At 61.7% G+C, this 115,343-nt stretch carries 100 protein-coding genes and 1 tRNA gene (1 of these 101 running past the window's edge); 66 read left to right on the top strand and 35 right to left on the bottom strand.

All coding sequences use genetic code 11. The features are described 5' to 3' along the window. Positions 1-190: 190 nt before the first annotated feature. The gene (locus ACT3UA_RS05525; RefSeq protein WP_096289026.1) at positions 191-1,591 is read right to left on the bottom strand and encodes an MFS transporter; all 1,401 of its coding nucleotides are present in this window, start codon (positions 1,589-1,591) and stop codon (positions 191-193) included. A gap of 134 nt (positions 1,592-1,725) precedes the next feature. On the opposite strand from ACT3UA_RS05525, the gene ACT3UA_RS05530 reads away from it, so the two are divergent. Together ACT3UA_RS05530 and ACT3UA_RS05535 are read left to right on the top strand one after the other, a co-directional pair. Next, entirely contained in the window at positions 1,726-2,676 is a 951-nt protein-coding gene (locus ACT3UA_RS05530) for a LysR family transcriptional regulator (protein WP_096289024.1), read from the top strand. 156 nt (positions 2,677-2,832) lie between these two features. Continuing rightward, a complete protein-coding gene (locus ACT3UA_RS05535) occupies positions 2,833-3,189 on the top strand; it encodes a VOC family protein (protein ID WP_096289022.1) in 357 nt (118 codons plus the stop codon). A gap of 16 nt (positions 3,190-3,205) precedes the next feature. Here the strand turns inward: ACT3UA_RS05535 and ACT3UA_RS05540 are convergent, their stop codons facing one another. Continuing rightward, positions 3,206-3,847 (bottom strand): response regulator, encoded by a 642-nt coding sequence (locus tag ACT3UA_RS05540; protein ID WP_096289020.1) that lies wholly within the window; start codon positions 3,845-3,847, stop codon positions 3,206-3,208. Continuing rightward, positions 3,844-5,082, bottom strand: coding sequence for a sensor histidine kinase (locus tag ACT3UA_RS05545; protein ID WP_141393618.1), 1,239 nt, complete (start codon positions 5,080-5,082; stop codon positions 3,844-3,846). Before ACT3UA_RS05545 ends, ACT3UA_RS05540 begins: the two co-directional genes overlap by 4 nt. A 109-nt stretch (positions 5,083-5,191) precedes the next feature. Between ACT3UA_RS05545 and ACT3UA_RS05550 the strand changes: the two genes are divergently transcribed. From ACT3UA_RS05550 to dctA, 8 genes are all read left to right on the top strand, one after another. Further along, the gene (locus ACT3UA_RS05550; protein WP_096289016.1) at positions 5,192-6,010 is read left to right on the top strand and encodes a GAP family protein; all 819 of its coding nucleotides are present in this window, start codon (positions 5,192-5,194) and stop codon (positions 6,008-6,010) included. 77 nt (positions 6,011-6,087) lie between these two features. Next, positions 6,088-6,591, top strand: a complete 504-nt coding sequence (locus ACT3UA_RS05555; RefSeq protein WP_096289014.1) for a hypothetical protein — start codon at positions 6,088-6,090, stop codon at positions 6,589-6,591. 68 nt (positions 6,592-6,659) lie between these two features. After that, on the top strand, positions 6,660-7,505 hold the full coding sequence (locus ACT3UA_RS05560; protein ID WP_176484305.1) for an exodeoxyribonuclease III: 846 nt from the start codon (positions 6,660-6,662) through the stop codon (positions 7,503-7,505). A 16-nt stretch (positions 7,506-7,521) separates the two neighbouring features. Beyond that, positions 7,522-8,559 (top strand): tryptophan--tRNA ligase, encoded by a 1,038-nt coding sequence (gene trpS / locus ACT3UA_RS05565; protein ID WP_176484304.1) that lies wholly within the window; start codon positions 7,522-7,524, stop codon positions 8,557-8,559. Positions 8,560-8,621: 62 nt separating this feature from the next. Further along, complete coding sequence (locus tag ACT3UA_RS05570; protein ID WP_176484303.1) at positions 8,622-9,098, top strand: 2'-5' RNA ligase family protein; 477 nt, start codon at positions 8,622-8,624, stop codon at positions 9,096-9,098. 192 nt (positions 9,099-9,290) lie between these two features. Next, positions 9,291-10,196 carry a LysR family transcriptional regulator gene (locus tag ACT3UA_RS05575; protein ID WP_096289008.1) on the top strand — a complete coding sequence of 302 codons (906 nt, stop codon included), beginning with the start codon at positions 9,291-9,293 and terminating at the stop codon, positions 10,194-10,196. Between the two features lie 115 nt (positions 10,197-10,311). Further along, a complete protein-coding gene (locus ACT3UA_RS05580) occupies positions 10,312-11,409 on the top strand; it encodes a tartrate dehydrogenase (RefSeq protein ID WP_096289006.1) in 1,098 nt (365 codons plus the stop codon). A 165-nt stretch (positions 11,410-11,574) separates the two neighbouring features. Further along, positions 11,575-13,017 carry a C4-dicarboxylate transporter DctA gene (gene dctA / locus ACT3UA_RS05585; protein ID WP_096289004.1) on the top strand — a complete coding sequence of 481 codons (1,443 nt, stop codon included), beginning with the start codon at positions 11,575-11,577 and terminating at the stop codon, positions 13,015-13,017. 97 nt (positions 13,018-13,114) lie between these two features. On the opposite strand, the gene ACT3UA_RS05590 is transcribed toward dctA, so the two are convergent. The 6 genes from ACT3UA_RS05590 to sdhC form a co-directional block, all read right to left on the bottom strand. Beyond that, positions 13,115-14,581: a catalase gene (locus ACT3UA_RS05590; RefSeq protein ID WP_096289002.1), complete on the bottom strand. Its 1,467-nt coding sequence runs from the start codon at positions 14,579-14,581 to the stop codon at positions 13,115-13,117. 21 nt (positions 14,582-14,602) lie between these two features. Then, entirely contained in the window at positions 14,603-14,764 is a 162-nt protein-coding gene (locus tag ACT3UA_RS05595) for a hypothetical protein (RefSeq protein WP_176484302.1), read from the bottom strand. Positions 14,765-14,884: 120 nt separating this feature from the next. Continuing rightward, positions 14,885-15,667, bottom strand: a complete 783-nt coding sequence (locus tag ACT3UA_RS05600; RefSeq protein ID WP_096289000.1) for a succinate dehydrogenase iron-sulfur subunit — start codon at positions 15,665-15,667, stop codon at positions 14,885-14,887. Next, positions 15,667-17,454: a succinate dehydrogenase flavoprotein subunit gene (gene sdhA / locus ACT3UA_RS05605; protein ID WP_096288998.1), complete on the bottom strand. Its 1,788-nt coding sequence runs from the start codon at positions 17,452-17,454 to the stop codon at positions 15,667-15,669. Before sdhA ends, ACT3UA_RS05600 begins: the two co-directional genes overlap by 1 nt. A gap of 48 nt (positions 17,455-17,502) precedes the next feature. Beyond that, positions 17,503-17,946 (bottom strand): succinate dehydrogenase hydrophobic membrane anchor subunit, encoded by a 444-nt coding sequence (locus ACT3UA_RS05610; protein ID WP_096288996.1) that lies wholly within the window; start codon positions 17,944-17,946, stop codon positions 17,503-17,505. Between the two features lie 3 nt (positions 17,947-17,949). Continuing rightward, positions 17,950-18,363, bottom strand: coding sequence for a succinate dehydrogenase, cytochrome b556 subunit (gene sdhC / locus ACT3UA_RS05615; RefSeq protein WP_170947871.1), 414 nt, complete (start codon positions 18,361-18,363; stop codon positions 17,950-17,952). 247 nt (positions 18,364-18,610) lie between these two features. Between sdhC and ACT3UA_RS05620 the strand changes: the two genes are divergently transcribed. The 25 genes from ACT3UA_RS05620 (at position 18,611) to ilvA (ending at position 49,298) form a co-directional block, all read left to right on the top strand. After that, the gene (locus tag ACT3UA_RS05620) at positions 18,611-19,723 is read left to right on the top strand and encodes a mannose-1-phosphate guanylyltransferase (protein WP_096289249.1); all 1,113 of its coding nucleotides are present in this window, start codon (positions 18,611-18,613) and stop codon (positions 19,721-19,723) included. A 219-nt stretch (positions 19,724-19,942) separates the two neighbouring features. After that, on the top strand, positions 19,943-22,108 hold the full coding sequence (betT, locus tag ACT3UA_RS05625; RefSeq protein ID WP_096288994.1) for a choline BCCT transporter BetT: 2,166 nt from the start codon (positions 19,943-19,945) through the stop codon (positions 22,106-22,108). Continuing rightward, positions 22,105-23,625 (top strand): aldehyde dehydrogenase family protein, encoded by a 1,521-nt coding sequence (locus ACT3UA_RS05630; RefSeq protein ID WP_444615670.1) that lies wholly within the window; start codon positions 22,105-22,107, stop codon positions 23,623-23,625. The genes betT and ACT3UA_RS05630 overlap by 4 nt, the downstream gene beginning before the upstream one ends. Positions 23,626-23,646: 21 nt before the next feature. Next, complete coding sequence (locus ACT3UA_RS05635; protein WP_444615671.1) at positions 23,647-25,215, top strand: GMC family oxidoreductase; 1,569 nt, start codon at positions 23,647-23,649, stop codon at positions 25,213-25,215. Between the two features lie 136 nt (positions 25,216-25,351). Further along, positions 25,352-26,548, top strand: coding sequence for an amidohydrolase (locus tag ACT3UA_RS05640; RefSeq protein WP_096287815.1), 1,197 nt, complete (start codon positions 25,352-25,354; stop codon positions 26,546-26,548). Positions 26,549-26,811: 263 nt separating this feature from the next. Then, on the top strand, positions 26,812-27,900 hold the full coding sequence (locus ACT3UA_RS05645; RefSeq protein WP_096287759.1) for a BMP family lipoprotein: 1,089 nt from the start codon (positions 26,812-26,814) through the stop codon (positions 27,898-27,900). Positions 27,901-28,023: 123 nt separating this feature from the next. Next, positions 28,024-29,658 carry an ABC transporter ATP-binding protein gene (locus ACT3UA_RS05650; RefSeq protein ID WP_096287757.1) on the top strand — a complete coding sequence of 545 codons (1,635 nt, stop codon included), beginning with the start codon at positions 28,024-28,026 and terminating at the stop codon, positions 29,656-29,658. A 20-nt stretch (positions 29,659-29,678) separates the two neighbouring features. Next, positions 29,679-30,887 (top strand): ABC transporter permease, encoded by a 1,209-nt coding sequence (locus ACT3UA_RS05655; protein WP_096287813.1) that lies wholly within the window; start codon positions 29,679-29,681, stop codon positions 30,885-30,887. Between the two features lie 5 nt (positions 30,888-30,892). Continuing rightward, positions 30,893-32,164 carry an ABC transporter permease gene (locus ACT3UA_RS05660; RefSeq protein ID WP_444615684.1) on the top strand — a complete coding sequence of 424 codons (1,272 nt, stop codon included), beginning with the start codon at positions 30,893-30,895 and terminating at the stop codon, positions 32,162-32,164. An 8-nt stretch (positions 32,165-32,172) separates the two neighbouring features. Next, complete coding sequence (locus tag ACT3UA_RS05665) at positions 32,173-32,583, top strand: cytidine deaminase (RefSeq protein ID WP_096287755.1); 411 nt, start codon at positions 32,173-32,175, stop codon at positions 32,581-32,583. Between the two features lie 60 nt (positions 32,584-32,643). Beyond that, positions 32,644-33,957: a thymidine phosphorylase gene (locus ACT3UA_RS05670; protein ID WP_096287753.1), complete on the top strand. Its 1,314-nt coding sequence runs from the start codon at positions 32,644-32,646 to the stop codon at positions 33,955-33,957. A gap of 317 nt (positions 33,958-34,274) precedes the next feature. Beyond that, entirely contained in the window at positions 34,275-34,949 is a 675-nt protein-coding gene (locus ACT3UA_RS05675) for a DedA family protein (protein WP_096287751.1), read from the top strand. Between the two features lie 102 nt (positions 34,950-35,051). Further along, entirely contained in the window at positions 35,052-36,233 is a 1,182-nt protein-coding gene (locus ACT3UA_RS05680) for an adenosine deaminase (protein WP_444615685.1), read from the top strand. Between the two features lie 112 nt (positions 36,234-36,345). Continuing rightward, positions 36,346-36,897, top strand: a complete 552-nt coding sequence (locus ACT3UA_RS05685) for a pyridoxamine 5'-phosphate oxidase family protein (protein ID WP_444615672.1) — start codon at positions 36,346-36,348, stop codon at positions 36,895-36,897. A gap of 13 nt (positions 36,898-36,910) precedes the next feature. Then, the gene (locus tag ACT3UA_RS05690; protein ID WP_444615673.1) at positions 36,911-37,579 is read left to right on the top strand and encodes a MazG nucleotide pyrophosphohydrolase domain-containing protein; all 669 of its coding nucleotides are present in this window, start codon (positions 36,911-36,913) and stop codon (positions 37,577-37,579) included. 108 nt (positions 37,580-37,687) lie between these two features. Further along, entirely contained in the window at positions 37,688-38,968 is a 1,281-nt protein-coding gene (eno, locus tag ACT3UA_RS05695) for a phosphopyruvate hydratase (RefSeq protein WP_444615674.1), read from the top strand. A gap of 101 nt (positions 38,969-39,069) precedes the next feature. Beyond that, the gene (locus tag ACT3UA_RS05700; RefSeq protein ID WP_444615675.1) at positions 39,070-39,915 is read left to right on the top strand and encodes an FtsB family cell division protein; all 846 of its coding nucleotides are present in this window, start codon (positions 39,070-39,072) and stop codon (positions 39,913-39,915) included. Positions 39,916-39,971: 56 nt separating this feature from the next. After that, positions 39,972-40,664, top strand: coding sequence for a DUF501 domain-containing protein (locus tag ACT3UA_RS05705; protein WP_105553912.1), 693 nt, complete (start codon positions 39,972-39,974; stop codon positions 40,662-40,664). Further along, complete coding sequence (locus ACT3UA_RS05710; RefSeq protein WP_176484238.1) at positions 40,664-41,587, top strand: Ppx/GppA phosphatase family protein; 924 nt, start codon at positions 40,664-40,666, stop codon at positions 41,585-41,587. Before ACT3UA_RS05705 ends, ACT3UA_RS05710 begins: the two co-directional genes overlap by 1 nt. 60 nt (positions 41,588-41,647) lie before the next feature. After that, on the top strand, positions 41,648-43,177 hold the full coding sequence (locus tag ACT3UA_RS05715; protein WP_255248491.1) for a S8 family serine peptidase: 1,530 nt from the start codon (positions 41,648-41,650) through the stop codon (positions 43,175-43,177). Between the two features lie 252 nt (positions 43,178-43,429). After that, entirely contained in the window at positions 43,430-44,812 is a 1,383-nt protein-coding gene (locus ACT3UA_RS05720) for an NAD(P)/FAD-dependent oxidoreductase (RefSeq protein ID WP_096287735.1), read from the top strand. A gap of 119 nt (positions 44,813-44,931) precedes the next feature. Next, a tRNA-Leu gene (locus ACT3UA_RS05725) sits at positions 44,932-45,013 on the top strand. Positions 45,014-45,804: 791 nt separating this feature from the next. Continuing rightward, positions 45,805-46,626 (top strand): Bax inhibitor-1/YccA family protein, encoded by an 822-nt coding sequence (locus ACT3UA_RS05730; RefSeq protein WP_096287733.1) that lies wholly within the window; start codon positions 45,805-45,807, stop codon positions 46,624-46,626. 209 nt (positions 46,627-46,835) lie between these two features. After that, on the top strand, positions 46,836-48,026 hold the full coding sequence (locus tag ACT3UA_RS05735; protein ID WP_444615676.1) for an AI-2E family transporter: 1,191 nt from the start codon (positions 46,836-46,838) through the stop codon (positions 48,024-48,026). Next, positions 48,027-49,298, top strand: a complete 1,272-nt coding sequence (ilvA, locus tag ACT3UA_RS05740) for a threonine ammonia-lyase (protein WP_444615677.1) — start codon at positions 48,027-48,029, stop codon at positions 49,296-49,298. A 78-nt stretch (positions 49,299-49,376) separates the two neighbouring features. Here the strand turns inward: ilvA and greA are convergent, their stop codons facing one another. Together greA and ACT3UA_RS05750 are read right to left on the bottom strand one after the other, a co-directional pair. Continuing rightward, a complete protein-coding gene (greA, locus tag ACT3UA_RS05745) occupies positions 49,377-49,871 on the bottom strand; it encodes a transcription elongation factor GreA (RefSeq protein WP_096287727.1) in 495 nt (164 codons plus the stop codon). A 291-nt stretch (positions 49,872-50,162) separates the two neighbouring features. After that, a complete protein-coding gene (locus tag ACT3UA_RS05750) occupies positions 50,163-50,582 on the bottom strand; it encodes a DUF4307 domain-containing protein (protein ID WP_096287725.1) in 420 nt (139 codons plus the stop codon). 208 nt (positions 50,583-50,790) lie between these two features. On the opposite strand from ACT3UA_RS05750, the gene mca reads away from it, so the two are divergent. From mca to ACT3UA_RS05775, 5 genes are all read left to right on the top strand, one after another. Then, positions 50,791-51,657: a mycothiol conjugate amidase Mca gene (mca, locus tag ACT3UA_RS05755; protein WP_096287807.1), complete on the top strand. Its 867-nt coding sequence runs from the start codon at positions 50,791-50,793 to the stop codon at positions 51,655-51,657. A gap of 43 nt (positions 51,658-51,700) precedes the next feature. Beyond that, the gene (locus ACT3UA_RS05760; protein WP_096287723.1) at positions 51,701-51,982 is read left to right on the top strand and encodes a hypothetical protein; all 282 of its coding nucleotides are present in this window, start codon (positions 51,701-51,703) and stop codon (positions 51,980-51,982) included. Positions 51,983-52,164: 182 nt separating this feature from the next. Beyond that, positions 52,165-54,273 carry a thioredoxin domain-containing protein gene (locus ACT3UA_RS05765; protein WP_444615678.1) on the top strand — a complete coding sequence of 703 codons (2,109 nt, stop codon included), beginning with the start codon at positions 52,165-52,167 and terminating at the stop codon, positions 54,271-54,273. 98 nt (positions 54,274-54,371) lie between these two features. Beyond that, entirely contained in the window at positions 54,372-55,133 is a 762-nt protein-coding gene (locus ACT3UA_RS05770) for an isoprenyl transferase (RefSeq protein ID WP_096287719.1), read from the top strand. Between the two features lie 257 nt (positions 55,134-55,390). Beyond that, entirely contained in the window at positions 55,391-56,704 is a 1,314-nt protein-coding gene (locus ACT3UA_RS05775) for a PhoH family protein (RefSeq protein WP_105570248.1), read from the top strand. Here ACT3UA_RS05775 and ACT3UA_RS05780 read toward each other — a convergent pair. After that, on the bottom strand, positions 56,701-57,495 hold the full coding sequence (locus ACT3UA_RS05780) for a hypothetical protein (protein WP_096287715.1): 795 nt from the start codon (positions 57,493-57,495) through the stop codon (positions 56,701-56,703). The two genes, ACT3UA_RS05775 and ACT3UA_RS05780, sit on opposite strands and share 4 nt — an antisense overlap. Before the next feature lie 84 nt (positions 57,496-57,579). Here ACT3UA_RS05780 and ACT3UA_RS05785 point away from each other — a divergent pair, with 84 nt between their 5' ends. After that, on the top strand, positions 57,580-58,074 hold the full coding sequence (locus tag ACT3UA_RS05785) for a prepilin peptidase (protein ID WP_176484236.1): 495 nt from the start codon (positions 57,580-57,582) through the stop codon (positions 58,072-58,074). Between the two features lie 4 nt (positions 58,075-58,078). Continuing rightward, entirely contained in the window at positions 58,079-58,546 is a 468-nt protein-coding gene (locus tag ACT3UA_RS05790; protein ID WP_096287711.1) for an NUDIX hydrolase, read from the top strand. 172 nt (positions 58,547-58,718) lie between these two features. On the opposite strand, the gene ACT3UA_RS05795 is transcribed toward ACT3UA_RS05790, so the two are convergent. Next, positions 58,719-60,416: an MDR family MFS transporter gene (locus tag ACT3UA_RS05795; RefSeq protein WP_105650639.1), complete on the bottom strand. Its 1,698-nt coding sequence runs from the start codon at positions 60,414-60,416 to the stop codon at positions 58,719-58,721. 49 nt (positions 60,417-60,465) lie between these two features. Continuing rightward, entirely contained in the window at positions 60,466-61,125 is a 660-nt protein-coding gene (locus ACT3UA_RS05800) for a TetR/AcrR family transcriptional regulator (RefSeq protein ID WP_255248489.1), read from the bottom strand. A gap of 113 nt (positions 61,126-61,238) precedes the next feature. Between ACT3UA_RS05800 and ACT3UA_RS05805 the strand changes: the two genes are divergently transcribed. Further along, a complete protein-coding gene (locus ACT3UA_RS05805; protein WP_096287705.1) occupies positions 61,239-61,805 on the top strand; it encodes a GNAT family N-acetyltransferase in 567 nt (188 codons plus the stop codon). Positions 61,806-61,904: 99 nt separating this feature from the next. Here the strand turns inward: ACT3UA_RS05805 and ACT3UA_RS05810 are convergent, their stop codons facing one another. The 3 genes from ACT3UA_RS05810 to ACT3UA_RS05820 form a co-directional block, all read right to left on the bottom strand. Beyond that, a complete protein-coding gene (locus tag ACT3UA_RS05810; protein ID WP_096287703.1) occupies positions 61,905-63,317 on the bottom strand; it encodes a class II fumarate hydratase in 1,413 nt (470 codons plus the stop codon). Positions 63,318-63,457: 140 nt separating this feature from the next. Beyond that, positions 63,458-64,087 (bottom strand): carbonic anhydrase, encoded by a 630-nt coding sequence (locus tag ACT3UA_RS05815; protein WP_096287701.1) that lies wholly within the window; start codon positions 64,085-64,087, stop codon positions 63,458-63,460. A gap of 63 nt (positions 64,088-64,150) precedes the next feature. Further along, the gene (locus ACT3UA_RS05820) at positions 64,151-64,798 is read right to left on the bottom strand and encodes a DUF4245 domain-containing protein (RefSeq protein ID WP_096287699.1); all 648 of its coding nucleotides are present in this window, start codon (positions 64,796-64,798) and stop codon (positions 64,151-64,153) included. Positions 64,799-64,952: 154 nt separating this feature from the next. Between ACT3UA_RS05820 and glpX the strand changes: the two genes are divergently transcribed. Beyond that, positions 64,953-65,987: a class II fructose-bisphosphatase gene (gene glpX, locus ACT3UA_RS05825; protein WP_096287697.1), complete on the top strand. Its 1,035-nt coding sequence runs from the start codon at positions 64,953-64,955 to the stop codon at positions 65,985-65,987. A 77-nt stretch (positions 65,988-66,064) separates the two neighbouring features. On the opposite strand, the gene manA is transcribed toward glpX, so the two are convergent. From manA to ACT3UA_RS05845, 4 genes are all read right to left on the bottom strand, one after another. After that, positions 66,065-67,273, bottom strand: a complete 1,209-nt coding sequence (manA, locus tag ACT3UA_RS05830; protein ID WP_176484235.1) for a mannose-6-phosphate isomerase, class I — start codon at positions 67,271-67,273, stop codon at positions 66,065-66,067. An 85-nt stretch (positions 67,274-67,358) separates the two neighbouring features. Then, positions 67,359-68,981 carry an LCP family protein gene (locus tag ACT3UA_RS05835; RefSeq protein ID WP_096287693.1) on the bottom strand — a complete coding sequence of 541 codons (1,623 nt, stop codon included), beginning with the start codon at positions 68,979-68,981 and terminating at the stop codon, positions 67,359-67,361. 17 nt (positions 68,982-68,998) lie between these two features. After that, a complete protein-coding gene (purE, locus tag ACT3UA_RS05840; protein ID WP_096287691.1) occupies positions 68,999-69,532 on the bottom strand; it encodes a 5-(carboxyamino)imidazole ribonucleotide mutase in 534 nt (177 codons plus the stop codon). Positions 69,533-69,587: 55 nt separating this feature from the next. After that, a complete protein-coding gene (locus ACT3UA_RS05845) occupies positions 69,588-70,748 on the bottom strand; it encodes a 5-(carboxyamino)imidazole ribonucleotide synthase (protein WP_096287689.1) in 1,161 nt (386 codons plus the stop codon). Positions 70,749-70,988: 240 nt separating this feature from the next. Here ACT3UA_RS05845 and ACT3UA_RS05850 point away from each other — a divergent pair, with 240 nt between their 5' ends. Beyond that, the gene (locus tag ACT3UA_RS05850) at positions 70,989-71,546 is read left to right on the top strand and encodes a GtrA family protein (RefSeq protein ID WP_096287687.1); all 558 of its coding nucleotides are present in this window, start codon (positions 70,989-70,991) and stop codon (positions 71,544-71,546) included. Here ACT3UA_RS05850 and ACT3UA_RS05855 read toward each other — a convergent pair whose 3' ends face one another. Beyond that, on the bottom strand, positions 71,547-72,272 hold the full coding sequence (locus ACT3UA_RS05855) for a TIGR03089 family protein (protein ID WP_096287685.1): 726 nt from the start codon (positions 72,270-72,272) through the stop codon (positions 71,547-71,549). Positions 72,273-72,554: 282 nt separating this feature from the next. On the opposite strand from ACT3UA_RS05855, the gene ACT3UA_RS05860 reads away from it, so the two are divergent. Genes ACT3UA_RS05860 through ACT3UA_RS05870 form a run of 3 tightly spaced genes read left to right on the top strand, consistent with a single transcriptional unit; the run spans position 72,555 to position 78,876 of the window. Then, positions 72,555-73,076, top strand: a complete 522-nt coding sequence (locus ACT3UA_RS05860) for a WhiB family transcriptional regulator (protein ID WP_096287805.1) — start codon at positions 72,555-72,557, stop codon at positions 73,074-73,076. Next, positions 72,980-76,549 carry a glycosyltransferase gene (locus ACT3UA_RS05865; protein WP_096287683.1) on the top strand — a complete coding sequence of 1,190 codons (3,570 nt, stop codon included), beginning with the start codon at positions 72,980-72,982 and terminating at the stop codon, positions 76,547-76,549. The genes ACT3UA_RS05860 and ACT3UA_RS05865 overlap by 97 nt, the downstream gene beginning before the upstream one ends. Beyond that, entirely contained in the window at positions 76,549-78,876 is a 2,328-nt protein-coding gene (locus ACT3UA_RS05870; protein WP_096287681.1) for a DUF5719 family protein, read from the top strand. The genes ACT3UA_RS05865 and ACT3UA_RS05870 overlap by 1 nt, the downstream gene beginning before the upstream one ends. A gap of 5 nt (positions 78,877-78,881) precedes the next feature. Here ACT3UA_RS05870 and ACT3UA_RS05875 read toward each other — a convergent pair whose 3' ends face one another. Continuing rightward, positions 78,882-79,340: a metallopeptidase family protein gene (locus ACT3UA_RS05875; protein WP_096287679.1), complete on the bottom strand. Its 459-nt coding sequence runs from the start codon at positions 79,338-79,340 to the stop codon at positions 78,882-78,884. Between the two features lie 89 nt (positions 79,341-79,429). Here ACT3UA_RS05875 and ACT3UA_RS05880 point away from each other — a divergent pair, with 89 nt between their 5' ends. Next, on the top strand, positions 79,430-79,798 hold the full coding sequence (locus ACT3UA_RS05880) for a DUF3499 domain-containing protein (RefSeq protein WP_096287677.1): 369 nt from the start codon (positions 79,430-79,432) through the stop codon (positions 79,796-79,798). A gap of 264 nt (positions 79,799-80,062) precedes the next feature. Then, positions 80,063-81,613 (top strand): TIGR01906 family membrane protein, encoded by a 1,551-nt coding sequence (locus ACT3UA_RS05885; protein ID WP_096287675.1) that lies wholly within the window; start codon positions 80,063-80,065, stop codon positions 81,611-81,613. Positions 81,614-81,701: 88 nt separating this feature from the next. Here ACT3UA_RS05885 and ACT3UA_RS05890 read toward each other — a convergent pair whose 3' ends face one another. Both ACT3UA_RS05890 and ACT3UA_RS05895 read right to left on the bottom strand, forming a co-directional pair. Beyond that, a complete protein-coding gene (locus tag ACT3UA_RS05890; RefSeq protein ID WP_444615679.1) occupies positions 81,702-83,543 on the bottom strand; it encodes an AMP-dependent synthetase/ligase in 1,842 nt (613 codons plus the stop codon). Between the two features lie 71 nt (positions 83,544-83,614). Further along, positions 83,615-85,225: a dolichyl-phosphate-mannose--protein mannosyltransferase gene (locus ACT3UA_RS05895; protein WP_096287671.1), complete on the bottom strand. Its 1,611-nt coding sequence runs from the start codon at positions 85,223-85,225 to the stop codon at positions 83,615-83,617. A 67-nt stretch (positions 85,226-85,292) separates the two neighbouring features. On the opposite strand from ACT3UA_RS05895, the gene rsmI reads away from it, so the two are divergent. After that, positions 85,293-86,153: a 16S rRNA (cytidine(1402)-2'-O)-methyltransferase gene (rsmI, locus tag ACT3UA_RS05900; RefSeq protein WP_096287669.1), complete on the top strand. Its 861-nt coding sequence runs from the start codon at positions 85,293-85,295 to the stop codon at positions 86,151-86,153. Positions 86,154-86,291: 138 nt separating this feature from the next. Further along, on the top strand, positions 86,292-87,779 hold the full coding sequence (locus tag ACT3UA_RS05905; RefSeq protein WP_444615680.1) for an NAD-dependent succinate-semialdehyde dehydrogenase: 1,488 nt from the start codon (positions 86,292-86,294) through the stop codon (positions 87,777-87,779). Positions 87,780-87,878: 99 nt separating this feature from the next. Here ACT3UA_RS05905 and ACT3UA_RS05910 read toward each other — a convergent pair whose 3' ends face one another. Genes ACT3UA_RS05910 through ACT3UA_RS05920 form a run of 3 tightly spaced genes read right to left on the bottom strand, consistent with a single transcriptional unit; the run spans position 87,879 to position 92,521 of the window. Further along, complete coding sequence (locus ACT3UA_RS05910; protein ID WP_096287665.1) at positions 87,879-90,287, bottom strand: transglutaminase TgpA family protein; 2,409 nt, start codon at positions 90,285-90,287, stop codon at positions 87,879-87,881. Further along, on the bottom strand, positions 90,284-91,606 hold the full coding sequence (locus ACT3UA_RS05915) for a DUF58 domain-containing protein (protein ID WP_096287663.1): 1,323 nt from the start codon (positions 91,604-91,606) through the stop codon (positions 90,284-90,286). Before ACT3UA_RS05915 ends, ACT3UA_RS05910 begins: the two co-directional genes overlap by 4 nt. Before the next feature lie 12 nt (positions 91,607-91,618). After that, complete coding sequence (locus ACT3UA_RS05920) at positions 91,619-92,521, bottom strand: AAA family ATPase (protein ID WP_255248488.1); 903 nt, start codon at positions 92,519-92,521, stop codon at positions 91,619-91,621. Positions 92,522-92,784: 263 nt separating this feature from the next. Here ACT3UA_RS05920 and ACT3UA_RS05925 point away from each other — a divergent pair, with 263 nt between their 5' ends. From ACT3UA_RS05925 to ACT3UA_RS05970, 10 genes are all read left to right on the top strand, one after another. After that, a complete protein-coding gene (locus ACT3UA_RS05925) occupies positions 92,785-93,732 on the top strand; it encodes a TatD family hydrolase (RefSeq protein ID WP_096287659.1) in 948 nt (315 codons plus the stop codon). A gap of 277 nt (positions 93,733-94,009) precedes the next feature. Further along, positions 94,010-95,185, top strand: coding sequence for a resuscitation-promoting factor (locus tag ACT3UA_RS05930; protein ID WP_176484233.1), 1,176 nt, complete (start codon positions 94,010-94,012; stop codon positions 95,183-95,185). 99 nt (positions 95,186-95,284) lie between these two features. Continuing rightward, positions 95,285-96,166 (top strand): 16S rRNA (adenine(1518)-N(6)/adenine(1519)-N(6))-dimethyltransferase RsmA, encoded by an 882-nt coding sequence (gene rsmA, locus ACT3UA_RS05935; protein ID WP_096287655.1) that lies wholly within the window; start codon positions 95,285-95,287, stop codon positions 96,164-96,166. A gap of 2 nt (positions 96,167-96,168) precedes the next feature. Further along, positions 96,169-97,101 (top strand): 4-(cytidine 5'-diphospho)-2-C-methyl-D-erythritol kinase, encoded by a 933-nt coding sequence (locus ACT3UA_RS05940; protein ID WP_096287652.1) that lies wholly within the window; start codon positions 96,169-96,171, stop codon positions 97,099-97,101. A 100-nt stretch (positions 97,102-97,201) separates the two neighbouring features. Beyond that, positions 97,202-98,572, top strand: coding sequence for an NAD(P)/FAD-dependent oxidoreductase (locus tag ACT3UA_RS05945; protein WP_096287650.1), 1,371 nt, complete (start codon positions 97,202-97,204; stop codon positions 98,570-98,572). A gap of 147 nt (positions 98,573-98,719) precedes the next feature. After that, positions 98,720-99,892, top strand: coding sequence for a helix-turn-helix domain-containing protein (locus ACT3UA_RS05950; RefSeq protein ID WP_096287648.1), 1,173 nt, complete (start codon positions 98,720-98,722; stop codon positions 99,890-99,892). A gap of 116 nt (positions 99,893-100,008) precedes the next feature. Then, positions 100,009-101,805, top strand: a complete 1,797-nt coding sequence (locus tag ACT3UA_RS05955) for an NAD(P)-binding domain-containing protein (protein ID WP_444615681.1) — start codon at positions 100,009-100,011, stop codon at positions 101,803-101,805. 396 nt (positions 101,806-102,201) lie between these two features. Continuing rightward, entirely contained in the window at positions 102,202-102,444 is a 243-nt protein-coding gene (locus ACT3UA_RS05960) for a hypothetical protein (RefSeq protein ID WP_141393571.1), read from the top strand. Between the two features lie 583 nt (positions 102,445-103,027). Further along, positions 103,028-103,255, top strand: coding sequence for a heavy-metal-associated domain-containing protein (locus ACT3UA_RS05965; RefSeq protein WP_096287646.1), 228 nt, complete (start codon positions 103,028-103,030; stop codon positions 103,253-103,255). A 70-nt stretch (positions 103,256-103,325) separates the two neighbouring features. Next, the gene (locus ACT3UA_RS05970) at positions 103,326-105,617 is read left to right on the top strand and encodes a heavy metal translocating P-type ATPase (RefSeq protein WP_096287644.1); all 2,292 of its coding nucleotides are present in this window, start codon (positions 103,326-103,328) and stop codon (positions 105,615-105,617) included. A gap of 126 nt (positions 105,618-105,743) precedes the next feature. Here the strand turns inward: ACT3UA_RS05970 and ACT3UA_RS05975 are convergent, their stop codons facing one another. Genes ACT3UA_RS05975 through ACT3UA_RS05985 form a run of 3 tightly spaced genes read right to left on the bottom strand, consistent with a single transcriptional unit; the run spans position 105,744 to position 107,730 of the window. Next, positions 105,744-106,091, bottom strand: coding sequence for a DsrE family protein (locus ACT3UA_RS05975; protein ID WP_096287642.1), 348 nt, complete (start codon positions 106,089-106,091; stop codon positions 105,744-105,746). Next, entirely contained in the window at positions 106,088-106,960 is an 873-nt protein-coding gene (locus tag ACT3UA_RS05980) for a cytochrome c biogenesis CcdA family protein (RefSeq protein ID WP_176484232.1), read from the bottom strand. The genes ACT3UA_RS05975 and ACT3UA_RS05980 overlap by 4 nt, the downstream gene beginning before the upstream one ends. Next, positions 106,960-107,730 (bottom strand): DsbA family protein, encoded by a 771-nt coding sequence (locus ACT3UA_RS05985; RefSeq protein ID WP_096287638.1) that lies wholly within the window; start codon positions 107,728-107,730, stop codon positions 106,960-106,962. The genes ACT3UA_RS05980 and ACT3UA_RS05985 overlap by 1 nt, the downstream gene beginning before the upstream one ends. Before the next feature lie 125 nt (positions 107,731-107,855). Between ACT3UA_RS05985 and ACT3UA_RS05990 the strand changes: the two genes are divergently transcribed. Beyond that, positions 107,856-108,452 carry a hypothetical protein gene (locus ACT3UA_RS05990; RefSeq protein WP_096287635.1) on the top strand — a complete coding sequence of 199 codons (597 nt, stop codon included), beginning with the start codon at positions 107,856-107,858 and terminating at the stop codon, positions 108,450-108,452. After that, positions 108,449-108,859 carry a BlaI/MecI/CopY family transcriptional regulator gene (locus ACT3UA_RS05995; protein ID WP_176484231.1) on the top strand — a complete coding sequence of 137 codons (411 nt, stop codon included), beginning with the start codon at positions 108,449-108,451 and terminating at the stop codon, positions 108,857-108,859. The genes ACT3UA_RS05990 and ACT3UA_RS05995 overlap by 4 nt, the downstream gene beginning before the upstream one ends. 73 nt (positions 108,860-108,932) lie before the next feature. Here ACT3UA_RS05995 and ACT3UA_RS06000 read toward each other — a convergent pair whose 3' ends face one another. Together ACT3UA_RS06000 and ACT3UA_RS06005 are read right to left on the bottom strand one after the other, a co-directional pair. Beyond that, a complete protein-coding gene (locus ACT3UA_RS06000; protein WP_096287631.1) occupies positions 108,933-109,190 on the bottom strand; it encodes a metal-sensitive transcriptional regulator in 258 nt (85 codons plus the stop codon). A 786-nt stretch (positions 109,191-109,976) separates the two neighbouring features. Continuing rightward, positions 109,977-110,354: a RidA family protein gene (locus tag ACT3UA_RS06005; RefSeq protein WP_096287629.1), complete on the bottom strand. Its 378-nt coding sequence runs from the start codon at positions 110,352-110,354 to the stop codon at positions 109,977-109,979. A 270-nt stretch (positions 110,355-110,624) separates the two neighbouring features. On the opposite strand from ACT3UA_RS06005, the gene ACT3UA_RS06010 reads away from it, so the two are divergent. After that, on the top strand, positions 110,625-111,149 hold the full coding sequence (locus ACT3UA_RS06010; RefSeq protein WP_141393570.1) for a hypothetical protein: 525 nt from the start codon (positions 110,625-110,627) through the stop codon (positions 111,147-111,149). 282 nt (positions 111,150-111,431) lie between these two features. Continuing rightward, positions 111,432-112,232, top strand: a complete 801-nt coding sequence (locus ACT3UA_RS06015; RefSeq protein WP_444615682.1) for an alpha/beta hydrolase — start codon at positions 111,432-111,434, stop codon at positions 112,230-112,232. 820 nt (positions 112,233-113,052) lie between these two features. Here ACT3UA_RS06015 and ACT3UA_RS06020 read toward each other — a convergent pair. Both ACT3UA_RS06020 and ACT3UA_RS06025 read right to left on the bottom strand, forming a co-directional pair. Then, positions 113,053-113,769, bottom strand: coding sequence for an alpha/beta fold hydrolase (locus tag ACT3UA_RS06020; protein ID WP_444615683.1), 717 nt, complete (start codon positions 113,767-113,769; stop codon positions 113,053-113,055). Positions 113,770-114,932: 1,163 nt separating this feature from the next. Continuing rightward, positions 114,933-115,343, bottom strand: partial view of a TetR/AcrR family transcriptional regulator gene (locus ACT3UA_RS06025; RefSeq protein WP_176484230.1) — the 3' portion only. 156 nt of this gene lie beyond the right edge of the window; only the last 411 of its 567 coding nucleotides appear in the window; the start codon falls outside the window, past its right edge; the stop codon is at positions 114,933-114,935.

A 115,343-nucleotide genomic window follows, 5' to 3' on the forward strand; every position in this document is an offset into this window, starting at 1 on the left:
CCCGACGCCCCGTGGGCCATCCCCGCCGCGGGGGGGATGGCCCACGGGCCTTTTGCGTACCCGGAGCGCCGTCCGTCGCGGACACGCAAGTGGCATATGTGCAGCGTTCTGGGCAGCCCGGGCACGGCAATGCCCCGGCAGGAAACCCATTTGGTTTCTTGCCGGGGCATTGCTGTATGCCAGGTGCCGTTTAGCGGTTGCTCAGATCCTTGGCAGGTTCTGCCACGCGCTTGTCGAAGACCAGCGCGCCGACTTCCTGTTCGGCCTGATTGCGGAAGGACAGGTCGATGCCTTTCCGATCGCGGATCATCGAGACTGCGATCAGCGAGATCGCCACCACGATCAGCAGGTAGGTGGCCACCGCGTTCGTCCCGCCGGTCGCTTGCACCAGCGCCTGGGCGATGGTCGGGGCGAAAGCGCCGCCGACGATCGCGCCGATCGCGTAGGAGATCGACACACCGGAGAAGCGCACCGAGGCGGGGAACATTTCGGAGTACAGCGCCGACTGGGCGCCGTAGGTCAGCCCCAGCCCGATGCCGAAGATGCCGAAGGCCAGGTAGAGCAGGCCCAGCGACCCGGTGTTGACCAGCGCGAAGACCGGGAACATCGACAGTCCCAGAATCACGAAGCCTACCTGGTAGGTGCGCACGCGGCCCAGCACGTCGGCCAGCAGTCCGGCGATCATCGTGAAGATCAGCCAGATTGCGGCCCCGAAGACCACCGCGATGAGCACGTCGGTGCGTTCCAGACCGATTGGCCCATCCGGGTCGGTGGTGTAGGACTGGAAAAAGCCGCCGGTGGTCATGTAGCCGGCCGCGTTGTTGCCCGCGAATACCAATGCCGCGACGACAACCAGACGCCAGTGCTTGCGGAACAGCTCGAGGATCGGCACCTTGGTCTGCGCCTTCTGCTCGGCGATCTCTTCGAAGACCGGGGACTCGTCGACCGCGCGGCGCACGAAGTAGCCCACGGCGATCAGCACGATGGAGGCCAGGAACGGCACGCGCCAACCCCACTGCACGAATTCTTCGCCCGGGGAGATGACGCCGGTCATCAGCGCCATGGTGCCCGAGGCGAGCAGCATGCCCAGCGGCACGCCGATCTGCGGGTAGGAACCGGCACGTCCGCGATGGGTATCGGGTGCGTGCTCGACGGCCATCAAGACCGCGCCGCCCCATTCGCCGCCGGCGGAGATGCCCTGCAGGATGCGCAGCGTCAGCAGCATGATCGGTGCCAGGATGCCGGCGGTCTCGTAGGTTGGCAGCACGCCGATGAGCATCGTCGCGGCGCCCATGAGGCTCAGCGTGAGCACCAGCATCGCCCGGCGGCCGATCTTGTCGCCGTAGTGCCCGGCGAGGAACGCACCCAGCGGGCGGAAGAGGAAGGACAGGCCCACCGAGGCGAAGGAGATCAGCAGGCCGATTTCCTTGCCGGCAGGTTCGAAGAACAGCTGGCTGAAGACCAGACCGGCGGCGGTGGCGTAGATGAAGAAGTCGTACCATTCAACGGTGGTGCCGATGATGGTGGCAAAAGCGACGCGCCGTTGATTGGACTTGGCGTTCCGTCCTGCGATGTTTGCGGTGTTACCCATGGTGCTCCTCGCTGAGCTGCGCTGGCCCCAAAAAACCAGTACTGCGTGAGTTGTAAGTCACTACAGTGTTGCACCGCACAAACCTTAGGTAAACTTCAAAGATGTGCAGAACTATTGAAGGTAGACTTAACTGTATGCCGAAGTTCACCCTGCGCCATCTGGAAATCATTGCCGAACTGCCCGAACATTCCACCCTTGGCTCGGCCGCCAGCGAGCTGAATATTTCAGAATCGGCGCTGTCGCAATCGATTACCGCAATCGAAAAAATCGCCGGCGAACCCTTGTGCCTGCGCCGCAAGGCCCATGGCGTCTCGATGACCGCCTCGGGGGAGTACTTCGCATCGATGGCGCGAAAAATCATTGCCCAGGTCGATGAGCTGCAGGCAACCTTTCCGCACCAGGAGGGAAAGCTGCGCGGCCCGGTGCGTTTTGGCTGCTTCGCCTCGCTCTCACCCCATGTGGTCCCCGCGCTGCTCGAGGGCTTTCCCCGGGTGCATCCGGAGTTGGACGTCAGCGTGCGCGTGGGCACCCACGAGGAACTGATCCCGGCGTTGAACTCCGGGGATCTCGATGTTGCCTTCGTCTACGACCTGTTGCTGCCGCAAGAGATGAATAAGCAGGTCATCTACGAGACCGAGATGCAGGTGGTGCTGCACCCCGAGCATCCGCTGGCGCGCCTTGAGCGGCCACTGGAACTAAGCGATCTCGTGACGGAACCGTTGATCATGTACCAGTCGGTACCGAGCACCGAATACACCATGCAGCTTTTTGCGGCACGCGGGCTGGTGCCGAGGATCACCGCCTCGGTGCCGCAGATGATCCTGGTCAACGCGATGGTTGGCCGCGGGCTGGGCTACGGGCTGCTGATGTCACGGCCAAACAATGCCGAGCTATCGCTCGAGGGGCGCAAACTGGCAATTCGCCGGCTCAACCCGCCGAATTATCCCAGCGCCGTCGTGGCGATCTGGCCGCGCAAGGCGCAGCTCTCGGCGCGGGTGCTCGCCCTGATCGACTATGCCATTACCGCGATGAACGAGTCCTGGCAGCGTGCGAAACCGGAGAACCAGAGCTCTGCCGGCAGTTAGTCCGAATCGGCAAAAACCCATCGCACCAAGCCATATGCCAAACCGCCGCCTAGCGTGGAATCTTGCGCCGACGGGCACTATCGCCGGGGCGTGCGGCTGGGCATAATGGGAAGCATCCGAAGCACACACGACTTTTCAAGGCGAAGGGCTAAGGAAATGATTGGCACATGGCAGGCCATGGTCATCGACTGCGAGGATCCCAGCGCGTTGGCCACATTCTATGAGCAGCTACTGGGCATGATCCGGCTCGACGATGAGCCGGACTGGGTGAGCATCGGTGACGCACCGGACCGTCCCGGACTGGCTTTCCAGGCGGTCAGCCCGTATGTGGCTCCCGAATGGCCGGGGCATCTGCACCCGCAGCAGGCGCACCTCGATGTGAAGGTCAAGGATCTGGATCTCGCGGAGCAGCAGGTGCTCGCGCTCGGCGCCGCGCTCACCGGTGAAGGCTCGAAGACCTTCCGCGTGTATTTGGACCCGCAGCAGCATCCGTTCTGCCTGGTGAGCTGGTAAGCCGCGCGGGTTTTGCCTAGCCCCAGTGCGCAAAGGCGATCTTTGCCGCCTGCAATCTGGAGCTGACCGACAACTTGCCCATCACCCGGGATACGTGGGTTTTCACCGTCGTTTCCCCGATGCCCAAGCGCGCGGCGATCTGCGGGTTGCTCAGTCCCGCGCCGAGCCCGGCCAGCACCTCCAATTCCCGCTCGGTGAGGGTCTCGGGCAGCGGGGGCGGCGCCGGTTGCGGGTCCAGTGCCGCCATCGCCTGCGCCACGACGCGGGAGGTCACTTCGGGGTCCAGCACCGAACAGCCGCGCGCGGCCGTTTTCACCCCGTCGAGGATTTGCGCCGGCGTGGAACTTTTCAGCAGGAACCCGTGAGCGCCGGCCTGCAGCGCACCGAAGAGGTAGGCGTCGTCGTCAAAGGTGGTCAGCACGAGCACGCGGGCCAAGCCAGCGGAGCTGATTTCGGCCGTCGCGGCGACCCCATCGAGGATCGGCATGCGCAGATCCATGAGCACCACCTCGGGGCGCAGCGCCCGGGCCATATCCACCGCTTGCCTGCCGTCGGACGCCTCGCCGACCACTTCAAGGGCAGAGTCGGCCTCGAGAATCAGCCGGATCCCCATGCGCACCGTGGAATGATCGTCGACGATCAGGGTTTTGACGCTCATCGCGGGTCACCGCCCTTCAGGGTCTCCGGATCGGTGGGGAATTCGCACCTTGCCCAGAATTTGCTGCCGCTGCCAAATTCGCAGTGCCCGCCCAGGGCCTGCACGCGCGAACGGATATTATTCAACCCGCTGCCGGCTCCGCCGGCGCTAGGGGTGCCGGCCGAATCGGGCGCGTCGCGCAGCGTATTGCTGGACTGCACCACCAGGGCCGCCGGTGCCTGGAGCAGCTCCAGGCGCAGTGCGCTGCCCGGGGCGTGCTTTGCATGATTGACCAGCAGCTCACGGACCGTCCGGTAGATCGCCGTCTGGGTCGGCTCGGATACCAGGGCCAGATCCGAAGCCACGCCGGTGTCATAGCTGATTCGCTGCCCGGCCTGTTGGAAAGACTGCACCAATTCGGGCAGCCCGCTAAGGTCCGCGCGCAGCGCCGAGCTGCTGCCCGCGTGCAGCATGCGCACCATCGAAGTCATCTCCTGCAGCCCGGCTACCGATTCGGCACGGATGCTTTCCAGCGGGGCGCGCAGGCCCGGCTGGCTGGTCATCGGCTCGCGTTCGAGCAATGCGCCGCTGAGCAGCGCGATGGAAGAGAGCCGTGCGGAAAGCACATCGTGCATCTCCCGGGCCAGCGCGGTGCGTTCCTCGATATTCGACGCACGATGCTCGGCCACCAGCCGCTCCTCGCGATCCGCCGCGGCGGCGCCTACCGCGGCGGCCCGTGCCGATTCGCTGTGCGCCAGCTCCTTGGCGGTACGCACGTTCTCCGCCCAGAGCATCGGGGTGAAGAAGACAAACCCGGCGATGAAGATCGCCAGCACCGCATCGGAGGTGGACCCGGTCTTCGCCCAGATGTATCCGGCCACGGTGAGCGTGACCAGGCTCAACACGATCAGCGTCCAGCGCCGCACCGGTGCGCCGGCCAGCAGGTAGATGGTGAATACGGATTCGAAGAGCAGGAAGTACCCGCCGATGCTGCCCATCGCCAGCAGCAACGCCGCGAACAGCAGCAGCCATAAGGCGCAGATCGTGGGCATCCGGCGGCGCAGAAACAGCGGAGCCGTGCCAAGGGCCAGCACCGGGAACCACCATCCGGCCAGCGCAGCAAAACTCGCCAGCGGCGGATTGACCAGGTTTGCCAAGTGCAGCACGGAGGTGAGCAGCAAGTACATGCCTACGGTTTCGGGTTCCTGATCCCCGCTGCCCAGGCGGCGCAGCAGCTGCGCTAGTTTTCTTCTCACCCATTAAGCATGCCCGTTGTTCCGGCCGCCGCGCGTCCTCCTAAAGTAGGAGGCCAGGTGGCCCGTTGCCCGATTTTCAAGCACGCCGCGAAGCCGCACAGTGAGAAACATGAACTTCTTAATGCAGTCCCCGGGCCTGATGCTGCTAGTCCTCGCGCTCATCGATGCGACAAGCATTGGCACCCTGGTCATCCCGATCTGGTTGCTGCTGCGGCGCGACTACCGGCGAGCCATCCCGCGCGTGATTGTGTATCTGGGGCTGCTCGCGGCGTTCTACTGGGTGATTGGCGTGCTGATCGGCTCGGGCTGGAACCTTGGTGCGGGGCTGGTTCCGGCCGGCTTCTTCCAACACCCGACGATCAGGCTGCTCAGCCTGTTGCTCGGGGCGGGCATGATCATCTGGGCGTTGACCTACAAAACCGATGCGCAAAAGGCCGCGGCGCTGCGCAAATCGGCAGTCGGGGGCGCGTCCCAAGAGCGCGCGGAGCCAACGGACCCAGCTACGCCGGGGGATGCCGGGCCGCAAGTGCCGAAGAACCTGCGCGGGTTCATGGCCCGGGCACTGGATAGCAAGTCCGGGATCGCGGTGCTGGCGCTGGTCGCGGGGTTGCTGGAACTGCCCACGATGCTTCCGTACCTCGGCGCCATGGCGATACTCAAGCAGAGCGGTTGGTCCGAACCGATGCAGCTCTCCTTGCTGGCGGTCTACTGCGTGGTGATGATCGTCCCGGGCCTCATTTTCGTGGCCATCCGTGCGGCGGCCGGAGACCGCCTGGATAACTGGCTGCAACGGGTGGGCACAAAGCTCGGCGGCTACGCGCAGGAAACCCTCGGTTGGGTGGTGGGCATCGCCGGCTTTCTGATCATCCGGGCAGCGCTGGACGGGATGCCGCTGGGGGACTTCATGAGTCGCGTATTCAACTCCTAGCGCCACCGGGCACGCTGTGGGCGAACCGGTGGCCTGAAAATTGGTCAGCACGGAGCCAAAATGAGATAATTTCAGCTATGGAACCTCTAGGCAGCACCGCGAAGCAGGGCAAAAAAGTCACCCTGAACGCATCGACTCTGGCCATGGCAGTGATGGTCGTCGTCCTCCTGGTGGCGGTCGTGTTCGCCGCCAACTCGAACGAGGTCGTCGGCTGGTTCATCGTCGCGATCTCCGCCGGCTGGCTGCTGCTTGCGGCGTTCATGATGTTCGGCCTGAAGCGCGGGGCGGATAAGATCAATACCTCGCTGCGCGAAGCCACCGCGGCAGCCACCGGCCGCGCGCAGGGTGGCTCCACCGTCGTCGTCGACGAAGGCACGAGCCAGCGCGATATGAAGCTGGACCACTCCTTCAAGATCATCCAGGTGCAGGCCCGGGTGATCGCCGAACAGCGCGAGCAGAACGCGGAGAATTCCGCGGAAATGATCGACCGCGCCCTGGAAACCATCCAAATGACCGCGACCAACGCGCGCGACATGATGAAGCCCTCCGGCGAGGCCATCGACGGCGAGATCGTCAACTAATTGATTTTGTTACCGCGCAGCGCAACGTTCACGCCGAACGTTGCGCTGTCTTTTTGTAAGGTGGAACTGTGATACCTACCAGCGTGGAAATTTTGAGCAAGCTTCAGGGCGCCGTGCGCGTCGCCTCGGTCAACGTCAACGGCATTCGCGCGGCCTACAAGCGCAATATGGCCGACTGGATCGCCGCCCGCGACGCGGACATCCTGTGCCTGCAGGAGGTGCGCGCGCCGGATGCGATCGTGCGCGAACTGATCGGCGAGGGCTGGCACATTCTGCACGCCGAAGCCAAGGACAAGGGCCGCGCCGGGGTTGCGGTGCTTTCGCGCGCCGAGCCGACCGCCGTGCGCGGGGACATCGGCGAGGAATACTTCGCCGAATCCGGGCGCTGGGTGGAAGCGGACTTCGCCATGGAAGACGGCAGCACGCTCTGCGTGGTCTCCGCCTATGTGCACTCCGGGGAGCTGAATACCCAGAAACAGGTGGACAAGTACCGTTTCCTCGAGCGCATGAATGTGCGCCTGGTCGAGCTGAAGAACGAGAAGGACCACGTGCTGGTGGTGGGCGATTTAAACGTCGTGCACACCGAGAAGGACATCAAGAACTGGAAGCCGAACCACAATAAGCGCGCCGGCGTGATGGACGAGGAAATCGCCTACTTCGACGGATTCTTCGGCGCGGAGATCGGGTACAAAGACGTGGCCCGCGAACTGGCCGGCCCCGACGCGCAGGGTCCCTACACCTGGTGGTCCTTCCGCGGGCAGGCCTTCGACAATAATGCCGGTTGGCGCATCGACTACCAGATGGCCACCGCGCAGCTCGCGGCGAAGGCCATCAAATCCCACGTAGACCGTGCCTCGGCCTACGATCTGCGCTTCTCCGACCATGCACCGCTGGTCGTCGACTACCAGTTCTAAAGGACCACTTCATCCCATGAGCGAAACATTCGCCACCACCACCCGTCCCCGCGTGCTGTCGGGCATGCAGCCCTCGGCGGACTCGCTGCACCTGGGCAATTACCTCGGCGCGCTGGTCAACTGGGTCAAGGCCCAGGACGACTACGAGGCGTTCTTCTTCATCCCCGATATGCACGCGATCACCGTGCCGCAGGACCCGGCCGAGCTGCGCAAGCGCACCCGGGTGACCGCGGCCCAGTACATCGCCGGCGGCATCGATCTGGAGAAATCCACGCTGTTCGTCCAGTCCCAGGTCCCCGAGCACGCGCAGCTGGCCTGGGTGCTGAACTGCCTCACCGGTTTCGGCGAGGCGAGCCGGATGACCCAGTTCAAGGACAAGAGCTCCAAGGGCGGGTCCGACCAGTCCAGCGTCGGGCTGTTCACCTACCCGATGCTGATGGCCGCGGACATCCTGCTCTACCAGCCCCAAGGCGTGCCGGTGGGCGATGACCAGCGCCAGCATGTGGAGCTGGCCCGCGACCTGGCCAAGCGCTTCAACCACCGCTTCGGCGAGACCTTTGTGGTGCCCGAGGCCTTCATCCCGAAGGAAGGGGCGCGCATCTACGACCTGGCGAACCCGACCTCCAAGATGTCCAAGTCCGCAGAGTCCCCGGCCGGGCTGATCAACGTGCTCGACGAGCCGAAGCTGATCGCCAAGCGGATCAAGTCCGCGGTCACCGATGCGGGCAGCGTCGTCGCCTACGACCGGCAGGAGCAGCCCGGGGTCTCGAACCTGCTGGACATCCTGGCGGCGATGACCGGGCGCCAGGTGACCGAGCTGGTCGCCGAATTCGAGGGCAAGATGTACGGGCACCTGAAGGTGGCCGTGGCCGAGGCCGTGGTGGAACGGCTCACCCCGATCCGCGAGCGCACCCTGGCGTTGCTCGATGACCCGGCGGAACTGGACCGGCTGCTGCTGGCCGGGGCCGCCAAGGCGCGCACGGTGGCCTCGGCGACGATAACCGATGTCTACGAGAAGGTCGGCTTCCTGCCGCCGCTGGGAAGCCACGGCTAACCGTGATCGAGCCGCAGGCCGGAATGCTCGAGCCCCGCTTCACGCTGGGGGTCGTCATTCCCGTGCCCGAACCACAGCGCAGCGTGCTGCGCGAATGGCGGCGGGTTTATGGGGGAGCGGCGACCGAGCCGATCGCCCCGCATATCACCTTGATCTCCGGGTCCTACGGCGAGTCCTGGGAGCAGGCGGCCAGGCAGGTGCGCCGAGTTGCCCAGGGCAGTGCGTGCTTTGAGGTGCGGCTCGCCTCGGTCGGCTCCTTCCGCCCGGCCAGCGAGGTGGTCTACCTGCCGCTGGCGGCGGGGGCCGAGCGGTGCTGGGAGCTGCATCGGCAGCTGCTGGCCGACCAGTTGCGCCACGAATCGCAATTCGAGTACCACCCGCACCTGACGATCGCGCAGAACGTGCCCAGTGCGGACCTGGATGCCGCGCAGGAACAGCTGCGCGAGGTGGAGCTGAGCTTCGAGGTGCGGACTTTGCAGCTGTTCGACACCCGCGGCGGGGCGTGGAATCTCAGCGAGGAACTCGCGCTGCGATGCTAGCGTTAACCGAACGGAAAGCAAAAACCCCGTGGAACAAAAATGTTCCACGGGGTTTTTCTCTGTCCGGCCAGCTGCACGGAACCCCAACAGCGCTACACATACTGACTCACGATGTGACGCGACCCGTGGGGTGCATCACATAATAGTCAGTGGGCCACGGTGATGGCCAGGGCAACGCGGCGGAGGAGAGACATGGATGTTCGGCAGCTGAGGTATTTTCTAGCGGTGGTCGACCATGAGGGGTTCAATCGGGCGGCCGAGCATTTGCTGATCGCACAACCATCGCTGTCGCAAACTATCAAAAGCCTTGAACGGGAAATCGGGCTGCCGCTATTCCACAGGGTCGGGCGCAGGGCCGTGCTCAGCGAGGCCGGCAAGGAGCTTGTGGGACCCGCGCGACTGGTGGTCCGGGACCTGGATGCCGCGCATTCGGCCATGTCAGCGTTGAAGGGGGTGCGCCGCGGGCGCCTGGAGCTGATCGCCATGCCCTCGCCCGCAATCGAACCGCTGACCACGCTGATAGCCGGCTACACCGAACGCTATCCGCAGATCTCCGTGAGCACCGCCGCGGCGTTTACCGTCGACGATGTGGTTTCCTCGGTGCGTAACGGCAGCAATGAAATAGGACTGCTTGGCGCGGATCGGCCCATCACCGCCCCCGGGGTCGACGTGGTGCAACTCGAACGCCAGCCGCTGATGCTGATCATCAATCCGACGGCCGATAATTTTGGGGCACGCGAGGTGCTCAGTGGCCAGGATCTCGGTGGGGAACGCGTCATCATCTCGCAGCGGGGCTCACTGATGCGCGCCCTGGTTGACGACCTTCTCGCCGGTGGCGTCAACATTGAGATCGTGGCGGAGGTTGCACATCGCACCTCGATACTTCCGCTGGTGTTGGCCGGCGTGGGGCACGCGATCCTCCCCGTCTCGTGGGCGCCGCTGGCGCGCCGTTCGGGACTTCGCGTGACGCGGCTGGAGCCTGTGGCCGAATTGCATGTGGCGATTATCAGCAGGCAGTCGAACCTGACGCCGGCAGCCCGGGCGTTTCTGAGCGTCGCCGAAGCGTATGCCGCGTCGAGTCTTGGCCATCACTCATAGGTTTTTCCTATTCGGAATATGCAATTTCAGTCTTGGACGCAATTCAGCGGAGCCGGTCTAATTGAAACTAAGTTCGCATGTGACGCGGAACACTTTCACTCCAGAGGAGAACGCTATGAGCCAGACCAAGGTATTCAAGATCGCTTCAATCCCGGCCGACGGCGTCGGCAAGGAAGTTGTTGCGGCGGGGCGCCGCGTGCTTGACACCATCGCCGAGCAATCCTCGGGCAAATTCGCCTTCGACTGGACCGAATTTCCTTGGGGCTGTGAATACTACGCCCAGCACGGGGTCATGATGGATCCGAACGGACTGGAAACGTTGAAGGACTTCGACTCGATCTATTTCGGTGCCGTCGGTTGGGAAAACGTCCCCGACCATGTCAGCCTGTGGGGTCTGCGCCTGAACATCACGCAGAACTTCGACCAGTGGGCCAACATCCGACCAGTGAAGTTCCTGCCCGGTGTCACCTCGCCGCTGCGCAAGGCCGACGACACCGAACTTGATTGGATCGTCGTGCGCGAGAATAGCGAGGGCGAGTACGCGGGACTGGGCGGGCGCAACCTATCGGGCCGTGGACCGGGCAACGAAATCGCGTTGCAGACCGCGTTGTTCAGCGAGAAGGGCTGCGAACGCATCATCCGCTTCGCCTTCGATCTGGCTCGCACTCGCACGGTGAAGAAGGTCTCCTCAGTCACCAAATCGAATGCCCAGCAGTACGGCATGGTGCTCTGGGACGAGGTCTTCAACCGGGTGGCCCTGGATTACCCGGAGGTGCGCACTGAAAGCGTGCTCGTCGACGCGATGAGCGCGAAGTTCATCCTGAATCCGGAAGAACTCTCGGTGGTCGTGGCCTCAAATCTCAATGCGGACATCCTTTCGGATCTCGGATCGGCTCTCGCCGGCAGCCTGGGCCTGGCGGCCAGCGCGAACCTGAATCCGGAACGCCGTTTCCCCTCGATGTTCGAACCGGTCCACGGCACCGCTCCGGATATCGCTGGCCAGGGGATCTGCAATCCGATTGGTGCGATCGCCAGCGCCGCGCTGATGCTCGAGCACTTTGGCCTTGAGCAGGAGGCGCGCCGAGTGGAGGCGGCCATCGAGGTCGCCACCGGCTCCGGAAACCTGACCCGGGACATCGGCGGCAACGCCGACACGGAAGCAGTCACCGAAGCCATCGTCCACGCGCTGAGCAGCACCCTGGCAGCCGTCTAAGCTGCGCCACGGCGCTCTCGGGTCGGGTGCTCGACCCGACCCGAGAGTCCGCACTCCGCCCACGGAGCGACTTAGTCTTCGACCCCCCACATATTTTCTAGTCTCGCTCCTAAGCACGCCTGAGATCCACGGAGTAAGACTTATTCCAACACTGAGGTAGGAATCATGGGCAATACCATGCACAGCGAAAGCAACCCTCCCGTACGCAAGCGCTGGTACCGGCAATTGTACTTCTGGGTGCTGATCGCCATCGTCGCCGGCATCATTCTGGGCTGGCTCGCGCCGAAGACCGGTCAAGCCATGCAACCGATCGGTACGACATTTGTCGAAGCGATGAAAATGCTCATCGGTCCCATCGTCTTTTTGACCATTGTTGGCGGCATCGCCAGCGTTGCCGACCTGAAGAAGGTCGGAGCCACGGGGCTCAAGGCATTAGGCTACTTCCAGATCGGCACCATCTGCGCAATGCTCCTGGGACTAGTAGCGATCAACATCTTCCGCTTGGGTGACGGTGTGAACGCCGATGCGAGCAAGATCGAAACCACCGGCCAGGCGGCCGAACTCATAGACAAGGGCGAGAACCAGCAGTGGTGGGAATTCCTCACCCATATCATCCCGGGATCCGTCGCTTCGCCATTCGTCGAGGGCGACATCCTGCAGATCATTTTCATGGCTGTGGTGTTCGGTATCGCGATCAACGCGGTCGGTAAAATAGGTGCCCCGGTGCTGGAGATGGTTCAGCGTCTGACAACGGTCATCTTCAAGGTGTTGAACTTCATCATGAAAGCAGCCCCGCTGGGCGCCTTTGGCGCCATGGCCTTCGCCGTGGGCAAATACGGGGTGGAAACGCTCTCAAGCTTGGGCTGGCTGATCCTGCTCTTCTATGGCACTTCTATCGTCTTCGTCGTCTTCTTCCTTGGCGGAATCATGGCCTTCTTGGGACTGAATATTTTCAAGATGTTTAAGCACTTCCGCGAAGAACTGCTGCTGATCCTGGGTACCTCAACGGCCGAACCGGCTCTTCCGGGGCTGATGAAGAAGCTGGAACATGCAGGAGTGAAGAAGGAAACCGTGGGCCTGGTGGTCCCTACCGGCTACAGCTTCAACCTCGATGGGGCGGCGATCTACCTGTCGCTGGCTGCCGTGTATATAGCCCAGGCCACCAACACGGACCTTACCGTCGGTCAGCAGATTGGAATGCTTGCGGTGATGCTGCTGACCTCGAAGGGCGCGGCAGGCGTGGCCGGCGGTGGATTCATCGCACTGACGGCAACGCTGAGCACATTGGGCACCATTCCGGCAGCGGGCATTATGCTGATCTTCGGCATCGACAAATTCATGTCCGAGTGCCGTGCTCTGGTGAACTTCTGCGGCAATGCGGTGGCTACGTTGTTCATCGCCTGGTGGGACAAATCCCTGGATATCGACCGGGTCCGCCGGGTTTTCAACGGGGAAGACGTTCCCGCCCTTGGAGCAACGGGCACAAACCGGGAGCAAGTCTCCCCGGAGCATGAAACGGAAGCAGTCCTGGAATCGGAACCCGATCCGCATAAGTGCGATGAACCCGAAAATCAGTCAGAATCGCTAACGGGAGCTACAGCACGCTAACGGTTAAGCAAAAAAACAGGTTGGTCCCCGCGAATGTTCGCGGGGACCAACCTGTTTCAGCTCACTCTCCTGCACCCGGAAGAGCGCCGCGCAATGCCTACTGGGCGCGCACGTTGGCTTCGATCTTGGCTCCGACGTCCGGGTCGATATTCTTCCAGTATTCGATGGCGTTGGTGAGCACCGGTTCGATCACTCCGCCCAGCGCGCCGGTGACGGTTTCCACGAGTTCGGCGCGCTGGGCGTCGTCCATCACCTCGCGCACCAGGATGCCTGGCTGGACGAAGTCGCCATCGTCCTCACGCAGGGTGTAGGCCGAGCGGACCAGCTCGCCATCGGACTCGAAGGAGTTCTCCGCCGGACCGGTCTGGTCGCTGTAGCTGTCGCCGAAGGAGTTCGGGGCGTAGACGCTGCGATCCGAGGTGTGCTCGTAGGTCATGCTTCCCTCGAAGTTGTACGAGGTGACCGGGCATTTCGGCTTGTTCACCGGCAGCTGCTGGAAGTTGGTGCCGATGCGGTAGCGCTGGGCATCCGCGTAGGCGAAGTTGCGGCCCAGCAGCATCTTGTCCGGGCTCATGCCCATGCCGGGAACCATATTGCCCGGGGAGAAGGCCGCCTGTTCGATCTGCGCGAAGAAGTTCTCCGGGTTGCGGTTCAACGTCATCGTGCCGACCTTGATGCGCGGGTAGTCCTTCTTCGACCAGACCTTGGTCAGATCGAATGGGTTGTAGCGGTAGGTCTTGGCCTCGTCGTACGGCATGACCTGGATGTACAGGTCCCACTTCGGGAAGTTGCCGGCCTTGATGTTCTCGAACAGGTCGCGGCGGTGGAATTCGGCATCGGAGCCGGCCAGCGATTCGGCCCTCTCCCCGCCCATGGTTTCGAACTTCTCGGACTGCTGGTTCAGGAAGTGGTACTTCACCCAGAACTTCTCGCCATTGGCGTTGACCCACATGTAGGTGTGCGATCCGTAGCCGTTCATTTCGCGCCAGGTCTTCGGCAGGCCGCGCTGGCCCATGATGTAGGTGACCTGGTGGGCTGATTCGGGGTTCTGCGTCCAGAAGTCCCACTGCATGGTGCCGTCGCGCAGCCCAGAGTCGGGCAGGCGCTTCTGCGAGCGGATGAAGTGCGGGAACTTCATCGGGTCGCGCACGAAGAATACCGGGGTGTTGTTGCCGACCAGATCGAAGTTGCCTTCGGTGGTGTAGAACTTCATCGAGAAGCCGCGCACATCGCGCCAGGTGTCCGGGGAGCCGAGCTCGCCAGCGACGGTGGAGAAGCGCATCAGGGTTTCGGTTTTGACGCCGGGCTGGAACAGGGCCGCCTTGGTGTACTGCGAAACGTCTTCGGTGGTTTCGAATTCGCCGAAAGCGCCGGAGCCCTTGGCGTGCGGGCGGCGTTCCGGAACGTTCATCCGGTTGAAATGCTGCAGGGTTTCGACTAGGTGGTGGTCGTGCAGGACGATCGGCCCGTCGGCGCCTACGGTGAGCGAGTTGCGATCGCTGACCGTCGGAATGCCAGCCTGGGTGGTCGAACCAGAGGGGTTCACGTTCTTGTTCTCAGCCATTGTTTCTCCTTTGCGTGGAAATTACATATTTGCCAGGAACGGGTTTACCCCGTGCGCTCCGCGGGCAGCTGCGACGCGGACGCCCTGTGCATGGGCCTCAACCACGGACGGGTGGCGTGCGTGGAAGTCTGTGAAATTTTTAGGGCTGCTGGCGTCGCCGCCAGCTCCCTTGTTGCTCATCATGCCACAAATCAGAATCGGTCAAAATACGCTGGCGGGAATTCCTCTGCTGGTTGCCAGCAGTTAACGCGAAGGGGCCCGAACCGGATGGTTCGAGCCCCTTGGCGGGTTAAGGAAGAATCCTTAGATGGTGCGCGACAGGATCGCCTGCTTGACCTCGGCGATAGCCTTGGTCACCTGGATGCCACGTGGGCAAGCTTCGGAGCAGTTGAAGGTGGTGCGGCAACGCCACACGCCTTCCTTGTCGTTCAGGATCTCCAGACGCATGTCGCCTGCATCATCGCGCGAGTCGAAGATGAAGCGGTGCGCGTTGACGATGGCTGCCGGGCCGAAGTACTGGCCGTCGGTCCAGAAGACCGGGCAAGACGAGGTGCACGCGGCGCAAAGAATGCACTTGGTAGTGTCCTCGAACTTGGCGTGGTCTTCTGCCGACTGGTAACGCTCGCCGGAAGGCTCATGGCCTTCGTTGATCAGGAACGGCATGACCTCGCGGTAGGACTGGAAGAACGGTTCCATGTCAACGATGAGATCCTTTTCAAGGGGCAGGCCCTTGATGGCTTCAACGGTGATCGGCTTGGAGGTGTCCAGATCCTTGAGCAGGGACTTGCAGGCCAGGCGGTTGCGGCCGTTGATGCGCATCGCATCGGAACCGCAGACGCCGTGGGCGCAAGAGCGGCGGAAGGACAGCGAACCGTCGTGCTCCCACTTGATCTTGTGCAGGGCGTCCAGCACGCGGTCCGTGCCGTACATGGTCAGCTTGAAGTCTTCCCAGTAAGCGTCAGCGGTGCTCTCCGGGGTGTACCGGCGAACACGCAAGGTGATGTCGAAGGTAGGGATCTCTCCGCCGCCGCCGACACCTGGCTTGAGTTCAATCTTTGATGCTGGTTCCGGAAGTTCCGTGCTCATTAGTACTTACGCTCCATCGGCTGGTAACGGGTGAAGATTACGGGCTTGGTTTCCATGCGAATGCCGGAAATGCCCTCGGTGGTAGCCGTTGCGTCGCGGTACGACATCGAGTGCTTCATGAAGTTCTCGTCGTCGCGGTTCGGGTAATCTTCGCGGTAGTGTCCGCCGCGTGATTCCTTGCGGTGCATGGCTGCAGCGGTCATGACCTCTGCCATGTCCAGCAGGAAGCCGAGCTCGATGGCCTCAAGCAGGTCAAGGTTGAAACGCTTGCCCTTGTCCTGGACCGAAACGTTCTTGTAGCGCTCGCGCAGTTCTTCGATGACTACCAGTGCACGATTCAGCGAATCCTTGTCGCGGAACACCTGGACGTTCGCATCCATGATGTCCTGAAGTTCCTTCCGCAGTACCGAAACGCGCTCGGTGCCGGTGGAGTTCAGCATGGAGTCGATCTGGGAGCTGGTGAACTTCTCTGGATCTTCCGGAAGTTCCACGAAGTCCGCGGTGGCCGCGTACTTGGCCGCGGAGAGGCCAGCGCGCTTGCCGAACACGTTGATGTCCAGCAGCGAGTTGGTGCCCAGACGGTTCGAGCCGTGGACCGAAACGCAAGCAACTTCGCCGGCGGCGAAGAGGCCCGGGATCACGGTGTCGTTGTCCTGCAGGACCTCGGCCTCGATGTTGGTTGGCACGCCGCCCATCACGTAGTGCGCGGTCGGGAAGACCGGAACTGGCTCGGTGTACGGCTCAACGCCCAGGTAGGTGCGGGCGAACTCGGTGATGTCTGGAAGCTTCGCATCGATATGCGCCGGTTCCAGGTGGGTCAGGTCGAGCAGCACGTAGTCCTTGTTCGGGCCGCAGCCGCGGCCTTCACGCACCTCATTGGCCATCGAACGTGCGACGATGTCACGCGGAGCGAGGTCCTTAATGGTCGGAGCATAACGCTCCATGAAGCGCTCACCCTCGGAGTTGCGCAGGATCGCGCCTTCGCCACGGGCCGCTTCGGAAAGCAGGATGCCCAAGCCGGCCAGGCCGGTCGGGTGGAACTGCACGAATTCCATGTCTTCCAGCGGGATGCCCTTGCGGAAGGCGATGCCCATGCCGTCGCCGGTCAGGGTGTGTGCGTTCGAGGTGGTCTTGAAGACCTTGCCCGCGCCGCCGGTTGCGAAGACAACCGACTTGGCCTGGAAGATGTGCAGCTCGCCGGTAGCCAGATCGTAGGAAACGACGCCGGCAACGCGCTTCTGCTTGTAGGCGGTGCCGTCCTCGCGGTAGGCATCCTCCTCAACCATGAGCATATCCAGCACGTAGTACTCGTTGTAGAACTCAACGTTGTGCTTGACGCAGTTTTGGTACAGGGTCTGCAGAATCATGTGACCGGTGCGGTCAGCTGCGTAGCAGGCGCGACGCACGGCGGCCTTGCCGTGGTCACGAGTGTGGCCGCCGAAGCGGCGCTGATCGATCTTGCCATCCGGGGTGCGGTTGAACGGAAGACCCATTTTTTCCAGGTCGAGCACGGCGTCGATGGCTTCCTTCGCCATGACCTCCGCTGCGTCCTGGTCCACCAGGTAGTCGCCACCCTTGACGGTGTCGAAGGTGTGCCACTCCCAGTTGTCTTCCTCGACGTTGGCAAGTGCTGCGCACATGCCGCCCTGGGCCGCACCGGTGTGCGAACGGGTTGGGTAAAGCTTGGTAAGCACTGCGGTGTGCGCGCGCTGACCGGACTCGATCGCGGCACGCATACCTGCACCACCGGCACCGACGATGACTACGTCGTACTTGTGTACCTGCATTCTTGATGCTCTCTTTTCTGAAAAATCTGTGTGGCTAAAAAAGGGGTTTTAGCACTGTGGCAACGGGCTGTTCACAACGCAAGGATCGAAGGTGAAGATCACCAGGGAGCCAAGCACGATGATGAAGATCGTCGACACATAGAGGACGCCCTTGAGCCAGGCACGGGTTGCGTGCTTCTCGGCGTAGTCGTTGATGATGGTACGCACACCGTTGGTGCCGTGCAGCATCGCCAACCAAAGCAGCGCCAAATCCCAGAACTGCCAGATTGGTGAGGCCCACTTGCCGGCAACGAAGCCGAAGGACAGGGCGTTGATGCCCGTGCCGGTCAGCAGGTTGGCGATCAGGTGACCGAAGATCAGAACGACCAGTACTACGCCGGATAGGCGCATGAACAGCCATGCGAGCATCTCGAAGCTGCTGCGGGACTTTGGTCCGCGAACATACTTCGGGTCTATACGCTGGCTACGGGGGGCAGCAATTTCTGCGCTCATGGTTTAGTGTCCTCCGAATGCAAGCGAGAGGTGGCGGATTGCGAAGCCGGCGAATACAACGACCCAAACGCCGATGACGCCCCACAACAGCTGGCGCTGGTACTTGGTGCCCTGCTTCCAGAAGTCAACCAAGATCAGACGCAGTCCATTGAATGCGTGGAAGAGGATGGCGGCGACCAAAGCGGTTTCACCGAGTGCCATCAGGGGGTTTTTGTACGTGGCAATCACTGCGTCGTATGCACTGGCATCGACGCGTACAAGTGCTGTATCAAGCACGTGCACTAAAAGAAAAAGGAAAATAACGACACCGGTGACCCGGTGTCCCACCCAGGACCACATGCCTTCACGGCCGCGGTATAGGGTGCCTGACGAAGTCTTCGACACTGAACTAAACCTCCAAGGCTCGCAACGGCGCATGTGTATATTGCACACAATGAGATTTGACGCACTTGTGCGAGCGTTCCTTGTGCGAGTCTAAACCACATATGAGCCTCGGTTCTATCTTGAGTCTCGCCCTTGTGAGTATGTTCACCGAATAGTGGCAAATATGCGCCAGAAGGCCGGAAATACGCGCGTAATAACGCATAGACACGTTTCGTATTTATTGATCGCCCGAGAGCTTCAATGACCGGGTTTGCCCACCGAATGAATTAGTGTTGTGCTCGTGAATGCAGACCTTTTAGCGCGATTCCATGGCGTGATTCCGGCCGGTGGCGTCGGAACCCGACTGTGGCCCCTCTCCCGAGCCTCGGCTCCCAAATTCCTGCACGATCTCACCGGCTCGGGTTCTACCCTGATCCGTGCGACGTACGACAGGTTGGTGCCATTGGCCGGTGAGCGGATTATGGTCGTCACCGGTCGTGCCCACCGCGGCGCGGTCATGGACCAGCTCCCCGAACTGTGTGACGAGAACCTGGTGCTCGAACCCGAGCCACGTGATTCGGCGGCCGCGATCGGACTCGCCGCAGCCATCCTGTATCGCCGTGACCCGAATATCATCATGGGTTCTTTCGCCGCCGACCAGGTCATTGGCCCGGTGGACATCTTCCAGAAGGCGCTGAGCGAAGCGATCCATACCGCGGCCACGGGCAAGATCGTGACGATCGGCATCCATCCGACTCATGCCTCGACGGCCTTTGGCTACATCAAGGCCGGCGATTTGCTGAATGTTGCCAACGCGCCCACCGCCCGCGCCGTCGTGGAATTCGTGGAGAAGCCGGATGAGGATACGGCCCGCGGCTACCTGGCCGGCGGGGGATTCCTCTGGAATGCCGGAATGTTCGTCGCCCCCGTGGGGCTGATGCTCGAGCACCTCAAGTCGAACGAGCCAGATCTGCATGCCGGCCTGATGCGCATCGCCGAGGCGTGGGATACCGACGAGCGCGAAGCCGTCATGAACGCGGTCTGGACCGACCTGCCCAAGATCGCGATCGACTACGCGGTGGCCGAGCCCGCCGCGGCCGCCGGCGACGTCGCGGTGATTCCCGGCGTTTTCAACTGGGATGACGTCGGGGACTTCGCCGCCATCGGTCGGCTGAACAAGGCCAGCGAGGACACCGGGGTGATCTCTCTGGGGGAGAACGTTCGGGTGTATTCGGATAATGCCACCGGCGTAGTCTATGGGGATCGCCCCCGGGTGGTTGCGCTGATCGGAATCGACGATGTGATCGTCGTGGATACGGCCGACGCCTTGCTCGTCACGACCAAGGAGCACGCGCAGAAGGTCAAGCAGACGGTGGAGAAGCTCAAGGCCTCCGGAGCTACCGACGTGCTCTAGCGCACGCAGTTTCCGACGCCCGTGGCCGACTCGAAAGGGTAGGTCACGGGCGTTTTTGCTGGTTGTGAGGACTATCTCGAAGCAGCGGATGGCGAAGGCGGCCAGGCGCGCCAGCAAGCCGGTATAACTAGACCCGGCGGCACAAATTCGGATGCTCGCGGTGCCTCGGATTCACGGTTTCGGGTGCTTTTCGACACGAATTTGAGTAGGTTTGAACGCATGTCAACGGCTAAGAATGATTCCGAACCGCCAAGCAAACCCAACGACCAAGCCAAGGTGCCCGAACCGGTCCAGAAAGAAACTCGAATCAATCGAGTTGTCTTTTTCGGTTCGGCCTCGCTGGTGCTCGGCATTGCCCTGTGGGCCATTCTCGACAGGGAGTCTGCCGACGCAGTGATCGGTGCCACGGTCGCCTGGATCGGCAAGAACTTCGGCTGGTACTACACGCTCATCGTCGTCTCCGTGCTCGTCTTCGTCATCAGCATCGCCATTTCGAAGGTCGGCAAGACCCGGCTGGGGCCCGACCATTCACGGCCGACCTTCAACGTTTTCACTTGGGCTTCGATGCTTTTCGCGGCCGGCATCGGCATCGACCTGATGTTCTTCTCGGTGGCCGAGCCGATCACGCAGTACCTAGCGCCACCTACCGGCGACGGCTCAACCGTTGAGGCGGCCCGCCAAGCGGTGGTCTGGACGCTCTTCCACTATGGACTGCTGGGCTGGGGCCTCTACGCGCTGATCGGGCTGGCGCTGGGCTATTTTGCCTACCGGCACAATCTTCCGCTGTCGATCCGTTCCGCCCTCTACCCGCTGCTGGGCCGCCGGATCAATGGCTGGATCGGCCACTCGGTGGATATAGCGGCCATGCTGGGTACGATTTTCGGCATCGCGACCTCGCTGGGCATCGGCGTGGCCCAGCTGAACTATGGGTTAAATTTCATGTTCGGAATTCCCGAGAACATGAGCTGGCAGATCGTGCTGATCGTCGCGGCCGTTTTCATGGCGACGATCTCGGTACTGACCGGTGTGGAAAAGGGCATTCGACGGTTATCCGAACTCAACGTGCTGCTGTGCATTGCGCTGATGCTCTTTGTGCTGATCGTCGGCGGTACCGCCTACCTCTTCGACGGGATCATCATCAACATCGGCGACAGCCTCGCGAACTTCCCGGGCATGGCGCTGGATACCTTCGCCTATGACCGCCCCGATGAGTGGCTCAATGGCTGGACGCTCTTCTTCTGGGCGTGGTGGATCGCCTGGGCGCCCTTCGTCGGGCTGTTCCTCGCCCGCATTTCGCGTGGGCGAACCATTCGGCAGTTTGTCACCGGCGTTCTGGTAGTGCCTTTCGCCTTCATCCTGTTGTGGATCTCGATCTTCGGCAATAGCGCGCTGGCGCTGGTGCGCGGCGGAAACGCGGCCTTCGGCGAGGTCGCCATGAACACCCCGGAGCGGGCCTTCTATTCGCTGCTCGAGCAGTACCCGGGTACCCCCATCACCGCGGCGATCGCCACCTTCACCGGCCTGCTGTTCTACGTCACCAGCGCCGACTCCGGCGCGCTGGTGATGGCGAACTTCACCTCGCACCTGAAAGATGCGCAATCGGACGGCTCCAAGCCGGTGCGCCTGTTCTGGTCGCTGGCCACGGGCCTGCTGACCTTGGGCATGCTCTTCGTCGATGGCGTGCCGACCCTGCAAGGCGCGACCGTCATCATGGGCCTTCCCTTCTCCTTCGTGCTGCTATTCATCATGCTGGGACTGTTTAAATCCCTGCGGGTTGAATCGGCGCTGGCCGATAGCTACCAAGGGGCCATGCACAAGGTGCTGAGCAGCCGGATGGGTCCCAGCACCGAACGGCGCAGCTGGAAGCAGCGTCTGTCCCGGGCGATGAACTATCCCGGGCACCGGGCGGTGCAGCGCTACCTCGCCGAGGTGGCCGAGCCTGCACTGCGCGAGGTGAGCGAGGAGTTCACCGCCCGCGGCGCCGAGGTCCAGCTGGATACCGAAGCGGTGCATAACCTGAACCTCGACTCCCTGGACCTGGTGGTCGGCAACGGGCAGGAACGTCCCTTCAAATACCAGGTGTACCCGGTCCAGCTTCCGGTACCGAGCTACGCGAGGGTCTCCGCGGGCGATGACATCTACTACCGCATCGAAGTCTTCTCCCAAGAAGGCAGCCACGGATACGACCTGATGGGGCTGAGCAAAGAGCAGCTCATCTGCGATGTGCTGGACCAGTACGAAGCGCATCTCACCTTCCTGAATACCCAGATCGAATCCGATGGACCCAGCCAGATCAACGCGGCGGGAGCCGGAAAGTCTGATTGGGAGTCGGACTTTGAAACTTCCTCTATTCCCCTGATTGCTAAGACGAAGGACGAGTCATGAGTTTTCCGCAGAACCAGAACGAACTACTGCTCAATGCCGCGACGATTTATATTGACGGCAGCTTTGGGCCGGCCAGCTCCGCCGCGACCAGGCAGATCTCCTGCCCGGCCAACGGCGAACCGGTAGCCCTCGTCTCCGAGGCCGGGCCCGCGGACGCCGAGGCCGCGATCGCCGCGGCCCGCCGCGCCTTCGACACCGGGACCTGGTCCCAGCTCCCCGCCCCGGAACGCGGAGACTTCCTGCTGCGCGTCGCGGACCGGCTGGCCGAACGCAAGGACGAATTCGCGCTGGCCGAAACCCTGGACACCGGCAAGCGCCTGGTCGAATCCGAACTGGACATGGACGACATCATCAACTGCTTCCGCTACTTCGGCAAGCTCTCCGGAACCGATGCCGGGCGGATCGTCGACGCCGGGGACCGGCAGGTGCTCAGCCGCATCGTCTACGAACCGGTCGGCGTCGCGGCGATGATCACCCCGTGGAACTACCCGCTGCTCCAAGCCGCGTGGAAGATCGCCCCGGCGCTGGCCGCCGGCTGCTCCTTCGTGCTCAAGCCCGCCGAGCTGAGCCCCTCCACCGCGATCCTGATGCTGGACGTGCTCCATGAGCTGGGCCTGCCGGCCGGGGTGGCGAACCTGGTCACCGGCACCGGCGCGCAGGTCGGCGCGGTCCTCTCCGAGCACCGCGACGTGGACCTGGTCTCCTTCACCGGCGGCCTGGCCACCGGGCGCAAGGTCGCGGCCGCGGCGGCCGGAACGGTGAAGAAGGTCGCCCTGGAGCTGGGCGGGAAGAACCCGAACGTGATCTTCGCCGACGCGGACTTCGACGCCGCGGTGGACAACGCGCTGAATGGCGCGTTCGTGCATTCGGGGCAGGTCTGCTCGGCCGGGGCGCGGATCATCGTGGAGGAATCCATTGCGGAGCGGTTCGTCGACGAACTGGTGCGCCGCGCGGAGCAGATCACCCTCGGCGGCCCGTTCGATGAGCACGCCGAAACCGGGGCGCTGATCTCCGCGGAGCATCTGGGAAAGGTCGAGGCGTATGTGCAGTCCGGGCTCGCCGAAGGCGCGCGGCTGCGCTGCGGGGGCCGGGCGGCCACCGATGCGGACGGCCCCGGGCTGGGGGCGGGGCATTTCTACCTGCCCACCGTCTTTGACCAGGTGGCCCGCGGCATGTCGGTGGTCATCGAGGAGGCCTTCGGCCCGGTGGTCACCGTGGAGACCTTCGCCACCGAAGATGAGGCGGTGGCTACCGCCAACGACACCGACTACGGGCTGGCCGGGGCGGTGTGGAGCCAGGACGCGTCCAAGACCCAGCGGATCGCGGCCCGGTTGCGCCACGGGACGATCTGGATCAACGACTTCCACCCCTACCTGCCGCAGGCCGAGTGGGGCGGCTTCGGCCAGTCCGGGGTCGGCCGCGAGCTGGGGCCGACCGGGCTGGGCGAGTACCAGGAAGCCAAGCACATCTACCAGAATCTGGACCCGCAGGTCACCGGCTGGTTCGCCCAGAAGTAGGGAAGAGGGAAACTGAGGATTATGAGCAACACTAACGAATTTGACTACATCGTCATCGGCGGCGGTTCGGCCGGCGCCGCGGCCGCCGCACGGCTGAGTGAAGACCCGGCGGTGCGCATCGCGCTGGTGGAGGCCGGCCCCGATGACCGGGGTCTTGAGGAGGTCTTGCAGCTGAACCGCTGGATGGAATTGCTCGAATCCGGGCTGGACTGGGACTACCCGATCGAGGCGCAGGAGAACGGGAACTCCTTCATGCGCCATTCCCGGGCCAAGGTGATGGGCGGGTGCTCGAGCCATAATTCCTGCATCGCGTTCTGGGCGCCGCGCGAGGACCTGGATGAATGGGAATCGAAGTTCGGGGCCACCGGCTGGAATTCGGCGATGGCCTACCGGCTGTATCAGCAGCTGGAGAGCAATGAGGACGCCGGGCCGGAGGCCCCGCACCATGGGGATTCGGGGCCGGTGCACCTGATGAATGTGCCGGGCACCGATCCGTGCGGGGTGGCGCTGCTGGAGGCTTGCGCGCAGGCCGGGATTCCGCGGGCGAAGTTCAACAACGATGAGACCGTGGTCAACGGGGCGAACTTCTTCCAGATCAACCGGCGTGCCGATGGCACCCGGTCCTCCTCCTCGGTCTCCTATATCCATCCGATTATGGAGCGGGAGAACTTCACGCTGCTCACCGGGCTGCAGGCGCGGAAGCTGAACTTCGATGCGGGCAAGCGCTGCACCGGGGTGGACGTGGTCGACGGGGCGTTCGGGCGCACTACCACGCTGCACGCGGCCCGCGAGGTGATCCTCTCGGCCGGGGCGATCGATTCGCCGAAGCTGCTGATGCTTTCGGGGATCGGGCCGGCCGAGCATCTGGAGTCGGTGGGCGTCGAGGTGCTCCTCGACGCGCCGGGGGTGGGCGAGCATCTGCAGGACCACCCCGAAGGGGTGATCCAGTGGGAGGCGAAGCAGCCCATGGTCAGCGAATCCACCCAGTGGTGGGAGATCGGCATCTTCACCCCCACCCGCGAGGGGCTGGACCGTCCGGATCTGATGTTCCACTACGGGTCGGTGCCTTTTGATATGCATACGCTGCGCCAGGGGTATCCGACCGGGGAGAACACCTTCTGTCTGACTCCGAATGTTACGCATGCGAAGTCCCGGGGTACGGTGCGGTTGCGCAGCTGCGATTTCCGTGACAAGCCGAAGGTCGATCCGCGCTATTTCACCGACCCGGAGGGCCATGATGCGCGGGTGATGATCGCCGGGATCCGCAAGGCCCGGGAGATCATCGGGCAGCCGGCGATGGCTGATTGGGCTGGGGTGGAGCAGTTCCCGGGCCAGGGTGTGCAGTCCGATGCGGAGATCTTCGATTACCTCAAGCGCACGCATAACACCGTGTATCATCCGGCCGGGTCGGTGCGGATGGGGGCTGTGGAGGATGTGATGTCGCCGTTGGATCCGGAGTTGCGGGTTAAGGGGGTGTCCGGGTTGCGGGTGGCCGATGCGTCGGTGATGCCGGAGTTGGTGACGGTGAATCCGAATCTCACGGTGATGATGATTGGTGAGCGCTGCGCCGAACTGATCCGCGGCAAGTAGCAAATGTCCCGTGCCCGGGCCCCGGTTCGCGATGAACCGGGGCCTGGGATGGGATTGTATTGCGTAATTCGGCTCAAGGTTACGGCCCAGCTGGTCGCCGATTCCTCGACGGCGTATTCTCACAGGGGTGACCACCGTGAATGAAAATGGCAAGCTGGCTTCCGTCCAACCGTGGACCGAGCCGCTGCTGCCTGCGCTGATCGACTTCCGCCGCGAGCTGCACCGCAACCCAGAACTGTCCTTCGCGGAGCACCAGAGCACCGCGCGGATTCTCGCGACGCTGCGTGCCGCCGGGCTCGAGCCGGTGGCCATGGAGCAGACCGGTGCATTCGTCGACGTGGGACCGGGGCCGATCCGGCTCGGGCTGCGCGCGGATATCGACGCTCTGCCCGTAGTGGAAGAAACCGGGCTGGATTTCGCCTCGCAGACCGACGGGGTGGCCCACGCTTGCGGCCACGACATCCACACCACCGTGATGCTCGGCGTCGCGCTGGCCTTGCAGCGGATGGACGAGGCCGGGGCGCTGCACGGAAAAATTCGGGTGATCTTCCAGCCTGCCGAGGAGAAACTGCCCGGCGGCGCGCTGTCCGTGATCGAGCAGGGGATCTTGGATGAGGTGCCGCGCGTGCTGGCGCTGCACTGCGATCCGCGGATCGACGTGGGCAAGATCGGTACCCGCATCGGCGCGATCACCTCGGCCAGCGATACCATTCGCATCGAGGTCAACGGCCGCGGCGGGCATACCTCACGTCCGCATTTGACCGAAGACATCGTCTTCGCAATGAGCCAGATCGCCACCCAGGTCCCGGCAGTGCTCGGACGCAAGGTGGATGTGCGCTCGGCCGTCTCGGTGGTGTGGGGGCAGATTCATGCCGGCAGCGCCCCGAATGCGATACCCGCTACCGGATACCTGGCCGGAACCATGCGTTGCCTCGATGGCGAGGTCTGGTACGCGGCCGGTGAGCTGCTCGATGCTACGGTCCGCCAGGTGGCAGCTCCCTATGGGGTGGAGATCAAGATGCAGCACACCCGCGGGGTGCCGCCGGTAATCAACGCTCCGAGCGAAACCGCATTGATCGAAGATGCGGCTCGCCGGGAATTTGGCGCGGCAGCGATCGAGCTGACCCCGCAGTCCATGGGCGGAGAAGATTTTGCCTGGATGACGCAGAAGGTACCGGGGGCAATGCTGCGCCTTGGCACCCGCACTCCGGGAGGCAAGACCTTCGACCTGCACCGCGGGGACTATAACCCAGATGAACGGTGCATCGGAACGGGCGTGCGCTTGATGGCCGCCGCGGCCGTGCAGGCCATCGACGAAGCGCTGGCCAACTAGGGGAAACCCAAAAAGTTTTAACACTTCTTTGAAGCTTTAACAAATCGTCATCTGACTTGGAGTTTGGCGTTAAGCGCTTGCCGTTACGTGTTCGGGAAGTTACCGGTTTGTAATCTTCCACGTCTTTACCTCTGTCGTATCTCCGATAGGCTATGGAAACGATGGGAAAGCTAGTACTTTTGTGCCGCTCGCGAAGGCCATCTTCGTGGGGTTACAGGTTCCTCGCCTCCCGGTAATCTCGCACTTCACTCATGGAGGTTTAGATGCGCTTCGTATCGCGCAAGACCGGTATGGCTGCGGCCATGCTCGGCATTTCGGCTTTGGCATTGAGCGCCTGTGGCGCTGCTCCAGAGGAAACCGGCGGAGCCGCCGGCAACTCTGACTACATTGGCTGCATCGTTTCCGACTCGGGCGGATTCGACGACCAGTCCTTCAACGAATCCTCGCACCGCGGCCTGCTGGCCGCTGCCGACGATATTGGCTTCACCCCGCGCGAGGCAGAGTCGAAGTCGAACGCCGACTTCGCCACCAACCTCACCGGCATGATGAACGCCGGCTGCAATCTGACGGTCACCGTCGGATTCCTGCTGGGCGACGCAACCGCCGAAGCCGCTGCCGCTAACCCGGAGAAGCACTTCGCGATCGTCGACTTCCAGTATGAGGAGCAGATCGAAAACGTCAAGCCGATCATCTATGACACGGCTCAGGCAGCCTACCTGGCCGGCTATGCGGCAGCTGCCGCCTCGGAGACCGGCACCGTGGCCACCTTCGGCGGCGTCAAGATTCCTACCGTCACCATCTTCATGGACGGTTTCGCCGACGGCGTTGACAAGTTCAACGAAGACAAGGGCGAGGACGTCAAGCTGCTGGGCTGGGACAAGGAGAAGCAGGACGGCACGTTCACCGGCGACTTCGAAAAGCAGGACAAGGGCAAGCAGGTGACCAAGAACTTCATCGACAACGGTGCAGACGTGGTCATGCCCGTGGCAGGTCCGGTAGGCAAGGGCGCCGGCGCTGCGGTGCAGGACGCCAACAAGGCCGGCAAGGACGTCAAGCTGGTATGGGTTGACTCCGATGGCTACGTGACCGCTCCGGACTACAAGGACGTCATGCTCACCTCGGTGGTCAAGACCATGGACAAGGCCGTCGAAGAGGTCATCGTCGCCGACGCGGCAGACAACTTCGATTCGACCCCATATGTCGGAACGCTGGAGAACGAGGGTGTTGCCCTGGCTCCATTCCACGACTTCGACTCCACGGTTTCCGATGAAACCAAGGCAGAGCTCGAGGCCCTGAAGGCCTCGATCATCTCCGGTGAGCTGAAGGTTGAATCGGCAGCCAGCCCTAAGTAGGGTTTGGCGCACCACAGAATAAGTCATCCGAGCGCGTCACCGCTCACCGCCTGAGCGGTGTGCAGGTGACGCGCTCTATGCCTGCCCACCTGCCAGTAACCGAATAACAAAGATGGTGGAATCGTGAAACTCGAACTACGAGGAATCTCGAAAGCCTTCGGTTCTTTCTACGCCAACAAAGACATCGACCTCGTCGTCGATGATGCCCAGATCCACTGCTTGCTCGGTGAGAACGGCGCGGGAAAGTCCACGCTAATGAACGTGCTCTACGGTCTGTACCAACCGACCGAGGGGCACATCCTGATCGACGACAAGCCGGTGGCATTCTCCGGCCCCGGCGATGCCATGGCCGCCGGCATCGGCATGGTGCACCAGCACTTCATGCTGATCCCGGTGTTCACCGTCGCCGAGAACATCGCCCTGGGCGCCGAAGCCACCAAGGCCGGCGGCGTGCTTGACCTGCAGGTCACACGCAAGAAGGTCCGCGAAATCTCCGACCGCTATGGGTTCAACGTCGACCCGGACGCGATCGTCGAGGATTTGCCCGTCGGCGTGCAGCAGCGCGTGGAAATCATCAAGGCACTGGTCCGCGAGGCGAAGGTGCTCATCCTCGATGAGCCAACCGCGGTGCTGACCCCGCAGGAGACCGACGAGCTGCTGGATATCATGCGCCAGCTCAAGGCCAACGGCACCTCGATCGTGTTCATCTCGCATAAGCTGCGCGAGGTGCGCGCGGTCTCCGATGTGATCACCGTGGTCCGCCGCGGACTGGTCGTCGACTCGGTCGCCCCCGAAACCTCCACCACCGAGCTGGCCAACCTGATGGTCGGACGCGCCGTGCAGCTGAACCTGAACAAGGAAGCGGGCACCCCGGGGGAGGCCAGCCTCGCGGTGCGCGAGCTGAGCGTCATCAATCCGGCCGGGACCACCACCTTGGACCGGGTCTCCTTCGACATCCACCGAGGCGAGATCCTCGCCGTGGCCGGGGTGCAAGGCAACGGGCAGACCGAACTGACCGAGGCGATCCTCGGCACCCAGCCGGTGAACGCCGGATCGATCAAGCTCGACGGTCAGGAACTGGTCGGCAAATCGGTCAAGGCGGTGCTGCGCTCGGGCGTGGGCTTTGTCCCCGAAGACCGCTCGGTGCACGGGCTGGTCACCCAGTTCTCCATCGAAGAGAACCTGATTCTGGACCTGTACGACCGAAAGCCCTTCGGCAAGGGGATTTCGATGAACCTGGAGGCGATGAAGAAGAACGCCACCAAGCAGATCGCCGACTTCGACGTGCGCACCGACAACCCGCTGAACCCGGCGTCCAGCCTCTCTGGCGGCAACCAGCAGAAGGTGGTGATGGCCCGCGAGCTGAGCCGCGATTTGAAGCTGTTCATCGCCTCGCAGCCCACCCGCGGCGTGGATGTGGGCTCCATCGAGTTCCTGCACCGGCGCATCGTCGCCGAACGCGACAAGGGCACTCCGGTGCTGATCGTGTCCACCGAGCTGGACGAGGTGATGGAGCTGGCGGACCGGATCGCGGTGCTCTACAAGGGCAAGATCAACGGCATCGTGCCGGGGGACACCTCCCGCGAGGTGCTCGGCCTGATGATGGCCGGCGTCTCCCAGGAGGATGCGATCAGCCAGGCCGGCCACGTGAAGGCCGACGCCGAACCCGTCGAGGCGGCCCCGGCACCGGCGGAAACCACTCAGCCCGGCAAAGCAGCGCCGGGCGACATGAACGCAGCGGAAGGAGAAGCGCAGTGAGCGAGAACCCCATCGGCGAGATGCCGGCCGCCGAGAAGCCGGCAGCGCCGCCCGAGGGCAAGCAGCCGGATAACGAGCTGTTCCGCAAGATCACCCAGGGCCCGGGCATCGTCTCGCTGCTCGGCGTGATCGTCGCCCTGGTCATCGGCGGCCTGCTGGTAGCGGTCACCGACAAGAAGGTCATCGAGACCTCCAGCTACATCTTCGCCCGACCCAGCGATTTCTTCTCCCAGCTGTGGCGCGCGGGCACCGAAAGCTACGTGGCGCTGTTCAACGGCTCCATCTACAACTCCGCACGGGGCTTCTCCCCGTTCCTGGAGACCCTGACGGTCTCCACCCCGCTGATCTGCGCGGGCCTGGGCGTTGCCCTGGCCTTCCGCGCGGGCATGTTCAACATCGGTGCCCAGGGGCAGATCATCATCGGCGCCACGATGGCCGGCTATGTCGGGTTCGCCTGGCATCTGCCGCTGGTGCTGCACCTGTTGCTGGTGATCATTTTCGGGCTGCTCGGCGGCGCGCTGTGGGGCGGGCTGGTGGGCCTGCTCAAGGCCCGCACCGGCGCGCACGAGGTGATCTTGACGATCATGTTCAACTACGTGGCGCTGTACCTGCTGTACTTCTTGATGAACACCACCGCCTTCCGCCGTCCCGGCGAGACGAACCCGATCTCCCCGATCCTCGACGCCAACGCGACCTTCCCGGCGATGCCGGGTTCCCGGTTGCACCTGGGCTTCGTCATGGCGATCGGGCTGACGGTGCTGGTGGCCTGGATGCTCAAGCGCTCCACCCTCGGCTTCGAATTCCGCGCGGTAGGGCATAACCCGCAGGCCGCACGGACCGCCGGGGTGAACGTCGCACGGACCACCATGCTGGCGATGGCCTTCGCCGGCGCGCTGGCCGGTGCCGCCGGCGTCGCCCAGGTGGCCGGCACCGAGAAGGTGCTCACCGCCGGTGTGGCCGGCTCGCTCGGCTTCGACGCGATCACCGTGGCGCTGCTGGGCCGCTCCACCCCGTGGGGGACCTTCTTCGCCGGGCTCTTGTTCGGTGCCTTCCGCGCCGGTGCGGTCAATATGCAGATCTCCACCGGCACCCCAATCGACATCGTGCTCGTGGTGCAGTCGCTGATCGTGCTGTTCATCGCCGCTCCGCCGCTGGTGAAATCGATCTTCGGCATGAACCCCAAGCGACGCGCGCGCGTCGCCGAAACCACCAAGGCAGGTGCCAAGTGACCACCATGACGACTCAAGGCCTGCAACCGTCGATCACGCTGTTGCCGAGCAAGAAAACCCCAATCGTGCTCAGCGTCATCGCACTGATCACGCTGATCAGCTTCGGCTTCCTAGGCAGCAGCCAGGCGGCGCATTTCTCGCTGAGCACCGCCACCGACGCGTTCACGATTCCGGACCTGGTCTTCCCGGGCATGGCCACGAATATCGTCTTCGGGGTGCTGCTGGCGGCCCTGGCGGCCTACTCCTGGAGGCTGCGCGCCAAGGGGCAGGCCCTGCCGACCTGGGCGGTGGTGATCGCCGCGGTGCTCTTCGTCCTGGGCTTCCTGATCTGGGTGGTCTCCGGGGCGAATATCAACAGCATTTCGCTGGCCAGCCTGCTGGCCGGCGCGGTGGTGCTCGCGGTGCCGCTGGTCTTCGGTTCGCTCTCCGGAGTGCTCTGCGAACGTGCCGGCGTGGTCAACATCGCCATCGAGGGCCAGCTGCTCGGTGGCGCGTTCACCGCGGCGATCGTCGCCTCGGTGACCAAAAACGCCTTCGCCGGGCTGATCGCCGCAGGCATCGCCGGCGCGCTGGTTTCCCTGGTGCTCGCGGTCTTCGCAATCAAGTACCTGGTCAACCAGATCATCGTCGGCGTGGTGCTCAACGTGCTCGTCTCGGGCATCACCGGGTTCCTCTTCACCACGGTGATGCAGGAAGATCCGGAACTGTTCAACTCGCCGGCCCACCTGCCGATCATCGCGATCCCCGGGTTGAGCGCCATCCCGGTGATCGGCCCGATCCTGTTCAAGCAGTCGCTGATCGGCTACCTGATGTACGTGGCGGTCTTCCTGGTCTGGTTCGGCCTGTTCAAAACCCGTTGGGGGCTGCGCGTGCGTGCGGTGGGCGAACACCCGAAGGCCGCGGACACCCTGGGCATCAAGGTCAACGCCACCCGCTTCTGGAACGTCACCCTCGGCGGCATCGTCGCCGGCATCGGCGGCTCGTTCTTCACCCTGGTGGCGATCGATTCCTTCACCAAGGAGATTTCCGGCGGCCGCGGCTTCATCGCGTTGGCCGCGGTGATCTTCGGACGCTGGAACCCGATCGGAGCCTTCGCCGCCGCGCTGCTCTTCGGCTTCGCGGATAACCTGCAGGTGATCTTGACGATTATCGGCACACCGGTGCCAAGCCAGTTCATGGCGATGATGCCGTATCTGGTCACGATCTTCGCCGTCGCCGGACTGGTGGGCCGCTCGCGTGGCCCGGCGGCCGTCGGCGAACCGTATGTGAAGGAATGACAATCCCCATGGAAAACAACACCGCGCCGTGGTCGCAGCTCGAAGCTGCGGCCGCGGCGGCGCTGTCCACGGCCTATGCACCCTACTCGAAGTTCCGGGTGGGCGCCGCGGCGCAAACCACCGATGGGCGAATCGTCTCGGGGTGCAATATCGAAAACGCCGCCTACGGGGTGACCCTGTGCGCCGAGTGCGCCATGGTCGGCGAAATGTTCGCCACCGGCGGCGGCCAGCTGGCGTACTTTGTCTGTTTCGGCCAGCTGGAGGCGGGCAAGGTCGAACTGATCACCCCCTGCGGGCGCTGCCGCCAACTGCTCTTCGAGCACCGGGGTGCCGACATGCTGATCAAAACCGATACCGGCATCCTCACCATGGAACAGCTGCTGCCCTACGCCTTTGGCCCGAACGATATTGCCTTGTGACCCGCGCGCTTTTGCGTAGCGAAGTCACCTCCGAGAAATTGACGAGTAAGGAACCCGATTATGGCTGCCGAAAAATTTAGTGCCGTCGATATCATCCGCACCAAACGCGATGGCGGGGAACTCAGCGGCGAGATGATCGACTGGACCATCGAGGCGTACACCCGCGGCGCCATCGCCGAAGAGCAGATGTCCGCGCTGAATATGGCGATCTTCTTCCGCGGCATGAACCGTTCGGAAATTTCGCGCTGGACCCACGCGATGATCAACTCGGGCGAACGCATGGACTTCTCCGGGTTGACCGATGCCAACGGCAAGCGGCTGGCCACCACCGACAAGCACTCCACCGGCGGGGTGGGGGATAAGATCACGCTGCCGCTGGCACCGCTGGTCGCCAGCTTCGGGGTGGCCGTCCCGCAGCTCTCCGGCCGCGGCCTGGGCCACACCGGAGGCACCCTGGATAAGCTCGAAGCCATCCCGGGGTGGCGTGCGGCATTGACCAACGAGGAGATGTTCGCCCAGCTTTCGGGTGCCGGCGCGGTGATCTGCGCCGCGGGCACCGGGCTGGCCCCGGCGGATAAGAAGCTGTACGCGCTGCGGGATGTGACCGCCACCGTGGACTCGCTGCCGCTGATCGCCTCCTCGATTATGAGCAAGAAGATCGCCGAAGGCACCGGCACGCTGATCCTGGATGTGAAGGTCGGTTCCGGCGCCTTCATGAAGGACGAGGCGATGGCCCGCGAGCTCGCCGAAACCATGGTCTACCTGGGCACCGATTCCGGGGTGAATACCGTCGCCTTGCTGACGAATATGGACACCCCGCTCGGGTTGACCGCCGGCAATGCGATCGAGGTCGAGGAATCCGTTGAGGTGCTCGCCGGCGGCGGGCCGGAGGACGTGGTCGAGCTGACCGTGGCCTTGGCCACCGAGATGCTCGCCGGTGCCGGGATCAAGGGCGTTGACGTGCGCGCCGCGCTGGGCAACGGCCAGGCGATGGACCGCTGGCGGCAGATGATCATCGCCCAGGGCGGCGACCCGGACGCGAAGCTTCCGGTGGCCACCGAATCGCATACCGTCTACGCGCCGGCCGAGGGCGCGCTGCTGAAGCTCGACGCGATGGATATCGGCTTGGCGGCCTGGTTCCTGGGCGCGGGGCGTGCCCGCAAGGAGGATTCGGTGCAGGCAGGTGCCGGCGTGCGCTTGCATGTGAAGCCCGGCGCCTTGGTGCGCCGCGGGCAGCCGATCGCGACGCTGCTGACCGATACCCCGCAGAAGCTGCCGCGCGCCATCGAACTGGTGGAAAAGTCGATCCTGATCGGTTCGGATACCGACCGGGCGGACACCCGCCTGATCTTCGATCGGATTGCCGCGAAGTAGCCGAACTTCCGCGAGTGCGCCGGAATCTCGTCGACGCAAGGCGGCACCCGACCCACGCCGTGGTCGGGTGCCGCTGTCGTTTCTTCGCGGTGGTCGTGAACCGCTGCTCCGCGCGCGGCTCTAGCTCCCGGCAAACTCCCGGCAAACTCCCGGGAACCGGAAGGCGGTGTTCAATCGTTGGACAGATGTCTCCACCCGTGGGTGTGGATGGATAAAATTCATTATGCGACGACGGTCGGATGCATCGGTGCGAGTTCTCGAGTGAGAATGGAATCACGGCGCGTCAGGCGCAAGCCCGGGGGAAGAAGCAGAGATTAATGGAACTGGTCAACGAGGCGATCACGCAGGCAGCAAGCGCATGGTGGGTGCTGCCGCTGTTGTTTCTGTTCTGCATGATCGATGCGTTTTTTCCGATCGTGCCCTCCGAGTCCTTCCTGGTCTCGCTGGCCGCCGTGGGCGTGAACACCGGGTCGCCCAACCTGGTATTGATTGCAGTGCTTGGCATTTCCGGGGCCATCGTGGGGGACCAGATCACCTTCCTGATCGGCCGCAAGCTCGGGGCGCGCGGCTTCGCGTGGATGCGCGGAAAGCGGGCGCAACGCGTGCTGAATTTTTCCGCGCGCAAGCTCCAGACCTCAGGGGCGCTGCTGATTTTCACCGCACGCTATATCCCCGTGGGCCGCGTCGCGGTGAATTTGACGGCGGGCGCCACGGGCTTCAGCCACCGCCGTTTTACCCTCTTCGACATCATCGGCTGCGTCACCTGGGGCGCCTATTCGGTGGGCATCGGAGCGTTGGCGGGCAATTGGCTGGCGCATAACAAACTGCTGGGAATTATCGTCTCGGTGGTGCTCGCGGTGCTGCTGGGCTACCTCATCGACCTGTTGGTCAATCGGGTGTTTGCCCGGTACAAGCGGCGCACGCAGAACGGCGCACCGGCCGAAACCTCCGGGGCGCTGGAGCTGGTCCCGCCCGAGCGCGAACAGGGTTAACCCGCCGGCTTGACGATGGTCACATAGCGGCTCGCAGATCTTTACCCAGCAGAACTATCTGTGCGGAGGAATTGCGACTAGGCTCGACCTGTGACTGAAGAAATGATTCATCTTGCCTATGATCCCGAGTTCGACTTCCGGGATCTGCCCAAAGTTTCGCTGCATGACCACCTTGACGGTGGCTTGCGCCCGCAAACCATCATCGACTTGGCAGCGGAGGTCGGCCACGAGCTGCCGGCCACCGACGCCGAAGCCTTGGGTGAATGGTTCCGTGAATCGGCCGACTCCGGTTCGCTGCCACGCTACCTGGAAACCTTTGACCACACCCTGGCCGTAATGCAGACCCGCGATGCGCTGATCCGCGTGGCTCGCGAATTCGTCGAAGACCTCGCGGCCGACGGCGTGATCTACGGCGAGGTGCGCTACGCACCCGAGCAGCACCTGCGCGAGGGGCTGAGCCTGGACGACGTCGTCGACGCCGTGCAGGAAGGGCTGGATCAGGCCTGCGAGACGCTGAACAACGAGGGCCACCCGATTCAGGTTGGCCAGCTGCTCTGCGCCATGCGCCAAGCGGACCGCGGCCTGGAGATCGCCCAGCTGGCCTTGCGCCACCGCGGACGGGGCGTGGTCGGATTCGACATCGCCGGCCCCGAGGATGGGTTCCCGCCTTCGCGCATGAAGGACGCCTTCGACCTGCTGGCCGAGAATCTCTTCCCCGCCACCGTGCACGCAGGCGAGGCCGCCGGGCTGGACTCGATCAAGGATGCAATCCTGGTCGGCCGCGCCACCCGCTTGGGCCACGGCGTACGCGTCGCGGAAGATATCGAAATCGAGTTCGGCGGCGTGGACGACGACGGGGAAACCCTGGACCAGGACACCGGACTGGTTTCCTTGGGCCCGGTAGCCAACTGGGTGCGCGAACGCGGCATTCCGCTGGAAATCTGCCCGTCCTCGAACCTGCAGACCGGCGCCACCGCCGGATTCGGCGAGGGAATCGAATCCCACCCGATCGACCTGCTGGTGCAGACCGGGTTCAACGTCACCATCTCCCCGGACAACCGGCTGATGAGCGGCACTGGCCTGTCCGATGAATTCGAATTGCTGGTCGAGGCCTTCGACTACGATCTCGAAGACCTGCTGGATCTGACGCTGAACGCCGCCGAGGCGGCCTTCGTGCCGCTGGAAATGCGTGAACTGCTGGTCGAATACATCAACGACTACTACGCCGACCTGCTCGACGAAGACGACGATGAGGACGACGACGAGGATTACGAAGAGATCTAATTCTCGACGCAATCATTGGCGCAAGGGCCACCGAACCGGTGGCCCTTGCGGCGTTTAACCCTGCCCGAGGCAGGGTGGCGGGAGCCGAAATCGATGCACTATGCTCGAATTTGTGGGCAAAATCTTTGAGGGCATAGACGAGAACCTGAAGACTTGGATTCAACGGCAGCCGATGTGGTTCGTGGCCACCGCGCCGCTATCGGACCAAGGGCATGTGAACATCTCCCCGCGCGGGCATGACTCCTTTTCGGTGCTGGGCCCGAACCAGGTGGCCTGGGTGGACTACACCGGCAGCGGGGTGGAAACCATCGCGCATATCCGGGAAAACGGCCGGGTGTGCCTGATGTTCAATTCCTTCGACGACCGGCCACGCATCGTGCGCCTGCACGGGCGCGGGGCGGTTCACCTGCCGGGCGAGGAGGTCTTCGAGAAGGTTGTTGCCCTGCACCCGGAGCATCCAAGCACCCGCGCGGTGATTTCGGTTCGGCTCACCCGGATCAGCGACTCCTGCGGTTGGGGCGTACCGGTGATGGAGCTCGCCGGGGAACGGGAGCTGCTGCGCCTGCAGGCCGAGAAGAAGGGCGCCGCGGGCATGGAAGAGTACCGGGCGCAGAAGAATTCGCTGAGCATCGATGGTCTGCCCGGGTTGCCCGCATCCATGTGATTAGCTTGAAGGCATGCAAAGCGAGAGCGAATTAGACCGGCTGATCTGGATCGTCGGGACCCTGCGGGAGCGCTGTGCCTGGACCGGCGCATTGACCCATGAGTCCCTGCGCACCTACCTGATCGAGGAATCCTATGAGGTGCTCGACGCGATTGGCGCGCAGGATGCGCAACTATTGTGCGAGGAGCTCGGGGATTTGCTCTTCCAGATCCTGCTCCATGCGCGGATCGCCGAGGAGCGGGAGCACTTCGGCCTGCAGGACGTGGCCAAGGCGCTGGCAGACAAGCTGCAACGCCGCAACCGGCATGTCTTCGATGCACGCGGTGAGCTCGAACCGGTGATCACCACGGACATCGCTGAGATCATCCGGATTTGGGATGCAGCGAAGCAGTCCGAACGTGCCGGGGCGCCGCGGCGTAAAAATGCCGGACTCCCCGCCGGACTTCCCTCGCTGGCGCTGGCGCAAAAGCTGCTGGACCGGCACCGGCGTGCGGGGGCCGCGAAACTCCCGGCGCCCACCAGCGAAATCCGGGCACGCGTGCACGACGCGCAGAGCCTGGGTTCCGAACTCTTGGCCCTCTCGGCGCGGGCCGAGGAGCTTGGCTTGGATGCCGAAACGGTGCTGCGCGACGCGCTGGCGGAAAATTATGCTGGAACGAAGAGTGAAACAACGTCGCCCTAACATGGGGTGAAGCGCTAGGCTAGGGAACAGGCAATGGTGCCAACGGTCGATCGGACCGCTGGATCGACCAGCCCTTAGACAACCCCTTTATACAAGGAGTCCTTACTCATGGCATTGATTGACGCCATTCACGCGCGCGAAATTCTTGATTCCCGCGGAAATCCGACCGTTGAGGTCGAGGTCCTACTTACCGATGGCGCACATGGCCGCGCCGCGGTTCCATCCGGTGCTTCCACCGGCCAGTTCGAAGCCGCGGAACGTCGCGACGGAGACAAGAAGCGCTACCTCGGCAAGGGCGTCTTGGGCGCCGTTGGGTCGGTAATCGAAGAGATCGCCGACGAGCTGGAGGGCTTGGACGCCACCGACCAGCGCTCCATCGACCAGGCAATGATCGAGTTGGACGGCACCGCCAACAAGTCGAAGCTCGGCGCCAACGCCATCTTGGGTGTTTCCCTGGCCGTGGCGAATGCCGCAGCCGCCAGCGCCAACCTGCCGCTGTTCAAGTACCTGGGCGGCCCGAACGCCCACGTGCTGCCGGTGCCATTGATGAACATCCTCAACGGCGGCTCGCACGCCGACTCCGATGTGGACATCCAGGAATTCATGATCGCCCCGCTGGGCGCCGAGACCTTCTCCGAAGGCCTGCGCTGGGGCGTCGAGGTCTACCACAACCTCAAGTCGGTACTGCAGGAAAAGAAGCTGTCCACCGGGCTGGGCGACGAGGGCGGCTTCGCGCCGAACCTGCCAAGCAACCGCGCGGCGCTGGAACTGATCACCGAAGCCATCAAGCGCGCCGGCTACACCCCGGGCAAGGACATTGCCCTGGCGCTGGACGTGGCCTCCTCGGAGTTCTACGAGAACGGCGCCTACCAGTTCGAGGGCGAATCGCGCAGTGCACAGCAGATGAGCGACTACTACGCCTCGCTGGTTGCCGACTTCCCGCTGGTATCCATCGAGGATCCGCTGGATGAGAACGACTGGGAAGGGTGGAAGACCCTGACCGACAATATCGGCGACAAGGTGCAGCTGGTGGGCGATGACCTGTTCGTCACCAACCCGGAGCGTCTGGCTCAGGGCATCAAGACCAATACGGCGAACTCGCTGCTGGTCAAGGTGAACCAGATCGGCACCCTCACCGAGACCCTGGACGCCATCTCCATGGCCCAGCGTGCCGGCTACACCACCATCACCTCGCACCGTTCGGGCGAGACCGAAGATATCACCATCGCCGAGATCTGCGTGGCCACCAACGCCGGCCAGATCAAGACCGGTGCCCCGGCCCGAAGCGAGCGCGTAGCAAAGTACAACCAGCTGCTGCGCATCGAAGAGGACCTGGGCGAGGCAGCAGTTTACGCAGGAACCAGCGCGTTCCCGCGTTTCAACAGCTAATCTTCAGATAAAACGAATAAGCTCGTCGGTAGTTGGATACCGACGGGCTTATCGTTATTTAATGGAGATACCGTTGGAAGTACGAGTTTGAATGGGGGAGTATGGCGCAGCGACCACCGCGCATGCCGCGACGAAACACCCCAGCAAGCACCGGGAAACCGGAAGCTGACTCCGGTGAGCGTAGCGAAATAGACGAAGCACCGGCAGCCGGCGCGCGCAGTGAAACCCGTGGGGCCCATCAGGCGGAGCCGGCCACCGACGCGTTGCACGTGGTACCCACCGCGAAGAGGAATGCTCCGGCGGCGCGCAGGGCGCGGACCGCTCCATCCCCGGAACGCAAAACAGCTGGCACCGGCTCTTCTGGCGCGCCCGCGGCGCCGCGGCCAGCCAAGCCCGCCGCCAAGCCTGCCGCGGGAAAACCGAAAGCACCGCTGCGCGAACGTGCCAAGGAGAAGCAGAGCGAACGCCGCCGCGATGACCGGGTGAAGTTCTCCGCCGCGGTCCGCCGCAAGCCGGGGGAGAAGGCCGAGGCCCACAGCCAGCCGCCAGCCGGCGAACCGGTGGCGGCCCATCGCTTCTCCGGACGCGTGGCCGCACTGCTGGTAGTGCTCGCGTTCTTCGCCGTGATGCTGGTGCCCACGGTGAACTTCTACCGCACCCAAATGACCGAAATCAACGAACTGCGTGCCTCGATCAGCGCGAAGGAGCAGCAGCGCGACGAGCTGAAGGCCGAGATCGCACGTTGGGACGATCCGCTGTATATCAAGCAGCAGGCCCGCGAACGGATAAACTTGGTGATGCCGGGCGAAAAGCTGTACAAGGTGGTGGGCGAACTTCCAGCTGAGGAAGAAGTCCAAACAAGCAATGGCAGCACCTATGAGGTGCGCGCCGATCTTCCATGGGTTGATGCGCTGCTCGATTCGGTGCATCGCTCGGCGACCGACTGATCACTTACCGGCTCCCTGCACCAGGGACGAACCACACGACGCGAAAAGACGATAACTTGACTGATAAGCCAATCCGCGAAGCCCTCGATGCCGCCGGACGTGTTCCCAGCGAGCAGGACCTGGATACGCTCAGCCGCCAGCTGAACCGTCCGGTACGCGATGTGGTGGAGATCGGTGCACGCTGCGTGTGCGGCAATCCGCTGGTGGCGACCACCGCCCCGCGGCTTTCCAGCGGCATCCCCTTCCCGACCACCTACTACCTGGCGCATCCGGTCATCACCGCCGCGGTGTCCCGGCTGGAAGCCGCCGGGCTGATGGGCGCCATGAACGATCGCTTGGGCGAGGATTCGCAGCTGGCCGCCGACTATGTGTCGGCGCACGAGTCCTATCTGGCGAACCGCGAGGCGATCGGCGAGCGTTCGGGCACCGGGGCGGTCCCGGAGATCGACGGCGTCTCGGCCGGCGGCATGCCGAGCCGGGTGAAGTGCCTGCATGTGCTCGTGGGGCATTCGCTGGCGGCCGGCGAGGGCGTGAACCCGCTGGGTGACGAGGCCATCGCGGGGATCGCGGAATGGTGGACCAAGGACAAATGCTTCTGCGAAGGCGCCTGGGATACCACCGGCGAGGCTCCGAGCCTGGATCGATCGCGCCATGTGAAGACCCAAGAGCGGGTTGACCCGGCGGTGAAACGCGCCGAGCGCGCACGCAAGCGTGCCGAGCGCGAAGCCACCGAAGCGGATCAAGCCTGATGCGCGTAGCGGGAATCGACTGCGGGACGAACTCCATCCGCCTGCTGATTGCGGATGCCACCGTTGAGGCCGACGGCGTGCAGTTGCGTGACGTCGTGCGCACCATGCGCGTGGTTCGGCTGGGCCAGGACGTGGACGCCACCGGCGGGTTCGCTCCCGAAGCTTTGGAACGTACCTTCGCCGCGGTGCGCGAGTACAAGGCATTGTGCGATGAGCATTCAGTCCAGCAGATCCGTTTTGCGGCGACCAGCGCGGCGCGTGATGCCTCGAACCGCGAGGTCTTCCTGTCCACCGTCACCGGCATCCTGGGCGTGAGCCCCGAGGTGATCACCGGAGATGAAGAAGCGAGCCTGTCCTTTACCGGCGCGGCCTCGGTGCGCCACGCCAAGGACGGCCAGCTGCTGGTCATTGATCTTGGCGGCGGTTCCACCGAATTTGTCCTCGGCGACGATTCCGGACCGCTGGCCGCGGCCTCGCTGGATATGGGTTGCGTGCGGGTGACCGAACGCTTTGCCGACCGCGACGGGGCGATCGAGTTCATCGATGACACGCTGGCCACGCTGGACGGCCGAGTCGATGTGTCCCAGGTGGATACGGTGATCGTGGTGGCCGGTACCTTTACCACCCTCACCGCGCAGGCGCTGAAGTTGAGCGCCTATGATTCGGCAGCCATCCACGGCGCCCAGCTTTCTTTCCCGCAGATGCGCCGAGCCACCGGTGAAATGCTCTCCTATAGCCGTGCGGAACGCGAAGCGTTGGGCTTCATACATCCGGGACGCGTGGATGTGATTCAGGCCGGCGCGTTGATCGTGGAACGCATTCTGGGTTACCTCGAACGAACCAGCCAAAACCGTCCGATGACGTTGATCGCCTCGGAGCACGATATTCTCGATGGAATCACGGCCTCGGCCGCGCGTAACTAGCCAACTGCAGTTCTAGCCCTACTGGCCCGGCATGCCGGAGCCCCTTGCGAGGAGATGATCGTGGGTCACTTGACTACCGGCAAGCCCGTCGCGGCGCGTACCTTGTTGGCTGCCGTGTTGGCGGCGCTACTGGCCGGGGCTACGGTGCTTGGCGCCGCTCCGGCCCATGCGGACGATATCCGCAGCAGCGAATACTGGTTGGCGGCCCAGGGCATTACCGAGGCGCACAAGGTCACCAAGGGCAAAGGCGTCAAGGTCGCTATCATCGATACCGGCATCGATACCAGCCACCCTGATCTGAAGGGCGCGATCGCCGGCGGGGCGGACATGTCTGGTTCCGGCGGGCCTAAGGGCGATAGGCCGATCGGTGTGATGAGCGAGCACGGAACCCTGGTGGCCACCTTGCTGGGCGGGCGCGGCAACAATAAGCAAGAGATTGAGCGGATCAAGTCCGAGAACGAACGGCTGAAGGCCGCGTGGGAACGCGCGAAGAAGAACGCCGAAGAAAAAAATGAAGACAAAGCGGACGACGAAGAGCCGGTAGAAGTCCCCGAAGAACCCGAATACGAGAAGGTGCCGCCCCTGCGTGCGGGCAATGACGGAGTGCTCGGCGTCGCTCCGGAGGCCGATCTGCTTTCGGTGTCCTTGTGGATGGGCGGGGAAAACCCTTCGGGCATTCCCGTCGAGGAGCAGATCCCCAAGGCGGTGCGCTGGGCAGTTGATTCCGGCGCCAAGGTGATCAACATGTCCCTTGGCTCCACCTCGCCGGCGTGGCCCGAAAGCTGGGATGACGCGTTCAAGTACGCGGAGGACAAGGACGTGGTCATCGTGGCCGCCGCGGGCAACCGTTCGGGCGGGATGAGCCAGGTCGGTGCCCCGGCAACGATCCCCGGCGTGCTGACGGTCGCCGGGGTCGATGAGTCGGGCAAGGCTTCGAAGGATTCCTCCACCGAGGGTATCTCCATCGGTGTCGCCGCTCCCGCCGAACAGCTGGTCGGAGGCCTGCCCGGCGGCGGATACGCCCGCTGGTCCGGTACCTCGGGCGCTGCGCCGCTGGTCGCCGGCGTGGCCGCGCTGATTCGCGCCGAGCATCCGGAGATGAAAGCGCCACAGGTGATCAACCGAATCCTGCAGACCGCCAAGGACACCGGCGCGGCCGGTGTGGACAATCTGTACGGTTACGGCATTATCGATGCGCACGCGGCGCTGACCGCAAATGTGCCGGTGGCCGAGACTAATCCGATGAACACCATTACCGAGTGGATTCGGATCCATCGCCGAAATTCAGATGAAAAGACCGAGGCGCCGGATCCAGGGGTCTCCATGGAGAAGTCGACGCTGGATCCCGTAGCGGCTCCCGAACCGATCCTTCCCGATGACTCGGCCCCGGCACTGCAGCCGGTGATTGTGCTCGGCGGTGGAATCCTGCTGGTGCTGGTACTCCTCGGCGGGGGAGCGCAGGTAGGAATTCGTGCCCGACGGCAAAAGAAAATCCGTGAAGCCGAGCTCGCGGCCCTGAGTAAATTGCAGGTCGGCAAGTCGGGCGATGGGCGCGATCTATTCGACGAAATCCCGGAAGACGATAAGTAGCCGAAACTTGTTGCTGGCGGTGAGCCAAAGGAGATAGAACTCCTTTGGCTCACCGCCAGTTCGGGTTAACCCGTGGCGGTAGGCGCCCGGTGTCCGATGACCGTTTCCAGGGCAGGTTTTCAGCTGGAAAGCGCGGAATTCTCCCGGTGCGCTCCGCCGCGGCAGGAACTTGTGCGGGCGGAGAGACGAAGGCAACAGAGAAAGTTAGTGAATGTTTTCACTAACTCCGATATTCCGCGTAGAATCAAGAGTATGTCGATCATCGAAAGCTCCCAGAAGCGTCCGCGCATTCTTGTCGTTGGCGGTGGCTATGTTGGCCTTTACGTCGCGATGAAGTTGCAGAAGAAGGTCAAGGACCACGGTGGCATCGTCACCGTCGTAGACCCGAACCCATACATGACTTACCAGCCATTCCTGCCAGAAGTTGCAGGTGGCAATATCGAACCACGCCACGCGGTGGTCTCCCACCGTGCGCACCTGAAGCACTCCGAGCTGGTTAATGGCCGTGTGCTGAGCATTGACCACGCTAGCAAGAAGGCTGTTGTCGCACCGGTCAGCGGTGAAGAATTCGAGCTGGAATACACCGATATCGTGATGTCCGCTGGCGCCATCACCCGCACCTTCCCGATTCCGGGACTGGGCGATGCAGGCATCGGACTGAAGACCATCGAAGAAGCGGTAGCACTGCGCAACAAGGTTGCCGAACGCATAGAGTCCGCAGCGAATATGACCGATCCGGTTGCACGCAAGCGCGCGCTGACCTTCGTTGTGGTTGGTGGCGGCTTCGCTGGCATCGAAACCATTGCCGAGCTTGAAGACATGGCTCGTCACCTGGTCAAGCTCAACGACCGCGTCGATGAGAAGGAAGTCCGCTTTGTTCTCGTTGAGGCGATGGGCCGCATCATGCCGGAAGTTACCGAAGAGCAGGCCTTGTGGGTTGTTGACCACTTGCGCAGCCGCGGTATCGAGGTCCTGCTGAACACCTCGCTGGCAGATGCCACCGACGGAAACCTGCAGCTGATCAATATGGCAGACAAGTCCCCAGCCGGCGAATTCGGCACAGACACCTTGATCTGGTGCGCCGGTGTCATGGCGAACCCGATGGTGCGCTCCACCGATTTCCCAATCGAACAGCGCGGCCGCATCGAGACCCGCACCGATTTGCGGATCAAGGATGAGAACGGCAACCCGCTGGACGGAGCCTGGGCTGCCGGCGATATCTCGGCCGTGAAGGACGTCACCGGCGGTCTGCCGGATGGCACCTGCGTGCCGAACGCACAGCACGCAGTGCGCCAGGCCAAGCTGCTGGCGAAGAACCTGTATGCATCGCGCTACGGCGTAGGCACCATCAAGGAATACAAGCACAAGAACCTCGGCGCAGTTGCAGGCTTCGGCCAGAACAAGGGCGTCGCCAAGGTAGTTGGCCTGAAGCTCAAGGGCTGGCCAGCTTGGATGGCACACCGCGGATACCACGGTATGGCCATGCCAACCTTCGAGCGCAAGTTCCGCGTCCTGGGCGACTGGATGGTTGCTTGGTTCTTCTCGCGCGACGCGGTGCAGCTGAACAACTTGGAGACCCCTCGCGCGGCCTTCGAAGAATCGGCTAATCCCAAGAAGGCTGCTTCAGCGAAGTAAGCTGCTTTGATCGACGAATGACCGCCACAGGGGCCGGAAGTGACTTCTGGCCCCTGTGGCACTGATCGATGCGGGAATTTCAGATTTTACGATCTGATCGCGTAAGATTTTAGAGTCTTGCCCTCATGGTGGAATTGGCATACACGGCTGACTTAAAATCAGCTGCCGAAAGGCTTGTGGGTTCGAGTCCCACTGGGGGCACCTGTGAAAGGGCCGCTACTTACCTGTAAACACGGGGAAGTAGCGGCCCTTGCTTTGCTTGAATACTGGTGCTTTGCAGTTGACTTGTCGATTCTGGCGAAGCGGATCTACATCAGTCCTTCGGCCACCGACCGAGTGCAGGCGACGCTGAAGCGTCCTGGTTCCGCGGAGCTCAGGAACAAATTCCAGAGCTGGATTCTGCCACTTGGATTGGCTCATGAGGCCCCAAGCAACTAGTTCCAACGGACTGTACGTCCCGGCCCCGGATTGCTATGGCGACGTCGAGCATGCCGGGTATTGGCGAACTCCAGGATTCAATTTCCCCCGCAGCCCAGCCCTCGAAAAAACTCGTTGGAATTCTCTGCGCCATTGCCAATGCAGAAAAATGGATCACATCAAGAGCTCATGAATCGCGCGGAAGCAAGCCAGGACGGCCTAGTTTTCCGCATCGGACGGTACTGAAACCACACAAGGCCATTGCTATCGGCGGGGCCACCACTTGCAGGAGGCCATCACCACGAGGCGATTCCCTCTGGCTCTGCATTGCGACGCTGCATGCAAAAATTCCCCCATGCTGCCGGGGTCAAAGGGGATGGGATCGAAGTTCTGTCGCTCGCAATTAACGTGGCTAGCGGCCTAACGATGAAGCGAAGCGGAAAATGCACACGCTCTAGGCATAATTCAGGCTAAATATATCGATATCATCCCTATGGCTGAGCCGATTCACAGCAAACCCAAATAAGATCGGTAGCAGGACACAGGCGATGGGCTTGTGCTTGAACAAACGACTTATGGGGGAATTCAGGTTGAGCGGTAACCCGATCTTCGGTTCCAAGAACCAGTCTGCAAACTGGGGCACTGGCTCCAATGCAGGCAGTCCGGTCGGATTCCACGAATCCGGCAACCTCAGCGCCGATCAGTTGCAGGGCATGTACCAGCAGCCATCGGCCACTAGCCACGACACCGGTCGCATGACGGTCGGTGACACCATCAACAAGACCATCCTTACCTTGGGACTTGTTGTGCTTGGCGCCGCAGCGGGCTGGGCAGTGCCAATCCTGATGTTGCCAGGCGCACTGGTCGGTTTTGTGCTGGGCCTGGTCAACGTGTTCAAGAAGAAGCCATCGCCGGCACTCATTCTTTTGTACGCAGTAGCCCAGGGCTTGTTCCTCGGCGGCTTGTCGCAGTTCCTGAACGGGCTATACCCGGGTGTCGCAATCCAGGCGGTCGTCGCGACCTTCTGCGTCGCCGGCGTGACCTTGGCGCTGTACCGCTCGGGCAAGTACCGGATGAGCCCGAAGCTGAACAAGATGTTCATGATCGCGATGATCGGCATGGTGGTCTTCTCGCTGGTCAATATGGTCATGATGATGACCGGTACGGTTGACGGCATGTTCGGCATGCGCAGCGGTATGCTCGGCGTCATCATCGGTGTCGTTGCGGTCCTGCTTGCGACCTACGCGCTGGTTTCCGACTTCACCATGATCGAGGAGCTTTCCCGCCAGGGTGCCCCGGCAATCATGGCTTGGCGCGGTGCCTTCGGCCTGACCATGACCCTGGTCTGGCTCTACACCGAGATTCTGCGCATTCTGGCTATTCTGCGCGAAGAGTAATAACCATATTGGAATAGATTTTGAGAACCAGTGCCCAATACGGGCACTGGTTCTGTTTTTTGTGTCACAATACCGACATGGATCCCGGTGCGGCGCGGAACTCACGGTAACTTAGAGAAATGAAGAGTAACCGGCTGTCGCGACTGCGCCGGTTCCGGGTGGTGCTACCAGCTAAAACCAGCCCGGGACCGACTCCACGCTCAGCGAACGTGGATTTCCATGATGCGGATGACATGCCCTATGGGGTGCGGCTAGCGGCCTGGTGGTCCTGGCGTTTCCTCGTAGTGGCCGCCGCCGTAGGCGTGATTGTCTGGCTCCTATCGCAGCTGTCTTTGCTGCTGATCCCGGTGATGATCGCCGCACTGATCAGCGGTCTGCTTTCCCCTATCGTCAACGTGCTGAATCGTAAGTTGGCGGTGCCGCGCGGATTGGCCGTGGGATTCACCGTGCTTGGCTTCCTCGCGTTGGTGGTGAGCGGATTATCGATGGCCGGCCAGCGCCTTTCCGCCGGGTTCGCAGCACTGTGGAACCAGTCGATCGCAGGGCTGGAACAGGTCCAGGATTGGCTTTTTAATGGCCCCCTGCAGCTAACCAATGACGACCTGCAAAACGTCATCGATGACGCGTTAGGCCAGCTACGCTCGAACGCCACGAATATCTTGAGCGAAGCGATCAGCTGGGGTTCGGCGCTCGGCCAGATCGTCACCGGAGTCCTGCTGGCCCTGTTCACGCTGATCTTCCTGCTCCTCGATGGACGGAAGATCGGCCTGTTCCTGATCAACCTGCTGCCTCTTCGCGCCCGTCCCGCCATGGACGGCGCGATGAGCCGCGGCTGGTTCTCTCTGGTGCGCTACGTGCGCGTGCAGCTGCTGGTGGCTTTCATTGACGCGGTGGGCATTGGCTTTGGCGCGTTCTTCCTGGGCGTTCCGTTAGCGATGCCACTGGGCGTGATCGTCTTCGTTGGCTCCTTCATCCCGATCATCGGCGCGCTGGTTACCGGCGCATTGGCGGTGCTCCTGGCGCTGGTCGCCAACGGTTGGATCAACGCGCTGATCATGCTTGGCGTGGTGTTGCTGGTTCAGCAGGCCGAATCGAACATCCTGCAACCGCTGATCATGGGCAAGGCGGTGAGCCTGCATCCGCTGGCAGTGGTGCTCGCAGTCGCCGGCGGAGCCATGGTGGCTGGCATCCCCGGAGCGCTGTTCGCCGTACCGATCATGGCCGTATTGAATTCGGTGGTGAAATACCTAGCTCGGCGCGGATGGGACGATGACCCGTTCGTCCGCGAACAATATGGGGTTGGCGAGGATCCTCACGCCCCTCCAGAGCAGCCCACCGAAACTTCCCCCGAACAACCGCCGGTGAGCCGGCGCACCGAGAACTTCGCAAATGAGGAATAGATGAGCAGCAAGCCAGAACTACCTGTCACCTTGGCGGATATCGAGCACGCAGCACAGGTGCTCGAACCGGTGATCGCCCGCACCCCGATCGAACACTCTCGGGTACTTTCCTTGCATGCAGGCGCCGAGGTGTTCTTGAAGTGCGAGAACCTGCAACGCGCGGGTTCCTTCAAGGTCCGTGGCGCCTACGTGCGCATGTCAAAGCTCAGCGCCGAAGAGAAAGCCCGCGGAGTGGTGGCCGCTTCGGCAGGCAACCATGCGCAGGGTGTGGCCCAAGCGGCGGCGCATCTAGGAATTAAAGCACGCATCTACATGCCGCGCGGGGTGGCGCTGCCGAAGCTTGCGGCCACCCAAGACCACGGCGCGCAAGTGGTGCTGCATGGGGACACCGTCGATCAGGCGCTGGCCGAGGCGCAACGTTTTGCCGATGAAACCGGTGCGGTGTTTGTGCACCCCTTCGACCACCCCGACATCATTGCCGGCCAAGGAACTATTGGCCTGGAAATCCTGGAGCAGCTTCCGGAAGTGGAGACCGTGCTGATGGGCGTGGGCGGCGGCGGCCTGCTGGCAGGCGTGGCCATTGCATTGAAGGAGAAAGCTCGTCAGCTGGGCCGCGACATCAAGGTGATCGGCGTGCAGGCAGAAAATGCCGCCGCGTACCCTCCGTCGCTGGCCGCGGATGCACTGGTGCCCTTGGACACGGTGCACACCATCGCTGATGGCATCGCGGTGGGCAAGCCGGGGCAGTTGCCGTTTGTCATCATCAAGGAACTCGTTGATGACGTGGTGACGGTCTCCGAAGATGCGCTGGCGCAGGCGCTGGTAGTGCTGCTGGAGCGCAATAAGCTGGTGGTGGAGCCGGCTGGTGCCGTAGGCGTCGCGGCCCTGCTGGAGGACCGATTGAAAGCCCATGGAATTGACCCGGCGACTACCGTGGTGATCCTCTCGGGCGGAAATATCGATCCGTTGCTGATGCTCAAGGTGATCCAGCGTGGTCTAAACGCAGCCGGTCGTTTCCTGACCGTGCGCATCATGCTGCCGGACCGTCCAGGTGCGTTGGCGACCATCTCGCGGGTCATCGCCGAATCGGATGCAAATGTGACTCGTCTGGACCACACGCGCATCGGCGGTTCGCTGTCCATGGGCGATGTAGCGATCACCATCGATTTGGAAACCAAGGGCCATAAGCATTCCGAGCATGTGCTGGATAATCTGCGTGCCGAGGGCTTTGACCCGCACATCACGAATAGCGCTGGCGGCTCGGTAGCCTGATTTCGAAATTACAGATGAAAAGCAGCTGGCCTGACACTTTTTCAAGTGTCAGGCCAGCTGCTTTTGATGCGTAGGGGACTAGCCCTCGTATGGCGTGGCGGAGATGATCTCCACGGCGATATCGCGGCCGTTGGGCGCGGTGTAGGTCAGCTTGTCGCCAACCTTCTTGCCATGCACTGCCTTGCCGATTGGGGACTGCTCCGAGTACACCTCAAGGTCGCTGTCGCCGGCAACCTCACGGGAACCGAACAGGAAAGTGGTCTCATCACCAGCGATGGTGGCACCCACCAGCATGCCTGGTTCGACCACTCCGTCATCTGCGGGCGCTTCGCCCACGTGGGCGCGGCGCAGAAGGTCCTTGAGATAAAGGATGCGGGCCTCGGCCTTGCCTTGCTCCTCACGAGCAGCGTGGTAGCCGCCGTTCTCCTTGAGGTCACCCTCCGAACGTGCCTGCTCGATGCGGGCAACGATTTCGGTGCGGCCTGGGCCGGAGAGGAAGGTCAGTTCGTTCTGAAGGCGGTCGAAGGCCTCCTGAGTCAGCCACACGACAGGTTCGTTGCTGTTGGTGCTCACGTTGTACTTCCTTTGGTCTGTCAGGGACTTCTTCTGTTAACCGTCCGAGGTGGACGGCAAAGCCGAACGCCACCATGCGGTGGCGTTGAAGAAGTCAGATTCGGTACGAATTGGCGATCTGTCGAATTTCGGCGGATGCAAGCAAAGACCCCGCTAGGCTCCTGTCCCAGTTGCTTTTCAACTAGGCGCACAAACCGATGCGGGGTTAAACGTACTTTCCAACGATAATAGTCGTGTTTGGGAAATAATCCCAATAGATTCAGCTCTGAGGGAAGAAGAACGAGCTAATTGTTACTCGGAGAAATCGTTCGGGACCTTGTAGCAAGCCTCTACCCCAGCGGTGACGGCCAGGTTATCGGTACGCAGCGGCACCGTGATGCGCTGGGTAGTCAGCTGACCTGGATCGGCGGATTCAAGCGCGATGCTGGTAAAGCCAACGGTAGCCTTGGACTCGTTCAGCGCTCTCACATCGCACTGCACACGGTGCTTGGAGTTGTATTCGACCTCGATCACCGCGGTTGCCTGAGCTGGCGAGGCAACCGAAAATTCGATGTCCTGCGCGGTTATGGCACTGAAGTTTGCGAATCCGATATACGCCGCACCGGCGACGCCGACGGTCAGCGCGCCACCGATGAGCAGGAAGCGGGTGCGCTTGGACAGCGGGCGTTTCTTGGGGTTGTTGTATCGAGCCGTTAAGCTTGGATCAGACATCGCTTACCCTGTACCACTCTCTGCCGCTATCTATGAGGTATCTCTTAGTCTACCGGCAGGGGGTTCAGGGAATAACTCGGGTCTACGTGAGAGTTGTCATTGATGGTATGCCATGACGGCATACCGGCCTGTTCACAGTGCAGAAGGAAGATTTTACGTGGAGATTCACGACGTGAAGAAGTTAGCGCCGTCCCAGGGGCTGCGTCTCATGGCAATTCATGCCCACCCGGACGACGAGTCTTCAAAGGGGGCTGCCACCATGGCCGCCTATGTTGAAGCCGGCGCCGAGGTCATGGTCGTCAGCTGCACCGGCGGTGAACGCGGTGACATTCTCAACGCTGCGGTCGGGGAACTGGCCCACGCGCATCGTGACCTGCCCGGCGTGCGCCGCACGGAGATGGCTGAAGCCGCCGCGGTACTCGGGGTTAAACACCGCTGGCTAGGATACGTCGACTCGGGCCTGCCCGAGGGAGAGCCGTTGCCGGAACTGCCTTTCGGCGCGTTCGCACTGCAGCCGGTGGAAATCGCGGCAGCTGGTGTCATCAAGCTGATCCGCGAATTCCGTCCGCACGTGATTACCACCTACGACGAGAATGGCGGATACCCGCACCCGGACCACATCCAAAGCCACAAGGTCGCCACCTTCGCTTTCGAACAAGCCGGAAACCCGGAGATGTACCCCGAGCTCGGTGAACCTTGGGAAGTGGACAAGCTCTACTTCGACCGTGCGTTCTCCTCTGACCGCTTCCGCACCTTGCACTACGCAATGCTGGAAGCTGGCTACGAATCTCCGTACACCGAACGTGTTGCCATGTGGGAAAACGACGAAGAGAACGAAATGTTCAAGTGGGTTTCGCCACATACGACCACCACCCAGGTGCACTGCGCAGACTACTTCACGCTGCGCGATCAGGCCTTGCTAGCGCACCGAACCCAGATTGACCCGGAAGGTTTCTTCTTCGCGGTCCCCGAGCACATCTATGCCGAGTCATGGCCGTGGGAGGACTACACGCTGATCTCCTCGAAGGTTGCCACCGAGTTGCCCGAAACAGATCTGTTTGCCGGACTAAGATAGAGCTAAGTACCAACCAGTCCCAGAAAAGAGTTGTCCCCACACCGTGAATGCGATCTACGCGACCATGCTGGTTGCGAGCACCAAAGTGCAGAACGAAAACTTGGACGAGAACAGTTATGGCCCGGGTTTCCTCGGGTTCGTGTTCACCGCGTTTCTGGCACTGGCAGTAATCTTCCTCATTCGCGACATGGTGCGCCGCGTACGCCGCGTGCGCTACGCCTCGGAAGCCGAGGCTAAGCAGAATGAGCTGATGCTTAAGGGCGAGAACCAGCCACGCCAAGAATCTACCGATCCGGTAGATCCGAAAACTTCCGAAGACAGCTAAGCTTCACGGCAGTTGGATCAAGGCCTCGTGCCGTGTTCGCCAAATTTTTGGTGCGCCCGGCACGAGGCTTTCCGTTTCTGATCAGGCGGGCCATGCGGGAACGCAGTGTGGCCTAGCAAACCGATTTTGCCTTTGGCCACGTTTGCAGGTGAGCTCTAATCCTCATGGGGCAGAATGGCGCTATGGGACAACGAATCGCCACAAGCTCCTCTGCCTACCTGCGTCAGCACTCGCACCAGCTCGTTGACTGGTGGCCCTACGGTGATGAGGCTTTTGAGCAGGCCCGGCTGCGGGATGTTCCGGTAATGCTCTCCATCGGCTATGCGGCCTGCCACTGGTGCCACGTGATGAGCCACGAATCCTTTGATGACCCTGGGATCGCTGGAAAATTGAATGACCGATTTGTCTCGATCAAGGTGGACCGCGAGGAACACCCGTTGGTGGATGACACCTATATGATGGCCACTCAAGCCTTGACGGGTTCCGGCGGCTGGCCCATGACGATCTTCACCCTGCCCGACGGGAGGGCCTTCCACGCCGGCACCTACTACCCCCGCGAACCCCGGGGGAAGATTCCATCCTTCACCCAGCTGCTCGACGCGGTGCATCAGGCCTGGGAGGAACGCCGCGAAGGGCTGGAAGAACAGGCCGATATGCTCGCCAACCATCTGGCCGAACTTGGCTCCCGGCAAGGGACATTATTGACCCTGCCGAGCACCTCTCCGGTAGCCGAGGCGCTTGCGGTCGCGAGCACGCATTGGATTACCGCGACCAAACCCGAAGGTGGATTCACCCCGGCGCCCAAGTTCCCACCGAGCTGGGCGCTAAAAACCCTGTGGCGCACGGTGATGCTGAACCCCGAGCGCAGCGCTGAAGGGTTCAATGCGCTGGCGACTACCATCGAGGCAATGCTGCTTGGCGGTCTGCGCGATCATCTGGCCGGCGGGTTCGCCCGCTACTGCGTGGATGAGCACTGGGCGGTCCCGCACTTTGAAAAAATGCTCTACGACAATGCGGGTTTGCTCTCCCTGTGTGCGCGCACCGCGGTCTTTGCCGAAGAGTTGGCGGCACAGGACACCGCGGAGTCGGTACGTGCAGCGCAGCTTGCGCAGCTGTCCCGGCAGGCGGCGCTGGATACGGCGCAATTCTTGTCCGCCGAGCTGCTGACCGGAGCGGAAGGCGAAGCGCATCGTGCGTTGGCCGCCTCGTTGGATGCGGATTCAATGCGTGCCGGAAAAAGTGTCGAGGGTGCGGCCTACACCTTCACCCGGGAAGAATGCGCCGAGGCGCTGCGCCGGGCGGGAGTGGAGCTGCCTGCGGGTCTGGTGCGGCTCGCGGCGGTGGCCGAAGATCCCGGCTACTTCCACCTGTCGTTGACCGAGGCGCCGGCAAACGACCAGGTCGAGATCTGGGAGGCCTTCAAGGAGCAGCTGCGCATCCTGCGGGCCGCTCGCGAACGTCCGGGGCGAGATGAGAAAATCATTGCCGGATGGAACGGGCTGGCGATCGAGGCCCTCGCGGAGGCGGGCGAACTGCTCGCCGACCCGTGGCTCGGAGAACTTGCCGAGCAGGTGGCGACCACGCTCTGGGAGGTTCACTGGGACGCGCAGACTAGGACCCTTGCCCGAGTCAGCTTCGCCGGTCAGCCGGCGGCCGGCAACGAGGGGACCTTGCAGGACTATGCTGCCCTCGCCCTGGGGTTTCTGGCGCTGGGCCAAAGCCCTAAGCGTGCCACATGGCAAGAGCGCGCCGGGGTGCTGCTTGAGCGTGCTGCGAGCTTCCTCGATCCCGAAACCGGGATCCCACGAGATACCGTCAGCCTAGATGCACGGCTGAGCAAGCAGCGCGCAAATATCGCACCGGTCACGGTACTCGATGATGCCATCCCCGCCGCCGGGGCGCTCTACGCCAAGGCCATGGCGCGCCAGGCGCTGCAGAGCATGGCGGACGGGAGCTTCGATGCGCTGGGCGCCGACCGGCTTGAGCAGGCAGGCAAGCTCAGTGCGCACGCTTCGGCGCTCGCCGGCGAAGCGCCCACCCAGGTGGCAACCGCGCTAGAGGTGCAAGCGGTGCTCGACGCGACGGTGCATTATGTGAATTTCACCGGAGGCAGCAACGCGGAACGCGTGAGATTACGGGCGCTTTGCAAGGGACTGGGGATCGAAGCCAGGAGCGCCGGCGAAGCGTCCAAGGACGTGCAGAGCCTGCAAATCCAGCCCTGCAGGCTCCAATTGTGCAACCTTCCGGTGACCGGAGTAGACGCATTCTTGCGGATGCTGCGTGGTCAATAACCCTTGAGCCGGCCCGGTTGGATGCACCGGGCACGCGGCGAAACACGATAGATTTAGTTAGAAGAATTCTTTGATTGTGTGCGAAAGCGAGGAACCAGGTGCGATTTCCCTCTCTGGTGTACCGTTTCTACGAACGGCGCCTAGCGAAGTCGTTGCCCAGTGACAAGCTTCCGCACCACATTGGGGTGATGGTTGACGGTAATCGCCGGTGGGCAAAGCTTGCCGGAAGCCCGACCCTTGCCGGCCATCAGGCCGGAGCAGACAAGATCCTTGAATTCCTTGAATGGTGCGAGGACCTGGGAATCAAGGTCGTCACCCTCTACATGCTCTCCACCGACAATCTGAACCGCGAACCCAGCGAACTGCGCGACCTGCTCAAGGTCATCGGCAACACCCTGGATCGGCTGGGGGAGACTAACCAGGTCAAGGTGCAGCAAGTCGGTGCGCTGGATCTGTTGCCCGAAGAACTTGCCACGAAGCTATCGGCCCTGGAAACGATCACGGCACACCGCACCGGGGTGCACGTGAATGTCGCTATCGGCTATGGCGGCCGGCGGGAAATTATCGACGCGATCAAGTCATTGCTGCACGATGCAGCGGAGCACGGACGTTCGCTGGAATCGGTAAGCGAGTCGCTATGCATCGATGAGCTGGAGTCATACCTGTACACCAAGGGGCAGCCGGATCCCGACCTGGTGATACGCACCAGCGGTGAACAACGGCTCAGCGGATTCTTGACCTGGCAGAGTGCCTACTCCGAGTTTTATTTCTGCGAAGCGTTGTGGCCGGACTTCAGGCGCGTCGATTTCCTCCGCGCACTACGCGACTTCGCAGACCGCCAGCGCCGGTTCGGCGCTTAGTAGCCCAGTGAAATGCCAAGTATCTAGCGTTCAAAAAAATGATACTTGCGCTTAACCTACTGGAGCCCTTTGCGGTCTATGGTGAGAATATGGCGGGATGACACAGTCCCGGCTGACCGAAAGGTTCCTCACTAGATGACCAGATGCGGCGTTTCCCCGGAGCAATTCGTGGGTCACCCTCGGCATCCGGTGGCGGAACTTCCCACTGAAGCGTGGGGAGATTCCCCCACGCCGGATTCGAGAATGGGTGCGCTGCTATGACCCGAACTACCGACTCGGTTGTCCGAACTTACGTCATCGACACCTCGGTGTTGCTGTCGGACCCGAAAGCGATGTTCCACTTCGAGGAACACCATGTGGTGATCCCGTTGACAGTCATTACCGAGCTGGAACACAAGCGCAAGGATCCTGACCTGGGCTTCTTCGCCCGCCAAGCGTTGCGCCTGCTCGACGAGCTGATCGCCAGCCATGGCGGCTTGGCGGATGCGGTTCCGGTTTCCGATGCCGGAGGTACCTTGCGCATCGAGCTGAATAACATCGCCTCCGAGGTGCTTCCCTTGGGGATGCGCTCGGGAGACAACGACACCCGCATCCTGGCGGTAGCCAAGCACCTGCTCGACCAAGGCCAGGACGTGGCCTTGGTGACCAAGGACCTGCCGATGCGCATCAAGGCTTCGGCCATCGGCATCCACGCCGAGGTGTACCGCAACGAGCTGATCGCTTCCTCGGAATGGAGCGGGGTGGAATCACTGGAGCTCGATGAATCGAAGATGGCAAGGCTCTACGACACCGAGCGGCTCACCGATCTTCCCGAGGCGAAAGATTCTCCGGTGAACACCGGCTACGTGATTACCTCGCCGCGCGGCAGCGCGCTGGCCCGCAAGGTCTCGGCCGACACGGTCAAGCTGGTGCGCGGGGACCAGCAGGCCTTCGGGCTGCATGGGCGCAGCGCCGAACAACGCATCGCCCTGGATTTGTTGATGGATCCGAATGTCGGAATCGTTTCGATGGGCGGCAGCGCAGGCACCGGCAAGTCCGCGCTGGCCTTGTGCGCGGGGATGGAAGCGGTGCTCGAACGCCGGGAACACCGCAAGATCACCGTGTTTCGACCGCTCTATGCGGTGGGCGGCCAGGAACTTGGCTATCTGCCGGGCTCCGAGGGAGAGAAGATGGGACCGTGGGCTCAGGCGGTCTTCGATACCCTGGGCTCCATCGTGTCCAAGAACGTGATCGACGAGGTTCTCGAGCGGGGGATGCTCGAAGTCTTGCCGCTGACCCACATCCGCGGGCGTTCGCTGCATGACTCCTTTGTGATCGTGGACGAGGCGCAGTCCTTGGAGCGCAACGTGCTGCTTACGGTGCTCTCGCGTATCGGACAGAACTCGAAGGTGGTGCTCACCCACGACGTGGCCCAGCGCGACAACCTTCACGTGGGACGCCATGACGGTGTCGCCGCGGTGGTCGAGCAGCTCAAGGGGCATGCGCTCTTCGGGCACGTGACGCTGATGCGTTCGGAGCGCTCGGCGATCGCGGCGCTGGTCACCGAGATGCTCGAGGGGCCGCTGGTCTAGCGCTGTGCGCGCACCGTCCACGGGATGTGTGCGCGCACATCAGTCATGGTGGGTGTGGCTACGGTGAACAGCGAGTCGATGTAGTACTCGTTCTTCGCCAACACCGCGATGCGCAGCGGCGGTTCGCTCCCATCCAGCAGCCGGCGCTCGACGCAGATTCCGGTATCCAAATCCAAGACAAGCAGCGCAGCAGTTCCGGCTGGGACCAAGGTAAATGAGTCGCTACTGGGCTGGTAGCTGTGGCCTGCGGTGAGCACCGCGGAGAGTTGCGCGCGACCGTGCTCGCTGCGTGTGGGAGCCAGCTCGTGGATGTATGTGGGATGTTCGAAGGCGAGGTCCAATGATGCCGGCTCGGTACCGGCCAGCTCAAAGGGGTCGAGCATGCTCGCCAAGAAATCCAAGGGCAAGAGGTCCTGGTAGCCGTCGATGTCCGGCCGCCGGGCGATCAGGTGGTCATTGGTGTAGACCGGATAGGTGAGCGAGGCCGGAAGCTTCCAGGAGGACTCGGTCGCGGCCACGTAGTCGCGGCCCCGGTCCGCGGTGAACAATTCGCGCTGGTAGCGCAAGGTATCGGATTCGTCGCTGATGGCGATAGCCTCACGGCCGCGCAGGATCATGCCCAGCGTGCCCGATAGCGAGTGCTGGGCGAAGGCCGGCGGGACATCGAGTTCCAGCCGCAGCGAGGTGCTCAGCCAGGGAGCCGAGCGGGCCAGTGCACGGAAGCGCCGGCGCGCCGCGGAATCGGGTGCCGGATGTTCGGGGAACAACTGCGGTGCTGCTGGCTGGGTCATAATTCAAGTGTAGAAGCGCTCAAGTTATTCACAACCCCACAAGCACCACTAGAGTCCAAGTCCCTGCCCGCTTATGCTCTAACCATGATCGGTATTTGGCAGGAATCGGTGGGTGCGGCGTTGCTGCTCATGCTGTTCTGCGCCTGCTTTCTGGGCTTCGGGGTGTCGCTGGCGGTGGCCGATGTGAAAAGCCACCGGTTGCCGAACCGCTGGCTGCTGCGTTGGGCCGCGGCCAGTGCGCTGCTCTTGCTGGGGCTCAGCGCGGTGCGGGCAGCCTACATGCCTTTGCTCTGGGCGCTGCTCGGCGCCGTCATTCTGGGCGGGGCCTACTTGGTGCTCGCGCTGGTCTCGCGCGGGTCAATGGGCATGGGCGACGTGAAGTTGGCCGCGGTGCTCGGCTTGAACCTCGGCTACTTCTCGCTGCCCGCGTTATTCGTGGGCAGCGTATTTGCCTTTGTGCTCGCCAGCCTGGTGGTGCTGGCGGGAATTATCGCGCGGAAGCTCACTGCCAAGTCGGCGGTGGCCTTCGGCCCGTTCATGATCCTCGGTGCGGCCCTGGCCCTGCTTATGACACGATAGGCCCATGGCAACTCCGGAATTCATCACCGAACTGCGTACCCATATCGGCCATGACATGCTCTGGCTCAGCGGGGTGAAGGTCGTCGTGCTGGACGGAACTAAGGTCTTGCTGGTTCGCCGGGCAGATAACGGGCTGTGGACCCTGCCGGCAGGAATTATCGATCCCGGCGAAGAAGCCTCGCACACCGCGGTGCGCGAGGTCCACGAAGAGACCGGCATCGACTGCGAGCTGACCCACCTGCTGGGCATCGGTGTCACCGCGCCGGCGACCTATCCGAACGGGGACCACGCCCAGTATCTTGATGTGGTCTTCCGGGCGAGGCATCTGGGCGGCACTGCGGAAATAAATGATGATGAAAACGTGGAAGTCGGCTACTTCGAACTCGATGACCGCCCGCGGCTGCCGCCGCTGCACGAGCGGGCCATCGACTGGGCGCTGAATCCGCGCCCCGGAGGGTATTTCGCCGCCTAGAGCAAGGTGTAGTTTGCGATTCCCCGGAAGCGCATAAGTCGTTTGCCTGCCCTTCGCTTGGTAAACAAGAAGACTTTGGAAAACGACAACGCCCCGCACGAGCGATTCCTCATCTCCCAGCAGGCTGGGGAAAGGAATCGCAGGTGCGGGGCGGCGCCTAGCACGAGGCTAGCTACACCCTAGGGCGTTCGTCGCTTTTCGGGGCGGTAGCTGCATCCTGCTCCGACTCACCTTGCGGAGGCTGATTCACCAACCTTGCTTGTCGTTCTGCATCTTCAAGTAGCTTGGCTTCCTCGCCACCAATCGCCTCGCCACGTGCCACCATGCCAGCGGTGTCCGAGAGCGGAACCTGCTTGAGCAGCAAGGCCAAGACGAAGGCGATGAGGATGAACGGGATCAGGTACCAGAACACCGGGGCCAGCGAATCGGCATAGGCGGTCACGATCCCATCGCGCATTTGCTCCGGCAGCTTGGCCAGGGTCTGCGGATCCAGAGTCGCGGTCGCATTGCCGGCGTCCGTGGCGCTTGCCCCGGAAGCGGTGAACACCTCGGTGAGCTTCTCGGAGAGTCGGTTGGTGAACATGGCACCGAAGATCGCCACGCCCAACGAGGCACCGACCTCGCGGAAGTAGTTGTTCGTCGACGTGGCGGTGCCGACCATTATCGGGTCCACCGCATTCTGCACCACAAGCACAACAACCTGCATGATCAGGCCAAGGCCCGCGCCGAAGACGAACAGGTACACGCAGATCAGCCACAACGGGGTGCTGGCGCTCAGCGAGGTGAACGCGAGCATCGCCAGCGCGGTGACCAGGGCACCGGCGATCGGGTAGCCCTTGTACCTGCCGGACTTCGTGATTGCGATACCCGAGAAGATGCTGGTACCCATCATGCCGATCATCATCGGGACCATGAGCAGCCCCGAGACCGCGGCGGAGGTTCCCGAAGACATCTGCAGGAAGGTCGGAACGAAGGCAATCGCCGCGAACATGCCCAGGCCCAGGGTGAATCCGATGGCGGTGGCGTTGATGAAGATCCGGTTCTTGAACAGCGAGAGCGGAATGATCGGGTCTTCCGCACGGGCTTCGACGACCACGAACAGCACGGCGGCTGCCAGCATGCCAAGGCCCCAACCCCAGGTTTCCAGGGCTGCCCAGCCATGGTTCTTCGAGCCGCCGAAGTCGGTGAAGAAGATCAGGCAGGTGGTGGCGGCCGAGAGCAGCAGCACGCCCAAGACGTCGATCTTCTTGGTGGACTTCTTATTCGGGATGGTCAGCGCGAACCAGGCGATCAGGAACGCGGCGATCCCGATCGGGATGTTGATGTAGAAAGCCCACTGCCAAGTCAGATGATCTACGAAGAATCCGCCAAGCAGCGGACCTGCGACGGCCGAGATGCCGAAGATCGCGCCCAGCGGACCCATGTATTTGCCGCGTTCGGAGGCCGGGACGATATCCGCGATGATGGCCTGCGAAAGGATCATCAGCCCGCCGCCGCCCAGGCCCTGCATGGCGCGGAAGAAGACGAACATCCAGAAGGTGCCGGCAAACGCGGCACCCACCGAGGCCAGGGTGAACAGCGCGATGGCGATCAAAAACAGGTTGCGCCGGCCGAGCACGTCACCGAATTTGCCGTAGATCGGCATCACGATGGTGGTGGCCAGCAGGTAGGCGGTGGTGATCCAGGCCTGGTGCTCGACGCCGCCGAGCTGCCCCACGATGGTTGGCATGGCGGTGGAAACAATGGTCTGGTCGAGGGAGGAGAGCATCATTCCGGCGATCAGCGCGGAGAAGATGATCCAGATACGCCGTTGCGTCAGGAGCAGCGGCGCCGGTTCCGGGATTTTCCGGGACTCGGTGGTCGTTGACATGCGTGGGTCCTTGCGAGATTTATAGGTGGCTGGTGGTTCTGGCGTCCGGCTAGGAACGAGTTAAGGGCTGGCAATACAATTCCCGAGCCAGCTCGATGACTATGAGGAATTCTTCGGCCAGGCTTCGTTCGCGCTCGGATTCGAGGAAACGGTCGATGGCTTTGAACGTGGCGAACTGCAATGAATGAACAAGCAGCGCGAGACCCGGATGGTCCGCCTCGACACCTTCGCGCTGGGCGATAAGCTTCATGAATTCGGCTTGCCGCTCGGGGCCCACCTGCATCATGCGTTCTAGCAATTCGGGTTCGCGATGCACGGCTGCGAAGAATCCCTGGGTGCTGCGGATAGCCTGCTCGTCGCGGTTCAGCTGTTCGATGATCAGTGCGACGAGATCCGCCTGCAGGGTGGGGGAGATCCCGGTGATTCCTGCCGGCCGGGCGGCCATAAACCGATCCATTGCGCCGTGCGGCACCCCGTCATCAACGTGCCCGAAGACCGCGTCGATCTTTGTGGCGAAGTAGTTGAAAAAAGTGCGGCGCGAAATGCCCACCGCCGCGCAGAGCTGATCCACGGTGAAACCGGCAAAGCCGTATTCGGCGGTGAGCTCACGTGCGTGCTGGGTGATCGAAAGGCGCGTTTTTTGCATGCGTGCGCTGAGCCCGGCAGGTGCTGCAGCCGGTTCGGAATCGTTCGTTGCACTTTTATTCACAAGATGCAGTTTTGCACTCAAGGTGCAGGCAGTGCAACTTAAGTAATCGGGAACACAGGACGGCATCTGCCGGCAATGGCGGGGGACGGCCAGAAACCACTAGGATCGGCCCTATGACTTTGCTACAGCTGCTCGAACCGAGCACGCATCTTCACGAATCATGGCTCGCGAGCAACCGGGAATGGAACGGCGAGGACCAGCAGGGAGCCTCGGTATTCTTTGCCGAAAGGTTCGGGTGGGATTTGGAGAAGCCCGAGGATTTTGCCAGCTGGGTACGGCTGCTCAAGGACCTCAGCGACGACTCAATCCTCCCGCCGCAAGGCTTCGTCAACCAGAGCACTCTCTGGCTGGAACGCGAGGGCGAATACCTCGGTGCGGTCAGCCTGCGCCACGCATTGATCAACGAATCCCTCAAACAGGTCGGAGGGCATATCGGCTACGGGCTGCGCCCCAGTGCACGCGGAGCCGGCCTGGCCAAGCGGGCGCTCGCCGAAATGCTCGAGATTTCTCGCCAACGTGGCCTCGAAGAGGTGCTGCTTACCTGTGCCGACTCGAATATCGCTTCGGCGCGAACCATCGAGGCCTGCGGCGGGGTGCTGGAACGTGTCTGCCCGGTAGCCGAGATCGCCGAACCGTTCGGGCTTCAGGAGCCGCAACGCCGTTATTGGATCAAGCTCTAAGTTCACTGCCCCGGCGAATGCACGCGGGCGGCCACCGGGAATCTCCGGTGGCCGCCCGCGTCGGGACCTGGATCGCCACGAAGGGGCTGGCCTTCGCTCCTAGTATTTGCCCGTCATCGTGGAAACATCCAGCAACTCATCAAGCTGTGCTTCGGTGACTTCGCCACGCCCCACAAAACCCAGCGCAACGGTTGCTTCGCGGACCGTCAGGCCCTCGGCGACCGCTTTCTTGGCGATCTTCGCAGCATTTTCGTAGCCGATGAGCTTATTCAGCGGAGTCACGATCGAGGGGGAAGCCTCGGCGAGGAATCGCGCACGTTCCACATTCGCGGTAATCCCATCGATCATCTTCTCGGCCATCACCGTCGAGACGTTGGCCAGCAACCGAATGGATTCAAGCAGGTTCGAAGCCATCACCGGGATGCCGACATTGAGCTCGAAGGCGCCGTTGGTGCCGGCCCAAGCGATCGCGGTGTCATTGCCGATGACCTGGGCTGCAACCTGAATGGCTGCCTCGGAGATCACCGGGTTGACCTTCCCGGGCATGATCGAGGAGCCGGGCTGCAGATCAGGAATCGCGATCTCGCCCAAGCCGGTGTTCGGGCCCGAACCCATCCAACGCAGGTCGTTGGCGATCTTGATGATCGAGATCGCGATGGTGCGCAATGCGGCGGAACCCTCGACCAGGCCATCGCGGTTCGCTTGGGCCTCGAAGTGGTTGCGCGCCTCGGTGATCGGCAGGCCGGTATCTTCACGCAGGAATTCCAGGACGCGCTGCGGGAAGCCGTCCGGGGTGTTGATGCCGGTACCCACCGCGGTGCCGCCTAGCGGGACCTCGGCCACGCGCGGCAGGGCAGCCTCGACGCGTTCGATACCGTAGCGGATCTGTGCCGCGTATCCGCCGAATTCCTGGCCTAGGGTGACCGGGGTGGCGTCCATCAGGTGGGTGCGCCCGGACTTCACCACGTCCTTGAACTCGGACTTCTTTGCCTCCAGCGAAGTGGCAAGCGTTGCCAGGGCCGGGAGCAGGTCGTTGAGCAGCGCGTTGGTGGCCGCTACGTGCACCGAAGTGGGGAAGACGTCATTGGAAGACTGCGAGGCGTTGACGTGGTCGTTCGGGTGGACTTCCGTTTCGCTTCCCGACTCCTTCAGCGCACGTGTCGCCAATTCGGCCAGGACTTCGTTGGTATTCATATTCGAGCTGGTGCCGGAACCGGTCTGGAAGACGTCGATCGGGAAGTGGGCATCAAATTTTCCGGCGGCCACCTGGTCAGCGGCCGCTACGATGGCGTTTGCGCGTTCGGAGTCCAGCACCTGCAAGGCTTCATTGGCGCGTGCGGCGGCCTTCTTGACCTGCGCGAGCGCCTTGATGTGGGCAGACTCCAGCGTCTTGCCCGAGATCGGGAAGTTTTCTACGGCACGCTGGGTCTGGGCACGGTACAGGGCCTGGGCCGGGACTCGGACCTCGCCCATGGTGTCATGTTCAATTCGGAATTCTTCGCTGTTGCTCATGAGGCTCACCATACGCCTGGAACGAGTGCCGGAACAGGGATCTGCCTCAAAGATCACAGTCATCAGTGAGGTTAACGAAAACCGGGAATAAGCTCGGGATTAAATGCAGCGACCCGCGGAAAATCCGCGGGTCGCTTCGATTATTTCAGGCCCATATTGGAGACCAGCTGCGCTTCGCCTTCGGCTAGCTTGTAGGCAACGCCGGCCACTGCGGTACGTCCTTCGGCGATCGCGGTTTCGATGATGCTCGACAGATCAACCAACCTGGCGGTGGTCTGCTTGACGTGCTCGACGACGGTGCCGTTGACATCGGTAATGTTGGCGCTTTCGGCGGCGAAGACCGATGGGATGATGTGTTCGACCAGGTCGCGCACGAAGCCCTTGGGCATAATGCCCGATTCCTTGGCCTTGATCGCGCTGGTCACGGCACCGCAGCTGTCATGTCCGAGAATCACGATCAGCGGGATGTTGAGGATGTCCACGGCGAATTCCAGCGAGCCGAGGCTTGCCGGGTCCAGCACGTGGCCGGCGGTGCGCACCACGAAGACGTCGCCCAGTCCCACATCAAAAATGATCTCCGCAGCAAGGCGGGAGTCGGAGCAACCGAAAATGACGGCGAAAGGTTCTTGTCCCGTCACGAGGGACTGACGTCGAGCACCGTCCTGATTGGGGTGCTCTGTGGCGCCTTGGATGAATCGACTGTTGCCTTCGGTGAGCTTTTTCCAAGCTTCTTGAGGGGTCAACGGTGTCTGGCTGTGTTCAGAATCCATAACTGAAATTCTACGCTTGAGGTCCAGAGTTAGGTCGCACTGATGTCCACGGTGAAGCGAAAATTACGAGATCTGCGCCTCGGCCGCCTGCACAATTGCCATAATTTCTTCTTCGCCGGTGTCGCTGGAGACGATCAGCGTGGACGCTTCGCGTTCCGAAATCATGTAGGTGGTCTCGTCCTTAACTCGGACCTCCCACTTCGAGCCGTCGACTATGCGTTCGTCGGTGGGGGCAGCATTATCGGTGACCAGCGCAATCCATGTGGGATTCGCGTCGGCAGTCTGGCGAACGTAGACAAAGTTCGTTTCGCTCATCACCAGTCCGAACTCCCAGTAAGAGATGTCTTGCACCTGGTTGCTCTTCCAGCGGGCGAAATTCGCGTAATCCTCGCCGGAAACCTGCGGGGCGAATACCTCGAATTCTGCAATGCCGGAAGCGTCGCTAGCCACCTTTTGCAGGTCAACCGCGTGCTGGAAATTTTCTTCCTTGGTGCCAGGGTTCAGCAGCAGCAACGGAATGAGCACCGCGACGGTGAAGCCAATGGACAGGACCATGCCCTTGAATGTCTGGTTGGCGCGCTTCGACTGCTTCTCGGTGAGTACCGGGGTGAACGGAAGATCCTCAAAGGTTGCTTTGGGGTCGTTCAGGTCGCGGCGGACCGGCTGCGCGCCGGTCTGGGCGTCATTCTGGGGAGTGTTCTCTGGCTGCACGAGTCCATTCTCCCCGATGTTCCTGTGCAAATCGAACCGAGGTGCCCAAACACACGTTGTCTGCGCTCCGGCGCGCACGACATGAATTACATGCTGAAAATCGATGGGGATATGATGGAGTTGTTTGCATAGGCGCAATGACTACGACTCAGTGATGGGATCTTTCGTGACCGAAAACAACAATTATGCCCACCTTTCTCCCCGACTGTCGGTAACCGACTCGGAGCCGGACCGCAACCTTGCCTTGGAGCTGGTGCGTGCCACGGAAGCGGCAGCCATTGCTTCATCCCCTTGGGTTGGCTTCGGTGACAAGAACGCAGCCGACGGCGCCGCAGTGGACGCCATGCGCGGCCTGCTCTCCTCCGTGAACTTCAACGGCGTGGTAGTCATCGGCGAAGGCGAAAAAGATGAAGCCCCGATGCTTTTCAACGGTGAACAGGTCGGCAACGGCTCGGGAGCCGAATGCGACGTCGCGGTAGACCCGATCGACGGCACTCGCCTGACCGCCCTGGGCCTGAACAACGCCCTGTCCGTGCTGGCCGTGGCCGACCGAGGCTCGATGTTCGACCCTTCGGCAGTGTTCTACATGGAGAAGCTGGTGACCGGCCCGGAAGCCGCGGACCTCGTTGACCTGCGTTTGCCGGTGAAGCAGAATCTGCACCTGATCGCCAAGGCCAAGGGCAAGAAGATCAGCCAGATCACCGTGACCCTGCTCGACCGCCCACGTCATGCCGGGCTGATCGAGGAGATCCGTGCCGCTGGCGCCCGCACCAAGCTGCTGATGGACGGCGACGTCGCCGGCGCCATCGCGGCCACTCGCGAGGGCACCGGCGTGGACGCGCTGATGGGTATCGGCGGCACTCCAGAGGGCATCGTCACCGCATGCGCCATCAAGGCCATGGGCGGCGTGATCCAGGGCCGCTTGTGGCCAACCGATGACGATGAGAAGCAGAAGGCCATCGACGCGGGCCACGAGCTGGGCCGCGTGCTGACCACCAACGACCTGGTTACTAGCGATAACTGCTACTTCGCAGCCACCGGCATCACCGATGGCGACCTGCTGCGCGGCGTCCGCTACAAGAACGGGCGCATCCACACCCAGTCGATCGTGACGCGTGCCAAATCCGGCACCATCCGTTTCGTCGATGGTGAGCACCAGCAGGACAAGTGGGAAGCCTACACCCGCTAAAAATCATTAAACGAGTCGAGCCGCAGATTTCCCGAAAGGGCGATCTGCGGCTCGACTCGTTTATGGGCTAGTTGGCGCTATTTGCCCTGTGCGCTGGCGGCAAAGAGCGTGGCCGCGCCCGGGGACGCGGATACCGCGGTCACCGGCAACTCATGGGCGGCAATGAACACCGACCCGCCACGGGAGACCTGGAGGGTCTGGGATGAGGTTTCCAGGCTGAACTCACCTGCCGTGCACAGCACCAGCGCGGCGCCGTGCAATTGCAGCTCGGTGCGAATCTGCGGCGCCGCGGTGTCCACCACCTGGAGCTGGAATTCGTCGAAGGCCGGCTGGAAGAGCTGGGAGTGCTCCGAAACCGCAGTGCCCTGCAAGAGCGGTGCCGCGGAGGACTCGGCGATGGTCACCTCGAGCAGTTCCGGAACATCGATATGCTTGCTGGTCAGCCCGCCGCGCAGCACGTTGTCCGAGTTGGCCATCACCTCGATGCCAAGCCCGCGCAGGTAGGCGTGGACGTTTCCGGCACCCAGGCTAATCGCTTCGCCGGGCTTCAAGAACACCAGATTCAGCAGCAAGGCGACGAGGACCCCGGGGTCCGCAGGATAGATCTCGTTGATCCGCACCAGCTCGGCGAACTGCACATTTTCCTGCAGGACCGGGTCCGCGGTAATGGTCCCGCAGAGCGTGAGCACCAGATCGCTGATACCGGTGCCCGAGGTGAGCACGAGATTCAGCGCCCGTGCCAGCGGGTCGGCGGACTGCAAAGCCGCAATCAGGTCTGCGGCCAGGGCCGTCTCCGTGGTGGATAGCCGGGGCAGGAAGAGGCGCAAATCCGCGATGATCTCCTCGGGCACGCGAAATCCGGAGAGCGCCACGAAATCGGTGAGCGCATAGAGCATCTCGGGCTTGTGGTTGTCGTCCTTGTAGTTGCGTTCTGCCGCATCACGGGGGACACCGGCGGCATCTTCCTTGGCGAAACGTTCCCGCGCCTGCTCCAGGGTCGGGTGCACCTGGATCGATAGGGGCTGAGCGGCGGAGAGCACCTTGAATAAGAATGGCAGGCGGCCATAGCGCTCATTGACCTGCTCGCCGAGCGTATTCACCGGATCCGCCGCAATGACTTCGTGCAGCGGCTGACCGGTGTCGACGAGCATGCTCGGGCATCCGGGATGGGCGCCGAGCCACATCTCGGCCTGGGGGCTGAGCCGTGCCGGCTGGCCGAGCAACTCGGTTATGTCCTGCTTCGAACCCCAGTGATAGTCCCGAATGGAATTTTTCAACTCAAACACGTTTTGCACCCTTCAACTTTCACAAACGATAGTGGTTTCAAAACGGTCGGGGGGTCTTAACCGCGGGTGAAACCTGGAATGCTGGTTAAGGCACCGAGCATTCGTCGTTGTTTGCGGCGATCTGCGCCAGGCGAGTCGTTTGGCCAATCATCTCAAGTTCCACCAGGTACTGCTCGTCGATCGGGCTGCCGTCGCGCTGCGTGAAGACTTCTTGTTCACCGTTGGACAGCTTCGGAGCGTCGTTGATGCTAGTGGATTCTTCCTCGGCGCTTTCGGATGGTTCGGCTGAACCGCCGGCCTCGGTGGTGTCCTTTGACTTGGCAGGTTCCTCGGATTTCTTGGATTCCTTGGGCTTCTCCGGAGCGTTCTGCTTTTCAATGATCTTAGTGATGCGATCATCGATCTTGCCGAAGTCAGGGTAGGTGGAGAACGAACGCTCGAAGTCCGGCGCTCCCAGGGTCAAGCGGCTGAACGGAGTGCCCGATACCTTGTCCGCCACGGACACGAAGGAGCTGAGCTGGCTGGCGGGAATGTTCGTCTCGACCAGCTGCTCTCCGGCCTGCATGATGCTGCTGAAGTTGCTCAGAATGGTCTGCGGGGTGAACTGCTTGATGATTGCCTGCTGCAGGCATTGCTGCCGCTTGATGCGGTGGTAGTCATCGGTGAAGTCACGCGAACGCGCGAACCAGAGCGCGTCCTTGCCGTTGAAGGTTTGCTCGCCCGGGGCGAACCAATGGGTATTGACCAGCGAGCCTTCCCACTTCTTGCCGTTGTGCGGGACCCAACCGCCAGAATTGATGGTGACGCCACCGAGGGCGTCAACGAAGTTTTCGAAGCCTGCCATGTCGACCATGACATAGCCTTGGACCTCGAGCCCGGTGGTCCCGGTCAAGGCATCCATGGCGGCCTGCGCGCCGACGTTCTTCACCGAATCCGGGAACCGATCCGCGTGGTTATCTACCGCGTCGCGGTAGATCGCGTTGAACAGGCACTCGTCCCCGCAGCTGTACCCGTCGGGGTAGACCTCGGCCATGGGCGTACCCTCGGCGAAGCGGGCATTCTGGAAGTTACGCGGCACCGAGATCATCAGTGACTTGCCGGTTTTGGCATCCACCGAAAGCAGAGCGATGGAGTCGGTACGCACGCCATCTCGGTTCGAGCCGGAGTCGGCGCCGAAAACCGCGATGTTGTAGCGTCCATCCACCGGGTCAAAGGCAGGACCCGCATCGAAGACCTTGACGATGGTCTCGCGTCCGGTGTTCAGGATCGAGGCACCGTAGACGAAGATGCCGCTGGTTGCGATGACCGCAGCCAAGGTGAAAATGGAGACGATTGCGCGCATTCCGGGTGCCAGCATTCGGGGCCGGATGATGAACAGCGTATTCAGGAACATGATCAGCCAGCCGACGGCCAGCACCGAAAGCACGACGATCAAGAACAACTGGAAGTTCGGGTGCGCTACCCAACCCAGGATGATCGAACGGTCAATGAAGTAGATGACTGCGAGCCCAATGAGCGCGGCCCAGCAGAGCATGGTGATCGTGACCGCGATGCGTCCCAGCTTGCGGTTACCCGCAATCAGCTGAGCGCTACCCGGGAAAATAATGGTCAAGACGACCAGTATCAGGGCGCGTTTGCTCCGGGCCGGAGAGGAAATCGTCTCCGGGTTCCTGAGCGGACTTGGAGCGCGGTGGCTGGCAGAACCCATGTACTTTGTGACTTTCCTTAGGAAGAGAAGTTCTCGTTTGCTACTTCGGCACGCAACGCGGCGCCCTTGGCATATGCAGAATCGCGCAGCGAATCTGCGAAGGCTAGCAACTTAACCTGTAACGACTTGGCAAGCTCGTCGGTTCCCGATGCCAGCATACGCACAGCTAACAGGCCGGCATTGCGGGCACCGCCAATGGAGACGGTAGCCACTGGCACGCCGGCAGGCATCTGCACGATCGACAAGAGGGAATCCATTCCATCGAGCTTGGCTAATGGTACCGGAACACCCACCACCGGAAGCGGCGTCACCGAGGCGAGCATGCCCGGCAGATGCGCGGCGCCACCGGCGCCGGCGATGATCACGCGCAGGCCACGGGTGTGGGCGCGCTGGCCGTACTCGATCATTTCGGTGGGCATACGGTGCGCCGAAACGACGTCGGCCTCGAAGGGGATGCCGAATTCGGTAAGCGCCTCGGCGGCCAGCCGCATAACCGGCCAGTCGGAGTCCGAACCCATGACGAGTCCGACAAGTGGTGCTGTTTCAGTCATTAGAATCTATGTCCTTGAAGATCGTGGCCCAAAATGAGCGGGTCTTGCTGAAAGCCTAGGCGGTCGGGGTGATGCCATCACGGATTAAGCCCGCGACCCGGTCGGCGCGTTCACGTAGTTCTTCTACGCGTTGGCCTTCCTCGGCCACCACATTAACGTGTCCGATCTTGCGTCCGGGGCGCACCGATTTTCCGTAGGCGTGTACCTTGACTTCCGGCGCGGCAGCCAACGCGGCCTGGAATGCGGAGAACAGATCCTGGTTGGCCCCGCCGAGGAAATTCTTCATCACGGTCACTCCAAGTTCGCGGGTTTCACCCAGCGGCAAGTCCAAGACTGCACGAAGGTGCTGTTCGAACTGGCTGGTGACCGAACCGTTCATGGTCCAGTGCCCGGTGTTGTGCGGGCGCATGGCAAGTTCGTTGATGACGAAACCGGCACCCCGTCCCGGGGTTTCGAAAAGCTCAGCTGCCATGACGCCGGTGACACCGAACTCTTCGGCGATGCGCATGGCAGCATTTGATGCGGTAGCCGCGGTTTCCGCCGAGATGTCTTGGGCCGGTGCAATTACCTCGTCGCAGACGCCGGCGACCTGGATGGTGTGCACTACCGGCCAGGCTTTCGTCTCGCCGGAAGGAGTGCGCGCGACCATGGCCGAAAGCTCGCGGGTGAAATCCACTTTGTCCTCGGCCAGCAGGGCTCCGTTGGCAAACCATTCTTCGGCTTCTCGGGCCTGCTCAGCGTTCTCCAGCATGCGTACGCCCTTGCCGTCGTAGCCGCCGCGCGGGGTTTTGAGCACGATCGGCCATCCGGTCTGCTCACCGAAGGCAATCAGTTCGGCTACGTTCTCCACCTTGGCCCACGCCGGGTTTGGAAGTCCGAGCTTCTCAATCGCGGCACGCATCACCAGCTTGTCTTGCGCGTGGATCAGGGCCTCTGGGCGAGGCTGGACATTGATTCCCTCATTGATGAGTGTGGTGAGGAACTCATTGGGGACATGCTCGTGGTCGAAGGTCACCACGTCCTTACCCTGGGCGAAGGCGCGCAGGGTCGCTAGGTCCTTGTAGTCGCCAATGGGCGCATCGGGCACACAACGTGCCGCCGATACGTCCGGGCCTTCGGCGAGAACATGCAGTTCAAATCCGAGGTTCAGGGCCTCTGGGGCCATCATTCGGGCTAGTTGCCCGCCGCCAATCACACCAATTTTAGGGAAGCTCACCCCTCTAGGTTATCGAAATTGTTCCGGCTTCCCGTCCTCGCGGTGACTGATTACTCACCAAATTCGGGGAATTGTCAGGAAAAGCGGATAAAATAGCAAGATGTGCCCTCATGCCATTGCGTATTCGGGGCAACACTAAACCGATAACCGAGGGAACTGAACTTCCCGGGATTCTGACGATCTTTAGGTCTAGATGATTCGAAATTGGATCAGCAAGAGCGCAGATACGTCTGGAGGAAAATGTTCGAGCGCATCTCACGAAAACTAGCTGGACTCATTTCGCTGCTCTGGCGCGAAGTGGCGAAGTTCGGCGTTGTCGGTGGTATTGCGTTCATCATCGACTCCGGCATCTATGTGTGGTTGCTGCATGGACCGATGAGCGATTCGCAGGTCAAGGCCAAGATCATCGCCGGCATCGTCGCGACCTTGTTCTCGTGGGTGGCCAATCGCTTTTGGACCTTCCGCCATCGCCGCCAGGCAAATGTCGCTCGTGAACTGGTGATGTTCCTGATCATGAACGCTATCGGCCTGGGTATCGCCGCCGCCTGCGTTTGGTTCACCAAGTACGTGTTGAACCTGACCGACCCGACCAGCGTATTTATTGCCGGCTCCGTGGTTGGCCTGGTGCTGGGCACCATCTTCCGTTTCTTCGCCTACCGTTTCTGGGTCTTCGGCGCCGAGATGGATCAGGAAGAAAAGTTCGCCCACGACCATGAGCTTTTGGTCCATCACGACAAAGGTGCCGGCGCCCAGGCCGTTTCCCCGGACACCGGCACTATCCCCACTGGGAAGAGCTAATCAGCCAGTTAGGTAGTCGTGGCTGATTTTTTCGCCCTCGCGAAGCCGGTCGCTCACCTCCATGGCTTCATCGATCAATACGATCGTGTCGCCGGCCTTCCACTGCGCCACCGCGTAAGGCAATAGATCAAGAACCGGGATATCTGCGCGCACCAAGATGGTGCCGCGGGCCGGTGCCTCGGCGGCAAATAATTGTGCGCTAGACAGCTCTTGGCCGCCGGGGGTGATGAGGCTGATGCGTGAGCCGGATACCGCTGATGGGTAGAACTGGTCCCCGTAGGTGCGCACATTGGCGTTGTAGTCTTCGGCGACCGGGCCTAGATCGGCGCCGAAGGACAGCGCCATGGCTGCGGGGTTGACCGCCAGGATTTCCGCTGCGCCGGGAATGCGCTCATCCGTTGGGTTGCTGGTGATCCAAAGTTGCGCCTCGGCCGCCTGGTCATGTTCGGCGGAAACCAAGGTGGCTCCGTGATGCAGGGAGGCAAGCGCCAGGACCAGGGATTTCCAGTGCGCACTGAGATCCAAGACCACTACCGATGCTTCGTCGAGGTCGAAAGTTTCGCCCAGAAGGTTTGCGCTCTTGGCGACCCAATTGTCAAAGACCCTGCCCGACAGCTCGATCCTCTCACCGGAAGTCGAGTACCAGGTGAGCCATGGAGTGGCCGAGGCACGGCGCGGTGCGAGCAGACCTTCGGCAAAGGCTCCCTTAGCGGAGTTGAACGGCATTTTCCACCTTAAATAATTTACTGAGAATTTACCGACAATTCGCGGAAGTTGCGACTCGCCGGATTCATTGGTGTCTTTCGCGGCGTGTTGTGCCGAGAGTTTCCTGAGAACTCTCCATAGAATATCCTCCCCGCTTGACTATGACCGAGTTACACGGCTGTAATTAGATGGTGAGTTCGGCTCGTCCATCGTTTCACTATTTCGATGGAATAAATAGAGACGTATGGATCGGGAGCAAGGATGGCTCGATCTTCTCAAACCAATCGAAAGGCCAACATCAACATGACGAAGCTGGAGCAGGGGTACTCCGATTTTTCGACATCGGCTGTAGCGTCCGCCCAATACGGGGTTGAGGGTGCACCATCGGACTGGTTTGTCGATCCACAAGCTGGTGACTCCGCACGCGTTGCGGTTGCCGCTGATCTGGAGAACGCCGCAGAAGACTTCCTACGGGAGCATGCGCCAGCGGAAACCGAAGGCGGATCGACCGCAGGGTCGTGGGCTCCGGAGCTGGATGAAGACGAACAGGTTCGCGAAAGCATCAAGGCCGTTTGGCTCGGCGTCGGCGGGGAAGTCGACGAAGGCGAGCTCGGTTGGCAGGCCCGCGCATTGTGCGCGCAGACCGACCCCGAAGCATTTTTCCCAGAAAAGGGCGGTTCGACCCGCGACGCTAAGCGTGTCTGCGGTGCCTGTGTTGTACGTTCAGAATGTTTGGAATACGCGCTGAGCAACGACGAGCGCTTCGGCATTTGGGGAGGGCTCTCCGAGCGCGAACGCCGCCGACTACGGAAACGAGCAATCTAATTCGACCGCCAATTCATGTCACCGCCATCGTTGCCGCGCACGATGGCGCTGACTTTTTACCCCGAACTTTAGCCGCACTGCGAAACCAGTCACGGCCGATCGAACGGTACCTCGGGGTCGATGCGTCGTCCCAAGACGCTTCCCGGCAGGTATTAAAAGCAAATCTTCCTTCCAACGCGACCCTGCTCGCGGCCCCGGCTGGGTCATTGGGACTTTCCGTTCAAGAAGCGGTTGATTCATTGCCCGAAGCTCGTGCAGATCGCGACGAGTGGCTGTGGATCATCCACGACGATTCGATGCCGGCTCCCGACGCGCTAGAACAACTGACGCGTACGGTCGAAGCCTCCGAGTCCGTGACCATTGCAGGTTGCAAGATCCTGGACATTGACAATCCTCGCCGCTTGGCCGAAGTCGGGCTCAGCGTGGACCGCAAGGCGCAGCGCCTGACGATGATCGATATCGACGAAGTCGACCAGGGTCAGTACGACGGCCGAAGCGACTACTTCGCCGTATCCTCGGCAGGAATGTTCATCCGCCGCGACGTCTTTGAAGAATTAGGCGGTTTCGATCCGGCGCTGCCAGGCCGCGGCGACGACGTGGATCTATGCTGGCGCAACCGCTTAGCCGGACACCGTGTGGTGGTCGTTCCCTCCGCGAAGGTCTACCATCAGGTCGACGTGGTCGACTCGCTGGCTGGACCGGGCGAAGCACGACGCTCTGAGGTCTTTCAGCGGCTGAAGTTCGCACCGACCTTGGGACTCCCATTTCTTTGGCTAGGCCTCCTTTTGGGCGGCATCGGGCACTTCCTTTTGGCTCTTTTAGCCAAGGATCCGGGCCATGGGTTCAGCCATTTGGGCTCGACCCTGCGCGGCTTGTTCTCGCCGGTGAAGTTGGTGTCCTCGCGCCGTGGGATCAAGCAAATCCGCAAGGTGCCGCGCGGCCAGGTACGCAAGCTGATGACTTCGAATAGCGCCGTGCGCGAGTACCGGCGAAACTTGTCAAACAGCACGGATGACTCGCAGGTCTACGGCGACGGCTCCGGCGCAGAGGGCATGGTGGAGCCAAGCGGCGAGAACTTCTCGGACTTTGTCCGAATTGCTCGGCCGCCGCGGACCACTGCGGTGCTGTCGCTGATTCTCGCATTGCTCATCACGACCGCGGCCTCGCTGATCGCCTGGCGTTCACTGATCGGTGCCAACGCCCTGAGCGGCGGTTCCATGCGTCCGCTGTCGCGCACGCTGAATGAGATCGGAGCCAACGCCACCTCGTGGTGGCAGAACGCGGGCACCGGCTTCAGCGCTGCTCCAGATAACACAGACATCATGTACTGGCTGCTTTCGGTGCTCAGCTTCAACCACGCGAACCAGGCTTCGGTGATCTTGTTCCTGGCGGCCATGCCGTTGGCGGCTCTCACCGCTTGGTGGGGCGTGGGCGTAGTGAGCCGTTCGCGTGCGGTACGTTTCTTCGCCGCGGTGATCTGGGCTTTGCAGCCTGCCCTTATTTCGGCCCTGGCCAGCGGCCGGGTGGGCTCGGTACTTATCCACGTCCTACTGCCGTTGTTCTTCCTGGCCATGCTTCGTGCGCTCAACGCGCACGTGCGCCCGGAGGGCAAACCGGCAACAAGCGCGCAATCCAAAAAGACTTCGGCCTGGACCGCTTCGGCCTGCGCGGCACTGATCCTGTGGGTAATTTCTACCGGCTCAATGCCTTTCTTCTTGGCACTTGTGGTGCTGATCTACGTTTTGGCGCTTTCGGCTCCGCGCCGGGCGCGCACGCTGTGGTGGGTTCCGCTTCCTGCAGTGGTGTGGAACTTGCCCTTGCTTTTCGAAGCACTGGGCAACCCACGGCTGCTGTTAACCGAACCTGGTGCACCGCTGGCATTCAACCCGGCGCCGCTGTGGCAGATGCTTTTGGGCTTCCCCGAGGCCTTTGACGCAATGCTCACCCCGCTTGGTTGGGGAATACTGCCTGCCGGACCGTGGGCATTGGTCGCAGGGGCTCTTGTGGGCGCACCTGTGGTGATTTTGGCGGTACTGGGCGCACTCGGGTCATCCTTTAGCCTGGACTCCACCATGCGTCGAAATTCCCGCAAACTCGTCTGGGCCGCAGCCCTGTCCTTGGTGGCCGGCTGGGGAATCGGTTTCATTTCGGTCTCCCTGGACTCGTCCAGGACGGTCAGCGCATACACCGCGCCATTTGTTTCCTTCGCGGTCTTCGCGATGCTCGCCGCCGCCGCCAACGCGCTGGCAGCATTACGCCATGAGGAGCAGCCACGCACACTTCGCCGTCCGGCGAATCGGGCAGTTTTGAGCCTGATGGCAACGCTGAGCGTGATTAGCGTGTTGGCCGCCGGTTCGGTGGCACTCGGCGCGCAACTGAATTCGCAGAATCCAGATGGCGCCATGACCGCGCTGAACGCCGCCCAGCGGGTGTCGCCCTCGCAGGAACGGACGATTCCGGCCACCGCGGCGGACGCCGGCCGCGCGGAATCCGCAGAGCGCACCTTGGTGCTGACCCCACGGGCTTCGGGCGAGATCGACAGCCAGCTGCTGACCGGGGCCGGCGAAACGCTTGACGCCATCAGCCGTTCTTCGCAGGTGTCGCAACTGAGCGGATCGCTGCTGAATCCGGCACGAAACGAGGCTTCGGCCACGGGAAGCGTGCAGCGGGAAGCCGTGGCAATGCTTTTGTCTGAATCAGCACTCGACTCCCGCGAAGCCTTGCGAGACCTGGGTGTTGGGTTTGTAGTGCTCAACGAGACCGGTGAATCAGTCTCGGCCACCGTGCGTGTGCTGGATGCTGCGACCGGCCTGGCCTCCGTGGGGCAGACCGACAACGGATGGCTGTGGCGCGTCAATTATGAAAGCTCCACGCCAAATGCGGGCGCAGGATTTGCGCGCTTGATCGACAAGTCGGACCGGGTGCAGGTACTGGCCACCAATCGCGGGCGAATTCAGGATACTGAGATACCCGCAGCCGACGGACCGCGCACTCTTGTGTTGGCGACCGCGCAGGATCCAAAACTGCGTGCCACTATCGATGGCGCGCCGTTGCGTGCGGTAGCTTACCCCCGGGATTCGGATACCCGCTGGGCGCAGGCCTATGAAGTGCCGGCCGAAGGCGGCAAGCTGACGCTGACCCACTTCGAACCATTGGCATTGCCCACGCTGATCCTCGGTAGCGTCGTATTGCTTATCGCGGTATTGCTAGCGATCCCGGTACCCAGTACCCGTCGCCTCGCTAGCTACCGAAATAGCGAATATCGTTTCCGCGCAGTCGAGGAATCGGACGACGGGCAAGACGAAGTGGCCAGCGAGCCGGCAGAACCAGCTTTCGAACCGGAACCCGAGACGAGCTCAACACCGTTGAGCCGTCGAGAGGCTCGCGAACGGACGCACGAGATCCGTGACACCTTGGCCCCGAAGCTCGGTGACCGTATTTCGGACACCGACACCGAGCAGGAGAAAAAGTAGTGAGTGATGAGAAGAAGCCCGCTTCGGATGACGCAAAAAACGAGCATGCCGGTCACCCTGCGCACGCTGCGGAACCACGCAAGGATCAAGGATCACCGGTAGCCGGCAATGCCTCCGCGGATGGCAGCGACGAGCCAGCCGTGGACGATGCAAAAAACGAGCATGCCGGTCACCCCGCGCACGCTGCGGAACCATCTAAGGATCAAGGATCACCGGTAGCCGGCAATGCCTCCGCGGACGGCAGTGGCAAGCCCGCTGCCAAACCGGTCACAGCGGACACCGGCTCCTCTGCCGAGCCGGCTAAGCCAGCGCCGCAACCGGTGGCTGCGACGAAGCCGGAATCGGCTCCGACTGTGCGGCCTTCGGCAAGCGAGCGGCCAATAAAGAGCAAGTCCGAATTGCGTGCCGAGGCCAAAGCCGAGAAGGAAGCCAAGGCAGAGGCCAAGGCAACGGCGAAGGCTACTGCGAAAGCCGAGGCGAAAGCAGCGGCCGAGGCCAAAGCCACCGCAAAGGCCGAAGCCAAGGACCGGGCAAAGGCCCAGCCGCTAGCTAAGCCGGAGCCAAAGCGTCAGGCGGAGCCGGAGAACAAGGCTGAGCCGGAAGCCAAGGACGAGAAGATGGCTGCAGCCCTAGCACAGCCGGTTATCGCAGGCGCCGCGGAAAACAGCGAGGCCTCGGCGCCCGCAGATCCGATTGCGAGTCGACGCCGACGCAAACTAGACGACGCAAATAAGGCGGCACGTAAGGATCAGGAAGCTGCTCCGGTGCGTCGTCGTGCGGGCGCCGTGCTGCTCAGCCTGGTGGCCATCATTGCCGCCGGTGGCGTGGTCGCCGCGGCTTCGGTGCTTGCACCGCAACCGTCCAATACGGCGCTCCCCGCGGCGGTGACCAGTCTTCCGGCCGGCGATGCCCAGTCCGTCTGTACCGGAACTCCGCAACTTCTCAAGGGCGTGGACGGTACCGATCCACAGTTCGCCGCCGGTGCAAAACAAATCTCAAGCAATATTCGCACAGCCCTGGTCTCAGACTTGGGTAAACGAATTCCCGGTGCCACACTCCGGGACCTGGGCAGTTCAGATCCGGCCCAGCTCAGCGAACGCATTCCGGATGCTGAAGCGGCGCAGTCTCTGGGTGCGGATGACGAGGGGTTGACCGGTCGTGTTGGAAAGGTAAACACCACCAACGGCCGAGACAAGGCGCAAGTCTTCTCCCTGCAACCCTTGGGCGAACTACCTTCCTGGGGTAGCGCCATGCGCAGTTTCTTGGCCAAGGATGGAGATCTCGCGGGACTGGCCGCGGCGACCTGCCAGGCTCCAGCCTCCAGCTGGCGCTTCACCGGGCTGATGACGAATACCGGTGCGACCAGCGTGCTTCACCTGTCGAACCCGACCCACACCACCGCCCAGGTCTCTATCGATCTGCGCGGTCCGGAGGGTCTGATCGACACCTCAACGCTGCAGAATGTCGTGCTTGCGCCGGGATCCTCGCGAGCGTTGGTGCTTGGCGGCTACGCCCAGAATTTGGATTCGGTGTCCGCCGATATCACCAGTCTCGGCGGAAAGATCACCGCATCAGTTCAACAGGCAGCGTTGCGCGGCCTGACACCTTCCGGGGTAGACCTAGTGGCTGCAAATGCTTCGGCAGCCAATACGCAGGTGATTCCGGGCGTTTGGCTTGGCAACAAGAATGACCGAAACGAACTAAGCAAAGATGACAAGAAACTGGTGCCGCAGCTTCATGTTTCGGCCACAGGTGCGCAGGGTGCAGGTTTCAAGGTGAAGATCTTGGGTGCCGAGGGCGAAGTCAAGGCGGATCTTGGCTCGAACCTCGCGGTAGCCTCCGACGCAACTAGCGTCATCGACCTCAACGGTCTCGAAGCGGGCGCTTACACCGTAGTCGTGGAAGCTGATGCTCCGGTGACCAGCAGTGTGCGCATGGTGCGCGGCGCGGATCCCAAGGATTCCTCGGACAACGCCTGGGCCGCCAGCTCCATGCCACTGGCGGGAAAGCAGGTTGCGCCTATTTCAGCGAACGGCACCGGTGAATTCAGCATTGCCGCGCCATCGGCCGATGCCTCTGTCGAAGCAGTTGTGGTCGACAAGGATGGGAAGCTTTCAAAGCCGACCAAACTCGAGGTGAAGACCGGGCAGAACATGGTGTTCAAACCGAAGGAAATCACCGAAGAAGCCCAAGCCGTGATCTTCTCTGCAGATGCAAACGCCTATATTGGCCAGTTGATCTTCGGGTCGGATCGTTCGCTGGCCTGGGCTGCCATGCCTCAAGCCAATGTCGGACGTGACGGTATCGTCGTCAACGTCGGCGGCTAGCAGGACTAAAAATCCGGGTTTTCCGGGAAATATTCGGGATCAACTTCGTGGGGCGAAAGCATCCACAAATTAGCGACCTCGTGCACCACACACTGGTGTACGAGGTCGACTAATTCCGTGTGGCTATGACTAGCTTGCTCCAAAGGCAGCCGATAAATGGAAATCCGGGCACGGCGCTTAGCCGTTGCCGGTCGAGCAGAGGACAGCGGCATGCGGTCTCCGGCGGCCGCGGCCTGAGTCATGACCTTGTCGCCGGGTACCGGGACGATGCGAAAATCGATGATCGCGAGTTTTTGGCCCCAGCGTTCGCCTAATCGTTGGGCGCTGGCCATCACCGCGTCATCAAAGCGTTCTGGTCGCGTGCGGAAGGCGGGCAGGTGCATTGGCATCAACGGACCACGCCGTCCGCGTCCATGACGGTTGCGGCGCGAGCGCTGCTGCGGACTCTGGGGATTATGCTCCATGGCTCCACAGTAAACGTTTGCGCGAGCGAACGTGGCCGTTCGGGCCAGATTACCGGGCTAGGACGGCTAGCACGAGTAGACTGGAAGCCGTGGAAAGTCTTCGTCTTTGCTCTCGCCCCGCGTGCCGTGAATCGGCCCGCGCAACCCTCACCTACAACTACGCCGATTCGACCGCCGTACTCGGGCCATTGGCGCAGTACCCCGAGCCGCATTGCTATGACCTGTGCGCCCGGCACGCCAACCGGCTCACGGTGCCCAGCGGGTGGAACCTGCTGCGCGGCGCCCTGCCAGAGGTCATTGAAAACGAAGATGAATTGCACGCACTGATGAATGCCGTGCGTGAAGAGCGTAAACCCAAGCACTCTGTCGAAACACCTGCACCCCGTGAGGTGCGCGGCACCCGTTTCGATTCTCGTCCACGGTTGGCAGTGCTTCCGCCGGAGGCCGAAGAAATCTAAGAATTGCCACCGAGGTTATTTAGCTTCGCGCGGGATCTAGCCTCCCGCTGCACCGTGGGGTGCGCCGCAGTCGACAGTTCCGCATTCCTACTAATCGGATGGGAATGGCTGGCTTTACCGTTTCCCGCACCACGGTCCTAATTTAGGTGTGGTAATGCGCGGATTGGCGCGGTCGGCTGGATAAGCTGAAACCGCGGGGCCTGTTGTGCAGGTTTCGTCTATTTATGATGGTCAGAGATCGCGCGATTTGCAGGAGGACTCCTCATGGCTGAGGCGGCGAAGAACACCCCCGGTGGTAAGGGCCCAGAAGGCCCGGACACGCCCATCGCGGCCACCAATGCTGAATCGAACGAGTCGGTCACCAAGGCCACGCTCAGCCAGCGAGCCGACGAATTGTCGGCACGCCTTGAGGAGCATAAAAAACAAGCCAAAGCTCAGCAGGACGCTCGTGCTGCAAAGGCGGCGGCCGCTGCGAAAGCAGCGTTCTTGAACCCATCAGGGGCCAAAGCAGCAGCATCCAAGCCTGCCGAGGCGAAGCCGGCAGCTCCTGAAACTTCAGATACCAAGCCCGCAGCGAATCCAACCACGGTGCAGCCGGCCACGACGCCTGCGACGGCCAAGCCAGCAGCTACCAAACCCGTCGCGAATCCTGCGCCAGCCAAACCTGTGGCGACTAAGCCGGCAGCATCCAAACCAGCAGCAGCCAAGCCGGCAACAGCAGCCAAGCCGGCAGCAGCAGCCAAATCGGCCGCAGCTAAGCCAGCAGTGAGCAAGCCAGCTACGAGTGCAGCCAAGCCGAAAACCGACGAGCCGGTAGAGGACATCATTCGAGCGATTAAACTTCCGCATGAACTCGACGCGGAACAGCAGCAGCCGAAGGCCTCCACAAAAGCCGAGGTACCTGCCAAATCTGATGCGCCGCTCAACGAAGCCAAACAGACGGTGCCACCGGTCAGCGCTGCACCAAATAAAGACAACCCAGAGACTACGTCCGCCGCAGTTGCCCAGGCGCGTTCGCGTGTCTTTGGGAACTACGCTCCGGAGTCGGAGCCATCCGAGGCAGCGGTCAAACGCCGTGTGGCTCGCGAACGCGCATTAAATTCCAAGCCGCCGCTGGCCCGCACCGCACAGGTGCTGCTTGCACTCATCTTCCCGGTATTGACGCTGATCGCCGCGATTCGTCTGGTCGCCACCCCAGCGTTCTTGGCGCTGGCCTACGCCCGGCCAGGGTTCCCCAGCGACCAGTTCGGCTTCACCGATCCGGAACGCCTAACCTATGGCAGCTACGGGGTGGACTACCTGAATAACTTCGCTGGCCCGGAATTTTTATCTGGATTGAAACTTCCGACTGGCTCCAGTATGTTCACCGCCCAAGAGGTGCAGCACATGCTTGACGTGAAAAACCTGATCGGTTTGGGCTATGTCATCGGGGCCGTGCTAGCGGTATTGGCCATAATCTTCATCGTCTACCTGGCCAACCGTTACTCCGGCGGAGTGCGCCGAGCGCTCTTCTCCGGGGCAATCTTGACCCTGGTGCTAATTGCCGGAATCGCGGTCATCGCCATTACCGGGTGGAACACGTTCTTCTCCGGTTTCCACCAATTGTTCTTCGCCGAAGGCACCTGGACTTTCAACCTCAGCGATACCCTGATCCGTCTATACCCCGAGCAGTTCTGGGTCGATTCCGCGCTTGCCATCGGGGTGTTGGTGGTTGTCTCCGCGGTTGTTGCGCTCATTACCTGCTGGCCAACCGGGCGCCGCCGCGAAAGCTCACGCCTACGTCAAGAAGCGCGAGTTTACGGATTGAATAGCTAAACAACTACACGTGGCAAAGCGCCCCGGAACAGCTAAACCTCGGGAACCGGGCAGTACGGATCCCGAGGTTTTATTGTTAAAAAGCAAGTCAGCGACGGTATAGCTCTTCGGTTTCGGAGACAAAATCATCCAGGACCTGCTGGCGTTTAAGCTTTAGCGAGCTAGTCAAATGTCCGGAAGCCTCGGTGAACTCGGCAGGAAGAACCACAAATTTGCGAATCGATTCTGCCTGAGAAACAGTCTGGTTTGCTGCGTCAATATAACTTTGCACCTCGGTGCGCACCTTGTCGTGCAGCGCCGCCTCGCCAAGCGTCAGCTGGCCCACATCGCGGGCCTTGGACCACAACGTCAGCTCTTCGGCATCTAGCGTGACCAAAGCCGCGATAAACGGTTTGTTCTCACCGACCACTACGCATTGGTCCACTATCCGGCCGGCCCGGACCATCTCCTCCAACGGACCGGGTGAGACGTTTTTGCCCCCGGCTGTGACGATCAGTTCCTTCTTGCGCCCGGTGACCAATAGATAACCGGCCTCATCAAGGCGCCCGGTATCGCCGGATTTGAAGTACCCGTCTTCGGTGAATGCCCCAGCACTGGCTTCGTTGTTGTGGTGGTATCCGGCGAATACACCGATGCCTTTGACAAGGATTTCTCCGTCACCAGCTATCCTGACGCTGGTGCCGGGAAGCGGGCGGCCCACGGTCCCCACTCGATTGTTATGAGCCTGATTCACCGTGGCAGGTGCAGTGGTTTCGGTAAGTCCGTAGCCTTCGACCAGCTGGATGCCGGCGCCGCGGAAGAAATGCGCCAGATCCTGGTTAAGGGCGCTGGCCCCGGAGATCGCGTAACCGCACTGTCCACCGAAGACCGCGCGGAGCTTCGGATAAAGTACCTTATCGAAAAATAGGTGACGGGCTCGTAATGACAGTGGCATCCGCACCTTTTCGCCACGGGATTTCGCATCCCGGATCTTGGAGACCTCAATGGCGGTCAGCTCCGCGCTGTGGAACAGGTCTGCCTGGCCGGACTGTTCCGCCTTATTCAGCGCTGTGGTGTGGATCTTCTCGAATACCCGGGGCACTGCCAGCAGAAACCCTGGCTTGACGGAGTTCAGGTCCTCCATCAACGTTGCCGTCGAGTTGCTATGAGCAATGATTGCTCCACCGTGAATGCAGACTTGTTGGACCGCACGGGCCAAAACGTGCGCCAGCGGCAGGAACATCAATGTGCGGCGGCGTTCACCCAGCACCTCGGCCATGTGCTCGGCGAGGTTGTAGGCGACCAAAGCGAAGTTCGCGTGGGTGATGTTGCAGCCCTTGGGCCGTCCGGTAGTACCCGAGGTATAGACGAGGGTGGCCGTGGCTTCCAAGTTCAGGCTCGAGCAGGCGATGCTGATTTCCTTTTCGGCGATCTGTGCTTCGTCGACCAGAATCTGCTGCAGGCCCGCAGCGGGAATCGCCTCCGGATCCGCGGTATGCGATCCCTCAAAAAGGTGAATGGCAACGGATTCTCCGAGCTGGGCCGCGGCCCGGCGAACGTTGGCGCGTAACTCGTGGTCCTCGGCGAAGACGACCCGTGCGCCGGAATCGCGCAAGATCCATTCGATTTGGAAGGGACTTGACGTCTCATAGATAGGTATTGAAATTCCGCCGGCGAACCAGATGGCCTCTTCGGCCAGCGCCCACTCATAGCGGGTACGCGAGACGATGGCGACCCGGTCGCCGGGTTGCAATCCGTCGTGGATCAGCCGGGAGGCTAGTCGCTTCACATCACGTAGGAAATCCTGGGCGCTGACGTCTCGCCACCCGGAGGGGCGTTGGACCATGAACAAGGTGTCGTTTGGCGAGGAAGCCACCCGGTCCAGCAGCAGGGTGGTTGCGTTTACCTGGGGGTCGAGGTCGTGCAGGAGCTCGACGTGCAGTTCGTGCATGGAAATCCTTTGAAATCGTTCGAGGTCAGGTGGCGCAACTCACGGTGCAGCGGGACCCTGCGCACGGGAGCTTATCCCCAGCTAGGGATCCACACGTGCATGCGATAGTACGCATCCGAGGTCAGTTCTCCGGACCATACGGACCAGAAAAATGCCGAGACCACAAGGAGCAGCGCTACGAAGAGGGCCACGACAACAACCCTTGACCGGTAGGCCACATCGGAGCGCGGTTCGCGGGGGATGAACCTGCCAATCATATAGGTCAATGCGAGAACCATGAACGGGACCAAGGGCAACGTGTAGAAGAAGAACATGGTGCGCTCGGGGTACATCAGCCAAGGAAGGAACCCCGCGGCAACGCTTGAAAGCAGGGCTCCGGCACGCCAATCGCGCGCGCCAAGCCACCAGAACACCAGCAAGATCATGCTCAACGTGCAGGCCCACCACATCACCGGGTTAGGCATGTCCATGATCACTTCGGTGCAGCGATCCAGCGTGCAACCGTTCTGCCCGTTGTCGTAGCCTTCGAAGTACATCAGTACCGGGCGCCCGGAGAAGAGCCAGGTCCACGGGGACGAAGCCCAGCCGTGTTCCGAATCCAGCCCGGTATGGAAGTTGTAGCTGGCCTGGTGATAGTGCCACAGGCTGCGCAAGGTCTCGGGCAGCCAGGAGACCCCCTCGCCGGGATTCTCTAGGGCCCATTGCCGATAGCGTCCGCCGGCGGTGCTGAGCCAGCCGGTCCACGTGGCAAGGTAAGTCAGGAACACCACCGGAATCATGGTGAAAAACGAATAGACGCCGTCACGCATGAAGGCGGCCGACTGCCACCGCTGAATTCCAACGGTGCGCCGCGCGCCGAAGTCCCAGAGCACCGCCATCAGGCAGAACACCGCAACGAAGGTCAGCGCGGACCATTTGATGCCAACTGCGCAGCCGAGCATGATCGCTGCGATGAGCCGCCAGGGACGCCACCAGAGCACGGGGCCGAAGATGAGCAGGAACTCGTTGGGTCTGTTCCCGGCGGGCACCGAGAGTTTTTTGGCGAGCTGAATTCGTCCGTGAATCCGATCCTTGAGCAGCGCATAGAAGGCGGCCAAGACGAAGAACATCAAGAAGATATCCAGCAACGCGGTGCGCGACATGACGATTGAATGGCCGTCGATGGCGATCAAAAGGCCTGCGATACCCGCCAGCAGATGCGACCCGAAGAGCAGGCGGGCGCACAGAGTAGTCAGCAGAACCGCGAGCGTACCGAACAGGGCTGCAGCAAAACGCCAGCCGAAACCGTCGAACTCGCCAAAGAGCATCATGCCGAAAGCGATGAGCCATTTGCCCAGTGGCGGGTGCACCACGAAGGAGGCGGTATCCTTCAGCTGCGGATCGCCGGCAACGAATTGGTCGTTTGATTCGTCGACCCATTCCATTTCGTAGCCGAAGTGCAAGAGCGAATAAGCGTCTTTGACGTAGTAAGTCTCGTCAAAGATCAACATATTTGGATGCGCCAGGTGCACAAAGCGCAGCAGACCACCGATAACTGTCATTACCAGCGGAACAATCCACATCAATGCACCGGAGGGCGCCGCAACCGGTAATAACCTTTGTTTGAGGTTCTCAAAGGTGAAGGCAACGCGCGCGGAACGCACGTGCCCGCTATCTGGGGTCTTTGCTGCAGTGGTGCTCATCGTTGTTCATGCTACCGGCGTAACCCTGAGAATGTGTGCTTTTGGTACTTCGCGTAGGCTAAAGGGTGTGCAGAACTCAGATAATGAGGGCGTAATCGTCCTGGGCGCCACCCCAATTGGCAACTTGTCCGATGCTTCGCCGCGGCTCCGCGAAATCATCGAAAGCGCCGATGTGATCGCCGCCGAGGACACCCGCAATTTCCATCACCTAGCTCACGCACTGGGAATTAAACCCGCCGGGCGGGTGATGAGCCTGCATGAGCACAATGAGGCCCATAAGCTCGGCGAAGTGATCGAGCTGGCTCGCGAAGGAGCCACCGTGCTGGTCGTCTCGGATGCCGGAATGCCTGCGGTCTCTGACCCGGGCTACCCCTTGGTGGCAGCCGCGATGGAAGCAGGCATCCGGGTCACCGCGGTGCCTGGGCCTTCGGCCGTGCTGACCGCCCTGGCGCTGTCGGGACTGCCCACCGGACGTTTCACCTTCGAGGGGTTCTTGCCGCGCAAGGCTGGTGAACGGCGCAAGCGCTTGGGCGCCTTGCTGCACGAAGAGCGCACCATGGTGTTCTTCGAAGCCCCGCACCGGGTCGCTGACTTCTTGGCCTCGGCGATCGAAGCCTTCGGCGCGCAGCGCCAGGCGGCGGTGGCCCGCGAGCTGACCAAAAAATTCGAAGAGGTCCGCCGCGATGAACTTGGGGTGCTCAAGGCATGGGCAGATGAAGGTCTCCGCGGCGAGATCGTCGTGGTGATCTCCGGTGCTTCGGCCCCGGAAGCGGCCTCCATCGAAGATCTGCTTCCCAAGGTCACCGCGCTGGTTGCCGATGGGATTCGCATGAAACAGGCGGTGGCCGAGGTCGCCGAAGCCGCCGGGATGAAGAAGCGGGACCTGTACGAAGCTGTTCTGGCAGAACGTCACGAAGCGAAAAAATAGCCGAAATCGCTTAGGCTGAATGCACAATGAAACAACGAGTTTGTGGTGCACCAGGCGATTTACAGCCTTCCGAAACCCGCACTAGCGTTGTGATCAACGAAGATTCCTTTCATTTACGACTTTCAGGAGAACCGCGTTATGTCGATTACCGCTGAACGCGAAGCAGAACTGCTCGCCAAAGTACCCACCGGACTGCTGATCAATGGTGAATGGCGAGATGCCTCAGATGGCGGCACCTTCGACCTACTTGACCCAGCCACCGGCGAAAAGCTGGCAACGCTGGCCAGCGCCACCAGCGAAGACGCGATGGCGGCCCTAGAGGCAGCCGACGCGGTCCAGGCCGAATGGGCGCTCACCGCTCCACGCGAACGCGCTGAGATCCTGCGCCGCGGCTTTGACCTGGTCACCGCGCGCGCCGATGATTTTGCGTTGCTGATGAGCCTGGAAATGGGCAAGCCACTGGCTGAGGCCCGCGGCGAAGTGACCTACGGTGCAGAGTTCCTGCGTTGGTTCTCCGAAGAGACCGTGCGCCACTACGGCCGCTACGTCACCACCCCGGAGGGTAAGAACAAGGTTCTGGTCCACCACAAGCCGGTGGGCCCTTGCCTGCTGATCACCCCATGGAACTTCCCGCTGGCGATGGCTACCCGCAAGGTCGGCCCGGCAATCGCCGCAGGTTGCACCATGGTGCTCAAGCCCGCGAAGCTCACCCCGCTGACTTCCCAGCTATTCGCCGCCACCATGATGGAGGCCGGACTGCCGGCCGGGGTGCTGAACGTGGTTTCTGGATCCTCGGCATCGAAGATCTCCGGACCGCTGATGCAGGATGACCGTCTGCGCAAGGTCTCCTTCACCGGTTCCACCCCGGTTGGCAAGCAGCTGATGAAGGATGCCGCAGACAAGGTGCTGCGCACCTCGATGGAGTTGGGCGGCAACGCACCATTCCTCGTCTTCGAAGACGCAGACCTGGACGCAGCCGTCGAGGGTGCCATGGCCGCGAAGATGCGCAATATGGGCGAAGCCTGCACCGCAGCGAACCGCTTCCTGGTACATGAAGATGTCGCCGAGGAATTCATAACGAAGTTCTCGGAAGCGATGAAGGCGCTGAAGACCGGACGCGGAACCGATCCATCGTCCACCGTCGGCCCGTTGGTCGAGGAGAAAGCTCGGGACGAAGTCCACGCGCTGGTGACCGACGCCGTTGCACAGGGCGCCACGGCAGTCACCGGCGGTGCTCCGGTAGCGGGTCCAGGCTACTTCTACCAGCCCACCGTGTTGGCTAATGTTGCCAACGACGCGAAGATCCTCACCCAGGAGATCTTCGGCCCGGTCGCCCCGGTGACCACCTTCAAGGATGAGGCGCACGCGATCCGCCTTGCCAATGCCAGCGAGTACGGACTGGCTTCCTACATCTACTCGCGTGACTTCAACCGGATGTTCCGCGTTTCCGAGCAGATCGAATTCGGTCTGGTTGGCTTCAATGCCGGCGTCATCTCCAACGCTGCCGCACCATTCGGCGGCGTGAAGCAGTCCGGTCTCGGACGTGAAGGCGGCGCCGAGGGGCTCGGGGAATACACCACCGTGCAGTACATCGGCATTGCCGACCCATACGCACCGGTAAAGTAATCTCGGTAATCAACGGCCGCGAGTAATCGGCGGACGGTAGCTGCCCGTGAAGCCCAACTCCTTTTCAGGTGTTGGGCTTCACGCAATTAATCCCGCAAATTAGTGTGCGTTGGTGAACCTATTTGCCGCGCGCAGTTGCCGCTCGCGCAGGGAAGCCGGGAAACAGAAGCAGAGCACCCGTTGCGTGCCGTGCAGCTCGCGGCGTAGCTGGGCAGCAAGCTGTTCCAGCGCGGCTACCAGTTCGGCGCGTTGTTCCCCATCCGGGTGGCGATGCGCATAGAAGCTTGCCTGGATTCCTTCGCGAAGCCTCGTCAAGGGCGCTGCAAGCTGCGGGTGATTCTCGGTCAAGCGCAGGGTGTAGTCGCTGACCGATTCCTGTTCACCGGCGGGGCTGCCGATGTCAGCGCCCAATGCACGCAGCTCATCCCATAATGCCTGGGCGCTCCCGGCACCGCCGGCAAGCACGCGTTCGATTCTGCGCCGACGCAATCGAGCGCGCTGCCAGGGGAAAACTGCCAGTAGCAAGGCGAGCGCCACGAAGCCAAGCGCGATCATCCAGCCATAGTCTTCGGCCTGCACGGTATTTTGTTGCGGCGCGTTGGCGGTTGCGCTTTCCTCGGCCTCCGGGTCATCAAGCTCCGGCGCGCCGGAAGGATTCAGTTCCTCGGGCACCTCTTGCGGCGTTTCGTTGGGCGTAGTCCCCGGAGCGTAGTCCGGCGTCTGACCTTGGCCGGGGGTCGGTTCAAAAGGAACCCAGCCGATCCCCGAGAGGAACAATTCGGGCCACGCATGGGCTTGCTGGCCAGTGACCTCATATTCGGTGAATTCAACATCCGGGGGCATATTACGCCCGATTCCATTGCTTTCGGCTAGTTCAGCAGCATTGAACGTCTCACCGGTTGGCTCGCCGGGGGCATAACCCACCACGATGCGCGAAGGGATCCCGGCCGCTCGCGCCAGCAGGGTCATCGTGGAAGCGAAATGTACGCAGTAACCCTGGCGGCGATCCAGGAAAGCCTTAATCACTTGCCGGTTGGCTCCGTCGTAGCCTTCGCGCAACGGCGTGCGTTCGGAATATCCGAAAGCAGCGGAACGCAGGAAATCCTGAATGGCGACGGCCTTATCGAAGTCGTTCGCCGGGGTGCCCTGCGAGCCGTAGGCCTCGGAGAGCGTCTGGCGCAGCAATTGGTCGAATTCGCCGTCGAGGTCCTCGGGCATGGAAAGATTTACATTTGCTATTTCGTTCGTCAACTGCCCGCCAAAGTAGCCAAGATTGCGCGCCATCTCCGCGCTCAAATTCATTTGGGTATGTCCAACGGTGACTTGGCCTGTTTCGGCCATGGCATCCCCGCTGAGCCGAGCCACGGAGGTCTGCTTGGTCCAGTTCCAGGAGCCATTGATGCCGGTGATATAAAAACTGCGGTCTGGCAGCGGCAGGCTAGGGCTGCTGACCTGCCCATCCCAAGTCAATTGGGTGAGCTCGGGGGTTCCGTTGAAAATGTCGGCATCGGTGTCCATTGCGGTGTCCCCAAAATACGCAGATTGGAGCAAATCTTCGCTCGGTTCCCAGCGCGTGGCGCTCAGGTCTTCGATAATCGAGGTTCGCAGATATACCGGTTCGGCAGAACTGGTGAGATAGCTGAAAGCGACGCTTCCATTGTTCGCTCTGAGGTCTCTGCCCAGATTGAGCAGCGGGTCAACGTTGCTGGCCAAGAGGTCGCCGGAAGGCCGAGTGCCTTCGGGGAGCATGCCATTGCGGAAGCCCGGCATGAACAGGCCGCTGAGAATCATCGCGAGAGCGCACGCGGCAGCGGTGACGGCGAGGATTCCCACCTGCCGTTTCGCAGGTAATCCCGCGCCTGTAGGTTCGGAACGGAAAATATAGGGGAGCAGTGCGAAATAGCCAAGCAAGGCCAGCGTCATCAGCATTAGATAGCCGATGCCCGCCCCTTCTTGCTTGAACAGCGAAGCGATCACCGGGGCGAAGCACAATGGCATGATCACCAGTGGCGCTAGGCGTTTGAAAGATGCAAGAACCTCGACCACGAGGCTCAGCACTACCGCGAGCAAAAGCAGAACGAACTCGACATACCGTGAGTAGGCCACCGGGGGCACCTGGGTGGAGAACTGTATGGCGGCCTCGGAGACCAGCGCACCGAACCAATCGATGAGCCTCACGGAGGGGGGATTGGCCCGCATCGTTTGGTGCCCCAGAACCGCGCCGACCGCCACAAGCAAGGCAACAGGCAGTGCAGTCCAGTGCCAGCCGCGGATGCCGCGCAATAATCCGGCGCTGCCATGGATGAGGACCACCGGCCAGATCAAGGCTCCGAACCACACCCCGCCTTGCACGACTCCGCTGAGCGAGGCGAAGCCAGCGAGCAGGGCAAGGCTGAGACATGCAGCTGCTAACGATCGCGCGTACAGGTGATGCGTCCTGGGTTGTTTGGGGCCAGTGCCGTACGCGCTGGGGTTCGGAGCTGGCCGCTGGGTCACTGCGGCGCTCATGGCTGTGACCACAATTCGTTGATGTTGGTGTTTGCCGCTAGGAAATGCACTTTCCACCCAGTCTGGGCCAGCCGTTGCTGCACCTCGTGGTAGCGCTCTGGATGGGAGACCAGCAGGAACAGTTCGACATGGCGAACCGAACGTGCCAGGGTCGCCAGCCACGCGGCCTGATTGGTTCGGAGTTCACCGAGGATCATGATGACCGGTTCGTCGCGAAAGCCCAGCAGCAGCTTGCGCAATCCTTCTCCGAGAATTTCTGGTCCCTCGATCGCGTTAGATGGTGCGCGCAGCGGCATCTCGGCGCTCGCGGCATGAAAGTCCTCAAAACCAGCCTGGGCGGAGGCCCCAGACAGGGAGACGCTGCCGGCTTTGAGCAGCTGTTCTCCCGAAAGCTCTCGAAAGAGCAACTGATAGCCGTTGGCGGCGTAGCGTTGGCCGATACTGCAGGCCAGGGAGAGCGCCATTTCAAAACGTCGGCTGCTTTGTATCGGCGGGCCGTCGCCTTGAGGGATTCCTAGACGCAGGTCCGCGCCATTAATATGCCAGTGCTCATAAGTTCGGTCAAAAACCAGCAATGCCTGGGCCGTAGCAATGTGGTTTTCTTGACGCACCATGAGCTTGCCCTGCTGTGCAGTGGCCTTCCAGTGAACCTGTCGGATCGAGTCGCCTTGTTGGTAATCACGGGTGGCCACGTCATAGTAGTCGGCGGTGGTGCTTCGGGAGAACCGTGCGTCACCGGTCAGCATCTTGTCGCCGAGCGAAGCGAAGCGTTCCAGCGGATGGATTTCTGCGCATACGGGGACCGGCAAGGCGTCACCCGAATCGACCATGCCGTCCACTAGGCCTAAGGGGTCGGAGAGGATTTGCTTAGCCGGGCCCACCAAATGGATTCCGCGGGTGCGGAAGATCAGCTCGTATACGGTCTCGCCGGGACCGGTGAATTCGGGGCCCGGCCCGAACTCGGTTGGAAGAGATTCTTTGACCTTCGCATTCTCCGCGCAGGACAGCTGCAACCTGGTGATGTCACCGACCACCGGATTTGCGGTGAGCAGTTTGCGGGTCAGTTTGGACTTATTGCGTAGTCGCAGTACCAGCAACCAGCTGACCAAGGCCACTGTCAGCAGGCCGGTGCCTACGGCCATCATCTCGTGGCGGCCTAGGATGTAGGCCAGGATAATCAGCAGGGCTCCGCTGCACAAGGTTCCCCAGCCGCGCACGGTGAACAGGTCAAGTTGGAGCCTTCGCAGCATTGCGGGCGTCGAATCCGTGCGTGTCCACGACAGTGCATCGCGCGAGTCGAACCGCTGCATTTTTTCCATGGCGTGCCTTGCCTATCCGACTGGTGTGGCGGAAACAAGCTCCTGGATCAAAGCAGCGGGTTCCACGCCTTCGGATAATGCCCTGCGGGTCAGGATCAGCCGGTGCGAGAGCAGCATCTCGGCTACTCCACGCACATCTTCGGGTAAAACATGATCCCTTCCGTTTATAGCCGCGTGAGACTTTGCGGCGCGGACCCATTGCACAAGCGCACGAGGCGAGGCGCCCAACGAGATATGCGGATGATCGCGGGTGGCCCGGCCCAGATCAACGACGTAGCCACTCAACCGGTCGGTTACGGTCACCTGCCTCACCTGTTCGATCATTTGCCGCAGTTGTTCAAGCTCAAGCACCGAGCCCAGCGAGTCAAGCGGCTCGGCTACATGGTGGCTGGTGAGCATCGAAATTTCTGCTTCGCGGTGGGGGTAGCCCATGGAAATCCGACCCATGAACCTGTCCCGTTGTGCCTCGGGCAGCGCGAACGTCCCTTCCGAATCTATGGGGTTCTGTGTGGCAACGACCATGAACGGCCTCTGCAATGGGTGGGTAATCGAATCCACGGTCACCTGTTGCTCCTCCATGCACTCAAGCAGGGCGGACTGGGTCTTCGCATTTGCACGGTTGATCTCATCGGCGATCACGATATTTGCAAAGATTGGGCCGGGATGGAAGGTGAACTCATGATCTTGCGGGGAGAACACCGAGACGCCGGTAACGTCGCTGGGTAGCAGATCCGGGGTGAACTGGATTCGGTGCACGGACCCGTTGACACTGCGGGCCAATGACTTAGCGAGCATGGTCTTGCCGACTCCGGGAACGTCTTCGAGCAGCAGATGCCCTTGCGCAAGGAGCACCACGATGGTGTTGGTAATTGCTTCGGGCTTACCCGCGATTACTGTCTGTACAGCATCGTACATCCGCTGATAATTCGACCTAAATGTCGAATCTACCAAGGGGAGTGTTGGGTGGGCACTCATGCGCATTCTCCTGGCTGGGCAACTTATCGTGCCGAGGTCATCGTTGACACGCTAAGCAATTCCCGTAGCTTGTGTTCACATCATATGGGGTTCTTTTCTCCACTCATAGCTTCTAAATACCTTGATTCTTTCCCTGTGTACCGGTGGTGGAAGAATTAGACCCAAGAACTGACAGTATTTATGACGAAAGGCCCGGTGCGCAGATGAGCGAATCCGATTTCTCAGGGATTCCCGAGGGGTACCGCCCGGCGGAAGAGCCGAATTCTTCACCTACCGGGGAACTCGCCCGCTCGGCAAAGACAGAAAAGAACGGAAGCAAACGAAATACCCGTTACCCGGAGGCGCCCGCCCCGCTGCCGGTACCGGTGATCGACAACCATACGCATCTGGATTTTCGCGATGGTTCGGTGAATGCCAGTGTGCAGCAGGCCCTCAACGCGGCTGCAGCGGTCGGCGTGGAGGGGCTGGTCCAGGTTGGCTGCGACGTGGAATCCTCGAAATTCGCGGTGCAGGCGGCCAAGGACTATCCGAACATCTTGGCGGCGATAGCTATCCACCCCAATGATGCCGCACGCCTAGCGGAGCACGGCGAACTTGAGGCCGCGATTGAGCAGATCGAGGCGTTGGCGGCAAATGAGCGAGTGCGAGCCATCGGCGAGACCGGGCTGGATTACTTCCGCACGGGCGAAGCGGGGCATCAAGCGCAGGAAAAGTCCTTCCGCGAGCATTTGCGGATCGCAGTGGAACATGGAAAAGCGGTCCAAATCCACGATCGTGACGCACACCATGATGTGGTCCGGATCTTGAACGATGCGCCGTTGCCCGAGCGCGTGGTTTTCCATTGCTTTTCCGGTGACGCCGAGCTGGCGCGGATCTGCAATGCCAACGGCTGGTACATGTCATTTTCGGGGACCGTGACCTTCAAGAATTCAACGGATCTCCAGCAGGCCTTGCGCCTAGCAGACCCGCAGTTGTTGCTTGTCGAAACGGATGCGCCGTTCCTGACGCCGCACCCTTTCCGGGGGCGGCCAAATGCGAGCTACATGATCCCCCATACCGTCCGCTTCATGGCGGAAACCAGGGATGCCGAATTAGCTCAATTATGCGAGCAACTAGCCGCGAATACGGGTGCGGTGTACGGCGCATTGTAGTCCTGCCGGGTGTGGTTTTCGACATATAAAGGTTGCGCCAATTATTACGATTCGGTTACGGTTATTGGAAAGCGTTGAGTTGCGAGCGCGCCCTGAGCCGGTCGCAACATAGCGCGTTGCCGTATTTCCGGAGGGGGCAGAGCCTCCACGGATCGGGTGACGCGCGAATCGCACACTGAATCTTATACCGGCGGCCTGGCCGCCATGGTTGAGCAAGACTTACCGGGAGTATCCGCCTGGCGTTCGACCAACAAACGATGGGGATCTCACTACCGTGATGCACTTGCTCAAAAAAAGCTGGGTCAAATATCTGGCCCAGGCCGTGGCTGTTGCCGTGGTCATCGCCGGAGCTGTTTTTTATATTTCCGGCCAGAAGTCCGTGACCGTTGCCGTTGATGGCGATGAGCAGATTTTCACCACCCGCGCAGCTACCGTTCAGGATGCCCTCGATCAGGAAGGCATCAGCGTTTACGAGCGTGACGAGTTGAGCGTAGCCGCAGATTCGGAGCTCTCCGACGAGCAGCGCATCGAGATCAGCCGCAACAAGTCGGTTCAGGTCAGCATCGACGGCACCGACCGAGTCGTGCACACCACCGGCATGACCGTGGCGGATGTCATGGACGAACTGAAGCTGGATGAGAAGTCGGAAGTATCCCTCGGCGAAGATATCGAGCTCGTCAGCCTCAGCGACGAAATCGAGATCATCACCCCTAAGGACGTGACTCTGCTGGTCGATGAGAAGAAGCAGAAGATTTCGACCACCGCGCAGACCGTCAAGGAACTGCTCGCCGAGCAGAAGGTCAAGCTCGACAAGGACGACGAGGTCAACGTTCAGGTTGGTAAAGACACCGACAAGGACGCGAAGACCAGCACCAAGATCGAGGAAGGTGCCAAGATCGAGGTCATCGTCGTTTCGGTGAAGACGTGGGACGAAAAACGAGAGATCGGTTTTGATACCGAGAAGGTCAACGATTCGAAACTCGAAAAGGGCAAGACCAAGGTCAAGACCGAGGGCAAGAAGGGCGAGCGTGAACTAACGCTTCGCCAGGAAACCCGCAATGGTAAAAAGGGCGAGGAAGAAGTCCTGAAGTCCAAGGTCACCAAGAAGCCTGTCGCAGAGGTTATTCGAGTCGGAACCAAGAAGCCTGAATCGAGCTCGGATTCCAAGAGCTCGGACACCAAGACCAAGGCTCCAACCGGAAGCATCTCCTCAACCTGGGCGGCACTGGCCAAATGCGAGTCCGGTGGCAACTGGTCGATCAACACCGGTAACGGCTACTACGGCGGACTCCAGTTCTCCGCTTCGTCCTGGCGGGGAGCCGGCGGAACGAAGTACGCACCGCTGCCGCACCAGGCAAGCCCTCAGGAGCAGATCGCTACCGCTGAGAAGCTGCGTGCCAACGGCGGATGGGGCCACTGGCCACACTGCTCGTCCAAGCTTGGGCTGCGCTAAGCAGCAGAGAACTTTTGATGCGACGCGTCCACCCCATTCGGGTGGGCGCGTCGCGTCGCGTCAGCAGTCCTTGTGCGCTGAACTAGAATTGTAGGTGTGATGTCTAAGGAATCTTTGCCGCTGCTTGGGGCTACCGAAATCCGTCGACTGGCCGAGGAGCTTGGGATACGTCCCACGAAGACCCTCGGGCAGAACTTTGTCATTGACGGAAACACCATCCGCAGGATTGTGGCCACCGCGAATGTCTCCCCGGAGGAGACCGTGCTTGAGGTCGGACCGGGCCTCGGCTCGCTGACCCTCGGAATCATGGATGCCGCTGCAAAGGTGGTTGCCGTAGAGATCGACCCGCCGCTCGCGAAGCGGCTGCCGCAAACCATGGCCGAACTCCGTCCGGGCCGTGAAGAGGACTTGACGGTGATCCTCAGCGATGCCATGAAGATCACCGAGCTTCCGGGCAACCCCACGGCCCTCGTCGCGAATCTCCCATATAACGTTGCGGTGCCTGTGGTGCTGCACCTGATGGAGCATTTCGAATCCATTACCCATGGCCTGGTGATGGTGCAAGATGAGGTCGCCGACCGGATGTGCGCGACGCCGGGAAATAAGATCTACGGTGTCCCCTCGGTCAAGGGCGCCTGGTACGGCACCATGCGCAAGGCCGGGGTGATTGGCATGAACGTCTTTTGGCCGGCCCCGAAAATCCATTCCGGTCTGGTGGCTTTCACCCGCGATAAGGATCGCAGCGACGCGCCTGACCGCAAGGAAGTATTTGCCATCGTTGACGCGGCCTTTGCCCAGCGCCGCAAGACGCTGCGCGCTGCGCTGTCCGGGTGGGCCGGATCCGGTGCTCGTGCCGAGCAGATCCTGCGCGCTGCAGGCATCGATCCGAAGGAACGCGGGGAGAAGCTGGACGTGGACGGATTCATCTCGATCGCCCGTGCGGCTCACACGGTGCCGGCGCTTAGCCAGACCGAAGACTAACGATGGCCAAGCAACGCGTCATTGCCACCGCACCGGGAAAAATTAATTGCTATTTCCGGGTGGGGCCACCACGTGAGGACGGCTACCATGAGGTCGCGAGCCTTTATGTCGCGGTATCCCTGCTGGAGCAAATCGAAGCCACACTGCGCGAAGACGGCGAACTGCAGCTGAGCCTGGAACCGGGCTCGCCAGTGGTTGCCGATCCGGAAAATTTCCCGCTGGGTCAAAATAACCTCGTGTGGAAAGCCGCCGAGCTGCTACGCGAGCATACCGGTTGCACCTTGGGTGCAAACCTCCACATCACCAAGCGAGTGCCGATTGCCGGCGGGATGGGCGGCGGTTCCGCGGATGCCGCTGCTGCGCTCGTGGCCTGCAACGAGCTGTGGGGGACCGGGCTGGACCGTGAAGAGCTTGGCCGGCTTGGCGCCCGGCTCGGCGCCGATGTGCCTTTTGCGCTCATGGGCGGTGCGGCCATCGGCCTGGGCATCGGAGACAAGCTCGCCCCCTTGCTGACGCGTGCCAAGACGCAGTGGGTATTGATCCCGGCCAGCTTCGGCTTATCGACCCCGCGCGTCTATTCGATGCTCGACCGGCTGCGCGCCGGCCAGTGTGTTGAGGTTCCTCAGGAGATTGATCCACAGGTCATTAAAGCGCTGATGGAATCGGATGCCGAAGCGCTGTCGCAGCTTCTGGTCAATGACCTGACGCAGGCATCCTTGGCCTTAGCTCCGGAACTTGGAACAGTGCGGGACCTCGCCGAAGGAGCCGGCGCGCTGCGGGCCATGGTGTCCGGCTCGGGACCGACCTTGGCCTTGCTGGTGCGCGATGCAGAGCATGCCGAGCAGGTGATGACGCAGCTCGGAGACGAGGTGGGAGTCGCCACCATGATGGTCAGTGCCCCGGCACCGGGCGCGCATGTGGAGCTCTCCGAATAGTTTTTGAACCCTTGCCAGGGCGGGTGCCGTAACCCTAGAGTGATTTCGGAACCATGAAGTGAGCGTGGTTCATTTATTCGTTGCGGAACGAAGGAATCACATGATCAATGGCCACCTCTCTCATTGGTGGGAACGCCTTGGAACGCCCACTCCGCGGGATACTCTGCGTGGCTCCCATGCCTTCGACGTTGCCATTGTGGGTGCCGGTTTTACCGGGCTGTGGACCGCCTACTATCTGAAGCAAGCAGCGCCCAGCCTGCGCATCGCGATCCTGGAGCAGCGCCATATCGGGTATGGGGCGTCGGGCCGAAATGGCGGCTGGCTGACCAACACCATTACCGGTGGGCGCGAACAGTACCTGAAAACCCACGGACGGCAAGCGGTCGACGAATTTCAGTTGGCCATGAATCACACCGTCGACGAGGTGGTGCGGGTCTGCGCCGCCGAGAACATCGACGCGGACATCCTGCAGGGCGGCGAATTCGAGATTGCGTACAATCCGGCCCAAGAGGCCCGGCTGCGCGCCTTCGTAACCGCCGAGCAGTCCTGGGAGCACACCGGGGTGCAGCTGCTGGAAGGCACCGAAGCCGCTCAGCAGATCAATGCCGCGGGCACCCTCGCCGCCGCCTGGCACCCGCATGCCGCCCGGATCCAACCGGCAAAACTCGTCAGCGGGTTGGCGCAGGCAGTCGAATCTCTCGGAGTGGAAATCTTCGAGAACACCAGGGTCACGGAGATCGGTTCGCACCGGCTGGAATTCGCTGGCGGCACCGTCACCGCGGACTTCATCATTCGTGCGACCGAGGGCTTCACCGCCGGGCTTAAAGGCCATAAGCGCTTGTGGCTGCCGATGAATTCTTCGATGATTGCCACCGAGCCGCTGGATGCATCCTTCTGGAATGAGGCGAACTGGAAGAACGGCGAAGTGCTTGGCGATTTTGCCCACGTGTACATGTACGCCCAGCGCACCGCCGATGACCGGATCGCCATTGGCGGTCGCGGAGTCCCCTACAAATTCGGGTCGCGTACCGACCTTGACGGGATGACGCCCGCGGTGACGGTCAACGGCCTCCGGGAAATTCTGCAACGGCTTTTCCCGCAAACCAAAGAAGCGGTGATCGACCATGCCTGGTCCGGGGTGCTAGGGGTTCCGCGAGATTGGGCTGCCACCGTAGGCATGGATCCGCGCACGGGAATCGGCTGGGCCGGGGGATATGTAGGGACCGGTGTGGCTACCACCAACCTTGCCGGTCGAACCCTGCGCGATCTGGTCCTAGGCCGGAATACCGCGCTGACCGATTTGCCCTGGGTCAACCACAAGGTGCGGCAGTGGGAACCCGAACCGCTGCGTTGGATGGCCACCACGGGGCTCTATGCTGCCTACGGGATGGCGGACCGGGTGGAATCCAAGGGCGGAACGAAGACCTCCGCCATAGCGCATCTAGCTGATCTGGTGACGGGCAAAAGGTAGGCGGTCGCCGAGTTCACGGCAGCGCACAAGCATTCTCGCACCTGCTCGCGGGCCTTCCCTGGCTCCTTCGGCGGATCGGGGGAATCTTCAGCGATTTTAAGCGGCGAAAGCTTCCCATCCACTAACGAAGCATGGCATTCTCGGTAAATGACTGTGGAGCACCGTGGGTCCCAGACGCTGTTCCAAGCGGCCCTGACAGCTGGGGAAGACCCAACCAACAAAGCACGGGGCCTCAAGGCCCTGCATCAGAGCTGGGCCGAAGGCACGCGCATTCCCTCGCTGGTTCGACCCGTGGTGGCGCGTTCCTGGTCGCGCGCCGGGGCGCAGCACAAGGACATCGTTCCCCTGGACCTTGCAACGGTCCGCGAGCGGCGGGAATCCAATGAGGAATTGAACGGACTCATTGAGCTGTTCAAGGACCGGCTCCTGTCACTGGCCACGCAGGCTGGAAACCAACTGGTGATCTCCGACAGCCAGGGATACGTGCTTTGGGTCATGGGGCCTTCGATGATCCGCCGGAGAAGCGACGGCATCGGCTTTGTCGCGGGGGCCAGATGGCGCGAAGGCGACGTCGGCACCAACGGCATCGGCGCCGCCATGGCCGAGCGGACTCCGGTGCAAATTTTTGGCCCGGAGCATGCTCGCGAAGAACAGCATTCCTGGGTCTGCACCTCGGCGCCGGTCAGCAACCCCGCCACGTCATCCTTGGTCGGCACCATCACCTTGGCCGGATCGTTTCGCACGGCCCACCCGCATTCGCTGGCACTGGTTTCCTCCGTCGCCCGTGAAGCGGAATTACTGCTGCGCGGCGAGCACGCCTTGAAAATGCAACGGCTGGAACTGGCGGCAACCCTGCCGGCGGGCGCATACCTGCTGGTTGACCCCCAGGGTTCTGTGGCGTCCGCTCGGGGATACAGCATCAGCGGCAGGATCTCCTTGCCGCCGGCCTTGGAAGAGGGGCGCAACTGGATCCTTGGCATCGGTGCGGTGGATGCGCGCAGAACGACCGGCGGCTGGCTCCTGCAGCGAGTCGATGAGCAGGTGACGCTTGAGCTCTGCGCCGGGGGCATCCGCGAAGTGCTGGTGCATACGCCCAGCGGAACGACCCGCATTGGGCTCAGTGCCAAGCACTGGCAAATCTTGGAGCTTCTGGCGAGCTGCCCTGCGGGGGCCACCGCTGCGCAGCTCCAGGAACTGTGGCCTGCGCACACGCCCAACGTGACTATTCGAGCCGAAATCTCCCGGCTGCGTGCAAAGCTGCGTGGCCTGATTGCCTCCCGGCCCTATCGTCTGGTGGTTCCGGTCTACCGCCAACCTTGATGCCTGGAGGCGTGCAACCTTTTGCAACGCTTCCATTTTGTGACCCACCTCATAGCCTTGCTTCAGGGCGGCAGAACAAGCCGCATCATTTCCCGGACTCCCGATGAATTGAAGTGATGACGATGGTGAACAACGATCCACTGGCACAGGCTCAAGAATGGTGCCGAGCGCTGCAGCAGGCCTTGGAAGCAGGCGATGTGCAAGGGGCCGCGGAGCTCTTCGGCGAGGAATGCTATTGGCGGGACCTCACCGCATTGACCTGGAACCTGCACACCAGCGAGGGGCGCGAAGACATCGCGAAGATGCTGCTCGGCGTCGAGCGCGGGGCATGGCCGCGAAACCTGAAGGTGACCAGCGCACAGGACGCCGACGGAGTCGTCGAGGCCTGGTACACCTTCGAGAACGATGCCATCAACGGGCTCGGGCTCTTCCGGCTGCGCGACGGCCGGTGCTGGACCCTGCTGAGCACGGCCCAGGAACTGCGCGAATATCCCGAGCCCGCCGGGTCCAGGCGGGAACTCGGGGCCGAGCACGGCTCGGCGATGAGCAAGGCGAACTGGCTGGACCGCCGCGAAGCCCAGCGTCAAGCACTCGGAATCACCGAGCAGCCGTACACACTGATTATCGGCGGCGGCCAGGGCGGCATCGGATTGGCCGCACGGCTCAAACGCATGGGCGTCCCGGCCCTGGTCATCGACAAGCATCCAAGGCCGGGGGACCAGTGGCGCTCGCGCTACCACTCGCTGGCCCTGCATGACCCGGTCTGGTACGACCATATGCCATACATTGAATTTCCCGACCACTGGCCGGTGTTCACCCCCAAGGACAAGATGGGCGACTGGCTGGAAAGCTATACCAAGCTCATGGAACTGGACTACTGGTCCCTGACCGAAGCAACCGGTGCACGGCAAGACCCGGACGGCGACGGCTGGATCGTTGAAGTCGAACGCGACGGGGTGCCGCTCACCCTGCGTCCCACCCAATTGGTCCTGGCTACGGGAATGTCCGGAATCCCCAACGTTCCCCGCTACCCGGGTGCCGAGAGCTTCGCCGGGGAGCAGAATCATTCCTCGAAGCACCCAGGCGGTGAACGCTACGCAGGGAAGAATGTCGTGGTGATCGGCGCGAATAATTCGGCCCACGATATTTGCGCGGATTTGGTCCAGAACGGTGCCAAGCCCACCATGGTGCAGCGCTCCAGCACCCACATCGTGCGTTCGGAATCCTTGATGAATACCGTGCTGGGGCCGCTGTATTCCGAACAGGCGTTGGCCGCAGGCATCGATCACCACAAGGCGGACCTGATCTTCGCCTCCATCCCGTACAAGGTCCTGCCCGATTTCCAGCGGCCGGCGTTCGACAAGGTCCGCGAACAGGACGCAGAGTTCTACAAGTCCCTGGAGGACGTGGGGTTCGACCTCGACTTCGGCGATGACGACTCGGGGCTGTTTCTCAAGTATCTGCGCCGCGGCTCGGGCTACTACATCAACATCGGCGCCAGCGAGCTGGTGGCCGACGGGTCGATCGCCCTGGCCCAGGGCGAGGTCTCGCACTTGACCGAGCACGGTGTGGTCCTGGCCGATGGAACCGAGCTGCCCGCCGATGCGGTGGTCTACGCAACCGGCTATGGATCGATGAACGGCTGGGCCGCCCACCTGATCTCCCAAGAGGTCGCCGATGCGGTGGGTAAATGCTGGGGCTTGGGCTCCGACACGACCAAGGATCCAGGTCCCTGGCAAGGCGAACTGCGCAATATGTGGAAGCCGACCAAGGTCAAGAACCTCTGGTTCCACGGCGGGAACTTGCACCAGTCCAGGCACTACTCGAAATATCTGGGCCTGCAGCTCAAGGCCCGCTTCGAGGGGCTGCCCACACCCGTCTACGCGCTCGCCGAAACCTATCATCAAGCCTGATCATCTAGTTGGTCGAGGTTGACTTGTGAGCTGGGCCCGGAGGATCTTGGAACGCCGAAGATCCACCGGGCCCAGCTGCGCCTGTACCGAATCGTTGATCTCGTGCCCGGTATATAGAAGTTCTGGAAGGGCTGGCCGTTTTCAAGCCTTCCGCAGTGGATGAGCTTTATGCCACTGGATCCCCGTGCTCAACCCACCCCGGAGTGAATTTCCGGAGATGGTGATTCGGAATTTTCGCGGAGCTGAACCTGCCACGCTCTATCGCCCGCCGATAAGTGGACCCGGGCCAAGCATCCGCCAAATTCGGTCCGGCTCCACCGAGTGGCGTGAAAAGAGAATTGACCCGAAGATGCGATACACGCCAGTTTTCACGACCTGGGCATTATGAGTTGGGAAATGATCCAACGGCCAATCCGGATACTGCTCCGTGCCCGCCCGGCTCATCTGCTTGAGCGAAGCCTGGCACCCCTGGCGCCGGATCCTGAGTGCGTCTTCGCTGCATTCCATCCGTATCGGCAAGAGCGGTATTGTGCCCGCAAGGGCCTGGATTCAGGAATTCTCCTCGATGCTGGGCGCCCGGTGCCCTCGGGCGGAGTCCTCTGCACCGCGATGGCCTCGGGTGCATATCTGGCCAAGTAAGTGGCCGGTGGAGAATTTACCGGTTCCGCTGCGCCTTGGCTGCGCACCGTTGGCTACCTGGCCCTGGCGGTGAGGCCGGCATTGTCTATAAGTTCAGGGCCGCGCTTCCCGCGGGTGTCGCGAAGCCCTGCCTGCCTTGAATTCAATGGCTATTTTTCGGAAATCGGCGGTGTCCCTGGGTCGGTGGTTCGCGCTCCGATTTCTCAAACTGCGATCCTGGGGCTGGGCAATTGTGCAGGAAGCATCAACCCGGACATTGGACAATCAATGAATTCATGACGCAGTTCGTTGGATCCAGTGTCTTTGAATTTAATTGAAAATATACCCTATGGGGGTACTTGACTCGATACCCTCTAGGGGTATATCGTCAAGGTATGGAAAACGCAATGGCCGTTGTTGAGGCTCATGCAAAATCATGGAGATGCCTGCAAGGCCAGCCGTTTGCCCAGATGACTTTTCGAGAACCGAAAGATCCCGCACTATCCCGCGAGAAGAGGGCCTCATGAGCAATGAATCAAGCTGCTGCGGATGCAGCTCGAGCGATGAAGAAGCAAATAGCAATACAACAAATACGGAGGACGTCATGAGCAACAACATCACCTTGAAGATTGAAGGCATGACCTGCGGGCACTGCGTATCGTCGGTGACCGAGGAACTCCAAGAGATCCCTGGCGTCAGCAATGTCGAGGTTGACCTCGTCGTCGGTGGAGCCTCAACGGCTACCATCGCCACCAACAAACCAGTCGAGAACTCGATTCTCGAAGCGGCCGTCGCCGAAGCGGGCTACAAGCTCGTTTCCGCGGAAGCCTAAATACCCACCCCGAGACGGGGCACGAATAGCTATATGAGCCCGTCTCCGGGAGTGAGAAAGAAGTGGAATCATGAGTAACGACACCGCATTCCCCACCAATCAACGCATCGTCGAGTTGGATATTCAGGGAATGACCTGTGCTTCCTGCGTGGGCCGAGTCGAACGCAAGCTGGGGAAGCTGGAAGGCGTGGAAGCGCTGGTGAATCTTCCGCTGGAGTCCGCTCGCGTGACGGTTCCGGAAGGCGTAACGGACGAAGAGCTGATCTCGACCGTCGAATCCGCCGGCTACAAGGCCAACCTCAAGGTGGATCAGTACGCAGAGCAGCCAGTCCGCTCGCAGACCGAAACCGCGCAAACCTCCACTGCAGCAGCATCGCTTGAGCCGCCGCGCAGGAACAAGCCCGCCGCGCAGGCAGGCCAGGACCTGAAGACGCGCCTCATTGTCGGCGCGATCTTCACCGTGCCGCTGTTCATTATTTCCATGATCCCCGGTGCTCAATTCCCGCATTGGGGTTGGGTTGCGCTGGCGCTTGCCACCCCGGTGACGTTCTGGTCAGCCTGGCCGTTCCACCGTGCCGCTGCCATCAACGCGCGCCATCTGTCCTCCACCATGGACACCCTGGTCTCTATCGGTGTACTTGCCGCTTACTTCTACTCGCTGTGGCAGCTGATTGCGGATCCGAATATCACGGCCCACGTCGGCATGGCCATGAGCGAGCATGCGCTGTACTTCGAGACCGCGGGTGTCGTGGCGACCTTCCTGCTGCTCGGCCGCTGGTTGGAAGCCCGCGCCAAGGTCCGGGCCGGCGACGCGCTTAAGACCTTGCTGGATCTAGGCGCCAAGGAAGCCACGGTGATCCGCGAGGGAGTCGAAACCAAGGTTTCAGCGGCCGAGTTGATTCCCGGTGATGAGTTCATTGCGCGCCCCGGCGAGAAAATTGCCACCGACGGCTTTGTCGTCTCGGGACACTCGGCCGTGGATACCGCGTTGGTTACCGGAGAATCGGTGCCCGTGGAAGTCGGCCCGGATGACACCGTTACCGGTGCGACAATCAATACCTCGGGCGTACTGGTTGTTCGCGCTACCCGCGTTGGCAAGGACACCACGCTGGCTCAGATGGGACGCCTGGTATCCCAGGCGCAGACGGGCAAGGCGCCGATCGCTCGACTTGCAGACCGCATCTCCGCGGTCTTCGTGCCGATTGTGCTGGTCATTGCGCTGTCCACCTTTGTTCTCTGGCTATTGCTCACCGGTGATATGGGCTCGGCCGTCGCTGCCGCGGTAGCGGTGCTGGTCATTGCTTGCCCTTGTGCCTTAGGCCTGGCGACTCCTATTGGTTTGCTGGTGGGTACCGGACGCGGGGCTCAGCTGGGCATCTTGATCCGTGGACCGCAAGTCCTGGAAGACACCCGCAAGGTTGACACCGTGCTGCTGGACAAGACCGGCACCGTGACCGAGGGCAACCTTGCGGTCACCTCTACAACCCCGGCGTCGGGATTTGACGAAGACGCGCTGCTGGCACTGGCCGGCGCCGCCGAGTCGGGGTCCGAGCACCCGATTGCCCAAGCAATTGTCGAAGCGGCGCGTGCCAAGGCTTCCTTGGCCGTAGCTACCGGGTTCGTCTCCGCCGCCGGTGGCGGGGTGCGAGCAACGGTGGGTGCGCACACCGTGGTGGCAGGCCGGGAAAGCTGGCTGAAGGAAAATGGGATTGAGCTCACCGATCGGCAACGCGCGGATCTGGCCGCCGCGCAGAGCAGCGGCGCGACCTCGATCATGGTCGGCGTGGATGGAGCCTTCGCCGGATTCGTCAACCTGACCGACACCATCAAGGAGTCCTCGGCCGCAGCCATTGCAAGGCTCAAGGACCTTGGGTTGCGCCCGGTATTGCTCACCGGGGATAACAAGGCGGTAGCGCAGCAAGTTGCCGCCAAGGTCGGTATTGCGCCGGAAGACGTGTTCGCGGATGTCTTCCCCGAAGGCAAAGCCCAGGCCGTGCGCCAGCTGCAGGAGCAGGGCAGGGTCGTGGCAATGGTCGGTGACGGCGTCAATGACGCTCCGGCGCTGGCTCAGGCGGACCTTGGCATCGCGATGGGTTCCGGTACGGATGTGGCCATCGAAGCGGCCGATGTCACCATCATGGGCAATGACGTCGAGCAGGTTGCGCAAGCTATCGAGCTTTCCCGCAAGACACTGGGAACTATCAAGATGAACCTGTTCTGGGCGTTTGTCTACAACACCGCCGGTATTCCGGTGGCAGCCCTGGGGTTCCTGAATCCCATGATTGCAGGTGCCGCCATGGCCGCCAGCTCGGTGCTGGTCGTCGCGAACTCGCTGCGGCTGCGTGGGTTCGGGCGAACGTAACGAGCAAGCTAGGCTTCTGCCCTAATCCAGTGACATGAATGCCGGTGTTCCTCCACTAACGGAGGAACATCGGCATTCTATGTCCGATGTGGAAAGCAATGGATTCCCAAAATCGGTGTTGCCGCACTAAACACGGATATACGCGGCACCGTCGATTTGAGCGGTGGCCAGGCGCGCCACCGCGGCGCTGACAACTCGCACGCCGGCTGCCAGGCCTTCGCCGTCAACCGCGGCCGAGCGCAGGCTGTTGGCACAGGCACTCACGATGAACCCGGCATCCACTAGCGAAACCACCTCTTGGGCCAGCTCGCTCCCGGCAGCCAGGAGCGCTACCTGCGGGCCTTGGACCACAAGCTCGATGGTCCAATCGGGGAGCTCGGCCCGGGCATTGCGGGCGATGCGCGCAGCCATTTCCAGATTGGGCTGCGGGGCGTCGCCGGTTCCGGCAAGATGGAGCAGAAGATGATGGTTCATGGTGTTCCCTTCGTGGAAGTGGAATGCGCCGCCCGAGCGCTAGCCGATGCCGATAGGCGGCGGCGAGCTTCTGCAAGCCACCAGGCGAAGAAACCGGCCGCGGCCAGAGCGATCCAGATCCATGTTGGTATGGCCGCGTCGATGTTCGCGGCAGTTGAAGAAATTGCCTCGAGGATGTCGTGCGGCAGCAGCTCGCCGGCGGTGGCCAAGCCGCCGGTCAGAAGCATCGCCACACCGACGAGCAAGGTGACTGTTCCGGCGATCAGGGTATTGCTGTGCAAGTGCAACCGGCCCAGCCGAAGCTGGCGGCCGCGCATCCATCTCCAGCGCATTCCGCCGTACTTCTTGATGGCCCACGCCAGAGCGATGATGGGCAGTACCGTGCCAGCGCCGTACACGGAAAGCAGCAGGCCGCCGGCCAGCGGGCTGCCCGAGGTGAGGATCAAGGTCAGGATTGCGCCAAGGACCGGTCCGGTGCAAAAACCTGCGACACCGGCAACGGTACCCAAGAGCGCTGCACCCCATAGCGAGCCCGGAGCACGCGGCTGGCGTACTCGTGGCGGAAAGAATCGGGCGGCGTCAAAGCCGCCGCCGAAAATCTGCAGCAGTCCGAAGGCCACTATCACCCATGCTGCGATGACAATGAGCAGTCCGCGGTCAATGGCAAGGGCTCCGCCGAGCCACCCCATGCCTAGGCCAAGTGGTACCAGCGTGGCTAGCGTGCCGGCAAGAAAGGCCAAGCCGATGGCACCAAGCCGCCGGGTGGAAGTCGCCGCATGGGCAAAGAACGCCGGCAGAAGCATTGCATTGCAAGGGCTGAACAGGCCGAGCAGCCCACCGACAAAGGCAAATAGGATTCCGGCCTCCACTACGGTTGCTCGGCTTCGGCCTTGGCGAGTTCTGCCTCGATTGCCGCCTCGAAGTTGGCCAGTGGCTGGGCGCCGACGAAGGGTGTCCGGTTGATGAGGAATGACGGTGTGCTCAGTACCCCTAGGGACTGGGCTTCTGCAATATTGCGCTGCACCGCGTCCTTGACCTGGCTGCTGCCCATATCGGTGATGAGTTTATCGCCCTCCATCCCCAGATCCTCGGCGATCGCAATCAGGGACTCATCGGTGAAGTCTTTTGCCGCGGAGATGTTCCCGCCTTGGGACATGCGATGGTGGAAATCGATATAGCCGCCTTGCAGTGCGGCTGCCTGGCCCGCCTGGGCGGCCGTCAGCGAGGCCTCGCCGAAGATGTCCAGATCTCGCCACTCGATCCGCAGCTGCCCGTTGTCTACGTATTTCTCGGCAAGTTTCGGCAGGGTGCTATCGGTCCATTTGGCGCAGAACGGGCATTGGAAATCTGAGTAGGCCACCATGACAACGGGGGCATCGACCGACCCCACAGCAGTTGGATCCTTTGGATCCAGGCGAGAGACGTCGGGAAAGGCCGGCGGTGGCGCGGGCGTAGCGGACGTTTCTTGGGTGCTCTCGGCTATCGCCGAAGGTGCCTGCGTCGATTCTGGATCTTTGCCCGATATCTGGGACCAAATCAGCAAGGCGGCGACGATGGCGATCAGAATGGGGAGGAGCCAAAACCACGGAAGACGTTTCCCCTTGGCTGTCCTCGAAGCGGTCTCATTCGTGCTCGTCATCTGTATTTCCTTCCCTGCCTACGGCCGTCAATCCTGACTACTACGTTGATTAGTAACAGTACGATGAGGCATAGTAATAATCAAACGCCGGCGGAGCGACCGCCTGCACTCGGTAAGGAGCTAGGTTGCCAGCGAACGAATGGGTGAAGGGAATTATCAGTCGGATTCCCTTGTCGGGACAGGCCTTGCGCCTATGGGGGACTCGGCAGTGGCTGACGGCAATCGCTGCCACCGTGGCGATTGGAGTGCTTTTGGGGCTCGCAACAGTCTTGATTCCCAACGACATCTTCACCCGCGAGATCCCCGCGACCCCGTGGAATTACCCAGTGTGGATCGCCACCTCGGTACTCTCGGGACTTCTCTTGGCAAGCTACGTCAAGAATTCAACTGAAATGAATTCAAGTGGTTCCGCGCAGAGACAGAATCCGGCAACCCGGTCCGCCGAACAACGGCAGGGAAGAGAAGGGAAAGCCACTTCTCGGCTGGGGCTCACCGGCGGGGTTCTGGCTTGGTTCGCCGTGGGCTGCCCGGTCTGCAATAAAATCGCCCTCTTGGCATTAGGGTACTCCGGAGCAATTACGTACTTTGCTCCGTTGCAGCCATGGCTGGCAGGCATTGCAGTGGCATCAACGCTGGTCGCCTTGGTTTTCCGGCTTTCCGGCCAAGTCCAGTGTGCTGTACCTGCGCGTCCACGCGCACCAATTGGAGGTCTTGCTCGATGACCAGCGACTCTGTGCAGCCGACCTTGCCCTTCAGCGTGGAGCACGCCCCGCAGCTCGGACCCCTGGAGCGCCGGGTGATGAACATTTTATGGCGCAGCGGCCAACCGCACACCGCGCGAACCGTACTCGAAATAATGGATGCGGAAGAGGAAGCCACACCTGCTTACACTACGGTCGCCACGGTGCTTGGGCACCTCTTCGACAAGGGAATGCTCGCGCGCACGCTGACCGGGAGAGTCTGGACCTACGAGGCCACGCTGACCGGTTGCCAGTTTTCTGCGGCGCATATGGTCCGTTCGTTAACGGAGACCAATAATAAGGAGAACTGCCTCGCGCGGTTCGTGGGCTTGCTTGATGGGGCGGACCGCGCACTCCTGGCGGCGCTGCTGGATGATGCCCGGGACTAGACGACCGGACTTGTGACTTCATGCAAGATGGGGAATCGCTTCGTAGTCTCCAGGGCAGCCGCCGGCTTCTGGCCTAGGCCAGTGAGAGGAATAATTTCTCCATGTCGGCTCGGTCTAATTCCGGATCTTCGGATTGCAGGCACTGCTCCAGTCCGGTGGCGATGATGGAGAATCCTGCGCGGTCAATCGCCTTGGAAGCGGCAGAAAGCTGCGTGACCACTGCGCGGCAATCGCTTCCCTCTTCCAGCATGCGAATCACAGCATTGAGCTGGCCCTGTGCCCGCTTGAGCCTGTTGATTGCGGGTTTCATGGTTTCGGCTTCAAGGTGCATGGTGGGATCCTTCGGGGTCGTAGTTCAGTTCAGTCTATACCCCTAGGGGTTTCCCTGCCTTGTTCGAACCCGCGGTTTTCAATACCCCCTAGGGTATGTGCAATACTGGAGATGCTCGCGGGGATACCGTCGAAAGTGCCACTAAGTTTAGGAAGTGTAAGCATGTGCCGTGCCGTCAATTGTCGTCAATGCCATAAAACAACATGGGCCGGCTGCGGCCAGCATGTCCAGCAGGTCATGGCTCATGTTCCGCAAAAAGAGCGCTGCAGTTGCGACCCTAATGCGCCCAAGAAAACTCGCACGGGCGGTGGTTTTTTCTCACGTCTTTTTGGGCGTTAGATCAGGGGGAGCGGGGTTCGGAACTGCAACGCATGGTTCCGGCCGCCGCTTCTGGCTTTCCGGGCGCGTTTGACCTCCGCGCATAGCGGCTTGATATTTGCATCTGTGGAATTGTCGCAAAATTCGATGCAAAAGTTCCCGGGGTGGTTATCGCGAGCAGCGTGCGCAGGCTGGATTCGCCCTCGGCTTCCAGGGCGGGGGCGAGAGCCCCCCTGTCCCGCGTGCGCCCCGGTTGGAGCGTCCTAGCGACATGGTGACAGAGCATACCGGCAATTCCATTGCCAGATGCAACTCGGTGAATGCCGTGTCGGCAAGACCACTGAATCAAGTCCTTGGGCCTAAGGGGTGTTCGTCCGGCAAGCGAGCTGTCCGGATCAGCCTTCGACGCTGTTCCCGTAGGGGCTTCTTTCAGGCAAGACCCGCAACGAGAACCCTCACCCGTGCATGCTAAATGACGACGACAGCGTCGATCTGTACCTTCGCACCCAACGGCAGCGCTACCACCTGAAGGGTGGTGCGGACCGGAAACGGCTCACGCAAGTGTTTGGCATAGATGGTGTTGATCGCATCAAAGTCTTTGTAATCGGTCAGGTAGATCGTGGCACGCAGGACATTCGAAAGGCTCAATCCGAGTTCACCCAATAAAGCATTCAGGTTGTTCATCATCGCCTCGCACTGTTCCGAGACGTCGTTTGAGACAAGCGAGCCGTCATCGGTCCGTTGTCCAATGATTCCTGCGGTGTAGCCAATTTCCCCGTGTCGCACGAAGTGCGAGAAAGGTGCTGTGGACTGGTGGAGAAGCGGGCTGAAATGGTGTTTAGGCATGGAGAATTTTCTCGACTTTCATTGGGAAGAAGCGACCGGCAGCTTAGTTGCAACGTTACGCTCAAATCGCGTGACGTCGCATGCTTGCCGCAATGACCGTCGGCCGCTCACCTCAAGCCAGGTCTTCCACGCGGGGCACCTTGACCCGGGAGCCCCAAGCTCAGCTGTTCGCTGAGGACGGTGGAAGGCCTCCGTGCGGGTATCCAGCGAGGTTCAGCGACACGGAGTGATCGCCCAGAAGCTGAAAACGTCTCGGCGATAATGGTCTGCATGATCGAACTTGAGCGGCGGAGCGTGCGATTCCCGAGCAAATACCAGTCGGCTGGACTTGGCATCGTTGGGTTGGTGGTGTGCGCTGGCGTCATGACGGGGTGTTCCGTGTTCCGGGATTACACCGACGACACCTGTGACGGGGGCAAACCGGTCGGCTCCATTGAACAAGCAGGCAAGGACCTGGTTGCCGCGGCCTATGCCGCCGATCGAGACGGGGTATGCCGAGTCACTCATCCTTTCCCGGGAGGGGTTTTGGACGATGCAATGGTCGCCAAGACGCGGGAGATCCTAGCGGAGCGGGGTATTACCCCGCAGAACGCGAAGGTGGTGGTTGGTGAACATTCTGGAAGCCACGTGATGGTCCAACTAACAGACGGCACCCAGAACGAAGCTCATACCCTCTCGGTGGATGGCCTCCGGGTGGGTGATGACGGATTTACGGTTGGCCTGCCGACCGAACTGTATCCGGAGGTTCCCGACAACTCGGTAGCACCCTCTACTGCGACGGTCACCGCTCCTTAAGCCGGGCTGCGCCGCAGGGGGAATTTCTGCGGGACACCCGGAGCTGGCCGCCCTCATCGCTGCCATGAAATGAGTATCCTTTCCGAGCGGTCTGTTTCTTCGGCGTGCAAGACTTGAGAACCAGCCGACTTTGGAAAGGCAGACTCAATGCAGTCGTATGGACCAGCCGGGGTCGATATGGAGCAATATGCACGCTTCCTGCCGCAGGCAAGAAAAGATTCACTCATTCCTCCCGTTTCGGAATGGTGGACTTGGAGAAAGCATCTTGTCCACCTCCTCCGGTTGCGCGATGCCAACGCCCCGGTTCGGGTGATTGTCGTCCACGGAGCCGGTGCCCATGGCGGGGCGCTTTGGCCCGTCGTATCCATGCTGGCAGGCCGCCGGATTGACCTGGCCGCAGTGGATTTGCCACTTTACGGACGCACCGTGACGGCTTCCCGCGGAACGGTGAGGTACGAAGATTGGATCGCCCTACTAGTCGATCTCGTCGCAGCTGAAGACGACGGTCGCCCCGTCATTCTTCTCGGAGCAAGCATCGGTGGCATGCTCACGGTGGAAGCAGCTGCCCGTTCACATTTGGTGGCCGCCGTGGTCGCTACCTGCCTTCTCGACCCGACAGAGTCGAAAGCCCGTTCTGCGATGACGCGGTTTGGCTCACTTGCCTTGGCATTTGTGCCCGTGCTTAGGCTGGTCCGGGGTCCGCTTGCCCAGATCCCACTCAGGATTTCTTGGATCGCCAATCTCAGAAACATGGGTCGTGACCCCGGACTGGGACGGCTTTGCGCGAACGATGCCCGTGGAGGTGGCGCATGGGTCCCTCATGGATTCCTCGCCAGCTATATGCAGCATCCGCACTCCGATGCGCGCATAAAACGCGTACCCGTACATCTGATGCACCCTGAGCTCGATGAGTGGACTCCGGTAGCGCTGAGCGGGAGCAGCCTGCAAACCTTGCCCGGCCCAACCACCACCCGGTTGCTTCGCAGCTGCGGCCATTTCCCCTTGGAAGAGCCCGGGTTGCAGGACCTCCTGAACGGCATCGAAGAGGTGGCTGCTGGGGTCGGCTCTGGCACGGCGACCTGATCGCGTTGTAACAGAGGGCAATTCGACAGATCTGGAAACTACGGAAGTCACGTCCACAGAAATCTCGATTTCCGTCCATGCCCTAAAGCTGAAGTTGCATGGGGACCAGACTGTCTCATGGCGGGGACCTTTAGCGTCGGTTTCCTACTTGCGGGTCATCCGTGCGGAGAACGGTAGCCGAAGGATCTTCGTCCACAGCGACCGACGGTGCGCGGCACTTGGAGAAGCACCGAGTTCATTTTCGGCACGATCCAGGCTTTCTTCGATTAGTGCATCGTGCAAGGGCCGGAAGAAGAGTGGCCAGGTAAGCCTGGCTATTCCGGTAGGTGATATGCAAAGTTCGTGCCGGAGCAGCGTTGATTTGCCGGTAAGGCTGGTGGCAGTGAAAGAGTGCTGCCCATTGAAACCCGACGGACCGGTGAACTGAAATTCGATCCGTCTGCCGATCTCGTATGCAGTCACGAAATAGCGCACTGGCCCGTGTCCTCCCTCTGCGCCTACCCCAAGCGGTCCATTCAAGCGCAATGCTGGCCAGTCGCTTCGTGGCCACAACCGGTCGTTCTCACCGGCAAGCGAATCGATGAGCGACCCCACTTCGCTAGATGGAGCTGCGACGTCACGCTGATGAGTGTTGTAGACCATCTGGCCAGAGTATCCTTGATTCGCGCAGGGCAGCGCCCGATTCAATTGCGTCAGAGACTGACCCAAAGAGGAATCTCGACTGTACTGTCCGCCAACGGTTTATTGCGCGGCAGGCCAAAGACACTCTTGGGGCATCCGGCGGATCTCACTGCGTAGGAGGTGAGATCTTGGGCCAGGTTTACTTTCCCGGTGTCGGAGCGATTGTTTGGGCGAAGGCGTTCAGCGCCGCAGCAACAGCGTCTGGATTGCTCAAGGTGGCGTAGTGGCCCCCTGGAATTTCAACCGGCTCGATTCCAAGTCGCTGGTGTACTTGGCGTTTCATGAATGAAGCGGGAAAGAACTGGTCGTCGCGGCACAATATTGCACTGGTGGGGACGGCCGGATGCCGCTGCCCAGGCCAGGGCCGAGCCATCCATTCACCTTGCTGGTCGCGACCCCTGGCGAGTGCCTGGCGCATCAAATCTTCCGGGACGTCGTTGAAAAACGAAGCCTGGATGTCCGGATCTATCGCTTCGTGATCGTGACCGGTGTTGGTCCACCAGTCAGCGAATGCCTCGCCCGGTAGTGGGATCATTCCTGCGAGATAAACGAGCCCGTCCGATTGGAGCTCGTCGCAGACCAGAGGCGCAGTGAAGCCGCCCAGCGAGTGGCCGACCACGATCGTGTGTTGGGCGTCGCCCACCACTGCGGCTACTGCCTGAACGTAGTCCTGAAGCAGAGCGTTCTCGTCTTCGATGGGTAAATCGACGGCGATGACCTCATGCCCCGACATCTCAAGCAGTGGTCTGACAAGATGCCAATCCCAGGCACTGGAACCGCCACCGTGAATCAGTACGAAAGCCGCCAAAATGCCACCCCAGGTCGAAGCTGTACGCGAAAATCCCGTCGTAGCCAACGGTACACCCAGCCCGCAGCGTCACGGGAGACGCTTATTTCCCGGAAACGCCGATCGCTGAGAACCCGAAGATCACCATAGGGAACGGTCGCAGCTGCTGTGGTTCGAGAACCGGCCCACAAAGTTGTTGATGATGAACGCTTGGAACCCGCACGGCTACAGCCAGCGCTGGGACTGCTTCGAAGGCTAAGCAGCGCCGTTCAAACACCATGGCGGATGAAAAATGTGTCGCCGACATCCCACTGAACATCGCGAGCTAGCTGTTTGCCGGTCGGGGCCATGCTTTTTCGCCGAACCCCTGTAACCAGCCGCGGTCCCATTGCAAGTATTGCTGAAACTCATCGTTCCAAACGGCAAGGTTGGAGCTCAGCTTTTCTAATAACCCTAGTACTCCGGCGCATGAGGCACTTCTTCCCATATTGGTCACACTTCACAGGCGTCGCAGAAGGTCCACTCAATTTTTGAATCGATGTTTTATCGGATTTTAGCCGAGTTTTCCAAAGGGGCCGGCAGCTTCTAGGGGGATCCGCTGGGGTTTCCCTGACATGATCAACAACGCTACGCCTAGGAGCAGGACTGCTATGGCAAGGCCAAATAGGGCTGTGTCGTTTGAGGTGGCAGGACAGCCCGCGGAGCTGTCATCAATCTCAGGGCAGCGTCTCCATGGCTGCAAGAACATCACGAAACTACTTGCTGTTCCTGCGAGAGTTAGCAGGAGCCCCAACATCACGTAAACAGTATTCCTGGAAGCTTTCACGCTTCATTCAAACACAGCAGCGCTATCTTTCCAGACGCCACATACGGGGGAGTATCCACCGGACGGAATTCGGGCACAGATCGGAAAACAGATGGCATATCCGGTTCGTCGTTCGTTGACAGGGTGGCCAATGGTTGGCCTTGGAAGCCCCTTCTTGTTATTTGTTGTCCCGAAGTCCTGGATTTCGTCGGTTGCGGAAAAGCTAGACAGGCAATCGAAACGATCGGCGCCCGCAGAGATATCTCAGTAGTGGCTCGGACCCCTTCGAATATTCGTCCCGGAGGCAAGCTGGCTCAGTTCAGCACGAAGCCGTCATTCGAACGCATTATTCGAATGACGGCTTCACCGCGGTGCTCGTGCCGAACTGCTTCAGCTGCTTGGCCGGAAGCATTGCGGAACTCTTTGATCACTTCTCGTAGTAATGCTGAAGCATCCGCAACACGGCTCGGTATCTAGCCCTGTAATTCTCAGCAGAATTATAGATCAGCTCGACCTGGAGGCTGTCGACCACCGCCAGATATGATTCCGTCAGATCGCGCGTTTTCTCGTCTTCCTTAGCCGCAGCTGACACGAACAAGGCTCGCAGCTCGTTTTCGAAGCTACGATATTTGCCAATGATCTGTGCTTCAAGTGCATGCGGCGGGGCATACACGGACCGCAGCAGGAATCGGAAGTTCACCGACGCTGCATACCTCGAGGACAGTGCCTCCAAGTACTCGATTCCCGGCATTTTCCCGTCCGCTTCGCTAGCGAATGCAGCTTTCGCTGCGGCCTCCTGGTCGGCAAATGCCAAATCCAGAGTCTGCTCGTATAAGGA

The sequence above is a fragment of the Glutamicibacter sp. 363 genome (genome assembly GCF_052379505.1).
GTDB lineage: Bacteria > Actinomycetota > Actinomycetes > Actinomycetales > Micrococcaceae > Glutamicibacter.

Coding starts and splice junctions, on each gene's coding strand:
- ACT3UA_RS05525 (WP_096289026.1), bottom strand. CDS start 1,591: ATGGGTAACACCGCAAACATCGCAGGACGGAACGCCAAGTCCAATCAA.
- ACT3UA_RS05530 (WP_096289024.1), top strand. CDS start 1,726: ATGCCGAAGTTCACCCTGCGCCATCTGGAAATCATTGCCGAACTGCCC.
- ACT3UA_RS05535 (WP_096289022.1), top strand. CDS start 2,833: ATGATTGGCACATGGCAGGCCATGGTCATCGACTGCGAGGATCCCAGC.
- ACT3UA_RS05540 (WP_096289020.1), bottom strand. CDS start 3,847: ATGAGCGTCAAAACCCTGATCGTCGACGATCATTCCACGGTGCGCATG.
- ACT3UA_RS05550 (WP_096289016.1), top strand. CDS start 5,192: ATGAACTTCTTAATGCAGTCCCCGGGCCTGATGCTGCTAGTCCTCGCG.
- ACT3UA_RS05555 (WP_096289014.1), top strand. CDS start 6,088: ATGGAACCTCTAGGCAGCACCGCGAAGCAGGGCAAAAAAGTCACCCTG.
- trpS (WP_176484304.1), top strand. CDS start 7,522: ATGAGCGAAACATTCGCCACCACCACCCGTCCCCGCGTGCTGTCGGGC.
- ACT3UA_RS05575 (WP_096289008.1), top strand. CDS start 9,291: ATGGATGTTCGGCAGCTGAGGTATTTTCTAGCGGTGGTCGACCATGAG.
- ACT3UA_RS05580 (WP_096289006.1), top strand. CDS start 10,312: ATGAGCCAGACCAAGGTATTCAAGATCGCTTCAATCCCGGCCGACGGC.
- dctA (WP_096289004.1), top strand. CDS start 11,575: ATGGGCAATACCATGCACAGCGAAAGCAACCCTCCCGTACGCAAGCGC.
- ACT3UA_RS05590 (WP_096289002.1), bottom strand. CDS start 14,581: ATGGCTGAGAACAAGAACGTGAACCCCTCTGGTTCGACCACCCAGGCT.
- ACT3UA_RS05595 (WP_176484302.1), bottom strand. CDS start 14,764: ATGATGAGCAACAAGGGAGCTGGCGGCGACGCCAGCAGCCCTAAAAAT.
- ACT3UA_RS05600 (WP_096289000.1), bottom strand. CDS start 15,667: ATGAGCACGGAACTTCCGGAACCAGCATCAAAGATTGAACTCAAGCCA.
- sdhA (WP_096288998.1), bottom strand. CDS start 17,454: ATGCAGGTACACAAGTACGACGTAGTCATCGTCGGTGCCGGTGGTGCA.
- ACT3UA_RS05610 (WP_096288996.1), bottom strand. CDS start 17,946: ATGAGCGCAGAAATTGCTGCCCCCCGTAGCCAGCGTATAGACCCGAAG.
- sdhC (WP_170947871.1), bottom strand. CDS start 18,363: ATGCGCCGTTGCGAGCCTTGGAGGTTTAGTTCAGTGTCGAAGACTTCG.
- betT (WP_096288994.1), top strand. CDS start 19,943: ATGTCAACGGCTAAGAATGATTCCGAACCGCCAAGCAAACCCAACGAC.
- ACT3UA_RS05630 (WP_444615670.1), top strand. CDS start 22,105: ATGAGTTTTCCGCAGAACCAGAACGAACTACTGCTCAATGCCGCGACG.
- ACT3UA_RS05635 (WP_444615671.1), top strand. CDS start 23,647: ATGAGCAACACTAACGAATTTGACTACATCGTCATCGGCGGCGGTTCG.
- ACT3UA_RS05645 (WP_096287759.1), top strand. CDS start 26,812: ATGCGCTTCGTATCGCGCAAGACCGGTATGGCTGCGGCCATGCTCGGC.
- ACT3UA_RS05655 (WP_096287813.1), top strand. CDS start 29,679: ATGCCGGCCGCCGAGAAGCCGGCAGCGCCGCCCGAGGGCAAGCAGCCG.
- ACT3UA_RS05660 (WP_444615684.1), top strand. CDS start 30,893: ATGACGACTCAAGGCCTGCAACCGTCGATCACGCTGTTGCCGAGCAAG.
- ACT3UA_RS05665 (WP_096287755.1), top strand. CDS start 32,173: ATGGAAAACAACACCGCGCCGTGGTCGCAGCTCGAAGCTGCGGCCGCG.
- ACT3UA_RS05670 (WP_096287753.1), top strand. CDS start 32,644: ATGGCTGCCGAAAAATTTAGTGCCGTCGATATCATCCGCACCAAACGC.
- ACT3UA_RS05675 (WP_096287751.1), top strand. CDS start 34,275: ATGGAACTGGTCAACGAGGCGATCACGCAGGCAGCAAGCGCATGGTGG.
- ACT3UA_RS05680 (WP_444615685.1), top strand. CDS start 35,052: ATGATTCATCTTGCCTATGATCCCGAGTTCGACTTCCGGGATCTGCCC.
- ACT3UA_RS05690 (WP_444615673.1), top strand. CDS start 36,911: ATGCAAAGCGAGAGCGAATTAGACCGGCTGATCTGGATCGTCGGGACC.
- eno (WP_444615674.1), top strand. CDS start 37,688: ATGGCATTGATTGACGCCATTCACGCGCGCGAAATTCTTGATTCCCGC.
- ACT3UA_RS05700 (WP_444615675.1), top strand. CDS start 39,070: ATGGCGCAGCGACCACCGCGCATGCCGCGACGAAACACCCCAGCAAGC.
- ACT3UA_RS05710 (WP_176484238.1), top strand. CDS start 40,664: ATGCGCGTAGCGGGAATCGACTGCGGGACGAACTCCATCCGCCTGCTG.
- ACT3UA_RS05720 (WP_096287735.1), top strand. CDS start 43,430: ATGTCGATCATCGAAAGCTCCCAGAAGCGTCCGCGCATTCTTGTCGTT.
- ACT3UA_RS05730 (WP_096287733.1), top strand. CDS start 45,805: ATGGGGGAATTCAGGTTGAGCGGTAACCCGATCTTCGGTTCCAAGAAC.
- ilvA (WP_444615677.1), top strand. CDS start 48,027: ATGAGCAGCAAGCCAGAACTACCTGTCACCTTGGCGGATATCGAGCAC.
- ACT3UA_RS05750 (WP_096287725.1), bottom strand. CDS start 50,582: ATGTCTGATCCAAGCTTAACGGCTCGATACAACAACCCCAAGAAACGC.
- mca (WP_096287807.1), top strand. CDS start 50,791: ATGGCAATTCATGCCCACCCGGACGACGAGTCTTCAAAGGGGGCTGCC.
- ACT3UA_RS05765 (WP_444615678.1), top strand. CDS start 52,165: ATGGGACAACGAATCGCCACAAGCTCCTCTGCCTACCTGCGTCAGCAC.
- ACT3UA_RS05775 (WP_105570248.1), top strand. CDS start 55,391: ATGACCCGAACTACCGACTCGGTTGTCCGAACTTACGTCATCGACACC.
- ACT3UA_RS05780 (WP_096287715.1), bottom strand. CDS start 57,495: ATGACCCAGCCAGCAGCACCGCAGTTGTTCCCCGAACATCCGGCACCC.
- ACT3UA_RS05785 (WP_176484236.1), top strand. CDS start 57,580: ATGATCGGTATTTGGCAGGAATCGGTGGGTGCGGCGTTGCTGCTCATG.
- ACT3UA_RS05790 (WP_096287711.1), top strand. CDS start 58,079: ATGGCAACTCCGGAATTCATCACCGAACTGCGTACCCATATCGGCCAT.
- ACT3UA_RS05795 (WP_105650639.1), bottom strand. CDS start 60,416: ATGTCAACGACCACCGAGTCCCGGAAAATCCCGGAACCGGCGCCGCTG.
- ACT3UA_RS05805 (WP_096287705.1), top strand. CDS start 61,239: ATGACTTTGCTACAGCTGCTCGAACCGAGCACGCATCTTCACGAATCA.
- ACT3UA_RS05810 (WP_096287703.1), bottom strand. CDS start 63,317: ATGAGCAACAGCGAAGAATTCCGAATTGAACATGACACCATGGGCGAG.
- ACT3UA_RS05815 (WP_096287701.1), bottom strand. CDS start 64,087: ATGGATTCTGAACACAGCCAGACACCGTTGACCCCTCAAGAAGCTTGG.
- glpX (WP_096287697.1), top strand. CDS start 64,953: ATGGGATCTTTCGTGACCGAAAACAACAATTATGCCCACCTTTCTCCC.
- ACT3UA_RS05835 (WP_096287693.1), bottom strand. CDS start 68,981: ATGGGTTCTGCCAGCCACCGCGCTCCAAGTCCGCTCAGGAACCCGGAG.
- purE (WP_096287691.1), bottom strand. CDS start 69,532: ATGACTGAAACAGCACCACTTGTCGGACTCGTCATGGGTTCGGACTCC.
- ACT3UA_RS05850 (WP_096287687.1), top strand. CDS start 70,989: ATGTTCGAGCGCATCTCACGAAAACTAGCTGGACTCATTTCGCTGCTC.
- ACT3UA_RS05855 (WP_096287685.1), bottom strand. CDS start 72,272: ATGCCGTTCAACTCCGCTAAGGGAGCCTTTGCCGAAGGTCTGCTCGCA.
- ACT3UA_RS05860 (WP_096287805.1), top strand. CDS start 72,555: ATGACGAAGCTGGAGCAGGGGTACTCCGATTTTTCGACATCGGCTGTA.
- ACT3UA_RS05865 (WP_096287683.1), top strand. CDS start 72,980: ATGTTTGGAATACGCGCTGAGCAACGACGAGCGCTTCGGCATTTGGGG.
- ACT3UA_RS05875 (WP_096287679.1), bottom strand. CDS start 79,340: ATGGAGCATAATCCCCAGAGTCCGCAGCAGCGCTCGCGCCGCAACCGT.
- ACT3UA_RS05885 (WP_096287675.1), top strand. CDS start 80,063: ATGGCTGAGGCGGCGAAGAACACCCCCGGTGGTAAGGGCCCAGAAGGC.
- ACT3UA_RS05890 (WP_444615679.1), bottom strand. CDS start 83,543: ATGCACGAACTGCACGTCGAGCTCCTGCACGACCTCGACCCCCAGGTA.
- ACT3UA_RS05895 (WP_096287671.1), bottom strand. CDS start 85,225: ATGAGCACCACTGCAGCAAAGACCCCAGATAGCGGGCACGTGCGTTCC.
- ACT3UA_RS05905 (WP_444615680.1), top strand. CDS start 86,292: ATGTCGATTACCGCTGAACGCGAAGCAGAACTGCTCGCCAAAGTACCC.
- ACT3UA_RS05910 (WP_096287665.1), bottom strand. CDS start 90,287: ATGAGCGCCGCAGTGACCCAGCGGCCAGCTCCGAACCCCAGCGCGTAC.
- ACT3UA_RS05915 (WP_096287663.1), bottom strand. CDS start 91,606: ATGGAAAAAATGCAGCGGTTCGACTCGCGCGATGCACTGTCGTGGACA.
- ACT3UA_RS05920 (WP_255248488.1), bottom strand. CDS start 92,521: ATGTACGATGCTGTACAGACAGTAATCGCGGGTAAGCCCGAAGCAATT.
- ACT3UA_RS05925 (WP_096287659.1), top strand. CDS start 92,785: ATGAGCGAATCCGATTTCTCAGGGATTCCCGAGGGGTACCGCCCGGCG.
- ACT3UA_RS05930 (WP_176484233.1), top strand. CDS start 94,010: ATGCACTTGCTCAAAAAAAGCTGGGTCAAATATCTGGCCCAGGCCGTG.
- rsmA (WP_096287655.1), top strand. CDS start 95,285: ATGTCTAAGGAATCTTTGCCGCTGCTTGGGGCTACCGAAATCCGTCGA.
- ACT3UA_RS05940 (WP_096287652.1), top strand. CDS start 96,169: ATGGCCAAGCAACGCGTCATTGCCACCGCACCGGGAAAAATTAATTGC.
- ACT3UA_RS05945 (WP_096287650.1), top strand. CDS start 97,202: ATGATCAATGGCCACCTCTCTCATTGGTGGGAACGCCTTGGAACGCCC.
- ACT3UA_RS05950 (WP_096287648.1), top strand. CDS start 98,720: ATGACTGTGGAGCACCGTGGGTCCCAGACGCTGTTCCAAGCGGCCCTG.
- ACT3UA_RS05955 (WP_444615681.1), top strand. CDS start 100,009: ATGACGATGGTGAACAACGATCCACTGGCACAGGCTCAAGAATGGTGC.
- ACT3UA_RS05960 (WP_141393571.1), top strand. CDS start 102,202: ATGATCCAACGGCCAATCCGGATACTGCTCCGTGCCCGCCCGGCTCAT.
- ACT3UA_RS05965 (WP_096287646.1), top strand. CDS start 103,028: ATGAGCAACAACATCACCTTGAAGATTGAAGGCATGACCTGCGGGCAC.
- ACT3UA_RS05970 (WP_096287644.1), top strand. CDS start 103,326: ATGAGTAACGACACCGCATTCCCCACCAATCAACGCATCGTCGAGTTG.
- ACT3UA_RS05975 (WP_096287642.1), bottom strand. CDS start 106,091: ATGAACCATCATCTTCTGCTCCATCTTGCCGGAACCGGCGACGCCCCG.
- ACT3UA_RS05985 (WP_096287638.1), bottom strand. CDS start 107,730: ATGACGAGCACGAATGAGACCGCTTCGAGGACAGCCAAGGGGAAACGT.
- ACT3UA_RS05995 (WP_176484231.1), top strand. CDS start 108,449: ATGACCAGCGACTCTGTGCAGCCGACCTTGCCCTTCAGCGTGGAGCAC.
- ACT3UA_RS06000 (WP_096287631.1), bottom strand. CDS start 109,190: ATGCACCTTGAAGCCGAAACCATGAAACCCGCAATCAACAGGCTCAAG.
- ACT3UA_RS06005 (WP_096287629.1), bottom strand. CDS start 110,354: ATGCCTAAACACCATTTCAGCCCGCTTCTCCACCAGTCCACAGCACCT.
- ACT3UA_RS06010 (WP_141393570.1), top strand. CDS start 110,625: ATGATCGAACTTGAGCGGCGGAGCGTGCGATTCCCGAGCAAATACCAG.